At 61.9% G+C, this 86,893-nt stretch carries 88 protein-coding genes, 3 pseudogenes and 1 riboswitch; of the genes and pseudogenes, 47 read left to right on the top strand and 44 right to left on the bottom strand.

Going from position 1 to position 86,893, the window contains the following annotated elements; translation table 11 throughout:
* From VFB05_RS26115 to VFB05_RS26080, 8 genes and pseudogenes are all read left to right on the top strand, one after another.
* Positions 1-339: pseudogene (locus VFB05_RS26115) on the top strand (HdeD family acid-resistance protein); the annotation flags it as partial.
* Between the two features lie 60 nt (positions 340-399).
* Positions 400-1,011 (top strand): hypothetical protein, encoded by a 612-nt coding sequence (locus tag VFB05_RS26110; protein WP_325017785.1) that lies wholly within the window; start codon positions 400-402, stop codon positions 1,009-1,011.
* 119 nt (positions 1,012-1,130) lie between these two features.
* Positions 1,131-1,952 (top strand): universal stress protein, encoded by an 822-nt coding sequence (locus tag VFB05_RS26105; RefSeq protein WP_325017783.1) that lies wholly within the window; start codon positions 1,131-1,133, stop codon positions 1,950-1,952.
* Between the two features lie 20 nt (positions 1,953-1,972).
* A complete protein-coding gene (locus tag VFB05_RS26100) occupies positions 1,973-3,097 on the top strand; it encodes an OpgC domain-containing protein (protein WP_325017781.1) in 1,125 nt (374 codons plus the stop codon).
* 203 nt (positions 3,098-3,300) lie between these two features.
* On the top strand, positions 3,301-4,437 hold the full coding sequence (locus tag VFB05_RS26095) for an efflux RND transporter periplasmic adaptor subunit (RefSeq protein ID WP_325017779.1): 1,137 nt from the start codon (positions 3,301-3,303) through the stop codon (positions 4,435-4,437).
* Positions 4,437-7,532: a CusA/CzcA family heavy metal efflux RND transporter gene (locus tag VFB05_RS26090; RefSeq protein ID WP_325017777.1), complete on the top strand. Its 3,096-nt coding sequence runs from the start codon at positions 4,437-4,439 to the stop codon at positions 7,530-7,532. The genes VFB05_RS26095 and VFB05_RS26090 overlap by 1 nt, the downstream gene beginning before the upstream one ends.
* A complete protein-coding gene (locus VFB05_RS26085) occupies positions 7,529-7,852 on the top strand; it encodes a DUF3240 family protein (protein WP_325017775.1) in 324 nt (107 codons plus the stop codon). The genes VFB05_RS26090 and VFB05_RS26085 overlap by 4 nt, the downstream gene beginning before the upstream one ends.
* A 330-nt stretch (positions 7,853-8,182) precedes the next feature.
* Positions 8,183-8,548 carry a hypothetical protein gene (locus VFB05_RS26080; RefSeq protein WP_325017773.1) on the top strand — a complete coding sequence of 122 codons (366 nt, stop codon included), beginning with the start codon at positions 8,183-8,185 and terminating at the stop codon, positions 8,546-8,548.
* Positions 8,549-9,501: 953 nt separating this feature from the next.
* Here VFB05_RS26080 and VFB05_RS26075 read toward each other — a convergent pair.
* The gene (locus VFB05_RS26075) at positions 9,502-10,017 is read right to left on the bottom strand and encodes an inorganic diphosphatase (RefSeq protein WP_325017771.1); all 516 of its coding nucleotides are present in this window, start codon (positions 10,015-10,017) and stop codon (positions 9,502-9,504) included.
* 38 nt (positions 10,018-10,055) lie between these two features.
* Positions 10,056-10,205: a hypothetical protein gene (locus VFB05_RS26070; protein ID WP_325017769.1), complete on the bottom strand. Its 150-nt coding sequence runs from the start codon at positions 10,203-10,205 to the stop codon at positions 10,056-10,058.
* Positions 10,206-10,559: 354 nt separating this feature from the next.
* On the opposite strand from VFB05_RS26070, the gene VFB05_RS26065 reads away from it, so the two are divergent.
* Positions 10,560-11,285, top strand: coding sequence for a DUF72 domain-containing protein (locus tag VFB05_RS26065; RefSeq protein WP_325017791.1), 726 nt, complete (start codon positions 10,560-10,562; stop codon positions 11,283-11,285).
* Positions 11,286-11,533: 248 nt separating this feature from the next.
* Positions 11,534-12,415 carry a hypothetical protein gene (locus VFB05_RS26060; RefSeq protein ID WP_325017767.1) on the top strand — a complete coding sequence of 294 codons (882 nt, stop codon included), beginning with the start codon at positions 11,534-11,536 and terminating at the stop codon, positions 12,413-12,415.
* Here the strand turns inward: VFB05_RS26060 and VFB05_RS26055 are convergent.
* From VFB05_RS26055 to VFB05_RS26030, 6 genes are all read right to left on the bottom strand, one after another.
* On the bottom strand, positions 12,408-13,259 hold the full coding sequence (locus VFB05_RS26055; protein ID WP_325017765.1) for an SDR family oxidoreductase: 852 nt from the start codon (positions 13,257-13,259) through the stop codon (positions 12,408-12,410). The two genes, VFB05_RS26060 and VFB05_RS26055, sit on opposite strands and share 8 nt — an antisense overlap.
* A 148-nt stretch (positions 13,260-13,407) precedes the next feature.
* Positions 13,408-13,893 (bottom strand): lipocalin-like domain-containing protein, encoded by a 486-nt coding sequence (locus VFB05_RS26050; RefSeq protein WP_325017762.1) that lies wholly within the window; start codon positions 13,891-13,893, stop codon positions 13,408-13,410.
* A gap of 239 nt (positions 13,894-14,132) precedes the next feature.
* The gene (locus VFB05_RS26045; RefSeq protein WP_325017760.1) at positions 14,133-15,668 is read right to left on the bottom strand and encodes an MFS transporter; all 1,536 of its coding nucleotides are present in this window, start codon (positions 15,666-15,668) and stop codon (positions 14,133-14,135) included.
* A gap of 691 nt (positions 15,669-16,359) precedes the next feature.
* On the bottom strand, positions 16,360-16,656 hold the full coding sequence (locus VFB05_RS26040) for a hypothetical protein (protein ID WP_325017758.1): 297 nt from the start codon (positions 16,654-16,656) through the stop codon (positions 16,360-16,362).
* Between the two features lie 88 nt (positions 16,657-16,744).
* Positions 16,745-17,311: an inner membrane-spanning protein YciB gene (locus VFB05_RS26035; RefSeq protein WP_325017756.1), complete on the bottom strand. Its 567-nt coding sequence runs from the start codon at positions 17,309-17,311 to the stop codon at positions 16,745-16,747.
* 15 nt (positions 17,312-17,326) lie between these two features.
* Positions 17,327-18,727 carry a carotenoid oxygenase family protein gene (locus tag VFB05_RS26030; protein WP_325017754.1) on the bottom strand — a complete coding sequence of 467 codons (1,401 nt, stop codon included), beginning with the start codon at positions 18,725-18,727 and terminating at the stop codon, positions 17,327-17,329.
* A gap of 108 nt (positions 18,728-18,835) precedes the next feature.
* On the opposite strand from VFB05_RS26030, the gene VFB05_RS26025 reads away from it, so the two are divergent.
* The gene (locus VFB05_RS26025) at positions 18,836-19,573 is read left to right on the top strand and encodes a TetR/AcrR family transcriptional regulator (protein WP_325017752.1); all 738 of its coding nucleotides are present in this window, start codon (positions 18,836-18,838) and stop codon (positions 19,571-19,573) included.
* A 122-nt stretch (positions 19,574-19,695) separates the two neighbouring features.
* Positions 19,696-20,227, top strand: a pseudogene (locus VFB05_RS32260) (SET domain-containing protein); the annotation flags it as partial.
* Between the two features lie 324 nt (positions 20,228-20,551).
* Here the strand turns inward: VFB05_RS32260 and VFB05_RS26015 are convergent.
* Entirely contained in the window at positions 20,552-20,980 is a 429-nt protein-coding gene (locus VFB05_RS26015; RefSeq protein WP_325017748.1) for an Rrf2 family transcriptional regulator, read from the bottom strand.
* Between the two features lie 107 nt (positions 20,981-21,087).
* Here VFB05_RS26015 and VFB05_RS26010 point away from each other — a divergent pair, with 107 nt between their 5' ends.
* Together VFB05_RS26010 and VFB05_RS26005 are read left to right on the top strand one after the other, a co-directional pair.
* Complete coding sequence (locus VFB05_RS26010; RefSeq protein ID WP_325017746.1) at positions 21,088-21,549, top strand: group III truncated hemoglobin; 462 nt, start codon at positions 21,088-21,090, stop codon at positions 21,547-21,549.
* Entirely contained in the window at positions 21,546-21,680 is a 135-nt protein-coding gene (locus VFB05_RS26005; RefSeq protein ID WP_325017745.1) for a hypothetical protein, read from the top strand. The genes VFB05_RS26010 and VFB05_RS26005 overlap by 4 nt, the downstream gene beginning before the upstream one ends.
* Positions 21,681-21,718: 38 nt before the next feature.
* On the opposite strand, the gene VFB05_RS26000 is transcribed toward VFB05_RS26005, so the two are convergent.
* Complete coding sequence (locus VFB05_RS26000) at positions 21,719-22,117, bottom strand: hypothetical protein (RefSeq protein ID WP_325017743.1); 399 nt, start codon at positions 22,115-22,117, stop codon at positions 21,719-21,721.
* A gap of 145 nt (positions 22,118-22,262) precedes the next feature.
* Between VFB05_RS26000 and VFB05_RS25995 the strand changes: the two genes are divergently transcribed.
* From VFB05_RS25995 to VFB05_RS25985, 3 genes are all read left to right on the top strand, one after another.
* A complete protein-coding gene (locus tag VFB05_RS25995) occupies positions 22,263-23,084 on the top strand; it encodes a helix-turn-helix transcriptional regulator (RefSeq protein WP_325017741.1) in 822 nt (273 codons plus the stop codon).
* A gap of 63 nt (positions 23,085-23,147) precedes the next feature.
* Complete coding sequence (locus VFB05_RS25990; protein WP_325017739.1) at positions 23,148-23,813, top strand: DsbA family oxidoreductase; 666 nt, start codon at positions 23,148-23,150, stop codon at positions 23,811-23,813.
* A gap of 88 nt (positions 23,814-23,901) precedes the next feature.
* Positions 23,902-24,348, top strand: a complete 447-nt coding sequence (locus VFB05_RS25985) for a flagellar basal body rod protein FlgC (protein ID WP_325017737.1) — start codon at positions 23,902-23,904, stop codon at positions 24,346-24,348.
* A gap of 90 nt (positions 24,349-24,438) precedes the next feature.
* Here the strand turns inward: VFB05_RS25985 and VFB05_RS25980 are convergent, their stop codons facing one another.
* Positions 24,439-25,698: a GNAT family N-acetyltransferase gene (locus tag VFB05_RS25980; RefSeq protein WP_325017735.1), complete on the bottom strand. Its 1,260-nt coding sequence runs from the start codon at positions 25,696-25,698 to the stop codon at positions 24,439-24,441.
* Positions 25,699-26,102: 404 nt separating this feature from the next.
* On the opposite strand from VFB05_RS25980, the gene VFB05_RS25975 reads away from it, so the two are divergent.
* Entirely contained in the window at positions 26,103-26,675 is a 573-nt protein-coding gene (locus VFB05_RS25975; protein ID WP_325017733.1) for a TetR/AcrR family transcriptional regulator, read from the top strand.
* Positions 26,676-26,699: 24 nt separating this feature from the next.
* Here VFB05_RS25975 and VFB05_RS25970 read toward each other — a convergent pair whose 3' ends face one another.
* Positions 26,700-27,110 (bottom strand): hypothetical protein, encoded by a 411-nt coding sequence (locus VFB05_RS25970; protein WP_325017730.1) that lies wholly within the window; start codon positions 27,108-27,110, stop codon positions 26,700-26,702.
* Between the two features lie 63 nt (positions 27,111-27,173).
* Positions 27,174-27,638, bottom strand: coding sequence for a PaaI family thioesterase (locus tag VFB05_RS25965; RefSeq protein WP_325017728.1), 465 nt, complete (start codon positions 27,636-27,638; stop codon positions 27,174-27,176).
* A 397-nt stretch (positions 27,639-28,035) separates the two neighbouring features.
* Here VFB05_RS25965 and VFB05_RS25960 point away from each other — a divergent pair, with 397 nt between their 5' ends.
* Positions 28,036-28,326 (top strand): hypothetical protein, encoded by a 291-nt coding sequence (locus VFB05_RS25960; RefSeq protein WP_325017726.1) that lies wholly within the window; start codon positions 28,036-28,038, stop codon positions 28,324-28,326.
* A gap of 189 nt (positions 28,327-28,515) precedes the next feature.
* On the opposite strand, the gene VFB05_RS25955 is transcribed toward VFB05_RS25960, so the two are convergent.
* From VFB05_RS25955 to VFB05_RS25920, 8 genes are all read right to left on the bottom strand, one after another.
* On the bottom strand, positions 28,516-28,806 hold the full coding sequence (locus tag VFB05_RS25955) for a DUF6894 family protein (protein WP_325017724.1): 291 nt from the start codon (positions 28,804-28,806) through the stop codon (positions 28,516-28,518).
* A 137-nt stretch (positions 28,807-28,943) separates the two neighbouring features.
* On the bottom strand, positions 28,944-29,138 hold the full coding sequence (locus tag VFB05_RS25950; RefSeq protein ID WP_325017722.1) for a hypothetical protein: 195 nt from the start codon (positions 29,136-29,138) through the stop codon (positions 28,944-28,946).
* 1,904 nt (positions 29,139-31,042) lie between these two features.
* Positions 31,043-31,219, bottom strand: coding sequence for a hypothetical protein (locus VFB05_RS25945; protein ID WP_325017720.1), 177 nt, complete (start codon positions 31,217-31,219; stop codon positions 31,043-31,045).
* Between the two features lie 1,723 nt (positions 31,220-32,942).
* A complete protein-coding gene (locus VFB05_RS25940) occupies positions 32,943-33,122 on the bottom strand; it encodes a hypothetical protein (RefSeq protein ID WP_325017718.1) in 180 nt (59 codons plus the stop codon).
* Positions 33,123-33,235: 113 nt separating this feature from the next.
* Positions 33,236-33,529, bottom strand: a complete 294-nt coding sequence (locus VFB05_RS25935; RefSeq protein WP_325017716.1) for a PilZ domain-containing protein — start codon at positions 33,527-33,529, stop codon at positions 33,236-33,238.
* 5 nt (positions 33,530-33,534) lie between these two features.
* On the bottom strand, positions 33,535-33,735 hold the full coding sequence (locus VFB05_RS25930; RefSeq protein ID WP_325017714.1) for a hypothetical protein: 201 nt from the start codon (positions 33,733-33,735) through the stop codon (positions 33,535-33,537).
* A 158-nt stretch (positions 33,736-33,893) separates the two neighbouring features.
* Positions 33,894-34,022 (bottom strand): hypothetical protein, encoded by a 129-nt coding sequence (locus tag VFB05_RS25925; protein ID WP_325017711.1) that lies wholly within the window; start codon positions 34,020-34,022, stop codon positions 33,894-33,896.
* A gap of 313 nt (positions 34,023-34,335) precedes the next feature.
* Entirely contained in the window at positions 34,336-34,521 is a 186-nt protein-coding gene (locus VFB05_RS25920) for a hypothetical protein (RefSeq protein ID WP_325017709.1), read from the bottom strand.
* Positions 34,522-35,286: 765 nt separating this feature from the next.
* On the opposite strand from VFB05_RS25920, the gene recA reads away from it, so the two are divergent.
* Entirely contained in the window at positions 35,287-36,375 is a 1,089-nt protein-coding gene (gene recA / locus VFB05_RS25915) for a recombinase RecA (RefSeq protein WP_325017707.1), read from the top strand.
* 310 nt (positions 36,376-36,685) lie between these two features.
* Here recA and gcvP read toward each other — a convergent pair whose 3' ends face one another.
* From gcvP to gcvT, 3 genes are all read right to left on the bottom strand, one after another.
* Positions 36,686-39,550: an aminomethyl-transferring glycine dehydrogenase gene (gcvP, locus tag VFB05_RS25910; protein ID WP_325017705.1), complete on the bottom strand. Its 2,865-nt coding sequence runs from the start codon at positions 39,548-39,550 to the stop codon at positions 36,686-36,688.
* Positions 39,551-39,662: 112 nt separating this feature from the next.
* Positions 39,663-40,028, bottom strand: a complete 366-nt coding sequence (gene gcvH / locus VFB05_RS25905; RefSeq protein ID WP_325017703.1) for a glycine cleavage system protein GcvH — start codon at positions 40,026-40,028, stop codon at positions 39,663-39,665.
* A gap of 8 nt (positions 40,029-40,036) precedes the next feature.
* Entirely contained in the window at positions 40,037-41,194 is a 1,158-nt protein-coding gene (gcvT, locus tag VFB05_RS25900; protein WP_325017701.1) for a glycine cleavage system aminomethyltransferase GcvT, read from the bottom strand.
* A gap of 142 nt (positions 41,195-41,336) precedes the next feature.
* Positions 41,337-41,427, bottom strand: a riboswitch (glycine riboswitch).
* A 234-nt stretch (positions 41,428-41,661) separates the two neighbouring features.
* On the opposite strand from gcvT, the gene alaS reads away from it, so the two are divergent.
* Both alaS and VFB05_RS25890 read left to right on the top strand, forming a co-directional pair.
* Positions 41,662-44,340, top strand: coding sequence for an alanine--tRNA ligase (gene alaS, locus VFB05_RS25895; protein ID WP_325017699.1), 2,679 nt, complete (start codon positions 41,662-41,664; stop codon positions 44,338-44,340).
* A 7-nt stretch (positions 44,341-44,347) separates the two neighbouring features.
* Positions 44,348-44,830, top strand: coding sequence for a GNAT family N-acetyltransferase (locus VFB05_RS25890; protein ID WP_325017697.1), 483 nt, complete (start codon positions 44,348-44,350; stop codon positions 44,828-44,830).
* Positions 44,831-44,844: 14 nt separating this feature from the next.
* Here VFB05_RS25890 and VFB05_RS25885 read toward each other — a convergent pair whose 3' ends face one another.
* The 5 genes from VFB05_RS25885 to VFB05_RS25865 all read right to left on the bottom strand — a co-directional run bounded on the left by VFB05_RS25885 (position 44,845) and on the right by VFB05_RS25865 (position 50,112).
* Positions 44,845-45,240 carry a hypothetical protein gene (locus VFB05_RS25885; RefSeq protein ID WP_325017695.1) on the bottom strand — a complete coding sequence of 132 codons (396 nt, stop codon included), beginning with the start codon at positions 45,238-45,240 and terminating at the stop codon, positions 44,845-44,847.
* Between the two features lie 270 nt (positions 45,241-45,510).
* Entirely contained in the window at positions 45,511-45,972 is a 462-nt protein-coding gene (locus tag VFB05_RS25880; RefSeq protein WP_325017789.1) for a DUF3455 domain-containing protein, read from the bottom strand.
* A gap of 169 nt (positions 45,973-46,141) precedes the next feature.
* Positions 46,142-47,353 carry an NADP-dependent isocitrate dehydrogenase gene (locus VFB05_RS25875; RefSeq protein ID WP_325017693.1) on the bottom strand — a complete coding sequence of 404 codons (1,212 nt, stop codon included), beginning with the start codon at positions 47,351-47,353 and terminating at the stop codon, positions 46,142-46,144.
* 349 nt (positions 47,354-47,702) lie between these two features.
* Positions 47,703-49,430 carry an alpha/beta hydrolase family protein gene (locus tag VFB05_RS25870; RefSeq protein ID WP_325017691.1) on the bottom strand — a complete coding sequence of 576 codons (1,728 nt, stop codon included), beginning with the start codon at positions 49,428-49,430 and terminating at the stop codon, positions 47,703-47,705.
* Positions 49,431-49,899: 469 nt separating this feature from the next.
* Positions 49,900-50,112: a hypothetical protein gene (locus VFB05_RS25865; RefSeq protein ID WP_325017793.1), complete on the bottom strand. Its 213-nt coding sequence runs from the start codon at positions 50,110-50,112 to the stop codon at positions 49,900-49,902.
* A 924-nt stretch (positions 50,113-51,036) separates the two neighbouring features.
* Here VFB05_RS25865 and VFB05_RS25860 point away from each other — a divergent pair.
* The 6 genes from VFB05_RS25860 to cynS all read left to right on the top strand — a co-directional run bounded on the left by VFB05_RS25860 (position 51,037) and on the right by cynS (position 55,981).
* Positions 51,037-51,765, top strand: coding sequence for a hypothetical protein (locus VFB05_RS25860; RefSeq protein WP_325017689.1), 729 nt, complete (start codon positions 51,037-51,039; stop codon positions 51,763-51,765).
* Entirely contained in the window at positions 51,762-52,130 is a 369-nt protein-coding gene (locus VFB05_RS25855) for a hypothetical protein (RefSeq protein WP_325017687.1), read from the top strand. The genes VFB05_RS25860 and VFB05_RS25855 overlap by 4 nt, the downstream gene beginning before the upstream one ends.
* A 668-nt stretch (positions 52,131-52,798) precedes the next feature.
* Positions 52,799-53,035: a hypothetical protein gene (locus VFB05_RS25850; RefSeq protein WP_325017685.1), complete on the top strand. Its 237-nt coding sequence runs from the start codon at positions 52,799-52,801 to the stop codon at positions 53,033-53,035.
* Positions 53,035-54,228, top strand: coding sequence for a TrmJ/YjtD family RNA methyltransferase (locus VFB05_RS25845; RefSeq protein ID WP_325017683.1), 1,194 nt, complete (start codon positions 53,035-53,037; stop codon positions 54,226-54,228). Before VFB05_RS25850 ends, VFB05_RS25845 begins: the two co-directional genes overlap by 1 nt.
* 109 nt (positions 54,229-54,337) lie before the next feature.
* A complete protein-coding gene (locus tag VFB05_RS25840; protein ID WP_325017682.1) occupies positions 54,338-55,390 on the top strand; it encodes an alpha/beta hydrolase fold domain-containing protein in 1,053 nt (350 codons plus the stop codon).
* Positions 55,391-55,498: 108 nt separating this feature from the next.
* The gene (gene cynS / locus VFB05_RS25835; protein ID WP_325017680.1) at positions 55,499-55,981 is read left to right on the top strand and encodes a cyanase; all 483 of its coding nucleotides are present in this window, start codon (positions 55,499-55,501) and stop codon (positions 55,979-55,981) included.
* A 7-nt stretch (positions 55,982-55,988) separates the two neighbouring features.
* On the opposite strand, the gene VFB05_RS25830 is transcribed toward cynS, so the two are convergent.
* On the bottom strand, positions 55,989-56,813 hold the full coding sequence (locus tag VFB05_RS25830; RefSeq protein ID WP_325017678.1) for an isocitrate lyase/phosphoenolpyruvate mutase family protein: 825 nt from the start codon (positions 56,811-56,813) through the stop codon (positions 55,989-55,991).
* Positions 56,814-56,919: 106 nt separating this feature from the next.
* Here VFB05_RS25830 and VFB05_RS25825 point away from each other — a divergent pair, with 106 nt between their 5' ends.
* Positions 56,920-57,906 (top strand): LysR family transcriptional regulator, encoded by a 987-nt coding sequence (locus VFB05_RS25825; protein WP_325017676.1) that lies wholly within the window; start codon positions 56,920-56,922, stop codon positions 57,904-57,906.
* Positions 57,907-57,913: 7 nt separating this feature from the next.
* Here VFB05_RS25825 and VFB05_RS25820 read toward each other — a convergent pair whose 3' ends face one another.
* Complete coding sequence (locus VFB05_RS25820) at positions 57,914-58,237, bottom strand: DUF1476 domain-containing protein (RefSeq protein WP_325017674.1); 324 nt, start codon at positions 58,235-58,237, stop codon at positions 57,914-57,916.
* Positions 58,238-58,542: 305 nt separating this feature from the next.
* Here VFB05_RS25820 and purC point away from each other — a divergent pair, with 305 nt between their 5' ends.
* The 4 genes from purC (at position 58,543) to VFB05_RS25800 (ending at position 61,270) form a co-directional block, all read left to right on the top strand.
* Positions 58,543-59,310, top strand: a complete 768-nt coding sequence (purC, locus tag VFB05_RS25815; RefSeq protein ID WP_156898738.1) for a phosphoribosylaminoimidazolesuccinocarboxamide synthase — start codon at positions 58,543-58,545, stop codon at positions 59,308-59,310.
* A 10-nt stretch (positions 59,311-59,320) separates the two neighbouring features.
* Positions 59,321-59,563, top strand: coding sequence for a phosphoribosylformylglycinamidine synthase subunit PurS (gene purS / locus VFB05_RS25810; protein WP_325017670.1), 243 nt, complete (start codon positions 59,321-59,323; stop codon positions 59,561-59,563).
* A gap of 6 nt (positions 59,564-59,569) precedes the next feature.
* Positions 59,570-60,271, top strand: a complete 702-nt coding sequence (purQ, locus tag VFB05_RS25805) for a phosphoribosylformylglycinamidine synthase subunit PurQ (protein ID WP_325017668.1) — start codon at positions 59,570-59,572, stop codon at positions 60,269-60,271.
* Between the two features lie 261 nt (positions 60,272-60,532).
* Entirely contained in the window at positions 60,533-61,270 is a 738-nt protein-coding gene (locus VFB05_RS25800; RefSeq protein WP_325017666.1) for a CDC27 family protein, read from the top strand.
* A 4-nt stretch (positions 61,271-61,274) separates the two neighbouring features.
* Here the strand turns inward: VFB05_RS25800 and VFB05_RS32255 are convergent, their stop codons facing one another.
* Together VFB05_RS32255 and VFB05_RS25795 are read right to left on the bottom strand one after the other, a co-directional pair.
* Entirely contained in the window at positions 61,275-61,583 is a 309-nt protein-coding gene (locus tag VFB05_RS32255) for a LysR substrate-binding domain-containing protein (RefSeq protein ID WP_414643322.1), read from the bottom strand.
* Positions 61,584-61,612: 29 nt separating this feature from the next.
* Positions 61,613-62,170: pseudogene (locus VFB05_RS25795) on the bottom strand (LysR family transcriptional regulator); the annotation flags it as partial.
* Between the two features lie 121 nt (positions 62,171-62,291).
* On the opposite strand from VFB05_RS25795, the gene VFB05_RS25790 reads away from it, so the two are divergent.
* The 3 genes from VFB05_RS25790 (at position 62,292) to purL (ending at position 66,947) form a co-directional block, all read left to right on the top strand.
* Entirely contained in the window at positions 62,292-63,026 is a 735-nt protein-coding gene (locus VFB05_RS25790; protein ID WP_325017662.1) for an SDR family oxidoreductase, read from the top strand.
* 351 nt (positions 63,027-63,377) lie between these two features.
* On the top strand, positions 63,378-64,514 hold the full coding sequence (locus VFB05_RS25785) for a DUF1236 domain-containing protein (protein ID WP_325017661.1): 1,137 nt from the start codon (positions 63,378-63,380) through the stop codon (positions 64,512-64,514).
* A gap of 219 nt (positions 64,515-64,733) precedes the next feature.
* The gene (purL, locus tag VFB05_RS25780; RefSeq protein WP_325017660.1) at positions 64,734-66,947 is read left to right on the top strand and encodes a phosphoribosylformylglycinamidine synthase subunit PurL; all 2,214 of its coding nucleotides are present in this window, start codon (positions 64,734-64,736) and stop codon (positions 66,945-66,947) included.
* 11 nt (positions 66,948-66,958) lie between these two features.
* On the opposite strand, the gene VFB05_RS25775 is transcribed toward purL, so the two are convergent.
* Entirely contained in the window at positions 66,959-68,161 is a 1,203-nt protein-coding gene (locus tag VFB05_RS25775; RefSeq protein ID WP_325017658.1) for an acyltransferase, read from the bottom strand.
* Positions 68,162-68,413: 252 nt separating this feature from the next.
* Between VFB05_RS25775 and VFB05_RS25770 the strand changes: the two genes are divergently transcribed.
* Complete coding sequence (locus tag VFB05_RS25770; protein WP_325017656.1) at positions 68,414-68,587, top strand: DUF1328 domain-containing protein; 174 nt, start codon at positions 68,414-68,416, stop codon at positions 68,585-68,587.
* Positions 68,588-68,746: 159 nt separating this feature from the next.
* Here VFB05_RS25770 and VFB05_RS25765 read toward each other — a convergent pair whose 3' ends face one another.
* Positions 68,747-69,106 (bottom strand): DUF427 domain-containing protein, encoded by a 360-nt coding sequence (locus VFB05_RS25765; RefSeq protein WP_325017654.1) that lies wholly within the window; start codon positions 69,104-69,106, stop codon positions 68,747-68,749.
* A gap of 164 nt (positions 69,107-69,270) precedes the next feature.
* Here VFB05_RS25765 and VFB05_RS25760 point away from each other — a divergent pair, with 164 nt between their 5' ends.
* Together VFB05_RS25760 and VFB05_RS25755 are read left to right on the top strand one after the other, a co-directional pair.
* On the top strand, positions 69,271-69,504 hold the full coding sequence (locus VFB05_RS25760) for a BolA family transcriptional regulator (protein WP_325017651.1): 234 nt from the start codon (positions 69,271-69,273) through the stop codon (positions 69,502-69,504).
* Between the two features lie 78 nt (positions 69,505-69,582).
* On the top strand, positions 69,583-70,797 hold the full coding sequence (locus VFB05_RS25755) for a low temperature requirement protein A (protein ID WP_325017787.1): 1,215 nt from the start codon (positions 69,583-69,585) through the stop codon (positions 70,795-70,797).
* Here the strand turns inward: VFB05_RS25755 and egtD are convergent.
* Entirely contained in the window at positions 70,773-71,744 is a 972-nt protein-coding gene (gene egtD / locus VFB05_RS25750) for an L-histidine N(alpha)-methyltransferase (protein WP_325017649.1), read from the bottom strand. The genes VFB05_RS25755 and egtD overlap by 25 nt on opposite strands.
* A 50-nt stretch (positions 71,745-71,794) precedes the next feature.
* Positions 71,795-73,042: an ergothioneine biosynthesis protein EgtB gene (gene egtB, locus VFB05_RS25745; RefSeq protein ID WP_325017647.1), complete on the bottom strand. Its 1,248-nt coding sequence runs from the start codon at positions 73,040-73,042 to the stop codon at positions 71,795-71,797.
* Between the two features lie 323 nt (positions 73,043-73,365).
* Here egtB and grxD point away from each other — a divergent pair, with 323 nt between their 5' ends.
* From grxD to VFB05_RS25725, 4 genes are read left to right on the top strand one after another with little or no spacing between them, the layout of a single operon-like run.
* A complete protein-coding gene (grxD, locus tag VFB05_RS25740) occupies positions 73,366-73,698 on the top strand; it encodes a Grx4 family monothiol glutaredoxin (RefSeq protein ID WP_325017645.1) in 333 nt (110 codons plus the stop codon).
* Positions 73,698-74,243: an O-acetyl-ADP-ribose deacetylase gene (locus VFB05_RS25735; protein ID WP_325017643.1), complete on the top strand. Its 546-nt coding sequence runs from the start codon at positions 73,698-73,700 to the stop codon at positions 74,241-74,243. The genes grxD and VFB05_RS25735 overlap by 1 nt, the downstream gene beginning before the upstream one ends.
* Before the next feature lie 42 nt (positions 74,244-74,285).
* Entirely contained in the window at positions 74,286-75,575 is a 1,290-nt protein-coding gene (locus tag VFB05_RS25730; RefSeq protein WP_325017641.1) for a serine hydrolase domain-containing protein, read from the top strand.
* Complete coding sequence (locus tag VFB05_RS25725; protein ID WP_325017639.1) at positions 75,575-76,456, top strand: carotenoid biosynthesis protein; 882 nt, start codon at positions 75,575-75,577, stop codon at positions 76,454-76,456. The genes VFB05_RS25730 and VFB05_RS25725 overlap by 1 nt, the downstream gene beginning before the upstream one ends.
* Here the strand turns inward: VFB05_RS25725 and VFB05_RS25720 are convergent.
* From VFB05_RS25720 to murI, 4 genes are all read right to left on the bottom strand, one after another.
* Positions 76,453-77,520, bottom strand: a complete 1,068-nt coding sequence (locus VFB05_RS25720) for a threonine aldolase family protein (protein WP_325017637.1) — start codon at positions 77,518-77,520, stop codon at positions 76,453-76,455. The genes VFB05_RS25725 and VFB05_RS25720 overlap by 4 nt on opposite strands.
* A 179-nt stretch (positions 77,521-77,699) precedes the next feature.
* Positions 77,700-78,317, bottom strand: coding sequence for a 30S ribosomal protein S4 (gene rpsD / locus VFB05_RS25715; protein WP_325017635.1), 618 nt, complete (start codon positions 78,315-78,317; stop codon positions 77,700-77,702).
* Between the two features lie 204 nt (positions 78,318-78,521).
* Complete coding sequence (locus VFB05_RS25710) at positions 78,522-79,262, bottom strand: acyltransferase (RefSeq protein ID WP_325017633.1); 741 nt, start codon at positions 79,260-79,262, stop codon at positions 78,522-78,524.
* 106 nt (positions 79,263-79,368) lie between these two features.
* A complete protein-coding gene (gene murI / locus VFB05_RS25705) occupies positions 79,369-80,166 on the bottom strand; it encodes a glutamate racemase (protein WP_325017631.1) in 798 nt (265 codons plus the stop codon).
* 163 nt (positions 80,167-80,329) lie between these two features.
* Between murI and VFB05_RS25700 the strand changes: the two genes are divergently transcribed.
* On the top strand, positions 80,330-80,884 hold the full coding sequence (locus VFB05_RS25700; RefSeq protein ID WP_325017628.1) for a cytochrome b: 555 nt from the start codon (positions 80,330-80,332) through the stop codon (positions 80,882-80,884).
* Positions 80,885-80,905: 21 nt separating this feature from the next.
* On the opposite strand, the gene purB is transcribed toward VFB05_RS25700, so the two are convergent.
* Positions 80,906-82,213 (bottom strand): adenylosuccinate lyase, encoded by a 1,308-nt coding sequence (purB, locus tag VFB05_RS25695; RefSeq protein ID WP_325017627.1) that lies wholly within the window; start codon positions 82,211-82,213, stop codon positions 80,906-80,908.
* A gap of 425 nt (positions 82,214-82,638) precedes the next feature.
* On the opposite strand from purB, the gene VFB05_RS25690 reads away from it, so the two are divergent.
* On the top strand, positions 82,639-83,232 hold the full coding sequence (locus tag VFB05_RS25690; RefSeq protein ID WP_325017625.1) for a TetR family transcriptional regulator: 594 nt from the start codon (positions 82,639-82,641) through the stop codon (positions 83,230-83,232).
* 7 nt (positions 83,233-83,239) lie between these two features.
* Here the strand turns inward: VFB05_RS25690 and VFB05_RS25685 are convergent, their stop codons facing one another.
* The gene (locus VFB05_RS25685; RefSeq protein WP_325017623.1) at positions 83,240-83,893 is read right to left on the bottom strand and encodes a response regulator transcription factor; all 654 of its coding nucleotides are present in this window, start codon (positions 83,891-83,893) and stop codon (positions 83,240-83,242) included.
* Between the two features lie 3 nt (positions 83,894-83,896).
* Complete coding sequence (locus tag VFB05_RS25680; protein ID WP_325017621.1) at positions 83,897-85,264, bottom strand: histidine kinase; 1,368 nt, start codon at positions 85,262-85,264, stop codon at positions 83,897-83,899.
* 181 nt (positions 85,265-85,445) lie between these two features.
* Here VFB05_RS25680 and VFB05_RS25675 point away from each other — a divergent pair, with 181 nt between their 5' ends.
* Together VFB05_RS25675 and VFB05_RS25670 are read left to right on the top strand one after the other, a co-directional pair.
* Complete coding sequence (locus VFB05_RS25675) at positions 85,446-86,207, top strand: MotA/TolQ/ExbB proton channel family protein (protein ID WP_325017619.1); 762 nt, start codon at positions 85,446-85,448, stop codon at positions 86,205-86,207.
* Positions 86,197-86,868, top strand: coding sequence for a hypothetical protein (locus VFB05_RS25670; protein WP_325017616.1), 672 nt, complete (start codon positions 86,197-86,199; stop codon positions 86,866-86,868). The genes VFB05_RS25675 and VFB05_RS25670 overlap by 11 nt, the downstream gene beginning before the upstream one ends.
* Positions 86,869-86,893: the final 25 nt, after the last annotated feature.

Genomic DNA, 86,893 nt, shown 5'->3' with positions numbered 1-86,893 from the left:
GGGTTTGCGTTGTTGGTCAAACCATGGAGCGGCGCCATTTCGCTCACCGTAGTCCTGATTATTTGCCTTGCTCTTGTTGGCGTCGCCAAGCTCACTTATCCGCTGCAGCGTTTCGGATACCTGTCCGGCTATCGTGGTTGGGTTCGGGCCAGCAGCGTGGTCGACCTTGTGCTTGCTGCTCTGATGTTCATCGACCTTCCGGAAACCGCGCTATGGGCTCCGGGGCTGCTGCTGGGTGCAAACATGATCCTGGGCGGTATTGCCCTGCTCGTGATCGCGCTGCTGGAAAGGCGAAAGCTCGGCGCAGAGCACGCAGATCGGCGACCAATGGGGCCTTGATCCCGACGGGCCAAGCCGCCACCAGGAAGAAAATTTACCCCTTACGGTCGGATGAATCCGATGATCCCGAAAACAGCAGAGAATGTGATCGAAATTCGCGTTGATGGGATCGCTCAGCTCTTCCATACGTTGGATCCGTTTCCATTTCGCGAGAAGGACCTCGACCGGGAAGCCGAAGAATATATCGTGGGATGGGCAAGAGAACTGGCGAGAGACCGGTCATTCAGGATCATCGTTCACTTTCCGAGCGACGAATCGCAGACAGACCTTGCGCGGGACCTGCCCGAAGCTCTCGGCAAATATTTCGCCGGCCGTGCGGCCGTCATTCAAGGTGACCTCAACGAGCTGTTCCGGATCGGCCGCCGATCTCTGGCAATAGGCGTCGCGATCCTCATCGCCTGCCTGCTTGCGGTAAAATTCTTTTCCGGGGTCCTTGCGGATGCCCCGTCCAGGACGTTTGTCCAAGAAAGCTTCCTGATTTTGGGGTGGGTTGCCAATTGGCGCCCGCTCGAGATCTTCCTTTACGATTGGTGGCCAATCGCGCGTCGACGCGATCTCTACCGCAGGCTGTCGGCTGCGGAGATCGAAAAGAAGCCGTACGCCCGGCAGGTTTCACGCAAGGGGCCGAACGCCTTCGAACAGCGAACCGCCATTCAACACAGTGGCGTCTAGCGCCAATTATCGAGAGCCTTGGGCTGCGCCGCAGCTTTGTTCTCATCGATGCGCTTGATCTGGGTCAATCGATGGGCGCTACGCACGTGCGAAAAATATCCAGCCAGAGGAGCATAGATATGACGGTCGCGTCAGTCATGGTTTTTGTCGATCCAGCGCAACAGGCCGAAGAGCAGGTGCGTGTGGCGCGCTCCGTCGCCACGAAGTTCCAGGCTTCCCTAATCGGCGTCTCCGCATTTGCAGTTGAGCCCGACTTCGTCGGCGAAGGTGTGGTGATTCAGGAAACGACGCCTGAAGACCTCAAGCGGATGAAAGCCGAGCTTGCCGAGAAAGAACGGTGGTTTCGCGATGTTGTTGGCCTCCCGAAGGAGAGAGTGGAGTGGCGTTGGGACGTCGAATACCCGGTTGCATTCCTCGCGAATGAAGCCAGGGCGGCCGATCTGGTTGTGATAAGGAACATGTACCGGAAAGTAGACCCCTATCACCTGGTCGATCCCGCCGCCGCGGTATTGCGGATCGGTCGGCCGACCGTTCTGGTGCCGGAGCGTGTGCATGAATTGCGGGCTGATCGGATCGTGGTTGGCTGGAAAGATACGAGAGAAGCGCGCCTCGCGATTCATGACGCCCTGCCATTCCTGAAGCAGGCGTCCCAGGTATCGATTATTGAGATCTGCACCTCGAACGAACAGGATCGCGCGCGACGGGGCGTCCGGGACGTTGCCAGGCATCTGCAGCGGCACGGCGCAAAGGCCGAGACGGATGTGCGTGTTCACACGGCCGAATCCGATGCGCATCAACTCGTTCGTCTGGCGAAAGATGCCGGTGCGGATCTGATCGTGACGGGAGCCTACGGCCATAGCCGACTTGGCGAATGGGTCTTCGGTGGCATGACCCGCGGGCTTATGGATGAGGCGCCGTTTTGCCTCATGATGTCACACTAAGCGGGCCAACCAGAGCTCGGGTGTCGAAGTTTATTTGGCTTCCGGGGATACGCGACCTGCGGCTCGATCTGTTCCGGGGTCTTTCACTATTGTGGATTTTTCTCGACCACATCCCCGAACTTTACATCAATAACTTCACTCCGAGGAATTTCGGCTTCAGCGACGCCGCGGAGATTCTTGTCTTCTTGTCAGGACTGGCATCGGGCAGGGTCTACGGCGGTGTTGCCAGCCACTCGGGATTGGGAGTCGCGCTAGCGCGTGTCCTGCGTCGCGCCGTCGAAATTTACCTCGCGCAGATTGTGACCGTCGCGCTTCTTCTGGGTGAAGTCGCTCTCTTTGCCATTCGGCAACCTTCGTTGCTGGATCACGCCAACCTTGCCGTCTTCTTCGCGAGCCCGTTTGAGACCGTATCGCAAGCACTGATGTTGAGATACTCGCCGGTCAATCTCGATCCGTTGCTGCTGATGGTTATCCTCCATTTCGCCCTGGTGGTGATCTTGCCCGCGATGATGCTCTGGCCAGCGCCGACTCTGATCGCATCACTCCTGCTTTATTCTGCGTCCCACTGGCTTGACTGGTCGGTATCGGCTTATCCGTCGGGCGTTATCTTCTTCAATCCGCTGAACTGGCAGCTGCTCTATGTGATGGGCATCTGGTGGGGAATGAGGCCGGCCAACAGCCCACCTCGCATCCTCAATTCGCAGGTCCTGGCCGGCGCGGCCGTGGTCTATTTGCTGTTGAGCTTTTTCATCACGTTGAGTTGGCGCTTCCACGCGCTCGAGGCCTACGTGCCGACGGTGATCGCGAACTGGATCTATCCGATCGAGAAGGGCGACTTGGACCTTCTGCGGCTGTTCCACTTTCTGTCGCTTGCACTTTTGTGCTGGCGGCTTCTTCCCGGCGATCTTCCGGTATTGAGCACACGGTTGCTGCGTCCGCTGCTCCAGTGCGGCGAATATTCGCTCGCGATCTATTGCATCAGTGTGCTGCTCTCGTTTGCCGCGCATGCGATTCTGAGCATGGGCTGGGACAATGTGGCTTTGCAGGTGCTGGTCATTGCCGGGGGCATCGCCACCCTGGTTGCGGCCGCAAGCCTGCTTGCAAGCGTCGATCGGACGGCTCGTGTTCACCCGCGCACCCTATGACCCGAGTCGCCGGTCGGGCCGCGTGCCAAGTACACAGCTCAGCACACCAGGCCCGGCAATGACCTGACATAGATCAACAGGCTCCCGGCTGCCACGAGCGAATATGGATGCGTCCGTTGCAACGTTGCGGAAGGTAAGTGCGACATCGGGTCCGGGCGGGACGACGGAAACCATTTGGATCGGTTGGCGTTCTGGAAAGTTCAATGACACATTCATACCCGGTGGGCCTTCGTTCGACCTCATGGCGACGGCAAGTTCGAACGATTGCCGCACTGCTGCTCATCGGCCTGCCGTCCATCGCGGTGGCCGAGGATGCGGTCAAACTCACCCCGGAACAGGCAACGAATCTCGGGGTTCGCGTTGTGCATCCGGTCGCGAGCCCGACCGACAAGACGCTGCCTTATCCGGCGCAGATCGTCGTCCCGACGCCGCAATTATGGGTCGTCAGCAGTCCCGTGGCCGGCATGGTGACCGGCCTTTCGGTCGCGCGAGGAGATCGGATCAGCGCTGGCCAGTCTCTCCTTGTCATGGAGAGCTCGAACTTCGTTTCGCAGCAACGCGACTACCTGCAGGCCGTCCAGCAGGAAGCCTTGGCGACGCGGGAGTTCAACCGCAACAGCCGGCTCATCGAGTCGAACGCCGTCGCGCAGCGGGTGCTTGAGGCGAGCCAGACCGAAGCCCGCCAGGCCAGCATCGTGGTTGCGGAGCGCAAACAGATGCTCCGGCTCAGCGGGCTTTCGGATGAAGCTATCTCGAAGCTGACGAACGAGGCAGCAATCAACGCGACGCTCTCGGTCGCCGCGCCGCGCGCAGCGACCGTCGTCGACATCGCGGTTTCTCCCGGCCAGCGCGTGGAACAAACGGCGCCATTGGTCAAGCTCGCGCAGCTCTCTCCGCTGTGGGTCGAAATCGCGGTGCCTGCATCGAATATCCGTGCCATCCGGCCCGGTGCCAAGGTGGAAGTCGAGGGCTATGCAACTCCGGGTCAGGTGTTGCTGGTGTCGGAAACCGCCGATGCCGCAACCCAAACCATTCTTGTTCGGGCCGAAGTGAACAACAACGGAGAACTGCGGCCTGGGCAAACGGCACAGGCGCGCATCGGCTTTGCTTCCTCAACTGAAAGTGCGTGGGAGCTGCCCTACAGCGCGCTGTTCCGTCGTGGCGAGCAGGCATCAGTGTTCGTGGCGACCGCGGACGGTTTCCGTCTTGTGCCGGTCACGCTGCTTGAGGAAGACCAGGACCATGTCGTGGTCTCGGGCCCGATCACGGACAAGGATGAAGTCGCGAGCGGCGGCATCTCTGCGCTCCGGGGAATCCTGCTCAAGCTAGGAGCGGGTTAATGCTCGAGCGGCTTGTCGCATTTGCGCTGTCGCAGCGCCTGTTCGTCCTGCTCGGCGTGCTCTTGCTAATCGGCGCCGGGGTGGTGATGCTGCCAAGCCTGCCGATCGACGCCTTTCCGGACGTCTCACCCGTCCAGGTCAAGGTCATCATGAAAGCGCCGGGTCTCACGCCCGAAGAGGTCGAGCAGCGGATCACAGTCCCCATCGAGCTCGAATTGCTTGGACTTCCTAACAAGAAGATCCTTCGCTCGACGACCAAATATGCGCTCGCGGACATCACGGTCGATTTCGAGGATGGCACGGACATCTACTGGGCGCGCAACCAGGTGACCGAGCGCCTGACCAACGTCGCGCGCGATCTTCCCGAAGGCGTGAGCGGCGGGCTGGCGCCGATCACGAGTCCGCTCGGCGAAATGTTCATGTTCACGATCGACAGTCCTGATCTGTCGCTCGCGGAGCGGCGCAGTCTGCTGGATTGGGTGATCCGCCCGGCGCTGCGAACCGTTCCGGGGGTCGCCGACGTCAACGCGTTAGGCGGCTACGTTCGCGCGTTCGAGATCGTGCCGCTCAGCGAAGCGCTGTCGGCCCGCGGCATCTCCTACGACCTGTTTCGGCGCGCTCTTGATGCCAACAGCCGCAACGATGGCGCAGGCCGCGTCAATCAGGGCGAGGACAGTGCGCTGGTGCGGATTGAAGGCAGCGTCCAGACCATCGAGGACATCAGGCAGATCGTCGTGGACGTCAGGGATGGCATACCGATCCGGGTGAGGGATGTTGCCAGGGTGCAGCTCGGATCGCTGACGCGCTATGGCGCCGTCACGACAGATGGCCGCGGTGAGACCGTCGAAGGTCTTGTGCTTGGTTTGCGCGGCGCCAATGCCCGCCAGCTCGTCAGCGATGTCCGCGCCCGCCTTGACGAGCTCAAGCCGTGGCTGCCGAAGAGCGTCGCCATCAACGTGTTTTACGACCGCAGCCGGCTGGTGGATCGCGCGGTCGGAACTGTGATCCGCGCGCTCGGTGAGGCAACCGTGCTGGTCGTTGTGCTGCTGCTGTTGTTCCTCGGCAATTGGCGCGCCTCGCTGGTGATCGCCTTGAGCCTGCCGCTTGCGATCGTGATCGCGCTGATCGTGATGCGGATGGTCGGCATGTCGGCAAATCTGATGAGTTTGGGCGGCCTTGCAATTGCGATCGGCATGCTGATCGACGCGCTGGTGGTCGTGGTCGAGAATGTCGTTGGGAATCTCAGCAAGCAACCATCCGGCAAGGCGGCGCCGCTCGTCCACATCATCTTCCGATCGGTCTGCGAGGTTCTTCAGCCGGTCGCCTCTGGCGTGCTGATCATCATGATCGTGTTCGTGCCGCTGCTGACGCTGGAAGGGCTCGAGGGAAAATTGTTCATCCCTGTCGCGCTCGCAATCATCTTCGCATTGGCCGGCTCGCTACTGCTGGCGCTCACGGTCATTCCGGTCGCGACCTCGTTTCTGCTCAGGACCGCCTCACACCACGAGCCATGGCTGATCCGCACCGCGTCGCGCCTGTACGTTCCGGCACTCAATTGGGCGCTGAAGAACGAGCGCAAGGTGATTATCGTGGCGGTCGCGGCCCTGGTTGTCGCGGGCTACGCCTACACTCGGCTCGGCAAGACGTTCATGCCGACCATGGATGAAGGCGACACCATCGTCAGCGTCGAGGCGCTGCCATCGATCAATCTCGACGAGATGCTTGCGATCAATGCGCGGCTTCAGTCCGCCATTCTCGCCAAGGTTCCCGATATCAAGAGCATCGTGGCGAGGACCGGATCCGACGAGCTCGGACTGGACCCGATGGGACCCAACCAGACCGACACGTTCCTGGTCCTGAAGCCCGCAGCGGAGCGCAAGACCGCCGATCAATCCGCCTTGATCGAGGAGTTGCGGCGCGTGCTGGCCGGCTTTCCCGGCCTTTCGCTGAGCTTCACGCAGCCGATCGACATGCGCGTGCAGGAGATGATCTCCGGCGTGCGCGGCGATGTCGCGGTGAAGATCTTCGGCACCGACATCAACAAGCTCAACGAAATTGCGGGCAAGCTGTCGGGCGTTCTGTCCACCATCGATGGCGCCGAGGATGTCTACAGCACGCTCAACGAGGGCGTGCAATATTACACCGTTGCGGTGAACCGCATGGAGGCCGGGCGTCTTGGCCTGAGCGTCGATGCGATTTCCAACTCGCTGCGCACCCAGATCGAGGGCCGCACCATCGGCACGGTGCTGGAGGAGGGACGCCACACGCCGATCCTGGTCCGCGGCAGCGAAACGACGCGGGAAGCGCCGACCCTGCTTGCGAGCCTGCCGTTGACGCTCCCCAACGGTCAGCACGTCGCACTCTCGCAGGTCGCCCGCATTCACCGGGTCGACGGTCCCGTCCAGGTCAACCGCGAGAACGGATACCGGATGAGCGTCGTGCGCGCCAATGTGCGTGGCCGCGATATGGTTGGCTTCGTCGAGGAAGCGCGGCAGAAGGTTGCGGCGGGGTTGCCGCTGCCAGAAGGTTACCGGCTGACCTGGGGCGGGCAGTTCGAAAATCAGCAACGCGCGGCAGCGCGTCTGTCGATCGTGGTGCCGGTGGCGATCGGTCTCATCTTTGTGCTGCTGTTCACGACCTTCGGCTCCATCCGCCAGGCGCTGCTGGTTCTGGTCAACATCCCCTTCGCCGCGATCGGCGGTGTGTTCGCGCTGGTGCTTGCCGGCGAGTATCTCTCCGTTCCGGCGTCCGTCGGCTTCATCGCGCTGCTCGGCATCGCCGTGCTCAACGGCGTCGTGCTGGTCTCCTACTTCAACCAGCTCCGCGCCCACGGCTTTGCGGAGGACAAGATCGTCGCCGAGGGGGCGAGGCGAAGGCTTCGGCCGGTCCTGATGACGGCGAGCATCACCGCGCTCGGTCTCATCCCCTTGCTGTTTGCTTCCGGCCCGGGATCGGAGATCCAGCGCCCGCTCGCGGTCGTCGTGATCGGCGGCCTCGTCTCGTCGACTGCGCTGACGCTGATCCTGCTGCCGATCCTCTATCGCCGGTTTGGCGGCGGCGCCAAGGAGGCGAAAGCCACCAGGGAGGCCAAATGAGCGCCCAACTCGTCTGCCTCACTTTGGTTGCGGCGCGATCGCTGCGCCAGGAGTTGTTCGACTATCTCAGCGAACAGCGCGACATCACCTCCGGCTTTACGGCCTCCGACATCGCCGGCCACGGCCCCGACGTGCGGCTGCAGACATCGGCCGAACAGGTCAAGGGGCATGCCGACGAGCTGATGATCCGGATCGTTCTTCAGGCGCAGGATGCCGCGCAATTGCTCGAACGGCTGAAGGCAACGTTCGCCGGCACAAGAATGGTCTACTGGATCATGCCGGTCTCGGAATTCGGCGTGATAGATGCCGCCAACAAATGAAAGGGCGCGGCGGGTTCGGCCGCTTATCTCATCCAAACTTGGCGGAGGCTAACGATTCGGCGAGCGACGTCACTGCAAGCAAGCAGTGCCGTTGCTGGGCTCATTTTATTTCTGATTTTCAGAAATTGTTGCTTGACGCCGCGGTAGACGCAGCGATAGAAGCCCGCCTCATCTCCGAGGGGCGTTTCGCGATCGTCACGAACGTTTGGCGCGGGATGCGATGGACGCCTTGGGCAGCGAACCACTCGCGCAGCGCATGCCGCTGTTCAGCTCGCTGCCGGGCTAGATCGAACGTGTAACGCAAAGAGCCCGCCAAAGGATGGCGGGCTCTTGATCTTTCGAGCGGCGTTATCGCCGATCGATATCGCCCCTCTCGTGCATGCGGCTGCCGGGCGAAAACTCGGAGGCGCCCCGGTCGCGATCGCCGCGGTTACGGTCGAAATCGCGGTCACCGCGGGATTGGCCGGTCGTCCTATGATCGTCCCTGTCGCGGTCGAAGCTTTGGCGCCCACCGCGATCGCGATCGAAGTCGCGATCGCCGCGCGACTGGCCGACAGTGCCGTGTTCGTTCATCTCGTGCCCCGGACTAAAGCCCGACGCACCTCGTCCACGATCATCGGCATCGCCACCATTCCGCATTTCATGACCAGGACTGAATTGCGAGGCACCAGAGGAACCCCTGGCCGCACCTACTGAACCTCCAGCCCCAACTGAACCACCGGCGGCCGCGCCCGCACCCATCTTGCCCTGTGCGTGAGCGAACGAAACCGTGCCCAAGAGCAGCACGGCTGCAACGGCAATCTTCCTTTTCATTGATCGTCTCCATCTTGGTTAGCGCGGAGACAACGAGACGCCGGTTCGCCCGTTCCGATCCATGTACGGAACTCGCCCGTCTCCGTTCCCAAAATCATCCGGTTCGGGCTCAAAAGAAGGCATGCTGATGTGGCGCACGATGCAACGAGCCGGCCCGAAGGCCTGCTTTGCTCCCCCACGCGGTTGATCGCCTCGCTCCCGAATAGCGGTCAGCTTGTCAGATTGGATTCTGATTTTCAGAAATTGCGCTTGACGCTGCGGTAGACGCAGCAATAGAAGCTGCTCATCCCGCCTCATCTCCGAGGGGCGTTGCGCATCGTCACGAACGTGGAGCGCGGGATGCGATGGACGCCTTGGGCAGCGACAGACGAGCGCGCTCGCGGCGGACGGTGAAGTCGTGTGGTCCTGATGCCTCGACGCTAGCATCAACACGGCGGCAACGCTTTATGTGTTGCGCCGGGGATGGTGACACAAAGCCCGATCACCAGGGAGAGCACGAAGGAAACCGTTAAAACCACTCGCGCAGGGAATGCCGGATCCGTTCGGCGTACCTGTGGTGACTAACTCGTGTGCTTTTTTACTTGCACGCGAGGCTGCGGGTGGGTCGTTCACCCGGCATTCCCTGCGCCCTCTGATTTTGTGGGGGCTGGTACACGGCGCAAAGCCTCGCGCGGAAGCGGCGGGATCGCGTTGTTGTGCTTTGGGGAAGGCGATGTTTGACATTTGAATAAGGTTGCCCGCGTGCACTAATCTTTGCCCTTTCCCACAAGGGGAGAGGGGAGGAAGGCGCAAACGGAGCTTTCGCCGCGGGACCCTCAGCTCCCGCGCAAGAGTAGCTATTTCGACAGGCGTTCAATCGTCCTGACGGCATATTCCGGCCCGTGCCAGTCCAGAAATTTCAATTCCTTCTGTTGCAAGGCGTCCGTCGCACGGAAAAACTGCTCGAGCTCTTCGTGGGCGCGAGAGGGCAGGTGGCGGATATCTTTCAGATCCGTTTCCAGCGGCGAGCGATCCGGCACCGCAAATATTCGATCGTTTCGCTTTTTCTTGCCCTTGCTCTTCTGTTCGACCTGGAGAATTCCCACAGGGCGGCAGCGCATCACGACGCCAGGATAAGTCTTGGCGTCATGAATGACGAGGACATCGAGCGGATCGCCGTCCTCGGCCTTCGTCGATGGGATAAAACCCCAGTCATAGGGATAGGCGAGGCCGGCCATCAAAGGCTTCGCCAACTTGAAGACCCGCTGCTTCGGATCGAAGTCGAGCTTGCAGATGCTGCCCCGCGGAGTCTCGATGACTGCGAAAACGTGGTCCTTGTCGGCCCAGGTTGGAAGCTTCAGCAGGTTCGTCATCTCGTCCACTTTGCGCTACGTCGATCGTTATCCGCCATCTATGCCGGCGGCCTCAGGCCTGACGAGTTGACCCATTCGTCGATATGCGCCGCCGTGTCGGCGCGGTTCGCCCTTTTCAAGAGATCTTCCTTTTCGGGGCCGGGGGGAAGCCTGGATGCGTCGGCGCGCACCGCCTCGGCAAATTCCATCAGCCGTTCTTTCAGGGGAGTCGTTTGCTTAAAACGCCGTCTCCGTTTTTTCATCGCTACTCCTTTACACAAAGCGATTGCACTCGCTCCAAGCCTAAAGCCACGCCTTCGCTCCGCGACAACTTAGGTTAAAGCGAGCGAAAATAGCCGAACGGAATATCGAAAGTCTGAGTATCAAAAGGGACATTGCGCTGGCGCGGCAGCACCTCGGTTCGTACTCATTTTTGGCAAGCCGCTTATCTTGAGTAACGTCGCACCTTTAAAGAGCTGCTGCTGCCCGGTTCGTCGATATGTCGACAACCGCGGGAACCATGCGAGGCTTCCTCATTTGAATCGCTTTCGATGGCAGGCACCGTGGCACAGGTTCTCATCGGCACGTCAGGATGGCATTACGACTCGTGGCGGGGTCCGTTTTTTCCGGCCGGCCTCAAGCTGAAGAACCAGCTGCAATACTATGCCAGCCAATTCCAGACCACGGAGCTCAACGGCGTGTTCTACCGCACGCCAAGCCTGCGGGCCGTCAAGGTCTGGCGGACGCAGACCGGAGACGATTTTGTCTTCGCCTGGAAAGCATCGAAGTTCATCACGCATTGGAAACGGCTGTCGGACAATTCCGTGAACAGTCTCGCGCTGATCGAGGAGCGGCTGGCCATTCTGGACGAAAAGGCCGGACCGGTCCTGTTTCAGTTGCCGCCGAATTTTGAAGCTGACGCAGATCGGCTTGCGTTATTTTTCAAGCTGCTTTCAAAACGGCGCCGCTATAGCTTCGAATTCAGGCACCCGAGCTGGTATCAACCATCCATCATGAGGATTCTATCCCGGCAAAATGCCGCGCTCTGCCTGTCCGATCACCACGAAGCGCCCGCTCCCTGGAGGCGCACGGCCGATTTTGTCTACATTCGCGGTCATGGCCCGCAAGGGCGATACAAGGGCCATTATAGCCGTCAGACGTTATCGAAGTGGGCGGCGCGGATCAGATCCTGGACAAAGCAGGGCTGCGACGTGTTTGTCTATTTTGACAACGACCAGAAGAGTGCCGCTCCGGCAGACGCTTTGAGATTGAAACAGCTCGTGAGCTGAGCGCAAAAATCGACTTTCGTCGCGAGAGCGCAATGCAGCGTGTGCAGCGCAGAATGTACGCCGAATGACCGTCACGCAGATTCCGTGAGCGCCTATTGGAACATTCGAGCACGGACCTGTTTATCAGCCTGCTTGTTAGCACGTATGCATGGAGGCTATCCCATGGACGGCATCGTTTATTTGGTTGGTTTGATCGTGATCATCATGGCCATTCTCTCGGCCTTCGGCCTTCGCTAGGACATGCTGCGATGAGCGCCGAAACGCTGGAAACTGGAACGCGGCCCCGCGCTTCCGCCGTTGACGATCGATGGACTCTGGAATGGACGCCGATTGTCGCGGGCGCTTTTATCGCGGCCGCCGTCTCTTCGATCATGGTTGCATTTGGAACAGCAATCGGGCTTGGCCTCAGTTCGGCCGCTCCGACCTGGCGAGATGCTTCGTTCGCGCTTTGGCTGTTGTCAGGCATCTACCTGATACTGCAATCCCTCATCAGCTTCGGCTGCGGCGGCTACATCGCCGGGCGCTGCTGCACGCCCTATGAAGCGCGCGACACAAGCGAAGTCGAAAGACGTGACGGTCTGCACGGCGTTGCATCCTGGGCGCTTGCAGTCATCATCGGCGTTGCCTTGACGGCCATCATCGCCATGGGTGCGAGCCGGTCGACAAACCTGAGGCAACCCACCAGCACGACCGAGCCGTCGGTGCTCAGCTACGAAATCGATCATTTGTTCCGTGTCGCGCACAGGCCGCCTGAACTCAATATCGGACCGCTGCGTTCGGAAGCTGCTCGCGTATTGATGACCTCATCGAGCCATAGTGGAGTGGCGGCTGACGACCGGACGTATCTGGTTCAGCTCGTGACTGCGACCACCGGCCTTGCCGGGGGTGACGCGGAGCGCCGCGTCGACAGCGTTATCGCCGCATCCAAGACCGCCATCTCGCATGCCCGTTCCGCGATGGTCATCATGGCATTTTCGATAGCCGCCGGGTTGCTCCTTGGCGCTGCCGCCGCCTGGGCTGCAGCTGGCGCCGGCGGCCGGCATCGCGACGGCGTGCCGCTGTCGGACTGGATGCTGCACGCCAACCGCTTCTTCGGTCGTCGGAGGTTCTCGGCGCTGCGGGCTAAATGAACGGCTTTCCGCCTGTCACCGCGACCGTCGTTCCCGACGTGTAGCTCGAGAGCGGATCCGCGAGCATGACATAGGCGGTCGCAAGCTCGGCCGGTTGCCCAGGGCGCTTCATCGGAACCTGCTTGCCAAAGGTTTGCACGGCTCCTTCCGGCATGGTCGAAGGGATCAGCGGCGTCCAGATCGGCCCAGGTGCAACCGCGTTCACGCGAATTTCCTTTGAGGCAAGCATCTGTGCGAGGCCGCCGGTGAAATTCTGGATCGCGCCTTTGGTCGTCGCGTAGGCCAGCAGGATCGGATTGGGCATGTCGGAGTTGACGGAGGCCGTGTTGATGATGGCGCTGCCGGGGTTCATGTGCGGCACCGCGGCTTTGGTCAGATAAAACATCGCGTGGATGTTCGTCTCAAACGTCATTTCCCATTCCTCGTCGCTGATCTCGCCAATCTCCTTGAATGTCGCTTGGTGCGCGGCGTTGTTGACGAGGATATCGATTCCGCCGAGGACCTCGACCGCGTGCTCGATGACGTAGCGGCAATGACCGGGGTTTTTCAGGTCGCCCGCCAGCAGAACTGCCTTCCGGCCTTCCTTCTCGATCAGGCCTTTGACTTCCTTCGCATCGTCGTGCTCGTTCAGATAGGCGATCAGGACGTCGGCGCCTTCGCGGGCGAAGGCGATCGCGACCGCCCGGCCAATGCCGCTGTCACCGCCGGTGATCACTGCCTTCTTGCCGTCGAGACGGCCTGACCCCTTGTAAGTGGTCTCTCCGTGATCCGGGCGTGGGTCCATTGCCGAAGTCGAGCCTGGCGTTCGCTGAGCCTGATCAGGAAAAGGTGGTTTCGGATGCATGCTGTGCTCCACGTGAGGTGCGTAAGAGCAAAATCGGCAGGCCCGTTCGATGTTCCTGCTTCAGCGCATTTCCGTGGACTTGACCCGTGACGGTCCGTTCACCGCATCGTGCTCGCGGGGACAAGTTCGCGAAGTCGTTTTCCCGGCATCAGCGCGACCGCTCCCATTCCAGGATGGCCCGGACTTTGCCCAGCTCTGGAAAGTTGGCCGATATGGTCGGTGCGCTCTCGATAAACAGCCTGTCGCCCTCAACGCGAAAAAAGCGCACCTGATCCGTTCCCTTCCAGGCTTCGGTCCACGCCACGTCGATCTTCGTCGTGAGTTGATTGCCCTCGACGCGATAAAGGCCGGTATACGCTGTCAGGCTTAGAAAATTCGAAAGCCGGTCCTCGTCCGTGTGCGGCGGCTTGCGCCCTTCACCCGTGATGACCGTCGTAAACCGCTCGGGCGTGATGACGAGGTAGCCCGCCGGCTTTTCACCGTAGACATTGCGGCGCTCCTTTGACTCGATGCTTTCGAAGACAAAGGATTTCAGCTTCCACACCCCGACCAGCTCGGCCGGCTCGGCGTGCGCCGCGAGTGGCGGGAATCCCGCCAGGAGAAGACATGCGAAGGTGAACCAAAAGCGTCGCATCGAGAATTCCCTCCCGAAAAGATGCCGCGTCTTGGTGAGGTCCATCGACCCAGGCGGCTTCGATAGCGTCTCACTTTGACGTCGTGATTTCGAGCGCGCAATCCGCAGCTAATGCCCGCGGGTGCGATTTCGCAGGCGGCCCGAGGCAAAACGCATCCTTTCCCAGTTCGGGCAAATCGCGACACTCGCCGGATCGATGCGGGGTTCGCCGAATTGAGACAGTAACGCGGTCAGTCCTGCTACGTCCCCGTCCGTGATTGCAGGCTCGCCAGCTCGCGCGCGACTTCGGCGTCATGCGCCGCCTCGTCGGCCCGCGCGAGTGCCGGGCTCCACCGTCCGCGCATCACGAAAATGGTGGCGATAAACACCAGAACGCAAACCACGCACACCATGTACCAGATGCGCCATTCGCCCGGCGCGGCTTCGGCGGCCGCTTTGATCGCGCCCATTTGCGCCAGCAGTTCTGGTGGCGGCGTGACGTTATCGGCCTGCGCCTTCTTGAAGGCCGCGATGTAGTAGGGTGCAGCCACGAGCGTGTCCATGGACCTCACCACCAGCGGCAATGCGATGAAGCACGCGGTCACCACCAGCCGTATCAACCAGCCCCATACCGCGAGCCCGGTCGCGGTCAGCGCGGGATTGCGCGCCTCCACCGTCTCGGTGAAGCTCGCCATCCAGGCCACATAGGCAAAACCTCCGAAGATCGACTGCGCACACAGGATGACCGCCAGCGTGGTGAAGCCTGGATGCTGCCCAGCCTGGACGAGATAGAGATAGATCGTGACCGCGCTGCCGATGCCGCCGATCAACATGAACGGTTTGCGCACCCGGAAGTGGTCGGAAAGCAGGCCACCGACAATCAAGGCCGCCGCATTGGCTCCCCAGCTCCAGTTTCCCAAGGCATTCGCCTGCTCCACCGAAAACTGGAACATGGTCGCCAGGTAGATCACACCGAAGGCCACTGCCGTGTAGTAAAAGAACAATAGTAGCGACACGCCGAGGGCCGATGCGATCACGTCCAGGTGCAGCATCTGCCGCCACGGGTTGCGCAAGGAGGCCTCGATATCGAGCCCCTTCGCCTTCAGCTCGATGAGCACCCGGTCGCGCTCGCTCACCATCAGCTGGTCGCGAAGCGCCGGCGCGAGCTCGCGCAGGAACAGGAATGCCAGCACGAACAACACGAGGCAGATTGCGCCGCAAATGTAGAACTGGCTCTGCCAGGTCTGGTAGGCCGGCAGCGTCATCGTGACGATCGCGCTGACCGTCAGGCTGCCCAGCACCGGACCCAACGTCCAGAACCCCATCGCAGTCGCGCGTCCCACCTGCGGCGAGAAATCGCGGATCAGCGCAGGCGTTGCGACGAGCGCGATGCCTTCCACGAAGGAAACGACGAAGAAGGACAGCGCGAAGCCAAGCGGACTCGTGACGTTCGGGGTCCAGAACGCGGTGATCAGTGCCACCGCCAGCAGCCCGTAGACCACCAGGTTGGCGCGGCCAAATCGGTCGGCCAACCCCGCGATGAGCGACGCGAAGGCCCCGAGGAGGCCTCCCCCTGCAAGTATGTACACAAAGACAGAAAACGGCATGTGCAGCTGCGGCAGCATCAGGGTTGCTACGCCGCCGCCGACGTACAGCGCATAGTACAGGGCGATCGTGATTGCGACCACAAGCAGCAGCTGCCGCAGCCGCTGTGCACGTTCTGGATACTGCGCAAGCTGGCGATTCCAAATCGCCAATCCGCGCTGTGCCTGCGGCAATAGCGTCGTTGAAGACATTTTCAATCCTCCCCCGAATGATTGGAATTGCCGATTGTGCGCCCTGGTTGCCGGTGGCTAGGCCACCGCCATTCCGACAGGCGAAATGAATTCGCGTCGCGTTGTTGACCTCGCTCTAACCTCTGTTGAAGCGGATGGATTACAGCAGGAAAACGATAGGAGCGGAATAGGTCTCGATAGCTGGTTTGCACAGCACAATAACGAGCCGAACCATTTGGCTTTTGGGTCAATCGCTGTCGCACAGAGCAAGAAGCGGCTACTTGCGTGTTTTTCACCTGCACGCAAGGCTGCGGGTGGGTCGTTCACCCGGCATTCCCTGCGCCCTCTGATGTGAGAGGGTCTCGTTTCAAAACTCGGGCAAATTCACGCCGGAGAATGCGAAATTGCGCGTCATTACCTGCGACAAACGCGAAGCGTTTGCGCAAGGGAGCGCTGGCGACGAAGTAATCCAGCGTTTAGCCAAGTCTGGATCGCTTCGCTTGCGCTCGCGATGACGAAAAGAGGGAACGCGCTGTTTGAAATTCGAATATCGGGCGTTCCCCGGAGGCTGCGCAGCACCGTAAGCGCGTTCATGCGCGTCTTCGACGCGCTACGGTGGTGCGCTGCTGATCCGGGGCCTCATTTTGAGCGTGGGTCCCGCATCTGCGATGCGCCACTACGTGGCGCACCGGGCGCGGGACACGAGAACGTTTTACGCCCTTGTCCCCGTAAAGGGAAAACTGCCCATCGGGCCGATGCCCATTTCGCCGGAGATGCTGTCGCCGGAAACTTTTCCGGTGAATTCGAGTGTCAGCGGCATCGGATTGGTGATCGAAACCTTCCAGGACAGATCATCGCCATTGGCCTTGCCGTCGAAGATCTCGGTGGAATTGCCTTCGGCCGCCTGCGTGCCCGTGAGCGTGCCGCCCGACGTCTTCAGGCTCAGCGTTGCCTGGCGGTCGCCCATCGGCGTCGTCATGGTGATGTTCCAGTTTCCGTCCGCGGCCATGCGCTTCTCCCGCTCTCTTTCCAAAACCGTTGCGGCTCGCTGTATAGCGCATCTCTCAAGCGATGCCCAACGCCGCGACAGCGAATTTTCAGGTGCTGGCGGCGGTGGCGGCGCGAGCGCGCAGGCGGCTGACGAACAGGAGACGGAAGGCGACGTATTGGATGGCGAAGGCGACAATCTTCGCGCCGGCGGCCACAAAGGAGACGTAGATCGCCCAGAGCTTGATGTCGCCGGTCAGCGCGACTGCGATGGTGCCAATGCCGAGCGCGAACATCAGCAAGGCCCAGGAAAAGCCGGCGATCGTGACATATTCCGGGATGGTCTCGGCGACGTCCTGCGGCACGTAACGCAGCATCCAGCCGCGCTTGAGCATGATGGCCCCGATCGCAAAATGCGCGATCGAGGGTTTGGCCAGGACGAAGCGCGGGTCGTTGGTGAGAAGCGTGGCGGTGCCCAGCACGATGACGAGGCCGAGGCTCGCCCAGGTCATGAAGCCGAGCTCGCTGCCCCTGATGCGGGCGCGGATCACCTGGAGGATTGCGCCGGCGATGCCGATCCCGGTCGCGAGCGCGATATTGCCGGTTGCGAAATAGATCGCCGCAAACAGGATAGTCGACAGGAAGTCGCTACCGAGCCTGACAAATACGTCCTTCATGGCGAACTCCATCCGTCAAGCCGCACCGACCCAGTTGCCGTGAAAACCATCGGGCACGCGATGGCCGAGATGCACCAGCGCGACGGGACCGGTGGCTACGTCGGTCGCGTTGAAGACAGCAAGCTCGCTGACGTTCTCGGCCGCGCGCCACACGGTCGCGAGCAGCCAGCCGTCGCCTTCCGCGGCGTCCTTGGCTCTCTCGACGAACACGGGCTCGGAGATGCTGTCGCCGAGGGGGAGGAGATATTTCGCGAGCCGCTCGCCCTTGCCGTTGACATGCGCGATGCCGGAAAAGCCCTCGAACATCGGAAGTTGCGGATTGGCGCAGGCGTACCAGCCGTGCTGGCTGGCAAAGCCGGCGCGACGATCGTCGATGCGCGGAAACTCTCCGGTGAGGTCGTCGAGATAGGTCTGCTGGAAGCGGTCGGTGTTGCCGGCGAGGTCGAAGGTCCAGCGAGCGAGCCGCGCACGCGCCTTGTTCGGATCGGTGCGCGAGCCGTCGGGATGCGGGAACAGCGGCGCCTCCTCGAACTGCATCACGTCGGCGACGATGCGATCGCCTTCCTCCCAGGCGTTCATGACGTGGAAGACGTAGCAGCTCTCGCCGCGGAACCAGACGATGTCCTCGGGCGAGCCGCTCCGCTTCATCACGCCGACATAGGCGCCCTTGTCGGGCTCCCAGGCATAGGGCGGCCGCCCTTGCATCGCGCGCATCATGCTGCCGGTGATGGGAAGGATGGGAAACAGCAGGTGATTTTCGGTGACGATGAAGTCATGCACCATGCTGGCATAGGGCGCCTCAAACCGGTCGAAGCGCTTCACGTTGCCCTTGGCGTCGATCGATCCGACGGAGAGGCCAGGGGTGAGGGGACCGCCGGCGTTATAACCAAAGAAGAACAATTCGCCGGTGGCGGGGTCGACCTTGGGATGCGCCGTGAAGGGTCCACTGATCGCGCCGTCAAAATTGCAATAGCCGCGGGTCGCGAGCGTGCCCGGCTCGATCTCGGTCGGCAGATGCGCTTCCTCCAGCGCCAAGAGCTTGCCGCCGTGGAAGATGATGTTGGTGTTGGCGACGCCGCCGTCGGTGAGCCCAGCCGGCGCATCGGCAACCTTGCGTCCGAAGCCCGCGAACAGTGCGCGGCCGGCCTCGTGTTCGGCTTGCCATTTCGGCGTGCGCACCCAGCGATTTCGATAGCTGGCGCGGCCGTTCTCGAGATGAAACGCGTGCAGCATGCCGTCGCCGACAAACCAGTGCGCGTCGGGCGCGTCGAATTGCGGGTTCGGGCCGTTGCGATAGAGGGTGCCGTGCAGCTCGCTCGGCAATTCGCCGGTGATTTTCAGATACGACGCGTCGGATTCGAACGGGATCGGACCGCGATTGTTACGGGGCTTCTTGGTGACGGCGTCCTGCTGCATCATCGGCTCCCAGTAAATCTTTACGTTGTAAAGATGCCATTAAACCTGATCCTGCGGCCGGTCAAGCGAAATCTTTACAGTGTCAACATCAGGGCATAGAGTTGCGGCATGAAAACCAGGAGAGATTCGAGGGCCGGATCCAAGCTTGAGCCGTCGCGAAAGCCGGTCCGGCGCGCCGCGGCTGCGCGTCCTGCGCGCGCAAAAGGCGCTGCGAAGGCAAAGGCCTCAGTGGAGACCACGCCCTATCATCACGGCGCGCTTCACGACGCGCTGCTGCAGGCGGCGGAGCGGTTGCTCGAGCGCGATGGGCTCGGCGGGCTGACGCTGCGGGCGGTGGCGCGGGAGGCGGGCGTCTCGCACGCCGCGCCCACCCATCACTTCGGCGATCTCACGGGTCTTGTCAGCGAACTCGCGGCAATCGGTTTTCGGCAATTCAACCAAGCCGCAACGGCTGCCGATGCCAGTGCCAATACGGCTTTGGAAAAGGCCATGGCGCGCGCCAAGGCCTATGTCGCTTTTGCGCAAGGTCACCCCGGCATGTTCAGCCTGATGTTCCGCACCGAGCGCCTCGACATGAAGCGGCCTGCGCTGCATGAGGCGGCGAGCGCTGCCTTCGAAGGGCTGGCCGGCTCGGTCGGCGCCCAGCGGCAGGAGGCGATTGCGGCCAGGGCGCTATCGCTCGATCAGGCGGCTGCGATCGTGCGTGCGTGGTCGCTGGTGCATGGTTTTTCGATGCTGTTGCTCGACGGCAGGCTCAGCGAGATCCTCGATTGGCTGCCCAAAGGCACCGACGCCGCAACCTTGCTCGATGCGATGCTGAAGACATCGGTGACCCGGCCGTCATAATGTGCGCAAGCTGGGGAAGGTTGATGTCAAGTCCGCGAAGGGCCTGACATTTGCATGGAATCGTCCTAGAACACGCTACCCTCGCGATCCCCGCTTCAGCAGCGTTGCAGTTGTCTCACCCCATGCCTGATATTTCGTCGAAGAAACCCTATCGCATCGGCCGTTCCGCTACCGGACTTGGCCTCTTCGCCACCAAACGGATCAGGAAGGGCACCAAAATCATCCGCTATTTTGGGCCGCTGCTGGATTCGAAGAAGAAAAAAGACGATGCGATCGAGAACAAATATCTGTTCGAGCTGACCAATCGCTGGACCATCGACGGTTCGGTCCGCGAGAACATCGCCCGCTACATCAACCACGCCTGCAAGCCGAATGCAGAAAGCGACGTTCGCCCGCGCAAGCGCAAGGTTTTCATTCGCGCCATCAAGAACATCGAGCCGGGCGACGAGATCAATTACGACTACGGCACCGACTACTTCAAAGCCTATTTGAAGCCGATCGGCTGCAAATGCGCCGCTTGCGAGAAGAAGCGCAAGAAGAAGCGGGCGGAGGCGCGGGCCGAACGGTTGCGGCTGAAAGTCAAAGCCGAGCGGAAGGCCAAAAAAGAAGCTGAGAAAGCGGCGGCCGAGCGCGCCAAGGCGAAAAAGGCGAAGGAAAAGAGCAAGGCCAAAGCCGAGCTCAAGCCCGACCGCAAGCGCAAGCTCGATAGCCGGTCGAAAGCCCCGAACGTCCGCGTCAAGGCCGGCGCCGCACGAACCAAGCGCAAGGTCGCCGAGGGGGTTCGCCGTAACGGCCCAGTCTCTGCGCGTCGCAGCCGCCCGAAGTCAGCAACTCCTGCACCCGCGATGCCTCAGGCGGTAAGCGCGGTTGGCCTTGCCGAACTGTCCACGGCTGAGACATCAGCCGCTTTCACCGGTGCCAACCTCGCATTGCCGGTCGTGACGACAGACGAGGCTCAGCAGGCCTCGGGGTAAGCCGTCACGCCGCCGAGCTTGATCTGGGCCGCGTCGGGTAGGCGCATTCGGCGAGCGTCGTCGCATCGAGTTCGCGCATAAAGGCCTCGCGCGCGGCGGCGAGCCGCGCTTTCAGACGGCAGCGCGGCGTCAGCACGCAATCGCCGCCGTCTTCCCTGAAGCATTCGACGAGGGCGCTCGTCCCTTCAAGGGCGCGGACGACTTCGCCGAGCGTGATCGACTGCGGCGGCCGCGCCAGGCAAAAACCGCCGCGGACGCCACGCTGGGTCGTGATGAAGCCGGAACCGGCGAGATCGCACACCACCTTGGCGAGGTGATAGCGGGAAATGCCGAATTCGGCCGCGATCTCGCCGGTGGCGAAGATTCGCTCCGGTTCGCCGGCCAGCCGCATCAGCGCGCGCAGCGCGAAATCCGTGAACGATGTCAAACGCATGGCAGCCTCTCAAAAACTGATCTCTGAAAGCGGGGACGGGCCCTTGGCAAACCATCTTTAGCCCGATAAATATGTATTTGAAATACATATTTAGGCACGGAGTGGCCATGACGGCAGCGGAACGGCGCGAACAGGTCGTCGCCGACATTACGGCGCGGACGGGGATCACCGAGAAGATGATCGAGCACCTGGTGCGCCGCTTTTACGAGCGGGTGCGTGCCGACGAGATGCTGGCGCCGATATTCGATGCGCGGATCAAGGACTGGGAGCCGCATTTGCAGCAGATGTGCGCGTTCTGGTCGTCGGTCGCGCTGATGTCCGGCCGCTACCATGGGACGCCGATGCCAAAGCACATGCCGCTGCCGATCGATGCAGCGCATTTCGACCGCTGGCTCGCATTGTTCGCGGCGACTGCGGCGGACATCTGTCCTCCCGAGGCGGCCGCGCATTTCGTCGAGCGCGCGCAGCGGATCGCGGCGAGCCTCGAACTCGGCGTGGCCGGTGCGAACGGTGTGATGCTCGGTCTCGGTGAAAGGTTTCGGCGCAAACAGGCGGAGGTTACACCATGAATGTCCAGAGCAGGCACGTGACCGCGGAAAGTGCAGCCAATCCTTATTCCGGCAGTAGTCTGGTGCCGATGTTGGTCGCCGGCCTGGCATTGACCCTCGTCGGAATGATCGCAGCAGTGTTGCTGAGCTAAGCAATCACTGCCGCAACCATCGGCAAGACCCTGCGGTCTTATGCCGCGACGATTCCGTCGCTCTTGCGCAAGCCGATATATTGCAGTTCGGCGAGCGTGCCGGTCGCAATCGCCTGCGCAGCAATGACGGCTGCGCCGAGCAGGTTCGGCGTGATCTGGCCGCTGAACAGCAGCGCAATGCTCGCGAGCGTCCAGAGCGCATTGCCCACGACAACGATCCCGGCCAGGATTCTCTGGAAGGATTGCCGTGTGGCGAGCCAGCCGACATACGCGGTGTAGGCGATCAGGAAGACGCCGGTTTCGCGCACCAGCGCCTCGGGCAGGCTGAAGAGCGGCGCGAGCGCACCGGCGCCAAGGCTGAAAATCGCAGCGCCCGTGCCGCTGAAGACGGTGTCGGCCTGGAGCGCGCGGCGCAGGAAGAGGGACGGGGTGATCATCGTGGTCTCCTTGTTTCGGAGATGGATCGGCACGCCGGGACAACGTGTCATCTCCTTGCGACCGCAACGATGATCGGCGGGGGGCCGCAATTCCATTACGTAGAAGGTAATGGAAGGCGCGAGCCGACGTGTTATTTTCGCATCCATGAATGCACAGACAGCGACAAGTTATGCCGAGCAGTCCGCGCCTCGCCACGTCGGCGAACACTTGCGGCAATGGCGTCAGCGTCGGCGCTTGAGCCAGCTCGATCTGGCGGGAGATGCCGAGATTTCAACGCGGCACTTGAGCTTTGTGGAAACGGGCCGTGCAACGCCCTCACGCGAGATGGTGCTTAAACTCGCCGAGCGGCTCGACGTGCCTTTGCGGGAGCGCAACATGTTATTGGTCGCAGCCGGGTTTGCGCCCGCCTTTCCGCAACGCTCGATCGATGATCCGGCGTTGAAGTCGGCTCGATCGGCGATCGATCTGGTGTTGCGCGCGCATGAGCCGAACCCCGCGCTCGCCTATGACCGGCACTGGAATCTGGTCTCGGCCAACCGCATGGTGATGCCGCTCCTTGCTGGCGTTCCCGAAAAGCTTCTAACGCCGCCGGTCAATATCATGAGATTGGCTTTTCACCCCGAGGCGCTGGCGGGGCGCACGGTCAATGTCGCGGAATGGTGCGGGCATCTGCTGGAGCGATTGCACCGTCAGTGCGAACTGACCGCCGATGCGGGCCTGATCAAGCTCCATGACGAGCTGAAGCGCTATCCGATCCCGGCGCGATCGGCGCCGCTTCCGCCGGACAATGTCGCGATTCCTTTCAAACTGCGGGTGGGCGGCGATGTCCTGAGCTTCATGTCGGCGACGATGATTTTCGGCACGCCGGTCGATGTCACGTTGTCGGAACTGGCGCTGGAGACGTTCTTTCCTGCCGATGAGTTCACTGCGGAGCGCATGCGGAAACTGGCGGCTGATCTGCCATAAGCGCCTTGTTCGAAGCTTGGCCGCGGCCTATCTGTGGGGCTACCTTGAGCCAGGGAGTTTCCCATGAGCACCCCAAAGCCGCTTCGACTGGACATCGTCTCCGACGTCGTCTGTCCCTGGTGCTATATCGGCAAGCGTCGCATCGAGAATGCACTCAAGCTCGTCACGGATGTCCCCGTCGAGGTGCATTGGCGGCCGTTCTTCCTTAATCCGTGGGTGCCGCGCGAGGGCATCAGCCGCGAGGACTATCTCACCACAAAGTTCGGCTCGGTCGAGGCCTACAAGGGCATCGCCGGCCGCGTCGTCGCAGCCGCCGGCGAGGAGGGCCTGAGCTATCGCCCGGACCTCGTGAAGCGGCAGCCGAACACGATCGATTGCCATCGCCTGATTCACTGGGCGGATGCAAAGGGCAAGGCGGCCGAGATGAAGCAGCGGCTGATGGAGCTCTATTTCCGCGACGGCGGCGATCTCACCGATATCGATGTGCTGGTGCAGGCCGCGTCCGATTGCGGGCTCGATGCCGAGGAAACACGCCGGCGTCTTGCGACCGACGAAGACGTCGCGCTGATTTCGGCGCAGGCCGAGGAGGCCGCCGCCAAGGGTATTTCCGGCGTGCCAACTTACGTTTTCGCCCAGAAGTATGCGGTCTCCGGTGCCCAGCCGCCCGAGCAGCTCGCCCGCGCCATCCGCCAGGTGTCGGCGGAAATCAACGCGCAGGCGGCGGAATAGCATAAGTTAGCGCAGCGAAAATACGATGCGTCGTATTTTACGAATGGCGTGAACAGACGGGTATCACTTGTCGGCTAGACGAGAGTGCATGAGCACACTCTCGATTGCGACCTCAGGACTTTCCGCAGCGAGCCTGCGTCTCGACGTGACCGCGAGCAATCTCGCCAATGCGCTCACGACGGGTCCATTGCCTGCATCCGATGGATCGAACGCGTCAGGCAATGCGGGCAGTTCGAACAGCAGTTCGAATTTTTCGGCTTATGTGCCGCTGCAGGTCAATCAGGTCGATCAGTCGAGTGGTTCGGCGCCCGGCGGTACGGCCGCAGTCGTCTCGACGGTCTCGCCAAGCTTTGTGCCGCAATTCGACCCAACCTCTCCCTTCGCCAATCAGGATGGGCTCATCGCCGCGCCGAATGTCGATCTTGCCAGCCAGTTCATTCAGCTGCTCACGGCGAAATACGACTTCGCGGCGAATGCGAAGGTCATCCAGGCCTACGACAATACGCAAAAATCGTTGCTTGATATCACGGCATAGGCGAGCGGAAGCGAAGCCGTTCTTCGGGCGGCATAGGCGAGCGGAAGCGAAGCCGTTCTTCGGACGACTTGGCCCGGCAACGACAGGTTCCTAGCGATTTCGAAGGCGATGAACCGCGCGCCGCGCCAGTTCGCGCAAGGCCCGCCGTAGCTTCATCGCCGCATGGATCGTCGCCACGACTGGATCGTTGCGATAAAGCGGGATGATGACGTCGCCGATCCTTAAGCGCCCGCGCCAGATCGGATTGATCATCGGATGATGAGCGCTGGCGGTCGAGTCGGCCGTGACCAGCACGGCATCGGCGCAAAGATGCCGCGTCAGGTCGAGCGTGAGTTGTACGCCGGGCGAGAACTTCGCAAAGCGTTCGTCGATGCCGAGCTTGAAATAGAACGCGCGGTCCTGATGGCGAAGCACGATCGCGGCCGCAATCGGCGCATCGCCGGCATGCAGGGTCACGATCTCGCATTGGCCGGTTTCGGCAAGGCCCCGCGTGGCCTGCCGGATGAAGCTTGAATCGCCGTCGTTCTGCGCGAGCGCGGTGCCGCGCTCGCCCTTCCAGCCGCTGGCTTCGAGCTTGAGGAAAATGTCGATCGCGTCGATCACCTCTTCGACGCTGCGGGCGACCGCAAAGCGCACCGCGCCGTGCAGTTCGGCGAGCCGGTTGCGCTGACGCCGCAGCTCCTTCAGTTTTTTGGCGCTGAGCGCGTCGTGCAGCACATCGTCTGCGGAACGCCGGGCGTCGAGGCAGGCACGAAGGTGCGAATGCAGGACGATCGGTAGCAAAGCGTCCTGCCGCAGCACGTGCGCGAAAGATTTCATCACCGCGCCGCTCAGCGAGACGTCGCGCAGGATCAGCGCGTGGGCACCGGCGGCGCGGGCTTCATCCATCAGGCGCCGGATCGCCTGTTCGGGGAAGTTGCGATCGATCAGCGGCGTGCAGAGCGTGCCGTAGGGACTGGCGCTCGCCAAAGCGGGCAGCGGGATCTTGCAGGCGCGCCACAGCGAGACCACGGGCAACAAGCCGACCAGCCGCGGCGCTTCGTTTGGCTCGGCTTGAGAAGGCGCGAGCTCATTGGGTGCCGCCTCGCGCCACGCGCCGAGCGCGGAGGCACCGGTGCGGCCGCGGGCCGAGGCATTCACCGCCAGCGTCCAGGCCGGCATATAGTAACCGTTCGGTTCAATCGCGCGCTCGGCGAGCGCGTGCCATTCCGCGACCGGAACGGCGGCGAGCGGGCCAAAGCCGGCGCGCTCCGTATCGAGCGCTGAAGCGGCAGTGGCGCGCGCGCACTGATCCGCGCCATCGATGGCCGATGGGCGGGAAACGCCGGCGATGTCAGCCACTTCAGCCACGTTCCGTTTCCCCGTTAGACGTTTCTGGCCTGAAGGCGCGACGCTAGCCGAAAGTTCGGAAGATGCTCTTGGCGGGGAAATGCAATTTGATCTTTATCGTTAATCCGGCATTGACGACGCGGCGCGCGCCTGCCGCTTTGCCCCGTTTATCGTCCCGGCCGCCCCCCATTTGACCGGGTCCCGGGTTGCCGGTGCCGCGCCGGATCACGCTCTCCGGCCCCCGCGCCGATTACATTTTCGTGATCCGGGAATGTTCGCTCTTCCGGCTTGGTTCTTTGGACGGGACTTCATGTGCGTCATCATATGACGGGCTACATCTCAGCGTGATGCGCACATCAATCGGTCGGACGGCGCTCAGGACCACCATGTTCTGGGTGACGATTCATCATGGTTATGGGGATGAAATGGCAACTCAAACGCATCGCGAGCAAGTACGGCACAAGATCATTCAGAGTGCGCTGCAACTCTTCAACAAGCACGGCTTCACCGCGGCTTCCATCGACGACATCATGGCCGGCGCGGGGATGACGCGCGGCGGCTTCTACAGTTACTTCCAGAGCAAGAGCGAACTTTATGCAGAGGCGATCAGCTGCTTCGTCACCGGCAAGCAGGACGGTATCGCAAGCTCCGCCACGGCCTCGGACCGCGCGGTCATCTTGCTCCGCGATTACCTTTCACGCAGCCATTTCGAAGACCTCGAGGGAAGCTGTCCGTTGATCGGCCTTCCCAACGACGTCTCGCGCAACGATCAGTCGGTGAGGGAAGCGCAGGAAGCCGCGCTCAAGATGATGGTCCGGACGTTCGAGCAGGGCATGACGCCGAACGGTCATGCCTCGAGGCAGGTCGCGCTCGCCCTGACCTCGCTCTGTCTCGGCGGCATGGTGCTTGCGCGCGCGATCGAGGACCAATCCCTCGCCGCCGAGTTGCGCGAGGCGACGATGGCGGTCGGGATGCGGCTCGGCCACTGGACGTCATAGCTTGCGAACTTCGCAATCGAAGCTCTAGATCGGCTGATAGGCTTGGGTATCGCAACCATCTTCGGGAAGGGCGCGGCGGCGGTCGATGATGACGCCGCCGTTGATCGAGATCCGATAGGTTTCTTCGCCAAGCGATTTGCCGTTGGCCGAGGTCAACTCGGCCTTCACGCAAGCCGTCCAGCCGAGCCCGCGAAGTTCGTGACGCGCTTCCGAGACCTGCACCCTCTGCGGATTGGATTGGGCCGTGAAAACCGAATCCAGCTTCTCGCGCACCATCTTTCGCGCATCGGGCGCTGTCTCGAGCGGCGGCGGATCGGACGGCTTGGCGCGCATGAAGTCGGGCATCGGCAGCGGCGAGCGGCTGTCGGCGAGTCCACAGGCTGCAAGCGAAAGGGCGCAGGTGAGAAGCGCGAATGGTGATGCGAGGCGTCCCATCTGTCTTCTTTAACCCAGAATAAGGGACTCCGGTTTGTGTTTCATGTCAGCTCGCGCTCGCTCTCACAACATCGCGAACGCGCTCGAGACCATCGCCACGGGTTTGTTATCGGCGCTGCTCGATAACGTGATGCGGCCAAAGCTCATGGTTCGTCCGAGCCGGACGACGCGCGCATCGGCGATCACGTCGGACTGCGCAACGGGACGCATGAAATGGCTGGTCTGATCGACCGTTGTCATCGGCCGATAGCCGCGATTGGCGGCAAGCACGGCGATCACCATCGCGGTGTCGGCAAGCGCCATCAGCGCCTGGCCACAGACGATGCCGCCATGCCGGCACAGCCGATCCGAGAATGCCATGTGCAGGATTGCGCCGGGCTGCCAGTCGGCCGCTGCATTGGCGGGCGGATCGCATTCGATGCCGACAACCGACAGGCCGAGGTCTTGCACCCAGGGAGCAAAGACTTCGGCAAGGACGCGTCTTGCTTCCTCGATATCAAACGGCGCCGCAGCCGGTTCATAGGCCATCGCAGAATGCTCCTGGCGCGTTCATCTCGCCCGCCATGATCTGGTGCCGCATTTCCGTTTGAAGCGCCAGCCCCAACGGGACTTGTACAGGGGCCTGGCGGGCGTCGATGCTTGAAAACGCGAAGCCTTGGGCCATATGATGGACCGGGGCGTGGGGGAGTAGTTTTTCCAAATGTTTCGCCGACTGTCTTTGTTGCTGTGCTTGATCGCGCTTGGTCTTGCCCTTGACGGCTGCACGAAGTGCGGCCCGATCTGGAATGACTGGCTGCCATCGCCAAAATCCTGCAAATCCGACAATCTTTGATGGCTGGCCGCGACGGGTAGCATCGTCTCAACCGCTTGGCTCGGCCCGCCGTGCGATGCTATTATGGTGGCCAGAAATTATGGGGAGTTGTTCATGAGAGTTTTGCGCCTTGCGGCCGCGATCATGCTGCTGGCATCGCCGGCCGTCGCTCAGGTTCCGAAACTGAATCTGTTGCAGGACAAGCCTTCGAAGACGCAGGACGAACTGGACGCCGAGAAAGTCCAGGACAAGGCCTACAAGGATTCGCTGAAAAAAATTCCGGATCAGAAGGCGCCCTCCGATCCCTGGGGAAGCGTGCGATCGGATACGCCGGCGCCCGCGAAATCGGCATCCACGCCCAAGAAAAAGAGCGGGACCACCGCGAGCAGCGGATCCACCAACTAGAGCTCCGATTCCGACGCACTGGATTGAATTGCCGCAAGGACACTGAGGCCCGCTTCGAGCTCTGATGCGGCGGCGGGGCGTTCAGTTGTGAGAGCGTTTTCGAGCGAAGTGGAAGCCGGTTCGCGTAAAGAAAACGCGTCAAACAAGAATCTAGAGCCCAGTTTTGATTCAATCAAAACCGGATAGGCTCTAGGAGTGTTCGGCGCGCGGCCGACGCGACTGGCCGGTTGTCGGTTTCGATCCGCCGTTGTTCAAGGAATCCGCCACCAGGCAGATCCGGAAAACCGGCTGCTTGCGCTCGTCGAGCAGCTCCATTTCCCACTGCGTATCGCGGCCGAGCTTGCGGCAGATTCCGCCGACCATGTCGGCGCAGGAACTGGTCAGCTCCTGCCACGCCGCATTGTGGTCGGCGAGCTCGATGCCATGCTCCGACGCGCCCGAATAACGGCCGTTTCGAATCCGAAAGAAATAGAGCGGCATTAATACTTACCTACAGATAACCGCCCGCGGGGGCCGGGGGCCCCTCTCGGTAATGGCGTCATTTGACGCCCAATATGCCGGTGGATCAATTCCGGGAGGCTACGGGTGCGTGCGTCGCAACAACGTCTTATTCGGTCTTATTCGCTTTCGGTGATGCGAATCAGGCCGTCGCCGGTGACGAGAATACCCTTTGGAGTTTCAACGACATAGCCGAGGCTGACCAGCTTTGACAGGTGCTGCGGGGCCACGGTCGGATTGTCGGAAGCGATCGCGATTTCGATCAGCGCGGCAAATTCCTCAGGCGTGAGAAGCTTGGGAGCGTGGACAGTCATGTACTACTCGCGATCGATACAGGCGTCCCGTCCCCAAAAGCCCTTGCGACTCCCGGGGGCGGGATCGGCAATCACCATACCATTTATTTCCAAAAATTGCTGATTTTCGTCCCGGCAAATCGAACAGGTGCGGGGGCTGCGCCGCCATGGCAAGGTGGCATTGCAGGTGTCCCCTTGGTTCTGACATTCGCAGAAGTGCTCGCGGCGGAAGCATCGAATGTCAGAACCGGGACACTGGCCGAAAAAGTGCCTCAATCGCTGCATCTATGGCGGTGCGCACGCCGATGGCGCTGGCAGCGTAGGGTGGGGCCGTCGACCCAGTTCCAAACAAGCCGACGACCCCCGCCGCGCAATTAAAATTGTGGCCCTCACGGGTCAGCTCTACGCGACAGTTCAGCTAACGCCCGATCACGACTGCACGCGCTACTCAAAAAATGCCTGGCGGCGGACGGGATAAATACGGTCCCGCCTGTCGCGTCGCCGGGCGGCTCACGCCATGGTTTTCTCGAAACGCAGGCCAGAAAAGCGCAGCGCCGCCCAAGCGGAATATGATCGCTTGGCGGCGCAGGCTTGGTCACCGAGGCCCCTGAAATCCCCTCGGTCGAATGTGGGTCTAAGCAAGTCCCGCGAAGGTTCACCGTGCATTTTTGGGAGGAGGCTGCTTGCCCCCAAAAAATATCTTCGGGATCGGAGATCTAGTCCGATGGCGGAATGGTGATGACCTTCTGGCAGTGAACGCACTTGTAAAGCCGCCGTCGCGGTCTGCCGCCGATCCGGGGCAGGGACGCCACAAGCGTGAGCTTACGCCCGCAAGTGTCGCAGGTTGCCTCGCTCGGTTCGTTGTCGTCTTGCGATTCCATCGCGGCTCAATAACCGAGATGAAGCGTGCGCGCTTTCCGGACAAACACGGGTGTTGCGCTCTGCGCAAGGCCTTTGGCCTGACACGCGCATCTGTGAACCAGGACACAGACTCGTTTGCCGCCGCCGCGTAGGAATGTCCGGATGGTCCCGGGCATGTGTCCCTCAAGCAAACCGGCCAGCCATCAGCGGCTCCGTCGTCTCAACCCGGCGGGGCCGTTTTGCGTTTGACGATGAAAGAGGCCGCCGGACGAAGACAATGTTGTCCACTGTGTTGTCCACTGTGATTCACTGGCGATCGCCAATTAAGGCGCGCGCGATTCATCTATGAGAATGCGGGAACTCAGCGCCCTTGCGATGATGTCGCCGATCCCACGGATGTACGCCCCGCCGGGATCGACCCCCACGGCCTCGGCGCCCTTCCGCTGGGGCCGCTCTCGCACCCTTGATCCCCTTGGGTCCCAAGCTTCTGGGGATGAAGGGTCGGCCCCGCCGCGTTCTCAGCGTGGCGGGGCCGTTTCGTTCGCAGCGAGCCGCCGCGCGACAAGGATCGGGAGACGATGATGAAGAGGCAGGTCGAGGTCTCTTAGTCTATCTGAACATCAGCACGCCAAAGCACATGATGAAGGCGACGGTGCTGAGCACAATCGCGAACAGCGCGCGCTCTGCCTTCTTGGCAAAGTCATGTTCTGTCACGACCGGCCCTCCCCAGAGCAAAGGCCGATAGCAGTCTCGACCCGGCGGCTTGAGAACATGACATGCGTCATGTTGTTCCTAAGTTGGCTCAACTCGAGCTAAAGAAACGAGCGAACATCAGGCACGCGCCGATCATCGAGAAGTCCGAACCCGCGGCACAGTTGATGCGGACTTCACAACCGCCACGCTAGTGCGGCGAATTTGAAGTTCCCATCAGTGCCGCTGCAGGTTGGTTATAGGAACTTCAAATTCGAAGCCGCACTAGAAACGATAGGTCGCTAGAGCTCCTTTGATTCCGAAGTTCGCATCAGAGGTCGCGGCAATAGCTTGCGAACTTCGGAATCGGAGCTCTAGTCATCCCAGATCAGTTCGCCGCATTCGCATTTGAACAGGCGGACTGTTCGGCCTTTGCAGGTGTCGAGAATGATGACGAACCGCAGCGGCTCGAGCGCGCAAGCGGGGCAAGAGAAGCGGTCACTGTCGCAGGCGCTCTTGCTCGGGCGCTTCTCCGCATCGACGCGGGTCATCCCGCTCATCCCCAACGCAATACACCCCAAGCGCCCGTGGCCTTATAGGCACGGCTTCGCCTGAAAAGAACTCACCTAGGTTAAATGCGTCAGTTCCATTTGTGGCGTGCGGCCGCTTTATTCTTTTGAGACGGGAACGGTCACGATCGTTCCGCAGTGATCGCACCTGTAGATGATGAGAGGCGGACGTTCCCCGGTTTTCGGCAGGGTCGCGTAATGCGCGGTGCGGCCTCCGCACTCCGTGCAAATCGGCGCTACTCGACTGTCGTCTTTCTTTGCCATAGCCCAGCCCCCGAGGCCGCGACGGCTGATGAACCCTTCTGCCGCACGTCATCCAAGCGGCATGCCGTAATTTCCTAAATGAATCGGGAAAAAGTGGCAAATCGGCAATCCGCCGGAGGCGGCTGAGCCGGACGAAACGGCTCGTTTTGCGGTGAGCTCATATGAAAGAGACCGCGTAGCAAGGCGGTCTTTCAGCGCACGATCGTGAAGGATCTCCGTCGCCGGCGCCGTGAAATCATTTCTCTCACGCCGTAGCCAGCCGCGAAGCCCGCGCCGAAGATGACCAGGAAGACGAGCAGGACCGTGAACATGACCAGACCGGGGCCGCCATTGTGCCGTGTGCACACTGAAGCACCAGCCTTGTTAGCCTCGTTCCCTGAGCGAATTAAGACAATGCTCATCACAAACCGCTCAGGCAGAGACGGCCCGGGTTGCGATAGGGCAACACCGTGTTCCTACGGAATCCCCGAAATCCGGGGTTGGAGATAGTCTTGGCGCTGCCGGAGGAGGGATTTCATCACGGACAAATTATTTGCCGGTAGGGGGTCGCGCGAATGCGGCCCTTTTTGATTCTGCATGCTGTCCCAATTCGGACACTCAATCACCCTGCTTAGGACACTGCCGGATTCACCTGTGAGAGTGCGGGAACTTCCACTACGAGATCAATTGCTGGCGATCCCAGAACAACCCAGCCCCGTGGGATCAGGCGACCTGGCGGCCTCAGCTCTTTTGGGGGGATGCGGCCGTTAGGTTGTCTGGGAAAGTCACTCGCGCTTGTGAAAGGCGGCTGTGATGGCAGAGCGCCTTACTCGTCGTTGCCAAACCACGAGAGCGGCTGGTCCGAACGCTTGACTCGTCGCATTTGCTCGCGCGCTTTGCGGGCATGCTCGCGCGCTTCCTGGATGAGCCTTCTCGCCATTTCTTGCGCGTCTTCGGCTTGCTGGAAAAGCGGGTCTTGTTCCATGCACCCTAGAACGCCGAACAACGAACTTTGTTCTCAGGCGGCTGGTGTCCCGATTCCGAAGTTCGTAGTGGCTTGGGTTCAGAAGTCCGCATGACGAACGCGCAGTATCAATGATGCGGACGTCCGAACTGCCACACTAGTCTTCGGGGGGGGGGAGCTCTTGGGGAAACGGCTCTTGTGTCTTGCGGCCGGCAAACGAGTCCGGCTTTGGCGCTCTCAATAATTCGAGCGAACGAGCCATGGCCTCGCGGGTGTCCGCGATCTGCTGATCGATCTGTTGGTTGACAGTCAGGCGAGAATACGACGAAGCGCCGGGCATGGCACGCTCCCTGTTCGAATAGGGCGGGAGCGCAAATGGCGATCTCATCACCGATAAAAGCCACGAACGGTGATGGAGTCTAACGTGGCTTCGCGCGAGCGGTTCCCGAAAGGAAATGAGAACGCCGCGAACGGAAGCGACCGCGGATTGGCGCGGTCTCACTCCGGTTTTGGATGCCAGACTTTAGGGGATTCGATCTTCAGAACTTCGCGTGAATGTTCGAGCTGCTCCAGCGAGCGGGCGATCAATATCCGCGTTATCTCCGTCCCGACCTCAGCCTGCGCGCAGGCATGGGCGACGTAGTCGGCAAAGACTTTCAGCTCGTATGGGACCAGCATGGGGGTGATGCCTCCGCTGTCCTGTCTGCGACTAACCTAAGTTAAAAATCGAATTGCGGCACGATTGAGAACAAACCGCCCAAATTGAGGGAGGCCGCCTACCCGAGGGGGCCTCAGGCAGAAGGCTTCAGCTTCTTTTGCTTGCCGCGCTGGTGCAGGAAGTTGACGCCCATCTGGTCGCCGTTCACCCATGCAAGCTCGCAGCGTCGGTAGGCAAGCCCCGGCGACGAGAGCATAAGGAAGAACTCTTTCAGGTTCAGGCCTTGAACCGATTCCTCGATGATAAGAGTGGCTCCGGTATCGGAGATTTCCTTGAGGGTACAGGGTCGCCCCCAGGTGCCGTCGATTGCCATGATCTGGACAGCGACTGGCTTTTCGAAGGTGACGCGACGTTCGTCCTCTGCCATCGCGCTCAATGCGCTGTCTGCCGGTAAGGTCCTAATTCGACGTCGGGCGATTGCGGGCTGATGTCGGAAACGGCCAGGTTGTCGGCTATTTCTTTCAGGTCGGCGGCTCTCTGAACAAGCGACGCCGCCAGGTCAGGATCAGCGGCGCTCCGCGCCAGCTTCAATAGCAATTCAGCCTGCCTCAGCAGGCCATCCTTTGTTGCCACGTCGAAAGGCTCCCCAGCCAACGCATCACAGCTAGCTGATGACGCCGAAGTCGGTATTTCGTTCCGCGCTAACGGGCCAAAATCGAATTGGGACGCTGTATCCACAAACCAGGACACGGGGGCAGATACGGAGGCCGCCAACTGAGGCGGCCTTACTCTTAGCTGCAGCCGTAATCGCACGCAGTGGTAAAGCCGAGAGCGTTGAGCATGCGGTGGCCCGGCGTGGTGTAGCCGACAAACCAGGCCACCACGACCGCTACGACAACGCCGACGATAATATTTCGCACGTTGGAAACCCCTCCGGTTGATACCAGTATGTCTCGGCGACCGAGCATCTGGTTTGCCCGTCCAGAATCGAAATGAGGACACTTGCGAAGAGGCTGTCGTGTCACCCGCAAAGGCAGATTAGCACACTCCAACATATGTTAGAGACAGGCCCGGCTGGCCAAATCAAGATCGCTATTTGCCGGAGGAGGGATTTCAGCACGGTCCAATTATTTTAAACCGGCGGGGGACAACCGTTAGGTTGTCCCCTTTGATTTGGGGCAACGCCGGGCGCTGTGTGCTGCGAATGACAAATGAAAGAGGTGGCCTCTGGGGCTACTCCAGCTCGTATGGAAGCGGGATCAGGTCGTAATGCTTCCGACCCAGGAACGTGTCGGCAAGCTTCTCTTTCAGAATATTGGTTGTGAGCGCGGCCACCTTGTCGGCTTCGGCCTCTGCCTTCAAGTCCTCGAACCGCTGATTACTGATCCGGCAAATGCCGGGCCGAGGTAAATCACTCATGACGCAACACCCTCTGGAAGGTTGCAGCTTAGATGGAGCTCATATCGGCGACTGTTCAAACTTGGACACTGCCGACTCAAAACGAGGCGGCATGCGTCACCTAACGTGATGCAGCCTTCGCTGCCTATTGTCCCAAAGGACAATGACAGGTTGCATGTGCGGTTGTGGGTAAGTCTGCGATCCCAAAAGGGGACGACTTCGAAAATCCAAAGGGATCATTAACTTAGAATGGGGATCGAAAGGGGCCAGTACCCAACCTCACGGTACCGGCATGACATCGCCAACTGAGGCGGCCTTACTTCGGGGGCCGTAATCCCGATGAGTTGGCCCATTCGTCGATATGGGCAGCGGTGTCGGCGACACGCGCACGCTTGAGCAGAGCGTCTTGTTCCGGACCGGGTCTGAGGCGGGAAGCTTTCTCGCGGGCTGCTTTGGCGAATGAGGCGAGACGATCCTGGAGGGAAGTAGTCTGTTGGAAACGCCGACGCTGTTTCATGGCTCAATCTCGTGCTACGGGTCCTAGACCGCAGGGTTTGCACTGATCGAATCTCAATATGCCGAACTGGCGCCGTCGGTTCCTGAGCGAATAGAAAAATCGAATCAGGCCACTGTTAACTTCAAACTAGGCCACCGAGGTCGGAAGTAGGCCAGAACCCAAATACGAAAAAGAACATATTGCGAACATGGAACAAACAGTGTACAGTTGCTCCTACACCGATTCAAACATTTGTCCCGCTCGCGAATCCCGCCATAAGGAGCACCGAAATGTCCGTTACCGCCCTGCGTATCGTCGAAGGATCCTCCATGGATAAGAGTAAGGCCCTGTCCGCAGCGCTGTCCCAGATCGAGCGTCAGTTCGGCAAGGGTTCGGTGATGAAGCTGGGCAAGAACGACCGCTCGATGGACGTCGAGACGGTGTCGTCGGGCTCGCTCGGGCTCGACATTGCGCTTGGCGTCGGCGGCCTGCCGAGGGGGCGGATTGTCGAGATTTACGGGCCGGAATCCTCGGGCAAGACCACGCTGGCGCTGCACACGGTGGCGGAAGGACAGAAGAAGGGCGGCATCTGCGCCTTCATCGATGCCGAACACGCGCTCGACCCGGTCTATGCGCGCAAACTCGGGGTCAACATCGACGAGCTCCTGATCTCGCAGCCTGACACCGGCGAGCAGGCGCTGGAAATCGCCGACACGCTGGTGCGCTCCGGCGCGGTCGACGTGCTCGTGATCGACTCGGTTGCCGCGCTGGTGCCGAAGGCCGAACTCGAGGGCGAAATGGGCGATGCGCTGCCAGGCCTGCAGGCGCGCCTGATGAGCCAGGCGCTGCGCAAGCTCACCGCCTCGATCAACAAGTCCAATACCATGGTGATCTTCATCAACCAGATCCGCATGAAGATCGGCGTGATGTACGGCTCGCCGGAAACCACCACCGGCGGCAACGCGTTGAAATTCTACGCCTCCGTCCGTCTCGACATCCGCCGCATCGGCGCGATCAAAGAGCGTGACGAAGTGGTCGGCAACACGACCCGCGTCAAGGTCGTGAAGAACAAGCTGGCGCCGCCCTTCAAGCAGGTCGAATTCGACATCATGTACGGCGAGGGCGTTTCCAAGATGGGCGAGATCCTCGACCTCGGCGTCAAGGCCGGCATCGTCGAAAAATCCGGAGCCTGGTTCTCCTATGACAGCCAGCGCCTCGGCCAGGGCCGCGAAAACTCCAAGGCCTTCCTGAAGGCCAATCCCGACATCACCAGCAAGATCGAAGCCGCGATCCGCCAGAACTCCGGTCTGATTTCCGAGCAGATCCTGGCCGGCACGCCCGAGCGCGATGCCGACGGCGAGGAGCCGGCGGAGGAGTAGAATTTCCGCGGGGAATAAGCCTCGCCGATTTTTTAGGATTTTACCGCAAGGCGGGCGCAGAGAACGTTGAGTTGCCGACGTTCTCAGGCGTCCGTTTTGTTTCCTAGGCGCAAACGTAGTCCCATAAAGAATTCGTCATGCCCGGGCTTGACCCGGGCATCCACGTCTTACTTTTCGCTTGTGGTCGCTAAAGACGTGGATGGCCGGGATAAACCCGGCCATGACGGAGAGACTATTCCCAGATTGCTGCGCCGCGTCCGGGACACGGGTTTCGCATCCCGGGGCACCGGTCACGCAACGACGGTATCCTTCACTCCGCGGCTTGCGCGTAATCGGCAACCGGTGGGCAGGAGCAGACCAGATTGCGGTCGCCATAGACATTGTCGACCCGCCCGACCGGACACCAGTACTTGTCCGTGCGTGAGGTGCCAGCCGGGAAGCAGCCCTCAGCGCGGCCATAGGCGCGTTGCCACCCATCATCGGCAATGTCGTGCACCGTATGCGGGGCGTGCCGCAGCGGCGAGGCCTCGATCTTGAAGCGGCCGCTCTCGATCTCGGCGATCTCGCGGCGGATCGCAATCATGGCGTCGCAGAAGCGATCGATCTCGGCCTTGGATTCGGATTCCGTCGGCTCGATCATCAAGGTGCCCGGCACCGGAAAACTCATGGTCGGCGCATGGAAGCCATAGTCGATCAGCCGCTTTGCAATGTCGTCGACGGTGACGCCGGTCGAATTCTTCAACAGTCTGGGATCGATGATGCATTCATGCGCCACGCGGCCCCTGGCGTTGCGGTACAGCACCGGGAAATGGCTCTCCAATCTCGCGGCAATGTAATTCGCGTTGAGAACGGCCACTTCGGTCGCGCGCGTGAGACCTTCGCCGCCCATCATCAGGATATAGATGTAGGAGATGGTCAGGATCGAGGCTGAGCCGTGCGGCGCGGCCGAGACCGGGCCGACTTTGCTGTCGCCATTCATGGGATGACCCGGAAGGAAGGGTTTTAGGTGCGCCCGCACGCCGATCGGGCCCATGCCAGGGCCGCCGCCGCCGTGCGGAATGCAGAAGGTCTTGTGCAGGTTGAGATGGCTGACATCGGCGCCGTATTCGCCGGGGCGGGCGAGACCGACCTGCGCATTCAGGTTGGCGCCGTCGAGATAGACCTGTCCGCCGTGGGCATGCACGACCTCGCAGATCTCGCGAATGTGTTCCTCGAACACGCCATGTGTCGAGGGATAGGTGATCATGACAGCGGCGAGGTCCTTGCTGTGCTGTTCGGCCTTGGCGCGCAAATCGGTAACGTCGACATCGCCGCGCGCATCGCACGCCACCACAACGACCCGCATGCCAACCATCTGGGCGGACGCCGGATTGGTGCCGTGCGCAGACGAAGGGATCAGGCAGACGTTGCGGTGAGCTTCGCCCCTTGAGGCGTGATAGCCGCGGATCGCGAGCAGCCCGGCATATTCGCCCTGCGCACCGGAATTCGGTTGCAGAGAGATTGCGTCATAGCCGGTGATGTCGGCGAGCCACTTCTCGAGCCGGGCAAACAGGGCGTGATAGCCCTCCGCCTGATCGCGCGGCGCGAACGGATGCACCGAGCCGAACTCGGCCCAGGTCAGCGGCATCATCTCGGTGGTCGCGTTCAGCTTCATGGTGCAGGAGCCGAGCGGAATCATCGCGCGGTCGAGCGCGAGATCGCGATCGCTGAGTTTGCGCATGTAGCGGAGCAGCTCGGTCTCCGAGCGATGGGCGTGAAACACCGGATGGGTCAGGAAGGCGCTTTCGCGCTTCAGGGAAGCCGGCAGTGCGTCATCGGTGGTCTTGTCGATTTCGGCATAGTTGAGCCTGCCGCCGAAGGCGCGCCACACCGCCTCGACCGTCGCTTCAGTCGTCGTTTCGTCGAGCGCAATGCCGAGCAGCCCGTCACCGATCCGCAGGTTGATCTTTTCGGCGATCGCATGCGTGACGATGTTGTGCTGCCTGTCGCCGACCGCGACCGACAGCGTATCGAAGAAGGTCTCGGATAGCGGCGTGAAACCGAGCTTTCGCAAGCCGTTCGCGAGCACGGCAGCGCGGCGATGCACTGTGCGCGCAATGTGGGTCAGCCCTTCGGGGCCGTGATAGACCGCATACATGCTGGCGATAATGGCAAGCAGCACCTGCGCGGTGCAGATGTTGGAGGTCGCCTTTTCGCGGCGAATGTGCTGCTCGCGGGTTTGCAGCGCGAGCCGATACGCTGGCTGCCCGCGGGAATCGACCGACAAGCCCACGAGACGCCCGGGCAGTGAGCGTTTCAGCGCATCGCGCACCGCCATATAGGCAGCATGCGGGCCGCCATATCCCATCGGCACGCCAAAGCGCTGCGCCGAGCCGATTGCGATGTCAGCGCCGAGTTCGCCCGGTGACGCCAGCAGCGTCAGCGCCAGCAGATCCGCGGCGACGACGGCGAGCGCGCCCTTGGCGTGAAGCGCCGCGATCGCAGGACGCAGGTCACATACCCGCCCCGATGTATCCGGATATTGCAGCAAACCGCCGAAGACCTCAGCGCCATTGAGCTGGGTCAAGGGATCGCCGACGATGAGAGTTATGCCCAAAGGCTCGGCGCGGGTGCGCAGCACGGCGAGCGTCTGCGGATGCACGTCGGCGTCGACAAAGAACGATTTGCTCTTGGCTGAGGAGGCGCGCTCGGCGAGCGCCATCGCCTCCGCCGCCGCGGTTGCCTCATCGAGCAGCGAGGCATTGGCGACATCGAGGGAGGTGAGGTCGCAGATCATGGTCTGGAAGTTGAACAGGGCTTCCAGCCGGCCCTGGCTGATTTCGGGCTGGTAGGGCGTATAGGCCGTGTACCAGGCCGGGTTCTCCAGGATGTTGCGCCGAATCACCGTGGGCAGGATCGTCCCGGAATAGCCTTGCCCGATCAGCGAGGTGAAAACCTGATTTTTCACGGCGAGACCGCGCATATGGGCGAGCGCTTCCGTCTCGCTCAACGCCTTGCCGAGATCGAGCGGCGCCCGCTGCCGAATCGAGGCGGGCAGCGTCTCGGACATCAGCGCCGAGAGGCTGGAGCTGCCCACGGTCTTGAGCATTGCGGCCACGTCGTGCGGGGCAGGGCCGATATGGCGGCGCACGAAGTCAGTGGCGGGCTCGGTCAGCGGTTTGATTGGCGCGGTCATCGGAGGCCTCGTTGCTTTTTCCTCGTCATGCCCGGCCTCGTGCCGGGCATCCACGACTTGCTTTGCTACTCAAAAGACGTGGATGGCCGGGACAAGCCCGGCCATGACACGCCTACGCGATATGTTTCTGATAGGCGGCCTCGTCCATCAGGCCTTCGAGTTCGTTCTTGTCTGCAATCTTCAGCTTGAAGAACCAGGCCTTGCCGGCCGCGTCGGAATTGACCAGCGCCGGCTCGCCTGCGAGCTCATTGTTGATTTCCAGCACCTCGCCCGTGATCGGCGCGTAGACGTCGGAGGCGGCCTTGACCGACTCGACGACGGCGGCGGCTTCCGCTTTCTTCAAGCTTCGGCCGACCTTCGGCAATTCGACGAACACGACGTCGCCGAGCTGCGATTGCGCGTAATCCGTCACGCCGATGGTGGCGACGTCGTCCTCGATGCGGAGCCATTCGTGGTCGGTGGTGTAAAGCGTCGTCATGAAGATCCTCAGCGCTTGTAGGTGTTGGGAACGAAGGGCATGGGCGAAACGCGCAAGGGCAGGCGCTGGCCGCGCACCTCGGCGAATACGATCTTGTCAGTCGCGGCGTGCGACGAAGGCAGATATCCCATCGCGACCGGCGCATTCAGGCTCGGACCGAAGCCGCCTGAAGTGACGCTGCCGATGGCTTGCTGTGACGTTGCATCTGCAAACAGCGGCGCGCCTTCGCGCACCGGCGCGCGGCCTTCAGGTTTGAGACCAACGCGGCGACGCGACGCTCCACCTTCGAATTGGCTGAGGATCACATCTGCGCCCGGGAAGCCGCCGGGCCGTGCGCCGCCCTTGCGGCGGCTTTTTTGGATGGACCATTCCAGCGCACCCTCGACCGGCGTCGTGACCGTGTCGAGGTCGTGGCCGTAAAGGCAGAGACCGGCTTCGAGCCGCAGGCTGTCGCGCGCGCCAAGCCCGATCGGCAGCACGTTGTCATCGGCCAGCAACGCCGTGGCGAACTCTTCGGCACGTTCCGCCGGCACCGAAATCTCAAAACCGTCCTCGCCGGTATAGCCGGAGCGGGAGACGTAGCAGTCGAGGCCGGCCAGCCGCCGCGGCCCGGCATCCATGAATTTCATCGCTGGGATTTCGCTGTCGAATTTCGCGAGCACTGACTCGGCCTTCGGTCCCTGCAGGGCGATCAGCGCGCGGTCGCGCAGCGGTTCGACGGTGCAGACATCCGAGAGATGCTCCGCAAGGTGCGCCTCGTCCGCTTCCTTGCAGGCGGCGTTGACGACCAGAAACAGGTGATCGCCGAAATTCGCCACCATGAGGTCGTCGAGAATGCCACCTCGCTCATTGGTGAAGAGCGCATAACGCTGCCGCCGAGCCGGCAGCGCGAGAATGTCCTGCGGCACCAGCCATTCGAGCGCCCGCGCGGCGTCCTCGACCCGGCCTGACTTCGGCCGCAACGCGATCTGGCCCATGTGGGAAACATCGAACAGGCCGGCGCTTGCGCGGGTGTGAAGGTGTTCCCTGAGGACGCCCGGCCCGAATTGGACCGGCATGTCATAGCCGGCGAACGGAACCATCTTGCCGCCGCGCGACAGATGCAGCGCGTGCAACGGCGTTTGCTTGAGGGGAGGCGGGGAGGCGGAAACTTCACTGGCCAGCATCGTCAGAGCCCTCGCGGATGCGCCCGAGGGCCGATTCCCTCGAACGATTCCGAAAAAGCCCCATCTGTCGCTGTGCCTGAGAGTATTATCCCGTCGGCGGGCACGTCCGGGTCAGACCCGAGTGCCTCTTTCCAGATGTGTCTGCGTCACGAGGGTCCTTTTGCCTGAGAGTTTCCGGGGCGGTTGCTCCTTCGGCGCCGGCCTTTTGGGCCGATCTCTCCCGACGTGACGTGGCGAATAGATATGCGAAAAAGCGAGCCGCGCCAAGCCCGACCGGATGAGGAGTGAACCTCTATCAACGTTAAATCGGAGGCAGCGACGGCCGCAAATGTCGGCAGTCCCGGCAACCCTCTGACGGAGTTCCAAGTTTTCTGGACAGCGCTGGCCCCCTTGTCTAAAAGCGTCTTTCGCAGCGCGCCATCAGCCTCATGGCCATGCGCCTTTCCAGCACTTTGATTGGACCTTTAATGAGCGGCGTTAACGAAATCAGGTCGACTTTCCTCAAGTTTTTTGCCGACAACGGGCACGAAATCGTGTCGTCGTCGCCGCTCGTGCCGCGCAACGACCCGACCCTGATGTTCACCAATGCCGGCATGGTGCAGTTCAAGAACGTCTTCACCGGCGTCGAGAAGCGTGCCTATCAGCGCGCCATCACCTCGCAAAAATGCGTGCGCGCCGGCGGCAAGCACAACGACCTCGACAATGTCGGCTATACCGCGCGCCATCTGACATTCTTCGAGATGCTCGGCAACTTCTCGTTCGGCGATTACTTCAAGGAGCGCGCAATCGAGCTTGCCTGGACGCTGATCACCAAGGAGTTCGGGCTGAAGAAGGACAAGCTGCTGGTCACCGTCTATCACACCGACGACGACGCGGCGGTGCTGTGGAAGAAGATCGCGGGCTTCACCGAGGATCGCATCATCCGGATTCCGACTTCGGACAATTTCTGGGCGATGGGCGACACCGGACCTTGCGGGCCGTGCTCGGAAATCTTCATCGACCGTGGCGAGCACATCTGGGGCGGGCCGCCCGGCAGTCCGGAAGAGGACGGCGATCGCTTCCTGGAATTCTGGAATCTCGTCTTCATGCAATACGAGCAGGTGACGAAGGACGAGCGCGTCGACCTGCCGCGCCCGTCGATCGACACCGGCATGGGGCTCGAGCGCATGGCTTCGATCCTGCAAGGCGTCGAGAGCGTGTTCGAAACGGATATGTTCCGTCATCTCATCGAGGCGACGGCATCCGCGCTCGGGCACGGTCCGGGAAAAGATAACATTGCCTCCTACCGGGTGATCGCCGATCACCTGCGCGCCTCGTCGTTCCTGATTTCGGATGGGGTGCTACCGTCCAACGAAGGCCGCGGCTATGTGCTGCGGCGGATCATGCGGCGTGCGATGCGGCATGCGCAGCTTTTGGGCGCGCGCGAGCCGTTGATGCATCGCCTCGTCTGGGCGCTGGTGCGTGAAATGGGCCAGGCCTATCCGGAGCTGGTGCGCGCCGAGACCCTGATCGAGGAGACATTGCGGCTGGAAGAGACGCGTTTTCGCAAGACGCTCGACCGGGGACTTGCGATTCTCGACGAGAAGAGCGCAGGCCTGAAGAAAGGCGACATGTTCGACGGCGACACCGCCTTCACGCTCTACGACACCTACGGCTTCCCGCTTGATCTCACGCAGGACGCGCTGAAGTCGCGCGGCATCAGCGTCGATCAGGCGTCCTTTGAAGATGCGATGGAGCGCCAGCGCCAAAAGGCGCGCGCCTCATGGGTGGGGTCGGGCGATACCGCGAGCGAAGCGATCTGGTTTCCGCTGCGCGAGAAACTCGGCGCCACCGAATTCCTCGGCTACGAGACCGAAACCGCCGAAGGCGTGGTTGGCGCGCTGGTCAAGGACGGCGCGGCCGTCGATCAGCTCAAGAGCGGCGAGAGCGGCGCGATCGTTCTCAACCAGACGCCGTTCTATGCGGAGTCCGGCGGCCAGGTCGGCGACACCGGCGTGATGCTGGGGGAGGGTGTGCGTTTCCGCGTCACCGACACGCAGAAGAAAGCCGGCGATCTCTTTGTCCATCTCGGTAACGTGGAGCAGGGCACGCTGAAGGTGGGCGCGGCGTTGCAGCTCGACGTCGATCATAGCAGGCGCTCGTCGATCCGCGCCCATCACTCGGCAACGCACATCCTGCACGAGGCGCTGCGCCAGGTGCTGGGCGATCACATCGCCCAGCGCGGTTCGATGGTGGCGCCGGATCGTCTGCGCTTCGACTTCGTGCATCCAAAGCCGATCACGCATGAAGAACTCGCCCGCGTCGAGGATATCGCCAACAACGTGGTGCTGGAGAACGACGAGGTCACGACGCGCCTGATGGCGGTGGACGATGCGCGCGAGGCCGGCGCGCGAGCGCTGTTCGGCGAGAAATACGGCGACGAGGTCCGCGTGGTCTCGATGGGCAAGAGCGCGCGCGAGCACGGGCAGAACGCGCTCGGCTGGTCGGTCGAATTGTGCGGCGGCACGCATGTCAAACGCACCGGCGATATCGGGTTGATCTCGGTGACCTCGGAAAGCGCGGTGGCTTCAGGCGTTCGCCGCATCGAGGCGCTGACCGGCAATTACGCGCGCAAGCACGCCAACGACACGATGCAGCTTGCGAAAACCGCGGCCGCCGAGCTGCGAACCTCGCTCGAAGACGTGCCGGCGCGCATCACCGCGCTGATGGACGAGCGCAAGAAGCTCGAACGTGAATTGTCGGACGCGCGCAAGAAGCTCGCGATGGGCGGCGGCGCGTCCGCCTCGAACGGATCGGGCGCAGCGGGCGTGCGCGAGGTCGGCAACGTCAAGCTGATGGCGCGCGCGGTCGAAGGCATCGAGATGAAGGATCTCAAGAGCCTTGCCGACGACGGCAAGAAGCAGCTCGGCTCCGGCGTGGTCGCGATCGTCGGCGTCACCGGGGATGGCAAGGCCGGCGTGGTCGTCGGCGTCACCGCCGATCTCACCGCGCGTTACAACGCGGTCGATCTGGTGCGCGTGGCGTCTGAAGCGCTCGGCGGCAAGGGCGGCGGCGGCCGGCCCGACATGGCGCAGGCCGGCGGCCCCGATGGCGGCAAGGCGATCGCCGCGCTCGCTGCGATCGAAAAGGCGATGGCGGGGGCGTAACTCTGTCATGCTGACCATCAGGCGCGCTCAAGCGGATGATGCTCAGAAGATCGGCGCTGTGTTCGATGCGGCCGTGCGCAAGGGATGGACGTATTTCGGCGAGCTTGCGGAGCGGCCGATGTTCCTGCCGGAAGAGTGGGACAGGGAAGTGGCGGAACACGCAGCCCCGAACGCCATGCTGGTTGCGATCAACAGCGCCGGCGAACTCACAGGCTTTACCGCCGTTCACCCGCGCGACGGCGAAATGTACCTGCTGTTCGTGCATCCCGACCACGGCGGTCGCGGCATCGGCCGTGCACTGCTTGACGCCGCGCATGACGTGCTGCGAGCAGAGGGGTGCCGCGAGGTTTTCCTCCACACTGACGAGCGGAATGGACGGGCGATCGCCTTCTACGAGGCGGCAGGATATCGACGCGACGGCACGGTGAAGCAGACGGAGTTTCGCGGCGTCCATTTGCGGGAGCCGAGATTGGTCAAGACGCTCCGCTGATGTCGCTTAAAGGTTCACCAAAGGTGCTGAACGCCGAACAGGATGATTGCCGCGATAGCAACGGGCAGCCCGGCAACGCTGATGGCGATGCGATCAATACCTCTCGCTTCCAGCGATAGTGTGAGCGCGCGGACGCCGACACCTGAAACAAAGCCTGTTGTCAGCAAGCCGGCGATCAGCAACCCGAAGGCATCGCCTGACCCTGCATGAAATCCCGGCTCGGACCGGACGATCCAATCCTGAATCCAGAGCGCGGATAACAAAGCGCCAACGGCGATTGTTATGCCTGTCAGCCAGCGCCAGGTCGGCGTGAGGACGGGAAGCACATAAGGGATCAGACTAAACGTCAGGCAGAAGCCGATGAAGGTACCGTTCACGACCGTCTCCTTGATGAGGCTGGCTGCTCTCATACAGGGCGTCGCGAAAACGCGGTCAGGATGTTCTCCCGTATTTCCGTGCAGAGAATGTGCAGCGGGCGTTGAGTGCCGCCTCCGTTCCCCGGATGCAGCGCAGCGCCATAGGCGCGTCCACGCGCGTGTTCGACATGCTATGCGGTGCGCTGCTGATCCGGGGTCCATGTGCAAGGTGCTAGGTCCCGGATCTGCGTAGCGGCACTGCATGCCGCAACGCGTCCGGGACACGAGATCTCAGACGCTGCACCGCGTCCGGGACACGAGACCTCAGCCCTTCTTCAAAAACACGTATTCCGCAGAATACGGCGCCGATTTGAAGGTCCCGGCCTTGTCGCAGGCACCATCGAGCTTGCCGCCTTTGGTGTTGATCCGCTGCACGGTGGTGACGCCGGTCAGCACGCCGTTGCCGTGCGAAGCCGTCACCTGCAGCTTCAGCCAGGGAATATCGTCCGCGGTCGCGCCCGGTGCGTTGCCGGCCGCTTTCGCGGTCACGACGCTGCCGTCGATGTGCTCCCAGTTCGGTCCGGCATAATGCCGGCCGATCGTCTTGCCGTCGGCGGCAAAGAGGCTCGCGATCGGTTCGCGGAACACCCAGGCGAGCTTGCCATCAGTGCCCGCCTTGCATTCGTAGACCTGCGCGCCCTCGGCGTGCACGGTGAGCACCACGGTCTCGCCCGGCGCCGCGATGGCGGCGGGAAGCGCGGTTTGCGCGTTTGCGGTCATCGGCATACCCAGAAAGAGTGAAAGGGCGAGGGCGGCGCGCGCAGAAAGTGACATGTCATACTCCAATCGTGCTCTATCCGGTCGTCATTGCGAAGATTGAAACGACGAAGCAATCCAATGTTTTTCAACATTCGATCTGGATTGCTTCGCTATCGTTCGCCATGACGTGAAGGCGTTACGCCATCGCCTTGGTGAGGTTGTCCGCGACCTTGTCGAGGAAGCCGGTTGTCGAGAGCCAGCGCTGATCGGCGCCGACGAGCAGCGCAAGGTCCTTGGTCATGAAGCCGGCTTCGACCGTATCGACGCAGACCTTCTCGAGCGTGGCGGCGAACTTGGCGAGCTCGGCGTTGTTGTCGAGCTTGGCGCGGTGGGACAGGCCGCGCGTCCAGGCGAAGATCGAGGCGATCGAGTTGGTCGAGGTCTCCTTGCCCTTCTGGTGCTCGCGGTAGTGGCGCGTCACCGTGCCGTGCGCGGCTTCGGCTTCAACGGTCTTGCCGTCGGGGGTGAGCAGCACTGACGTCATCAGGCCGAGCGAGCCGTAGCCCTGCGCCACGGTGTCGGACTGCACGTCGCCGTCGTAGTTCTTGCACGCCCAGACATAGCCGCCCGACCACTTCAGCGCCGCAGCGACCATGTCGTCGATCAGGCGGTGTTCGTAGGTGAGCTTCTTGGCTTCGAATTCCTTCTTGAATTCGCGGTCGTAGACATCCTGGAAGATGTCCTTGAAGCGACCGTCATACACTTTGAGGATCGTGTTCTTGGTCGAGAGATAGACCGGATAATTACGCATCAGGCCGTAGTTGAGGGAGGCGCGGGCGAAGTCGATGATCGATTCATCGAGATTGTACATTTCCATCGCGACGCCCGGGCCCGGCGCCTTGAACACTTCCTTCTCGATCACCGTGCCGTCCTCGCCGACGAATTTCAGCGACAGCGTGCCCTTGCCCGGAAACTTGATGTCGGTGGCGCGGTACTGATCGCCGTAAGCATGGCGGCCGATGATGATCGGCTTGGTCCAGCCCGGCACCAGACGCGGCACGTTCTTGCAGATGATCGGCTCGCGGAAGATCACGCCGCCGAGGATGTTGCGGATGGTGCCGTTGGGCGACTTCCACATTTCCTTCAGGCCGAATTCCTTCACCCGCGCCTCGTCCGGGGTGATGGTGGCGCACTTGACGCCGACGCCGACCTTCTTGATGGCGTTCGCAGCATCGACCGTGACCTGGTCGTTGGTCTTGTCGCGGTATTCCATCCCGAGGTCGAAATACATCAGGTCGATGTCGAGGAACGGGTGGATCAGCTTGTCCTTGATGTACTGCCAGATGATCCGGGTCATCTCGTCGCCATCGAGTTCGACGACGGGGTTGGTCACCTTGATTTTTGCCATGGGGAAACGGGCCCTTATTGGAATCGCGCGGGAAATCGCTTTTGATTTGCCCCCGCGCTATAGCACCGCCGGGGCGGGTGCGAAAGCCGAGCGGTTATGCAGTTTCGGCCCATCTTTTTGGCTGGTGAAGTGCTCTTTGTTGTGCCGGGGACTTTCTTCTCCCTCCCCCTGAAGGGGGGAGGGTTGGGGTGGGGGTCAATTTCAACGATGCCGCGAGGATGATATGTAGCGCAGGAAGGTGATCCCTCCCGGCTCGCTCAAGAGCGCAAGGGCGCTTCTTTGCTCGCCGACCTCCCCCTTTTAGGGGGAGGTGAAGAAAAGCGGAGCAAGCGGCGATCAGATTTTCTCTTCAGATCACCGCCTGGGTTGCTGTGCCCGCCACGATATACCAGGTGACGAACAACCCGCAGATCAGGGCGCCCGGCAGGCTCGAGCCGGTCCGCCGCCAGGTGAAGGTCGCAATGATGGCGACGATCGCAAGCAGCGGCACGAACTGGATCGCGACGATCGTCGACAGCGGCACGAAACCGGGATCGGGGATCGGGTTGAACAGGCCTCCCGACAGCCACAGCGTCAGGTACTGCGCGCCGACCAGCACGATGAAGCCCAGCGTCATGGCCAGAATATTGGTCAGATAAAGCGCGCCGCGCGAGGCGCCGGCGGTTGAGAAGTTACGGTGCAGGACGTGCAGCGCGATCACGAAAAACGCCGTGATCGGGATGAGATAGATCAGGAAGATCATAAATTGCTTCGCGCTCATCAGTTTGAGCGCAACAATCCAGAAACGGAAGTCGATCGTGAAGATCAGGTCGGACAGAAAGAGCGCGGCGTAGCCGACCGCGACCGTGACCAGCGCGATCAGGATCGAGGGGCCGACGATCCCGGCCCGGCGGGCGCGTTTCGGCGCAAATGGCATCAAGGCCAGCGCAATCAGACCGTTGATGACCGCCCACACCAGGATCTGGTTGGTGATGCCCTGCGGCAGGAAGCGGGACGGCCCGACGAAGGTGCCGCCGAGCGCGAAGGCTGGATAGTAGGTCAGCGCCGGGATAAAGGCTGACAGCAGAAGAGCGCCGATCCAGCGGCCGCCTTTGATCGGCCTGTCCTTCGGCGCGGACCCGTCGGCGATCGCGCCCTGCCGCAGATGTGAGAAGAGAGGAGCTTCGAGAAGGCCGTCAAAGGTGCCGAGCAGGAGCACGACGAATCCGATCAGCGCAATCAGCGTGCCGAATTCCTTGCGGTACCAGATCTGGTCGTCGGAGGGACGCGGCGTTCCGCCCTTCAATGTGCGCGCAAACCAGTCGAGGCTGTAGCCGATGGCCTCTTTCGAAATGTGCTCGGCCGGATGCGTGATCGCGGGCGTGTACAGCACGCGCGCGGTGCCTTGCTTGACATCGCCGTACTCTTTCCCAGGTTCGACCGCGCCTTGCGCGCCGAACAACGCCTGCAGTTTCGGGCTTTGGGCGACATCGCGAGCGTGCTCGACGCCCCACATCAGGACCGGGAATTCCTCGTACTGCGCAAAGATCAAAGCGGTGTTGCGCGGCCAGGACGTGGTGCCTTCGGCAGCGAACGGTTTGCCGGTGGAGGAGCCCTCGAGCACCATCGATTTGTAATCGTTGGGGCTGGCGGCGGCGGCAGCGAGCACCGTCCAGCCGCCCATCGAATGGCCTTCGAGGCCGATGTTGTCCTTGTCGACGAATGGCAGGCTGCGCAGATAAGCAAGACCGTCGGGCCCGCCAAAGCCGTTGGCGAAAGCCGGTGGGTCGCTATAGCCGTGCCCGGTCTGGTCGAGCGCCAGCACGACGTAACCGCGGCGGGCGAATTCGATCGCAAAGCCGTCCTGGGTTTCGCGCGAATTGATGTAGCCGTGGACCGCGAGAATTCCGGGGGCGGGGAGCTGAGCGGTTGCGTTCGGCGGCACATAGAGCAGGGCGCTCATGGTGTTGCCCTTGGCGCCGGGAAACCTGATGTCGCGGACTTCGATCCCACCCGCGGTCTGGGTCAGGCGCGCGAGCACGCCGCCAGCCAAAATCAAAACCAGCCCGATAATCGCAAGAGTCCATCTGCGATGCATGGCCGCCCCTCCCTGGTTGTCCCGTGTTGTGTTGTCCCGTGCCGCCCCGATCGTTTGGTGTCGGGTGCGTTTTTGTTTCGAAGGAGAGCCTATCCGAAAGCAAAAGGCGCGCAAGCGAAGGCTGTGGCATTCCACATGGGGTTCAGACAACAGGTCGTACGGTCGTCTCCAGAAATTTCGCTAAGCGGAATGTGCTGCGTCGCCGTCATTGCGAGCGATCGCGAAGCAATCCAGTCGATCGGCAGAAAGACTCTGGATTGCTTCGTCGCTATTCGCTCCTCGCAATGACGGTGTTAAGCCCATCGCAGATGGTCATTCCGGGGCGCGTCGAATGACGCGAGCCCGGAATCCATCGTGTCGCACGAATGGTGGAAGAATGGATTCTCAGGTGCGCAATTGCGCACCATAGCTCGATGCTGACGCATCGCCCCGGAATGACAGCTCTCTGCTCTTGAAAGGTTTGCGTTCCTTACGACCGAAACAGCGCAAAGTAGATCACGTACAGCCAGCCCAGAATGCCGTCGATGATCGCCCAGAGTATCGAGTGGTTGTTGGTGTACGAGATCGCGATGGCAAGCGCGCTGCCAAAGCCGACGCCATATTTCGCGCCCTCGACCCGAACTCCGTAAAAGCGATTGCCGTTCATGTTGCTGCCCTTTCGCTGGCTAGGCCGCGTGCCCATAAATTTTGGTCATGTCCGCTTCCCAGCCAAATATAGAACGCCGTCACGTAAATGGGGCTTCTTTAAATGAGGCCATCGCCAATTTCAAAACAGGCTAATGACGACACGCCCAAAATGTCGTCCGTTCACCGGATGCCGCGCTAGCGGTGCGCTTGCTGATCCGGGGTCCACATTGGACCTTTGTGTTGGGGTCCGGATCTGCGGCGCATCAAAGGTGCCCACTCCATAGAAAAGTCTCGGTTTGACGCTCAAGCAGGAAGGATGATCGGACTTCGTTACCTGGTTGCCATGGTCCTGCTGATAAGCGTCAGCTCAACCGCCCACAGCGAACCGCCGCCGGTCTATGTCCCGCCATCACCGCCGACGGAAAAGGCCATCAGCGCAGGCGTTGCCGCAATAGGAAAAGACGCCAAGCTGGTCGGTCCCCTCGAAATCTCTGCGGTTCGGCCCAACGATCGTGGACCCGGTCGTTTTTTCGTTTGTGTCAGAGAAGTGAATCCGCCTCCCGACACGCCTCGCCGCTACTACTCGACGTTCTTCGACAACGACGAGTACAAAGGCTCGCGATTGTCCGTCATGACAGAGCAGTGTGAATTGCAGACATACAGTCCGGCCCCCGTCGCCGCTCCTGCCGCTCCGTCGCCAACGGCACCCGAAAAACTACCGAAGCGGAAATCCCACCGATCGAGATAGCAGGACAAGCTCAGACCGCTTCGCTCCGCGTCGTCGAGTACAGTCGCGGCTGTTAACCACGAAACAAAGCTGCGGATGAAAATAGCGAAAATTTAAGATAAATTGAAACCATTCGGAGAGTTCACCGACGCGGCCAGCGTCCCGTGAGCAAGCGAGAACAGCTTTTTCTCCTTCGCGTTTCCGTCGGCGGACGGTTGGAATTTCATCCCACCAGCGCGGCGGAGATTCATCATGAAGCGGCTATTGTCGGCTGCCATCATTGCGATGGCGGCGAGCGAGCCTGCGTGGGCTCAATCATCGACGGCGTCGGGGACGGGCGTCGGCACTGCCAGATCGACATCATCGTCGCAGGCCGTCTCGGGGCAGGGCGGCACAGGCGTCGGTGTCGCGGCAATCACTACCAACAGCACCGTGCCGGCCGATCAGACGGTCAAGAACGTGCCGAGCGTTTTCGCGCCAGGCCTGGCTGCGGCTGGGCTCGAAACGTGCCTCGGGTCTGTTTCCGGCGGCGGCGCGTTTCTCGGAACCGGATTGAGCTTCGGCACCACGATCCCTGACACCGGGTGTGCGGCGCGGCTCGATGCGCGGACGCTGTGGAGCATGGGCCTGAAGAAGGCAGCCGTGGCACGGCTCTGTCTCAACACCGAGATCTACCGCGCGATGCCGGAAGTTTGTCGCATCTACCTGCCGCAATCCGCGCCGGTATTGAGCGGCCACGCGCAGGCGAGCGAGGAGCAGCCGCGCACCATCGGCGACATCTGGCTGGTGCAAGGGAAAGGCAAGAACCGTCTTTGCAACAACTACGATGTGACCCAGCAGCGCTGCCGCGTCTGGGCTCACACCGTTCACCATGCGGCACCGAAGAAGAAATCGGTACCGAATGGTGAAGTCACTCGCGCGGCAGCATCACCCGCACCGGCAGCCGCCGTGGCGGAAACCGTAAAGGAGGAGTCACAATGAAGAAGCTATTGATGAGTGTTACGTTCGTCGCCGTGGTCGGAAACATTGTGCCGGCCGATGCCGGCTCCACGCTCGCCATCGGCGGCGGTGCCAACCTTGGTAATGTGACCACGATCACCGGCGCTGGAGCGTTGGGCAACGCAACGGCGGCCTCGGTGGCCAATGGTATCAATACCTCGGTGGGGAGCGGTGTTGCAGTTGCGACGCCTGCGGGAAGCCTCAGTGCGGGCATTGGGACCTCGATCGGCCAGTCGGTCGGTCAGTCCGGTGCATTGGCCGGTCCGGGTGGCGTGGCCTTGAGCGGCGCCTCCTCGTCAAATCACGGTCTCGGTGTCGGCGGCGGCTTCACCAACGTGCTGCCCTGACCTAGACGGCAGTGGCATGGTGGCAAGTCTTCGCCACCATGCTGCTGATCCGGGGAACGACACTGCGCCAGCACCGTCATTGCGAGCGAAGCGAAGCAATCCAGCGCTTTCATCGCAGCCTGGATCGCTTCGTCGCTCGCGCTCCTCGCGATGACGAGCTTGGGAATTTCACTTGAACAGGATTTTGCGCGATCAAAGTGATTTGCCCGTCGCGTTAATCTGCCGCAGGGCTTTCGCTTGTGACGTCGGGCAAATCACTGGCACTTCTTCGCCCCGTCCCGTGCCCTTTGATAGAGGGACGTTGCGCATCGTCACGAACGTTGGGTGCGGGATGCGGTGGACGCGGAAGCGTCGCGAGACGAGCGACGCTGATGCCCGGCCGAAGCCATTTGGCGGAGACGGGCGGGTCCGCGGACGGCCAAGCCGTGTGGTCCTGATATCTCGACGCTGATATTCGGTGCAACGCGCAAGCGTTGTCACCCATGGTGACAAGAAAGCCCGATCACCAGGGAGAGCGCGGAATAGACCGTAAAACCATCGCGCAGGGAATGCCGGACTGTTGGCGTACCTGTGGTGGACTTATCTGCGTGCTTTCATTCTTTGCACGCGGAGCTGCGGGTGCGAAAAACACCCGGCATTCCCTGCGCCCTCTCATTATCGGAGGGACGATGATTTGGCAGAACTCGGGTAAATCAGGCCGCGAGAACATGGGACCGTGCGTCATTGCCTGCGACAAACGCAAAGCGTTTGCGCAAGGGAGCAACGCGACGAAGCAATCCAGTACCTTGAAGCGGCAGCGCTGGATTGCTTCGCTTTCGCTCGCAATGGCGGGTTCGGGCCGGGGCATGACGAACGCCAAAAAAGGCCGTATACGCCCATTGGATCATTCAACAGCAAAGCACTGATGTCAGGCACCGACAAAACCAAGCCAAGCCTCGATCTCACGGGCCCCGTCGTCATCCTCGTCGAACCGCAGCTTGGCGAGAACATCGGCATGGCGGCGCGCGCGATGGGCAATTTTGCGCTCTCGCGGCTTCGCATCGTCAATCCGCGCGACGGCTGGCCCAACGTCGCCGCGCAACGCGCCGCTGCCGGTGCCGACCAGATCATCAATGGCGCCGAACTGTTCGACACGGTCGAAGCCGCGGTTGCCGACTGCTCGCTGCTGTTTGCCACCACCGCCCGCGCCCACGATCAGGCGAAGCCCGTGGTCGGTCCGGAAGCGGCAGCCGCCGAGATGGCTGGCCAGATCAAGGCGGGCGGCACGGTCGGCATTCTCTTCGGCAGGGAGCGCTGGGGTCTGACCAATGAAGAGGTCGGGCTTTCCAACCGCATCATCACCTTTCCGGTCAATCCGGGCTTTGCTTCGCTCAACCTCGCGCAGGCGGTGCTTCTGGTCGGCTATGAATGGTTCAAGCTGTCGACCGCGGGTGAATTGCCGTTCGCGATGCCGGAACGCTCGGAGCCGGCGTCACAACACCAGATGCAGGCCTTCTTCGACAATCTCGTGCGCGAACTCGACAAGGTGGAATTCCTGCGCCCCGCCGAGAAGCGCGACACCATGCTGGTCAACCTGCGCAACATCTTCAGTCGGATGGAGCCGACCAAGCAGGACATGCACACGCTGCACGGCGTGGTGATGGCGATCGCGGAAGGGCGAAAGGGGCCTGCCAAGGGCGGCGTGCTCGATGGCGCGCAGGCGACGCGCTTGCGCGCGCTGCTTGCCGAAGAGGGCGGGGCGACGTCCGACCGCAGCAGCACCGTGCGCGGGCTGGCGCGGCTATTGCGGCGCAATCCAACCGATGCCGAGCGCATCCTGTGGCAGGCGCTGACACGCGACCGCCGCTTTGCCGGGCAGTTCAAGCGGCAGACGCCAGTCGGCCGCCAGATCCCGGATTTCGTCTCCTTCGTGCATAGGATTGCGATCGAACTGACCAACGCGGGTGAATCCGACGCCATCATCAGGGATCGGGCCGAGCGCCGCACCTGGCTGGAGGCGCGCGACTATCGCGTGCTCGACATGGCGGTCGTGGACGTCGAGCGCGATCTCGCGACCGAGCTCGACCGGCTCCAGGCGCTGCTCGCGGCGGATGTTTGAAATGCCGTTTTGCCGGCGGCGAATGAATTTCTGTCAGTTGTGCGGATTAAGCCGGGCGGACTAGGGTTTTTCCAACGAGACCAACAATAACATCGGGGAGAAACTGAATATGCGTCACGCCACATTCGCCTGTCTTGCTGCCTTTCCGCTATTTGCTGTCGGGCCTGCGATGGCGCAAACGCCACCTCCCGGCACGCTCGAAGTGCCGGCCAAGACCTTGTCCGCGCCAGGCGATGTCAGTCCGCAGCTGCAAAAGATTATCGGCGCGCCGCTACGAACGAATTGGGACAAGCGGCCCAAGACCGGCGAGGAGTGGAAGCCGGTGGCGGATGCCGGCGCGGCTGCGCTGATCAAGAACGTGCCGGGCATGATGGAGCGGCTCAAGGTCAAGGTCGAGAAAACGACCATCGACGGCGTGCGCGCTTTCATCGTCACGCCCGAGACGATCGCGCCGGAAAATGCGAACCGCCAGATCCTGCACATGCGGGGCGGCTGCTACGTCCTCAACCCCGGCGAAGCGGCCCTGCCTGAAGCGCTCCTGATGGCTGGCTTCGGGCACGTCAGGGTGATCTCGGTCGACTATCGCATGCCGCCGGAGGCGTATTTTCCGGCCGCGCTCGACGACGGCATCACCGTCTACAAGGCCTTGATGAAGACGACGCCCGCGAAGAACATGGCGTTCATCGGCACCTCGGCCGGCGGCGCGCTGGTGCTTGAAATGGGGCTGAAGGCGAAACAGCTGGGGCTGCCGATGCCGGGCGCGATCGCCTCCGGCACGCCGATGTCCGACGTGACCAAGGTCGGCGATACTTTCCAGACCAATGCGATGGTCGACAATGTGCTCGTCTCACCCGACGGCTTCTGCGACGCCGGCGCTATCGTCTATGCCAACGGTCACGACATGAAGGACCCGCTGATTTCGCCTGTTTATGGCGACATGAATGGTTTTCCGCCGACCATCCTCACCAGCGGCACGCGCGACCTTCTCCTGAGCAACACCGTTCGCGTTCACCGCAAGCTTCGTCAGGCCGGCATTGATGCCGCGCTTCAGGTTTATGAGGGGATGGCGCACGCGCATTACCTCCGTGACGACACCGCACCCGAAACGAAGGAAGTGTTCGAGGAAATCGCGCTGTTCTTCGACAAGCATCTTGGGAAATAGGTTGGCTTTGCGGAACTCGCAGGCGCGTCTTTTTCTTTGGCTTCGGGAACGGAGCAGGGCAGAATGGGTGCTGCCGGGTCATCACGAAATTTGAAGAAGGATGGACCCATGAAACGATCGGATCTCACCGAAAAGCTGCTCGATATCAAGCGCGAGAAAGGTTGGAGCTGGAAATACATCTGCGAAAAGATCGGCGGCTATTCGGAAGTGCTGATCGTTGGCGCCTGTCTCGGCCAGATGAAGCTGACCAAGCCGCAAGCCGCCAATGCCGGCGAACTGTTCGGGCTTTCCAAGTCCGAGACTGCCATGCTCAACGAAGTGCCGATGCGCGGCACGCCGATGCCGCCGACCGATCCCCTGATCTATCGCTTCTATGAGCTCGTAATGGTCAACGGCCCGGCCTGGAAGGCGCTGATCGAGGAAGAGTTCGGCGACGGCATCATGTCGGCGATCGATTTCGACATGGTGATGGAGCGCCTGCCCAATCCGAAGGGCGACCGGGTCAAGCTCACGATGTCGGGCAAATTCCTGCCGTACAAGTATTATGGCGCGAGCGGCAATGTGCCGGAATACGGCTTCAAGGAGGGATAGCGCGCACCTAGCCGGAGGCTGCCGCAAACGCTCCGCGCAATTCCTTGATGGTCGCCATCTCGCGCACAAAGGTGAAGGAGCCGGTCTCCTTCATCTCGCGCGCGCATTTGAGAAAGGCCGCGATCGCCACGCGTGAGAGCGCGCCGCCGACGCTGATGCGCTTGACGCCGGCGGCGGAGAGTTGCTCGACCGTCAATGTCGGGTCAGCGAATCTCATCACCAGGTTGAACGGCTTGTTCAGCGCTGACACGACCGTCTTGATGGTGGCAAGATCGTAAAGCCCGGGCGCGTAGAGCACGTCGGCGCCGGCGGCCTCGAACGCCTGAAGGCGTTTGATGGTGTCCTCGACGTCGTTGCGGCCGTGCAGAAAATTCTCGGCCCGCGCCGTCAGCGTGAAAGGGAAGGGCAGACTGCGTGCGGCTTCGACGGCGGCCTGCACGCGCTCGACGGCAAGCGTGAAATCGTAGAGGGATCGCTCCGGACCGGCCGTGTTGTCCTCGATCGAGCCGCCGACCGCGCCGGTTTCTGCCGCGAGCCTGATCGCCTCGGCCGCGAGTTTCGGGGAATCCGCGCCGCAATTTTCCAGATCGATGCTGACGGGCAACTCCGTCGCTGCAACGATGTCGCGGGCGTTTTGCAGGATCATCTCAAGGCTGACGCTGGTTCGGCCAAGCATGTTGGCAAGACCGAGGCTCGTGGTGGCAAGCGCCTCAAAACCCATCGCGGCAAGCAGTTTCGCCGTGCCGGCGTCGTACGGGTTCGGGATGATGAAGGCACCCGGCCGCTCGTGCAGCGCGCGGAACAGTTTGGCTTTCTCGAGTTGGCTGCGCATGTCTTTATCCTCGCAAGTCAGGGACAGCGACGGATAGGACGCTTCGCACCATCAGGCAAATTTGTTATTCTTAAGCCCAGCATCAGTTTTTTGCATGGAGAAGCAAGTGGACAGCGAGGCGCTCAATACCTTCCTGACCGTTTACCGAAGCGGAGGCGTGTCCAACGCGGCCAAAGTGCTGCATCGTTCGCAGCCTGCGATCTCGCGCCGCATCGCGCTTCTGGAGCAGGACCTCGGCGTTCCCTTGTTCGAGCGCGTCAGTGGTCGCACCGTGCTCAGTGACGCCGGGCGTGTGATGGTGCCCTATGCCGAGCGCGCAGTGGCGGCGACCCAGGACGCGGAGAATGCGGTTCGCTCGCTGACCCGTTCCAATTCGGGTCCCGTGGCGCTGGCGGTGGTGGGAACGCTGGCGGGAGGCGGCCTTGCCGCCATCATGAGGCGCTTCGCCCGCGAACATCCTGATGTCACGCTCACCTTGCGCACCGCGCGCAGCGCCGAGGTCAGCGACTTGATCCTGCGCGGCGAAGCGACGGTCGGCTTGCGCTACGATTTCGACCGGTCGAGCGACCTCGACTATGAGCGGCTGTTTGCCGAGCGGCTTGTCGTGGTGTGCGCGCCCGATCATCCGCGGGCGGGGCGTCGCGTCGCGAAACTGGCCGAACTGCGTCACGAGCGCTGGATTGCTTTTCCGGAGGTGCCGGGACGCCGTGAAATCTCGGCCTCGCATATATTCGCCCTGTTCCAGACCCACGGGCTCGGCGAGGTCGACTGGACGCCGGTCGACAGCCTGACTGCCCAGAAACGCCTGATCGAATCCGGTTTCGGGATTGCGCTGCTCGCGCCAAGCACCGTTGCCGATGAACTGAAAGCACGCACCATCGCAACAATTGCCGTCGGCGACCTCGCGGCCAGTCACCACATCGTTGCCGTGACGCGTCGCGGTGGTTTCCTGAGCGCGGCATCGCGTCGCCTGCTCGATATGATCCGCGCGCATTATTCCGCGGACAAAATTGCGTGGACAAGCGGTTTGGCGCGCCTCAAGGGCAATAAAAGGCGGGCCGGCGCCCGCCGCGGTTCCGGAACGAAACGGTGAAAAGCCGCTATCCGCCTGTCTTCAGCTGAGCCAAAGCCTCGGCGAAAAACTCGCGCCACCGGATGCGGATGTTGTCCGGGGTGAAGTTAAGACCCTTGGCTGCAAAATCGCCGGTTATTTTCCGGATGACGGCTGTCTCGCCGCCTTCAGCAAAAACAGCAGCAAGCTGCTCTTTCGCATAGGCCACGGCCGCGTCCCCCGTCAGGCCAAGCTGCTCGGCGGCCCACAGTGCAAACAGTCTGTTGCCCCGTGCCTCGGCCTTGAATTTCAGGTCCGCTTCGAGGGCGAATTTCTTCTCGAAAGCTTCTTCGCGCTTGTCGAAGGTGGTCATGGCAAAAGTTCCTCCAGCGGACGGCCGTTTGGCCTCGTTGCGGCGGGCTGGCCGCATCCCTAAATAATACTGTGAATTCAGAAGGTCACGTGCCGCAAAGCGGCGGCTTTGAGGCCGTAAAACTCGTCCCCCCGGAGGCCGGATCGATTGTACTGGATAGGCCAATCGGATAGGTTCGATTCCAGGCTAGGTTCTCGTTCTGTTTCTTATTCCCTGGCCTTCACGGCAGCTCCGTCGTGGGTCGTCCCTCTTGGCATCCGGAGCACACCAAATTCATGGATTTCAACAACACACGGTACATCCCAATGAGCCGTCGACGCCGCATCTATGAAGGCAAGGCCAAGGTTCTCTACGAGGGTCCGGAGCCGGGTACCCTGATCCAGCACTTCAAGGACGACGCGACCGCGTTCAACAAGCAGAAGCACCAGGTGATCGAGGGCAAGGGCGTCCTCAATAACCGGATTTCGGAGTACCTGTTTCAGCACCTCAACGATATCGGGGTGCCGACCCACTTCATCCGCCGTCTCAACATGCGCGAGCAACTCATTCGCGAGGTGGAGATCGTGCCGCTCGAGGTCGTGGTGCGGAACGTCGCGGCTGGATCTCTGTCGCAGCGCCTCGGCATCGAGGAAGGCACACAGCTGCCGCGCTCGATCATCGAGTTCTATTACAAGAACGACCAGCTCAACGACCCCATGGTCTCGGAGGAGCACATCACGGCGTTCGGCTGGGCGACGCCGCAGGAGATCGACGACATCATGGCGCTTGCCATTCGCGTCAACGATTTCCTCACCGGGCTCTTCCTCGGCATCGGCATTCGTCTGGTCGACTTCAAGATGGAGTGTGGCCGCCTGTTCGAGAACGAGATGATGCGGATCATCGTTGCCGACGAGATCTCGCCGGATTCGTGCCGGCTGTGGGACATCAAGTCGAACGAGAAGCTCGACAAGGATCGCTTCCGCAGGGATCTCGGTGGCCTGCTCGAGGCCTACACCGAAGTTGCAAAACGGCTCGGCATCCTGATGGAGAACGAGCGGCCGGCGGGCTCGGGCCCGGTGCTGGTGAAGGGGTGAGGTTGTTCTCGTGAAAGCACGTGTCACCGTCACTCTCAAGAACGGCATTCTCGATCCGCAAGGCAAGGCCATCGAAGGCGCGCTGAAATCGCTCGGCGTCGATGGCGTCGCCAGCGTGCGCCAGGGCAAGGTGTTCGACATCGAGCTTGCCAGTGGCGATAGGGCGAAAGCGGAAGCGGCGTTGAAAGAGGCCGCCGACAAGCTGCTCGCCAATACCGTGATCGAGAATTACCGGGTCGAAGTTCTGGGCTGACATCGAATGAAATCCGCCGTTCTCGTCTTTCCCGGAATCAATCGCGAGCGCGACATGGCGCGCGCGCTGAAGCTCGCCTCCGGCAACGAGACCGCGATGGTCTGGCACGCCGAGACCTCGCTGCCGAAAGGCACTGATCTTGTCGTCGTGCCCGGCGGCTTCTCCTATGGCGACTACCTGCGCTGTGGTGCGATCGCGGCGCGCGCGCCTGTCATGGACGCGGTACGCGATTTTGCGGCCAAGGGCGGGCTCGTGCTCGGCGTCTGCAACGGCTTTCAGATCCTCTGCGAGGCGGGGCTGCTGCCGGGCGTGCTCATGCGCAACGCGAGGCTGAAGTTCATCTGCAAGGACGTGCATCTGCGCGTCGAGCGGTCGGACACGCCGTTCACGCGCGGCTACAATGCCGGCCAGGTCATTCGCGTGCCGGTCGCCCATGGCGAGGGCAATTATGAGGCCGATGAAGAGACGTTGAAGCGGCTCGAAGGCGAAGGGCGGGTGCTCTACCGCTATTGCTCGGCCGATGGCGCGGTCGACGAGCCCGCCAACATCAACGGTGCCGCGCATTCGATCGCCGGCATCGTCAACGAGCGCGGCAATGTGCTCGGCATGATGCCGCATCCCGAAAACCATGTTGAAGACATCATGGGTTGCACCGACGGCCGCGGCCTGTTTGCCGGTCTCGTCGCGCACCACGATCGGGCGGCGTAGCAAGCATTCCGCGCGCTACATTAAACCCACGTCAAAGCAAAGCAGTGGCACCGCATCGTGCGCGAGGATGAAGCGTTTCCGAGGCTCGTCCGCTTTTTTGATCAATCGCACTGGTTTGTCACGAAATCCGCATAGAACGGGTGAACCCTGTGACCGTCTGATCACACTAACCCAGCGTCCGAGCAACCTGGGATTGTCCGGCTGCGCCGGTCACGTTATGCATGGGGCCGCTCACCGATCCGTTGACCGGAATTTAGTCATATGCCGTTTGCGCTCATCGCTGTGCTGCTTGATATCGCGTGCATTATTCACGCTGCGAAGGTCGGGCGTCTCAGGCCCTGGGCTTTCATCATTCTCGCCGTGCCGTTCGTCGGCTCATTGGCTTATATCTTCGTTGAATTGGTCCCCGAAATGGCGGGCAGCCCGGAGGTGCGACGGGCGCGCAAGCGCGTGGCCAGCAAGCTCGACCCGGACAAGCTGTACCGAGAATTGTCGGACCAACTCGCCGTCAGCGACACGGTCGCCAATCGCGCGGCCCTCGCCGCCGAATGTGTGGAAGTGGCGCGCTACGACGAGGCCGTGCTCCACTACGACCATATTCTGAAGCAGCCGATGGGGGACGAACCCAAATACGCGCTGGGCAAGGCGCAGGCCCAGTTCGCGGCCAAGCGTTTTGACGATGCGCTGGCAACCCTTGATGACCTGCAAAAGCATTGGCCCGATTTCAACTCGCCCGAGGGGCATCTGCTTTATGCGCGCACGCTCGCCGAACTCGGGCATGTCGACGAGGCGCTCGCCGAATTTCACGCTGTGTCGGCCTATTTTCCGGGCGCGGAGGCGACTGTTCGCTACGGATTGCTGCTCAAGACGGTCGGACGCACGGCTGAAGCGCGTGTCGTCCTCAATGAACTCTTGATCAAGCTGAGGCGCGCGCCCAGATATCTGCGTAACGCGCAAGCCGAATGGCTTACGATCGCCGAGAAGCAGCTGTCGGCTTGAACACTCACGATGCCCGCGGTGAATGGAAGCCCGGCAAGGTCGTGATCCGTTTTGTCATGAATTCAAGGAATACGCGCGTTCTCAACGGCTGATATCGCCGCGACGGATACACCAGGTAAACAGGTTGTGGCGTTTGTCTCCACTTGGGCAGCAAACGAATCAGCTCCCCTTTGTCGATCAGATCCTGAACGAGCCACGCCGGCGCGCTGCCCACGCCAATCCCCTCCAGAAAGCACTGACGCAAGGCGAGCGAGCTGTTGACGCGGTATCGGCCTGACGTCGCACCGTGACCTTTTCCGCGCCCGTGGCGAATTCGAGAACCGATCCGGCTCCCGGTCGTGCGAACCTGATGTATTGATGCGCGGTCAGGTCTTCGGGGCGGCGGATTCGAGGCGCGCGCTTGATGTAGTCGGGCGAGGCCACCAGGACACGCCGCGATGAGGCCACGTGGCGCGCGATCACGTTGGGCGGAAGGCGGCTCCCGAGTCGTATGGCCACGTCCACGCCTTCCTCGACGAGATCGATCGAGCGATCGTTGAGAATTAGTTCCAGCTCAATTCGCGGATGGCCCGCCAGAAACTCGAGGACCAGCGTATTGAGGCGCAATTCGCCAAGCCCGAGCGGTGCGTTGACGAACAGCGCGCCAGCAAGTTGCCGTGCCTGCCCCCTCACATCTGCAACGGCGTCGACATACTCTTCGACGAGTTGTTTGCAGCGCTGATAGAATCTCCGGCCTTCTTCGGTTGGTGTCAGGCTTGTCGTGGTTCGTTCGACAAGCCGAACGCCGAGGCTCTTCTCCAGCGCCGCGATGACCTTGCTCACGGTGGGCTGCGTGACTTGTTCTGCGCGCGCCACCGCGGAAAAGCTGCCCAGTTCGATCGTTCGTGTGAACAGCCGCATAGATTGAAGCGTGTCCAAGTCATTCCCCTTTGGAATAGGCTATATTCGTATTCCCCTTGTTACGGGCAGAAATGGAATACCCTATTGCTCGGTGATTGTCGCCCTGTCACCGAGGACCCGCATGACCTTCGCTGTCTCTACGCCGTTAAACGACGCCCACATTGTTATTTTCGGAGGAAGCTCAGGTATTGGCCTCGCAACAGCCAAAGCCGCGAAGGCGGCAGGGGCGACGGTTACCCTCGTAGGCAGAACGGCTGCAAAGCTGGAGGCCGCCGCCGACGAAATCGGCGGGGCTGACATCGCAGTTGCGGAAATTGCCCATCGCAAGGATGTCGAAGCCGTCTTTGCCGGCATCAAATCGGTCGATCACCTTGTGATCACGGCCGGTGGTCTGGCGGGGGGACGTTTGGCGGAGACCGATCCGGATGAACTTATGAGCGCGTTCCGGGAGCGGATCGCGGGACCGCTCTACGCGATCAAGTCCGCACTTGCCATGATGCCGCAGTCCGGCTCGATCGTGCTGACCGGCGGACAATTCTCGGATCGTCCGCCCGGTAATGGCGTTTCCGTCGTCTCGGCGGCTGTCCGGGGGATCGAGGCGCTCGCGCGCTCACTCGCACTCGAGCTCAAACCAATTCGGGTGAACGTCATCTCGCCGGGCTTTGTGGACACGCCGCTGTTCGACGTTCTTGGCAGCGATGTTCGGACGGAGATCTTGACGGGAGTGGCCCAGTCGCTTCCCGGCGGCCGCATTGGCCGACCGGTAGAGGTTGCCGAAGCGATCATTTTTCTACTCGCCAACCGCTACATGAATGCTGAGGTCCTGCATATCGATGGTGGAGGGCGCTTTGTTTGAGCGTTGGCGGACATGCGCCGAACTGATGGGGAAGGAACAGGCAGACACGCCGATGGACGCGACTTATCCGCGGGCGTCGCAGCACATCCTATGGAACAATTCTACCTCGCACCTAATCCACCTCTCACCCAAGGAGAACCAACGCGCCGCAATCAGATTGTCATGGGATAGGGGTGAGAACGGAGGAGTTCATCCATGACAATGAAATGGCTTTGTACAACGGCAATTCTTCTTACCATCGGTGGCGGAGCAGCATTCGCGCAATCGCCTGCGGATTCGCAGAAGAGCGGGGAACAGCATCAGAGCGCTTCACCCAGGGAACCGGGCCGTTCCGCTGCGGGCGAAGAGCATATGGGCGGGGCGTCGAAGGGATCGAAGGGCGCGGAGGCCGGTTCAGCCGAGCGCGAAGGCGCGCGGGAATCCCGCGGTGCGCGCGGTAACGAAACGAACTCGCGCGCACAAGCGCAGCAACCCTCCGAGCGGCAGCCTAACCGTCAGAGCGAGAAAATGGGCCGCGGTGAGCGCCAGCCGGCTGCCGTGACCGGACAGAACGAAGAGCGCGGACGGCCGGCGCGCGGCACGGAACAGAGTGCACAGGGGCGGCAGACGACGTCAGGCCGCGATCAGCATCCGGCGACGAAGCAAAGCGAGCAGCAGCAAAAAGAACAGAGCCCGCGCGCTGCGCAATCGCGCCAAAACCCCGCCAACGAGCGAAATGGCCAGACCGCGCAGCAGGATCGCAATCGGGCCACGGAGCGCGATCGCAACCAGGCCACTCAGCCTGATCGCAACCAGGCCGCACAACCGCAGAAAAGCGGTAACCCGCAAGCCAACGAGACCACGCGGCCGGGCGAAAGCGAGCGGCAGCGTCAGACCGTCGGCCAGACTCCGGACCGGTCGGGAAGAGCGGGACAAACCTCCGCAACGTCCCCTAATCAGGGACAGCGAGCTTCCACCAATCAGGATCAGCGCAAGCAGGTGGTTGATCGATTGCGCAATGATCGCGATTTCGCGCGGGAAAATCAGCACATCGACATGCGTGTGAATGTCGGTGAACGGCTCCCGGACAATGTGAGGCCGCGCCCGTTGCCGCCCGACATCGTTCAGATCGTCCCGCAATACCGCGATTACGATTACACCGTGATCGACGATCGGGTGGCGGTGGTCGATCCTCGTACGCGAGACATCGTCGATGTTATTGATGAGGGTGGCGGAGGCTATGCCGACCGAGGATATAGCCAGGGATATAGCGCGAGCGGCTCACACATCACGCTCTCCTCCGATGAGCGCCAGCAGCTTCTGAAACGGGCTGCACCGGTAACCGTCGGATCGAATGGCGGCAATTCCGCCTGTATCACAATGCAGCAGGTTCCCGAGGATCTGGCGCAGCAGCACCCTGAATTGGCGTCTGACCGCTATATCGCGGTTGGCGACCAGATCGTGATCGTCGACCCGAAGCAGCAGAAGGTTGTGCAGGTCATCGACTGAACCGGATGGGCCGAATTCCCTCCCATTCGCCTCCGTGCGCATGGGAGGGAATTCACTTGCCGACAAGATATTGGCCAGTCGCGATTTTCCATAATTCCTCACCTGCGCGCTCCACCGAACGGCAGAATGCCAATTGAAGCGCGAGCAAAGCTCTGGACAGCGCAAAAATGCGTCGTAAAAGGCCTTTTCCCCGGCCTCCGATGTTCCTAATAACGCCTTATGCCATCAACGAACGAACCCCAGATCACCCCTGAACTCGTCGCGAGCCATGGTCTCAAGCCGGACGAGTACGAGCGCATCCTGAAGCTGATCGGCCGCATTCCGACATTCACGGAGCTCGGCATCTTTTCGGCGATGTGGAACGAGCACTGCTCGTACAAATCCTCGCGCATCCATCTGCGGGGACTGCCGACCAAGGCGCCCTGGGTCATCCAGGGCCCGGGCGAGAATGCCGGGGTCATCGATATCGGCGACGGCCAGGCGGTGGTGTTCAAGATGGAGAGCCACAACCATCCGAGCTACATCGAGCCTTATCAGGGCGCGACCACCGGCGTCGGCGGCATTCTGCGCGACGTCTTCACCATGGGCGCGCGCCCCATCGCCTGCCTCAATGCCTTGAGCTTCGGCGCGCCGGAGCATCCCAAGACACGCCACCTTGTCTCCGGCGTCGTCGCCGGCGTGGGCGGCTATGGCAACTCGTTCGGTGTTCCGACCGTCGGCGGGCAGGTGCGTTTCCACACCCGCTACGACGGCAATATTCTCGTCAACGCGATGGCGGTCGGCCTCGCCGATGCCGACAAGATTTTCTACGCGGCGGCCTCCGGCGTGAACATGCCGATCGTCTATCTCGGCTCCAAGACCGGGCGCGACGGCATTCACGGCGCCTCGATGGCGTCGGCCGAATTCGATGATGACTCCGCCGAGAAGCGTCCGACTGTGCAGGTCGGCGATCCCTTTGCCGAAAAATTGCTGCTCGAAGCCTGTCTCGAAATCATGGCGGCTGACTGCGTGATTGCGATCCAGGACATGGGCGCGGCGGGGCTCACGTGCTCTGCAGTCGAAATGGGCGCCAAGGGCGACCTCGGCGTCGACCTCGATCTCGATGCGGTGCCGACGCGCGAAACCGGCATGAGCGCCTACGAGATGATGCTCTCGGAAAGCCAGGAGCGCATGCTCATGGTGCTCAAGCCCGAGAAGGAAAAGGAAGCTGAGGCGATCTTCCGCAAATGGGGGCTCGACTTTGCCGTGGTCGGCTACACCACGCCGAGCAAGCGTTTTCGCGTCAAGCACGGCGGCGACGTCATGGCCGACCTTCCGATCAAGGAGCTCGGCGATGAAGCGCCGGTTTACGACCGGCCGCATGTGCCGTCGCCGGCCAGGGCCATGATCGCCGCGCGCGAGGTCACGCCGCCGATGGGAGTCTCGCAAGCGCTGCAAAAGCTGATCGCGACGCCCGAGCTTTGCTCGAAGCGCTGGGTGTGGGAGCAGTACGACCACGTTATTTTGGGCAATACCGTACAGCGGCCGGGCGGCGATGCCGCGGTCGTCCGCGTCGAGGACGGACCAAAAGGGCTCGCGCTCACCGTCGACGTCACGCCACGTTATTGCGAGGCGGATCCGTTTGAAGGCGGCAAGCAGGCGGTTGCCGAAGCCTGGCGGAACATCACGGCTGTTGGTGGCCGGCCGCTGGCGATCACCGACAACCTCAATTTCGGCAATCCTGAGCGGGCGGAGATCATGGGCCAGTTCGTCGGCTGCCTGAAAGGCATTTCGGAAGCCTGCCGCGCGCTGGACTTCCCGGTCGTGTCCGGAAACGTCTCGCTCTACAACGAGACCAACGGCCGCGGCATTTTGCCGACGCCCTCGATCGGCGGCGTCGGCGTGCTCGACGATTTCACCAAATCCGCGACGCTCGCATTCAAGGCTGCCGGCGAGGCGATCCTTTTGATCGGCGAGACCCAAGGCTGGCTCGGCCAATCCGTCTACCTGCGCGACATTTGCGGCCGCGAAGAGGGCGCGCCGCCGCCGGTCGACGTCGCCGCCGAAAAGCGTAACGGCGACGTTGTGCGCGGCATGATCCGCGCCGGCACCGCAACTGCGGCCCACGATATTTCCGACGGTGGGCTTTTGATCGCGCTCGCCGAGATGGCGATGGCAAGCGGCATTGGCGCACAACTCCTGGCCGCGCCAGCCGCGATCGTGCCGCACGCGTTCTGGTTCGGCGAAGACCAGGCGCGCTATGTCGTGACCGTCCCGGCCGAGCAGGCGGGCCTTGTGCTCGCCAAAATGAAGGGCGCCGGCGTGCCTTGCGCGCGAATTGGCACCACCGGCGGCGATACAATCGCCATTGTCGGTGAAGATGCCGTGTCGGTGGCTTCGCTCAGGGAAGGCTTCGAAGGCTGGCTTCCGGCCTACATGGCCGGCCAAGCCTGATTTGATTCAGGCTATAGCACGTGTTTTGCGCCGGGAATCCTGCGCGCGGCGAGTGTCGCCAACCAGCTGATCGCAAGCGTCAGCACAAACACGATCAGCGCTTTCAGGATCGCGGTCACTTGCGGTATCGGCGCCAGCGCGATGCCGTAAAGCGCATATTGCAGCCACAGCAGCGGCACATAGTGAATCAGGAAGATTCCAAATGAACTTTCGCGCAAGGGATCAAGGATGCTCCGGCCGCTATTGCCGAATCTCAAGAACAGCGCGAGCAGGTTGATGGTTTGCGAGGCGCTAAAGGCAGCGAAAAAGAAGGCGTGGAGGTTGTCCCACCCCTGCGGCGGATTGTTGGGGTCGGGCAGGAATTCGCGCTTGTAGAAAATGAGCCCGATGAGCCCGGCATAGGTCACGGTGGTGGCCGCAAGCCATAGCGGCCATCGTCTCGCCAGCTCGCCATCAGGAGATAAAAGGCTGCGGTCGCCGTGGACCGCGCCGATGCCGGCGCCCACGAAGAAATAAAGCAGGTAGAGCAGAACCCGGTCATCCTGGACCGCAAGCGGTCCCAGCGTAAACCAGCGCGCGATTCCGAAATGATGATCCATCGGCACGTAGACGATGACCGACGCGGCGAGAAACATCCAGAAAGCGTAAGTCGGATGTTCGACTTTCGCTGTCGACACGCGTCCGATGGCTTCGATAGCGCTTGGCGCGACCCGATAGATGACCGCTGCCAGCATGTCGAAGGCGAGCAGCACGCCCAGGAACCAGATCGGGCCGCTTTCCCAGGGACCGACCGTTATCGTTTTCCACCAATAGGCGATGAAGCCTGAGCCTGCGCCTGAGTTGCGAAGCTCGACCGCGTAATAGGCCAGCGGCATCAGGAAGACGCTGCCGATTGCGAACGGCAGACCGAGCCGCAACCAGCGCCCGCGCAGGAAGCTGCCGATTCCCCTGTGCTGCAGGCTGGGCCAGACGAACAGTCCTGACAGCAGAAACATCGCCGCCATGAAGAAGCTGTCGTTGAAGGTCACGACCGCATCAAAAAGCAGAAGCGACTGCCGGTCGGTGTGGCCGTAATAGGTGTAGGGGATAACCGAGTGGTGGATCAGCACCAGCAGGACGATGAAGGTGCGGGCGCGATCCAGGGCTGCATTGCGCGCGCCCGCGGCCGGTTTGGCTCTTGTGTCCACTGCTGTCGAACTGATGGCGACCGTCATTCGCGCCCCCCGGGCGTTTGGATTGCGCCATGTTGGAGGGCGTCAGGCGATTCAACAAGGGCCGTCCGCTGCAGGGCCCATGGGGGCTGGCGCATGGGATGGGGTGAAGGCTGGGGGAGACGGTGCTGAGGGACGATCGAAGGCCGAACTCACCGAAACGCAGTGCGAAACGGAACTATCGTGAAAGCACCGAAGTTAGATCAGCAAGACCGTCCGCTCGGCGGATGGCGTTGAGGGCAATCGGAGCTCGAGATGACACTTCTGAAGTGGGCGCTGATCTTCTTCGTGATATCGGTGATCGCAGGCATCCTTGGTTTCACCGGCATATCGGCGGCCTCGGCGGATATCGCGCGCTTTTTGTTCTACGTCTTCGTCGTGATCTTCCTGATCCTGCTGATCCTGGGTCTCACGATCTTTCGGGTATAGCCACATATCTCGTCGTCCCCGCGAACGCAGGGACCCAGACCGCGGAATTTTTCCGTTTCGCGGTCGGGTAGCCTGTCTCATCACGCTGGCCGGTGGGTATGGGTCCCTGCGTTCGCAGGGACGACAGCTCGAGTGGCAAGAACACGGGTCCAGGGAAGCCTACGCCACTTCCTCGATCTTGACCTTGTCCGGATAGAAGGCGAGGTGGCCCGAGATCTCTTCCATGGCCGGAAATGGCGCCTCGTAGGTCCAGATCGCATCCGCGATGGTCTTGCCGTCGGCAACAATGCTGAAATAATTCGCGTCCCCTTTGTAAGGGCAGTGCGTCACCCGCTCGCTGCGCTTGAGCAAACCCATATTGGCGTCCTTGCGCGGCACATAGTTCACCGCGGGATAGCTTGCTTCCTTCAGCGATAAGGCCTCGCTGGACTCGGCGATCACAACGCCGCCCGCTGACACGCGGACGCGGCGCGGGTTCGTGGTGATGGTGATCGGGTGGTCGGGACCGGGTAACTTCATGTTGACAACCTTTCGGCCCGCATAAACGGCCGGGCCTTCCTGTGATCGTGGCGCGAATATAGTGCGTGAGGGCGTGACCCAGAAGGCCATTCGCGCTAAATTGAGGAGCCGAAAGTGGCTGACCGGGGGCCGCCGAGCGGCGATGCGAGAGGGAGAAATCTGGAATGCCGATGGATGCCCGCGATATCGAATCGATGATCAAGGCTGCGATTCCCGATGCCGATGTGACGATCCGGGATCTTGCCGGTGACGGCGATCATTACGCGGCCACCGTGATTTCGGAATCCTTTCGCGGCAAGTCGCGCGTCCAGCAGCACCAGATCGTCTATCAATCGCTGAAAGGCCAGATGGGCGGTGTGCTCCATGCGCTCGCCTTGCAGACGGGCGTGCCGGACTAGTTCACGCCGGCGAGCCCGGCCAATCGGCCGGGGATGGCACTGTCCATGAACGGCCTGAGAGGGGCAAAGCAGGGCTTCATGCCGTGGGATAACGAGCGCGGCCCGTTGTTTCGTGCCATCGTGCCAAACCAGCACAGCCGGGTCACTTACGCCGAACTGCTGTTCGATCTGGTCTTTGTGTTCGCGGTCACGCAGGTATCGCACACCCTGCTTGCGCATTTCACACCGCTCGGTGCGGCGCAGACGACCTTGCTGATGCTCAGCGTCTGGTGGGTCTGGGTCTACACATCCTGGGTCACCAATTGGCTCAATCCTGAACTCACGCCGGTCCGCATCCTCCTGTTCCTGCTGATGCTGGGCGGCCTTGTGCTCTCCACGTCGATTCCGCTGGCCTTCGATTCGCGAGGGCTATGGTTTGCGATCGCCTATGCTGCGATGCAGGTCGGCCGTACCATTTTCTGGCTCCTATCGACCCCGCGTCAGCGCACAGCCGCGCGCATGAACGCGATCCGCATTCTGGTCTGGCTGTCGACATCCGCGATCTTCTGGATCGCGGGCGGCATCATGCAAGGTCAGGAAAGGCTGGTGCTGTGGGTCGTGGCGCTGGCGATCGAATATGTCTCGCCTGTGGTGCGGTTCTGGATTCCGAAATACGGCGCGTCCACGGTGGCGGACTGGTACGTCGAAGGCGGCCACCTGGCGGAGCGTTGCGCCGGTTTCATCATCATCGCGCTCGGAGAATCCATCGTCGTCACCGGCGCGACGTTTGCCGATTTGAAATGGACCTTTGAGGTCGTCGCGGCATTCCTGTCGGCCTTCCTGGCCGCGCTCGCAATGTGGTGGCTTTATTTCCACAAGGGCGCGGAAGCCGGCTCCGAGCTGATCTCGAACTCAAGCGAGCCGGGGCGGCTGGCGCGGCTTGCCTATACCTACCTGCATCTGCCGATCGTCGCTGGCATCATTCTGTCGGCGGTCGCTGACGACGTCGTGTTGCAGCATCCCGCCGGTCATTCCGATGTGAGAGTGGTGGTGAGCGCGGTCGGCGGGCCCATGCTGTTCCTGGTCGGGACCATCCTGTTCAAGCACGTCATTCGCGGCTGGCTTCAGCTTTCGCATGGCGCAGGCATCGTCGCGCTGGGCGTGCTGGGCTGGTTCGGCAAGGAACTGTCGCCGCTGATGCTGTCGATCGCGACAACGCTGCTGATGGTGATCGTCGCGATCTGGGAATCGCTATCGTTGCGATCAAAAGCCGGCGACGCGCCCGAAACTCAGTCGGACGCCTCCAGCGCGTGAACCGAAAACATCGTCTTCGCGTCGGTCCACGTTTCAAGCAGCCGCCAGCCCGAGACCCGGGCAAGCAAGGCAAAGCGCTCGACCGAGTACTTGTAGCTGTTCTCGGTATGGATGCTTTCGCCGGGCCGAAATGAGAATTTCTGGCCGAGCACCTGCGCGGTGAAAGCCTTCTTGCTGATCAGATGCATCTCGATGCGATGGCGGTCGCGGTTGTAGATCGCGCGATGGATGAACGCGCCGACGTCGAAATCGCCGCCGAGTTCGCGGTTGATGCGATGAAGCACATTGAGATTGAAGCGCGCAGTGACGCCGGCCGTGTCGTTATAGGCATCGTAGAGCGTGCGCTCATCCTTCTCGAGGTCGACGCCGATCACCATGCGTCCGTCCTTGCCGAGAATCGTGCGGGCAGTCCGGAGGAACTTGCAGGCCTCGCCGGGTTCGAAATTGCCGAGCGTCGAGCCGGGAAAAAATCCAACCTTGGGCATCGCGCTGACGGCGTCGGGCAATTCGAACGGCGCGGTGAAATCTGCCGTGACGGGGTAAACGCGCAAGTCCGGATAGTCCGCGCGCAAGGCTTCGGCCTGCGCGTTCAAAAAATCGCCCGAGATGTCGACGGGAACGTAAGCCCCCAGGCTGCACTCGCGAAGCAGCAGCCGCACCTTGGTGGTTGCGCCGGCGCCGAACTCGACCAGCGCCGCGCCTTCGGGAATGATCGCCGAGATCGCGCCGGCCCTGTCGCGCAGGATCGAAAGCTCGGTGCGGGTCGGGTAATATTCCGGCAACACAGTGATCTGTTCGAACAGTTCGGAGCCGGTGGCGTCGTAGAAATATTTCGGCGACAGCCGCTTCGGCGCGCGCGACAGATCGTCGATCACGTCGCGGGCGAAGAGGGACGTTGGCTCGTCGAGATGATGCGTTTCAGCCAATGCGGTGGCGTGGACGTTCATGACAATCTCCCGGACGCGCTTTTTCCTGCGCGCTTGAATTCAAGAAATTTCTAGTCGGCGTAGTCGGCGAGCCTCAGGCCCGTGAATTGCCAGCGGTGGTGGGGATAGAAGAAGTTGCGATAGGTGACGCGGCTGTGACCATCCGGCGTCGCCAGCGATGAGCCGCGCAGCACCAGCTGGTTGACCATGAACTTGCCGTTGTATTCGCCGAGCGCGCCTTCGATCGCGCGATAGCCGGGGTACGGCGAATAGGCGCTGCGGGTCCATTGCCAGACAATGCCGAAGGCATCGTTGAGCAAGCCGGCGCGCGCGGCGACCTCCCATTCCATTTCGGTCGGCAGGTGCTTGCCGCGCCAGCGAGCAAAAGCATCAGCCTCGTAGTAGCTGACATGACAAACCGGCGCCGCGGGATCGACTGGCTTCACGCCGGCAAGGGTCATGATGTGCCACTTACCGTCGATCTCGCGCCAATGGCCGGGGGCCTGCCATTGCTCTGATGTCGCGGCGGCAAAGCCGTCCATCAGCCAGAGCGTCGGCGTCGTGTAGCCGCCGTCGGCCATGAAGGCGATCCACTCGGCATTGGTGACGAGGTTGCGCGACAGCTGTACCGGACCGACCAGCGCCCGATGCGCGGGCTTTTCGTTGTCGAAATGAAAGCTGTCGCCGGCATGGCCGATTGAGTGGATGCCCTCGTTGAGGTCGACCCAATCGTCACCGGAGCCGCTCGCGGCGGGGAAATGCCAGGACGGATCATAGGCCGGGTAAATCGGATTTTGCGCAAAGGCATGCAGGATGTCGGTGAACATCAACTCCTGGTGTTGCTGCTCGTGATTGAGGCCGACCTCCATTAGAGGGGCGATCTCCGCCAGCTTTTTGTCATCCGCTTCATGAAGAAATCTCACGACCGCTGCATCGACATGACTGCGGTAGACGGTGATTTCCTCGGCGGAAGGCCGGGTCAGATCTCCGCGCCGGCCACGGGCGTGGCGCGGCCCAGCGCTGACGTAATAGGAATTGAACAGGAAGGCGTAGTCGGGATGGTAGGGCGTATATCCCGGACTATGCTCGCCGAGCAGAAACTGCTCGAAGAACCACGTGGTGTGGGCGCGGTGCCATTTGGCCGGGCTGGCGTCCGGCATGGACTGGATCAGCTGGTCCTCGGCGCTTAACGGCGCGGCGCGACGTTCTGTCTCGCTTCGCACTGCGAGAAAGGCCTCGGTGAGGTGATCAGCGAGGCCGGATTCTTCAGAAAATAACGACGGGCGAGAGGCGGCAATGGCGGATGCGGGCTGCGTCACTGGGGTCTCCGGGTCGCAATAGGAGAACGTTGGCCTCGAAGGGTCGTTCCTCGAGAACAGCCCGTCCTAGATAGGAGTTCCTATCTGGGAAAAAAGCCTCCGATCCGACGAAATACGGACCAATCGCCGCGGCTGTTACTTGGGGCCATTGGCCTTAAAGGGGAACGGGCAGCGTCCCGGCATGGCAGGTGCGACCGCCAAATTACTTTGGATGCACAATCGTTTGGGGTACATATATGGGAATCGCGGAGGGCCGGCTGGCGTATGGCCGCGAAGCCCGATTCCAGAGTGGGTTTATCACCCACCCCCAAGAGGAAGAGAATATGAGCATCGAGCAATTCATCGACAACGAAGTGAAGTCGAACGACGTCGTGCTTTTCATGAAGGGCACGCCGCAGTTTCCGCAATGCGGATTCTCCGGGCAGGTCGTCCAGATCCTCGACCACATCGGGGTCGGCTACAAAGGCCTCAATGTGCTGGAGTCCGCTGATCTTCGTAACGGCATCAAGACCTACTCGAACTGGCCGACCATTCCCCAGCTCTATGTGAAAGGCGAGTTCGTCGGCGGCTGCGACATCATCCGCGAGATGTTCCAGGCTGGCGAATTGCAGCAGCTCTTCACCGACAAGGGCGTGGCGGTCTCGACCGTCGCCTGATGGCCCGCCAGCTCGGCGGCGTGCGGCTCGAAGTTGCCGTCGCCGACATCACGACATTGCGTGTCGATGCCATCGTCAACGCCGCCAACACGTCTTTGCTTGGCGGCGGCGGGGTTGACGGCGCCATCCACCGCGGCGCCGGGCCTCAATTGCTGGAAGAATGTCGTACGCTCGGTGGCTGTGAAACAGGCGATGCGAAAATCACCAGAGGTTATCGGCTGCCGGCGAAGCATGTGATTCATGCGGTCGGGCCGGTCTGGTACGGCGGCGATCGCGGCGAGGGCGAAATGCTCGCGACTTGCTACACCCGCGCCATCGCGCTCTGCCGCGACAACAAACTGACCTCGATCGCCTTTCCGGCGATCTCCACAGGTGTCTATCGATTTCCCGCCGACCGAGCGGCCGGCATTGCGGTTTCAGCGACCGTCGAGGCCTTGAAGACGGCGCCAACAGTCAGCCGCGTGATCTTCTGCTGCTTCTCGCAAGCAAGCGCGGACTTGCACGAGCATGTTCTGGAGCGCTTCGTTACGTCTTGTGCTGACTGAGCTAGCCGCTACACTTCGCGTGCTTTGGCGGGCGGGTCATTCATGACATTTCGAAGCGCAGGCGCTGCTTGGCATTTTCAGCTCGCGGCGCTGGTACTCTTGCTGGCTGCGATCGCCAGCAATGCAGCTTCAGCGGAATCTCCGGTTGCGGTTTCCCGCGCCTTCTCGCGCGACGGCCTCGCGCACGTCCGCGACTACCTGAAGAACGAGGTTGCCGCTGGCACGATTCCCGGCGCGGTGCTTTTGATCCAGCAGCACGGCAAACCGGTTCTGTTCGAATCTTTTGGCGCCAAGGACGTCGAAGACCATCGTCCGATGACGGATGACACGATCTTCCGCCTCTACTCGATGTCGAAGCCGGTCACGTCGGTCGCCGCCATGATGCTGGTCGACGACGGCAAGATGTCGCTCGACGATCCCTTGTCGAAATTCATTCCGGCCTTCGCCGAGGTGAAAGTTGCCGTCGAAAAACGCGACGAGAACGGCAAGGAGGCTCTGGCCACCGAGCCGCTGGCGCGCCCGATCAGAATCCTGGACCTGTTGCGCCAGACTTCCGGCATCACTTACGGCTTTTACGGCGACAGTCCTGTTCGCAAGCTCTACGACAACAGCGGACTTTTTGACGGCGATTTCGACAATGCACAGCTTGCGATGCGGCTGGCAAATCTGCCGCTCGCCGAGCAGCCGGGCACGCTGTGGGACTACGGCCACTCGACCGATGTGCTCGGCCGCGTCATCGAGGTCGTTTCCGGAAAGTCGCTGTACGAATTCGAGAAGGAGCGATTGCTGGGTCCGCTCGGCATGGGTGACACCGCGTTCACCGTTGTCGATTCCAAACGATCGCGCGTCGCCGAGTCGCTGCCCGGTGATCTCACCCTGAGCACGATCAAAGGCCTCGGTGACGCGGCCAAGCCTCGGCGCTGGGAATCCGGTGGGGGCGGGATGGTCGGGACGGCGGCCGATTACGCCCGCTTCGCGCAGATGCTGCTCAATGACGGCACGCTCGATGGCAGGCGATATCTGAAGGCCGAGACGGTCAAGCTGATGACGTCGGACCTCGTGCCGCCGGAATCCGGGATTGCCCGCGATTACTATTACTTCCCTAGCGGCGATAGCGGTTTTGGTTTGGGCTTTGCGGTCCGGGTGGTTGCGAGCCCACCGCTGCCGACAGGCGAATATCGCTGGGACGGCGCCGGCGGCACGTTCTTCTTCGTCGATCCCAAGGACGACATGTTTGCGGTCCTCATGATGGCGTCGCCGTCACAGCGCGGGCGCATTCAAGTGGAATTGAAAACGCTGATCTATCAGGCGTTGGAAAAACAAGGCCCGTAATGACCGCACAGGAAGCGTTGAAGGCAACGTATCGTCCGCTATTTCCGTTAGCCGGATCTGCCCTCGGAATTCTCCTTGCGGCCTATCTGGCGCTCGTGATCGGGTTTGCCTGGAATCCGACGCCGCTGGCGCAGGCGCTCGCCGCGATCGGCATTGTGGTGGCCTGCGTTCACGCCGCGCTGTTCTATGGCTGGAGGGACGCGCTTGCACTTTTCGCGATCTGCATCGTCATTACCTTCGCGATGGAGAACGCCGGCTCGCTGACAGGTTTTCCGTTCGGCCGCTATCATTTCGAGGTGGGTGCGAACTTGCCGCATGTCGGCGTCATTCCCGTCATCGTTGGACCGCTCTGGTTCGGCATGGGATATTTTTCGTGGGTATTGGCCGGCACCTTGCTCGGGGCGCCGGCGCGCCCAAAAAGCAAATTCGAATTGCTGGCCTGGCCCGTCGTGGCGGCATTCGTCATGACGCAGTGGGACGTGGTGATGGACCCGCCGGCCTCGACGATTGCTAAGGCCTGGATCTGGCACGATGGTGGAGCGCATTTCGGCGTGCCGCTCTCGAACTATGCCGGCTGGCTGTTGACCTCGTGGCTGTTCTTTCAGGCGTTTGCCATTTACCTCAGCCGCCGTCCCGATCTGTCTGAACCGCCGGCCGCGCGCACTAAGGCGCTGCGGCTCACCGCGATTGCGCTTTATTTGAGTTCAGGCCTGACCCATCTGACGCCGTGGCTGATTGGCCAGAGCGGGGAGGTGATCGACGCTGCCGGTCACCTTTGGCGCGTCGCCGATCTCAGGGCAACCGCGGCTCTTACCATGCTGGCGACGATGTTGGTTTCGTCCATGCTGGCCGTGTTGCGGCTGGCAACGGACAGAACTTAAGCCTTGCGCGCGATCTCGCGCACAAGCCCCACCATCTCCTCGATGTGGGCCGCCGTGACATCCAGATGCGTACAGGCGCGGATGCGGCCGTCCATCACGGCGATCTGCACGCCGCGCTTGTTGAGTGCGGCGACCATATCGGCAGCGCTGATGCCGGCACCATCCGGCTTGAAGAACACCAGGTTGGTTTCGGGGTCCTGCACCTCAATGCCCTGAATCTGCGAAAGTCCGCGCGCCAGCGCCCGTGCGTTGGCGTGATCTTCCGCCAGGCGGTCGACATGATGGTCGAGCGCGTAGGTGCAGGCGGCTGCGCAGATGCCGCTCTGGCGCATCGAGCCGCCGAGCCGCTGTTTCCAGCGCCAGACCTGGTCGATGAAATCGCGCGTACCGGCGAGGACCGCGCCGATCGGCGCGCCGAGACCTTTCGAAAAATCGATCCAGGCCGAATCCCAGCCTGCGGTCATATCCTTCGCGCTGATGCCGGTGGCAACGGTTGCATTCAGAAGCCGTGCACCGTCCATATGGGTGGCAAGGCCGTTCGCTTTGGCAATCTTTACGACCTCGTCGAGATCGGCTTTCTTCCAGATCGTGCCGCCGCCGATATTGGCGGTTTGCTCGGCGCTGACCAGCGTCTGCGGCGGTTGGTAGCGCGTGCGCGGGTGAAGCGCGGCACGGAACGTCTCGGGCGTGAACTTGCCGTCGGCGCCTTGCAGCGGCGTGATCTGGAAGCCGCCCAGCGCGGCGTGCGCGCCGCCCTCACGCGCGATGATGTGGGCGGAGACCTGCGCCAGGATTTCGTCGCCCGGCCGGCAATGCACCAGCGTCGCCGTCACGTTGCACATGGTGCCCGAGGGCAAGAACACCGCGGCCTCTTTCCCCATCAGTTCGGCGACGCGATCGCAGAGCAGGTTGGTGGACGGATCGTCGCCGACCTGCTCGTCACCGACTTCGGCGCGCGCCATCGCTTCGCGCATTCCGGCCGTCGGGCGGGTTTGCGTGTCCGACAACAGGTTGATGCGGACCGGAGGAGCCTTGGGATCGCGGCGGGCAGGGGTGTAGGCCATTGGGTGAGAGCTCTCTTTCAGACTGGTCATTCCGGGATGGTCCAAAGGACCAGACCCGGAATCTCGAGATTCCGGGTTCGCGTCTTCGCCGCGCCCCGGAATGACTTTCAGCGACTTTACCCAAACAAAAAGGCCCCGGCAAAACCGGGGCCTTCGTTGCGTTCAACGCTGGTATGAAATCAGCGCGAATAGAATTCGACGATCAGATGCGGCTCCATCTGCACCGCGAACGGCACGTCCGTCAGCGCGGGGACGCGGACGAACTTCGCGGTCATCTTGCCGTGATCGACTTCCAGATAGTCCGGCACGTCGCGCTCGGGAAGCTGGCTCGCTTCAAGCACATGCGCCAGTTGCTTGGAAGATTCCTTCACCTCGACGAGGTCGCCGACCTTCAGCTTGTAGCTCGAGACGTTGACCTTGCGGCCGTTCACCTTGACGTGGCCGTGGTTGATGAACTGGCGGGCGGCAAACATGGTGGAGACGAACTTGGCGCGGAAGACGACGCTGTCGAGACGGCGCTCCAGAAGGCCGATCAGGTTCTCACCGGTGTCGCCCTTCATGCGGCCGGCCTCGACATAGATGCCGTGGAACTGACGCTCGCTGATATTGGCGTAATAACCCTTCAGCTTCTGCTTGGCGCGGAGCTGCACGCCGAAGTCGGACAACTTGCCCTTGCGGCGCTGGCCGTGCTGGCCGGGGCCATATTCACGGCGATTCACGGGGCTCTTCGGGCGGCCCCAGATGTTCTGGCCCATACGGCGATCGATCTTGTATTTCGCCTCACTGCGCTTTGTCATCGCGTCCTCTTGAAGTAACGGTTGGATTTGAGGAGACGCGCCCTCCTGTGCAGCCGGGATTCCCCGGGATGCCGACAGGTCCGGCCTCAAAGCTTGAGAGGATGGACCACGGGTCGCGAAACGCTTCGCGGGCCGAAATCGGCCCGCGAGCAGGGCGGTTTCTAGCAGAAACGGCCCACCTGTCAACGCAAATGGGCCCCGCTTTCAAGCGGTTGGTGCCAGGATTTCGGCCGAAATCTCGCTGTTCAGGACCTGTTCCAGCCGCCTCAGCACGCGGGCGATGACCGCCGCGTCGGTAACCCGGTGATCCCAGCGCAGGATCACATTGATCTTGTCCGGCCCGGCCACGCCATAGCTCAGCAGGAACGGGCCCGTGCTGAGCGCCTGAAGCTCGCCGGGGCCGAAGGCGGAGACTGAAGTGACCCCAAAACTTCCGAAATTGTTGGCGCGCATCCGGCCGAAATTGAGTCCGATGAACCAGCTCAGGCGTCGCAGCGGCAGCGGCAGGCGGCTCGCCATCAGGATCTTGCGGAAGGCCGGGATTTCCTGGAGCGGTGCATTCTTGGCGCGCTTGATCGCGATATCGATGTCCGCGAGCGATTGCTCTTCGGGCGCAGGCACCTTCTCAGGCAGGATGCATTCCTCGCCGTCTTCGCGGCGTGCCACCGCGACCATGGCGATGCTGCGCGGCAGCTCGAAGAAGTGCGGCCAGGGTAATTTGACGTAAAGCGTGCGCAGCACCGGCTCGTCTTTGGCGACGATGGCAAAGGCCTTGACGAACATCGCCGCCCAGCCCGGCGGAGATGTGGCCTTGGCGCGCGCGGCCACGAGCGGTCCGATATCGAACGGGCGGGACAGCGAAATAAACGGCACGCGCATCGACGCATGCATGAGGTCGAAAACGAAGATGCGCAGCAGTGAGATTTTTCGCGTCGTCCCGCGCATCGATCCGTTCGGTTTCCCTACTCGAGGAGATTTCAGGGCCGGACTTTATCGATCGTCAGATGAACCGTCGATAAATATCTGAAAAATATATGGAAATATCGAGTAGCTAGGCCGGGACCCGGCCGCCGAAGAAGGGCATCAGTGCAGAATTCAGCCGGTGCGACCGTCCCGAGGTGAAGATCATTTTTGCTCCGGTCTCTTCCGGTCCACCGCGGGCCTCGCCAAGCAGGCTTGTCACCCGCCGCGCAATCGCAGGCGCGGGGTCGATCCAGTCGACCGGCCAGGGCGCCAGCTCATTCAGCCGATCCAGCAACAGCGGATAATGCGTGCATGCGAGCACGATGGTGTCCGTGCGTTTTGATGCATCGGCGCCGGCGCCAACGAAACACGGCATCAGTTCGGCCAGGATTTCCTCGTCGCTCACGACGCCGCCGCTCAGCGCAGTTTCAGCGAGCGCTGCGAGCTCCGCGGAGCCGACCAGCGTCACCTCGCAGCCTTGCGCGAAGTCGCGGATCAGAGCCTGGGTGTATTCGCGTTTCACTGTGGCTTTGGTGCCGAGCACGGAGACCCGCTTGGTTCTTGAACTTGCGCAGGCCGGCTTGATCGCAGGCACGGTCCCGACAAAGGGCGCCGTGTAGGCGGCGCGCAAATGGGCCATTACCGAGACGGACATCGTGTTGCAGGCGATCACGACGAGGTCGGGGTGGTGTGCCGCGATCAATTCGCCGATCAACGGGACCACGCGGTCGATGATTTCGTCTTCGCTGTGATGGCCATAGGGAAAAAAAGCGTCATCTGCGACGTATAGATAGTGCGCGTCGGGACGCGCCAGCACGACCTCCCGCAGCACCGTGAGGCCGCCAAGGCCGGAATCGAACACGAGTATCGTCGGAGGTTTGCCCACGAGGTCATCGTACCTGATCCGGGGTTACCTTTCAGTTGTTTTTGGCAAACTTTGGAAATGGTCCGCCTTGCATCAATTCTAAGAAAACGCCGCCAAATCGGGTCCAACGAACCAGCGCTTTTGATGTAGTGAGCTTTTCGAATTCAAACCCACGGGATCACGAATGGTGCGGAATACGACGAAGAGCTGGGGCAGCGTGGCACGGGCGTTTCACTGGATTATCGGCCTCACGATCATCGGCATGCTGGCGTTTGGCTGGTGGATGAACCACTTTCCCGCGCGGCCGGATCGCTTCTTCTATCGTTCGATCCACGCCGATATCGGCTACGTGCTGCTGGCGGCGATGGTGCTTCGCCTCATCTGGCGCGCGATCAATCCGACGCCGGCTTTGCCGACCGATATCCCGCGCTGGCAGCGAATCGCCGCTCGCATCAGCCATGGCGCGCTCTATCTCGCCACCTTTATCGTAATCTTTTTGGGCTGGGCGCATTCGGGTGCGCGGCCGCAGGGCGACTATGGCAGCTTCTTCGGCCTGTTCCACGTGCCGCAGTTCACCTCGCCCGACAAGGCAACGGCCGATGCGTTTGAGGACCGGCACATCTTCTTTGCCTATACGCTGCTGGCGCTGATCGGCATTCACCTCCTGGCGACGGCCTGGCATCACTTCATCAAACGCGACCGCGTGGCGGCGCGGATGGTGGGCGGCGAAGCGGGCTGAGCTCGCTCAGCCTTCACTCATTCAGGTTTGGCCAAACACGCGCTTGAAGATGGTGTCGACGTGCTTGAGGTGATAGCCGAGGTCGAATTGCTCCTCGATCTCGGCATCCGACAGATATTTTTTGACGTCGGCGTCCTTCTTCAGAAGTGTCTGGAAATCGCCTTCGCCGCGCCACACCGGCATCGCGTTGCGCTGCACGAGTCTGTAGGCGTCCTCGCGGCTCGCACCCTTTTGCGTCAGCGCAATCAGAAGCCTTTGTGAGTGAACAAGTCCACCGAGCCGATCCAGATTCTTCTGCATGTTCTCGGGATAAATCAGCAGCTTCTCGACCAGACCGGCAAGGCGGTTGAGCGCGAAGTCGAGTGTGACCGTGGCATCGGGGGCGATCATGCGTTCGGCGGACGAGTGCGAGATGTCGCGCTCATGCCAGAGCACGACATTCTCCAGCGCCGGCGTCACATAGGCGCGCACCATGCGCGACAGGCCTGTGAGATTTTCCGACAGCACCGGGTTGCGCTTGTGCGGCATCGCCGACGAGCCCTTTTGCCCTTCCGAGAAAAACTCCTCGGCTTCCAGCACTTCGGTGCGCTGCAGGTGACGGATTTCGGTCGCAAGACGCTCGACCGATGAGGCGATCACGCCCAGCGTCGCAAAATACATCGCATGGCGATCGCGCGGGATCACCTGCGTCGAGACGGGCTCTGGCCTCAGTCCCATCGCTTTGGCAACGTGCTCTTCGACGCGCGGATCGATCTGGGCGAAGGTGCCGACCGCGCCCGAGATCGCGCAGGTCGCAACTTCATGGCGCGCGGCGAGCAGCCGCTCGCGGGCGCGCGAGAATTCGGCATAGGCGTAAGCGAGTTTCAGGCCGAACGTGACGGGCTCGGCATGGATGCCGTGCGAGCGGCCGATGGTCGGGGTCAACTTGTGCTCGAAGGCGCGCTTCTTCAGCGCTGCCAGCACCTTGTCGATGTCGGCGACCAGAAGGTCAGCGGCGCGGGTGAGCTGCACGTTGAGGCAGGTGTCGAGCACGTCCGACGACGTCATGCCCTGATGGACGAAGCGTGCCTCGGGGCCAACGATTTCCGCCAGATGGGTGAGGAAGGCGATGACGTCGTGCTTGGTTTCGCGCTCGATCTCGTCGATCCGCGCCACGTCGAAGGTCGCATTTTTCGCCTTGGCCCAGATGGTCTTGGCGGCTTCCTTCGGAATGACCCCCAATTCCGCCAGTGCGTCAGCGGCATGCGCCTCGATCTCGAACCAGATCTTGAAGCGGGTCTGGGCCTCCCAGATCGCGGCCATCTCGGGGCGGGTATAACGGGGGATCATTGGCGACTCTGAGCTTTTTGAGGGGGTTATGGGCGATTTAGCAGAGCAGGCGAGGGGTGGAAACACCGTCCGGAGGGCACCCTCAAACGCCCTGTGGACGCCTCCAGGGACTACTCGCCTAAGCCCTGAATCACAAAATATTGACTGACAGATATTGAAATCTGTCAGCGAGATGGTCTATATAGTCCGTGACGCCTACTTCAGGGTCCCCCGGCGAGGCCGCTACGGGCGGTAAGCCGGGGCCAGTTACAAGGACTAACGCCATGACATTCGAAATTTTACACCTCACCGCCCAAATCCAGCGCTGGCTCAATCGACGGATTGCCCAGCATCTGGCCGAACAGGCCGAGCGCCTCGCCCGCTGAGGCGGAGCGCTCGCCGTGTCCCTATATAGTTTAGGCCGACGCCATCAGGAGATGCCTGAGATGAATGAGAACGTGGTCTTGACGCCGGAACGCATTCTGGAAGTCACCGAAGACGTTCTGCGTCGCTATGGTCTGGCCAAAGCAACCGTCGTCGACGTTGCGCGCGCGCTCGATGTGAGCCACGGCAGCGTTTATCGCCATTTCCCCAGCAAGGCTTCGCTGCGCGAGGCCGTCGCCAAGCGCTGGCTTGAGCGCGTCTCGACGCCGCTCGCCAATATTGCCGGAAGTTCGGAAGCAGCGCCCGCCAAGCTCGACCGCTGGCTGCGCGAACTCTTCACCGCCAAACAGAAACGCTATCTCGAAGACCCCGAGATGTTTGCGACCTACCTGACGCTTGCGCGGGAAGCCTGCAAAACGGTCAACGGGCACAAGGCCTGCCTGACCGATCAGCTCGAGCTGATCCTGGCTGACGGCGTCAAGCAGGGCGCGTTCGAGATTGCCGACACCAAGGCCACCGCAAAGGCCATGTTCGACGCCGTCACGCGTTTCCATCATCCGGCCCATTCCGATGAATGGAGCGATCCGCAACTGCCGGCGCGGATCGATACGTTGATCGCGCTGCTGCTGCGGGGCATCGAAGCCCGCAAGTGCTGATCTCTTCCTAGGACCCTGTCAGCCCGCACTCGGCGGCGAGGCGCACGAGCTGGGCGTCGGTCTTGAGGCCGGTCTTGGCCTTGATCATGTAGTGGTAGTTCTGAACCGTCTTCAGGCTGAGATTGAGGTTTTGCGCGACCTCTTCGTTGGTGGCGCCGGCTGCGATTTGCCGAAGGATCTCGATCTCGCGTTCGGCAAGCTGATCGAGCGCGGAACCTGATGGCGCAAGACTCTCCAGCGCCAGCACCTGCGCGACGTCGTCGCTCATCGCCCGCTCGCCGCGAGCGACGGAGCGGATCGCCCGGATCAGTGCTGCCGGCTCGCTGCTCTTGGTGACATAGCCGCCGGCGCCGGCGTTAAAGGCAGCCTTCACCAGCGGCGCGTCGCTATGCATGCTGAAGACGAGGATGCGCGCGTGTCCATCGCGGGCGCGGATGTTCCTGATCGCCTCCAGTCCGCTCGCGCCGGGCATCGAGATGTCCATCACGACGATATGCGGGGAGTGAGCCTTGAAGGCGCTGTAAGCGCCCGCCGCGTCGTCGGCTTCGGCGACGACCTGGAAGTCGCTCTGATTTTCCAACACACGACGGTAGCCCTGGCGCACGATCGGATGGTCGTCGACCAGCAGAATGGAAATGCCCTCGAGCGATGCGGACGTCATCGGTCAGGCGGCCAGCGGAATGGTCGCATCGACGCTGAGGCCCCGCGTCGCGCGCGCGATCGACAGCGAGCCGCCGAGCGCGGCGAGGCGCTCGCGGATGCCGGTGAGGCCGAAGCCTGAAGCTCTCGCAATGCTGATGGCGTCGCCCCCGCCATCGTCCTCGACCCGGATCAGCAGCGCATTCTCAGGGTAGCTGCGCCGCTCGATCCGGAGCAGGATTTCGCGCGCCGTGGTGTGGCGGAGCGCATTGGTCAGGCATTCCTGCGCGACGCGATAGGCGGTCGCCGCCACCGTGCCGCCGATATCGGCAAGGTCGCCCTTGAGGTCGAGCTGGATCGAGGGGCGCGTCTCGTGCTGCGAGCGCCAGTTGTCGACCAGGTTGATGAGACTCGCTTCCAGCCCGAGCTCCTCGGCGAGCGGATTGCGCAACCGGTTGAGGGTGCCACGCAGGCACGCCATGATCGTCAGCGCGGCTTTCGAGATCATCCGCGCGTCTTGCGCGACCGCACCGTCCTTAGCATCTGCGCCGGTCGCCTCGATCGCGTTGGCGAAGGCGAGAATGGCGGTGAGGTTCTGGCCGAATTCGTCATGCAGTTCGCGCGCCAGCGTGCGCCGCTCGTCGTCGCGGATCTCGATCAGACGCCGCGTCAAGGTCGCGCGCTCCTCCATGGCCTGCGCCAGCCGGTCGCCGAGGTCGCCGACGGCCTGGCCGATCATCGCGAGTTCCATGGAGCGGAAGCGGGGCAGGAACGTGCGGTATCGGCCGTCGGCCATCCGCTTCAGCGCGGCCACGATCGACTGTGCCGGCGCCAGCGTATGTGCAATGGCGAGCGAGGCCAGGATCGCAATCGCTGCCGCCATCAACAGGGCAACGCCGATATTGTCGAGGATGTGTTGCCAGGCGAGCCGGATCGCGGCATCGGGATCGGGCGTCGCCGAGACGGTGCCGAACGTGGTCGCGCGGGCGCTGATCGGTTTTGCCACCGCCGCGTGGCTGCCGAGCAGGGTCTGAACGGCGGAGGCGAACCAGGCCGGCGGTGTGGTTCCCAATCCCTTGTCCTGGCCGCACAACGGCTTCTCGAACGCGCCGGCCGGCTCGAAGCGGACGCAGACCCCGGGCGAGATCAGCTTCATGGTCTCGATGGTGCGCCATTCCGGAACCGGGAGCAGATGCTCGCGCATTCTGCTGCCGTGCAACAGGAGTTCGTGCCAGTACAGCCCTTGGAGAGCTTGAGAGACGCGCTCGGCGGACGCCTCGGTGGCGCGATCGACGCTGCGATAGGCCTCGATGGTGGCCCAAACGGTGGCGGCTGCCAGGCACAGCATCACGACGACGAGCAGGCGGGCGACGAGTTGCAGGACCAGGCGCATGCGACCTCCCACGAATTGGGGATGACAAGCTAACAACTTCGCCAGTCCCTGCCAATTGCAAGCAGGACGCTTTGTACAAATCGGGAAATTTTCCCAATCGTTTCAGGGCATCCGTCTTTGGACCGCAGCTTGCGGCTTTGCTTTAACAAATCCCGAAAGTGGCCGATCGGGAGCGAAGCGGATGAGTTCCGAACAAAGCGCGGCAGTCGCAGCAACGGACGAGCGTGCGCCGGAACGCGGCGCACTGCTGCTCTGGATGATATTTACCGGTCTTTCGGTATTTGTCGCGGTGCTGTTATGGCGCTACGGGCTCCTGCATTTGATGGTGACCTCGGACCGCACCTATATTTCGAGCGTCATCGCCGCCCTTTACATCGTCACCTGCGTTCACTGCTTTCTGCGCACCCGCGCGATCGCGCGCGAAGGCGCGGCGGGGGAACGCTGCCGCGCGATCCTCGCGGCGGCTGACGGCGGGGCGGCGCTGGAATCGGATGCGATCTCGCTGCCGAAGGGTCTGATCACAGACCATATCAAGAGCCTGATCGAAAAGGCCAAGGCACAGGCGAGGGGCCGTATCGATCAGACGCTTTTGTTGCGATCGCTCGCCGACCGCCTGCGCGGCTCCAACGGCTTTGGGTCCTTCGCCTCGGACACGCTGATGAAGCTCGGGCTGCTCGGCACCATCATCGGCTTCATCATCATGCTGGCGCCGATCGCAACGCTCGATGCCGCCGACAAGGTCGCGATGAAATCGTCGATGGGATTGATGAGCGACGGCATGGCGGTCGCGATGTACACGACGCTGGCGGGCCTGGTCGGCTCGATCCTGGTGAGGATCCAGTACTACATGCTGGATTCCGCGACCCAACGGGTGTTTTCCGACGCGGTGACGCTGACCGAGACGCATGTGACGCCGGTGCTGGAACGCCGCAATGATGGATGATTTCGGCCTCTATCCGCGTGAGGAAGCTTTCGATCCGCTTGGCGTCATGCTGTTCAAGGCGCTGCAGGTGGTCGCCTTCCTGTTTTTCCTGGCGCTGCTTGCCGCCTCGCCGGAGTCGAAAAACGGCAAGATCGATTCCAAGGCCGAGTTCATCATCACCATGGACTGGCCGGACAATCATCCCGACGATCTCGACCTGTTCGTGCAGGATCCTGCTGGCAATATCGCCTGGTACCGGCATCGCGAAGCCGGCTTCCTGACGCTCGACCGCGATGACCGCGGCGGCGCCAACGACTTCATCACAGTCAATGGCCGGAAGATTCCGTCGCCCATTCGCGAGGAGATCGTGACGGTGCGCGGCATCCTCGCCGGCGAATACACCGTCAACGTGTCGCACTTCCAGGCCAAGACCGGCCAGCCGGTCCCGGTGAACGTGAAGGTGCAGAAGCTCAATCCGACTGCGCAGGTGATCTTCGACGACAAGCTGTTTGTCGATCATACCGGCGCGGAAAAGACTGCGGTGCGTTTCACGCTGGACGCCGAAGGCAAGGTGATCGACGTTGGGCAGCGGCAGAAATCGCTGCTGGAGACGTTCCGCCGAAACTGGGCGAACGGCGCGGACCTCGATCCCAAGACCGGTGTGAGGATGAGAACGCCGTGAGCGGCCTGCAATACGACATTCTGGT

The organism is Bradyrhizobium sp., assembly GCF_035652035.1.
Classification (GTDB): domain Bacteria; phylum Pseudomonadota; class Alphaproteobacteria; order Rhizobiales; family Xanthobacteraceae; genus Bradyrhizobium.
The sequence above is the reverse complement of the archived record's forward strand: the minus strand, read 5'-3'. Positions and strand labels throughout refer to the sequence as shown.

Bases quoted from the DNA above. Each gene is read 5' to 3' on its own strand.
- VFB05_RS26110 (WP_325017785.1), top strand. From the start codon at position 400: ATGATCCCGAAAACAGCAGAGAATGTGATCGAAATTCGCGTTGATGGG.
- VFB05_RS26105 (WP_325017783.1), top strand. From the start codon at position 1,131: ATGACGGTCGCGTCAGTCATGGTTTTTGTCGATCCAGCGCAACAGGCC.
- VFB05_RS26095 (WP_325017779.1), top strand. From the start codon at position 3,301: ATGACACATTCATACCCGGTGGGCCTTCGTTCGACCTCATGGCGACGG.
- VFB05_RS26090 (WP_325017777.1), top strand. From the start codon at position 4,437: ATGCTCGAGCGGCTTGTCGCATTTGCGCTGTCGCAGCGCCTGTTCGTC.
- VFB05_RS26085 (WP_325017775.1), top strand. From the start codon at position 7,529: ATGAGCGCCCAACTCGTCTGCCTCACTTTGGTTGCGGCGCGATCGCTG.
- VFB05_RS26075 (WP_325017771.1), bottom strand. From the start codon at position 10,017: ATGACGAACCTGCTGAAGCTTCCAACCTGGGCCGACAAGGACCACGTT.
- VFB05_RS26070 (WP_325017769.1), bottom strand. From the start codon at position 10,205: ATGGAATTTGCCGAGGCGGTGCGCGCCGACGCATCCAGGCTTCCCCCC.
- VFB05_RS26060 (WP_325017767.1), top strand. From the start codon at position 11,534: ATGAGCGCCGAAACGCTGGAAACTGGAACGCGGCCCCGCGCTTCCGCC.
- VFB05_RS26055 (WP_325017765.1), bottom strand. From the start codon at position 13,259: ATGCATCCGAAACCACCTTTTCCTGATCAGGCTCAGCGAACGCCAGGC.
- VFB05_RS26050 (WP_325017762.1), bottom strand. From the start codon at position 13,893: ATGCGACGCTTTTGGTTCACCTTCGCATGTCTTCTCCTGGCGGGATTC.
- VFB05_RS26045 (WP_325017760.1), bottom strand. From the start codon at position 15,668: ATGTCTTCAACGACGCTATTGCCGCAGGCACAGCGCGGATTGGCGATT.
- VFB05_RS26040 (WP_325017758.1), bottom strand. From the start codon at position 16,656: ATGGCCGCGGACGGAAACTGGAACATCACCATGACGACGCCGATGGGC.
- VFB05_RS26035 (WP_325017756.1), bottom strand. From the start codon at position 17,311: ATGAAGGACGTATTTGTCAGGCTCGGTAGCGACTTCCTGTCGACTATC.
- VFB05_RS26030 (WP_325017754.1), bottom strand. From the start codon at position 18,727: ATGCAGCAGGACGCCGTCACCAAGAAGCCCCGTAACAATCGCGGTCCG.
- VFB05_RS26025 (WP_325017752.1), top strand. From the start codon at position 18,836: ATGAAAACCAGGAGAGATTCGAGGGCCGGATCCAAGCTTGAGCCGTCG.
- VFB05_RS26015 (WP_325017748.1), bottom strand. From the start codon at position 20,980: ATGCGTTTGACATCGTTCACGGATTTCGCGCTGCGCGCGCTGATGCGG.
- VFB05_RS26010 (WP_325017746.1), top strand. From the start codon at position 21,088: ATGACGGCAGCGGAACGGCGCGAACAGGTCGTCGCCGACATTACGGCG.
- VFB05_RS26005 (WP_325017745.1), top strand. From the start codon at position 21,546: ATGAATGTCCAGAGCAGGCACGTGACCGCGGAAAGTGCAGCCAATCCT.
- VFB05_RS26000 (WP_325017743.1), bottom strand. From the start codon at position 22,117: ATGATCACCCCGTCCCTCTTCCTGCGCCGCGCGCTCCAGGCCGACACC.
- VFB05_RS25995 (WP_325017741.1), top strand. From the start codon at position 22,263: ATGAATGCACAGACAGCGACAAGTTATGCCGAGCAGTCCGCGCCTCGC.
- VFB05_RS25990 (WP_325017739.1), top strand. From the start codon at position 23,148: ATGAGCACCCCAAAGCCGCTTCGACTGGACATCGTCTCCGACGTCGTC.
- VFB05_RS25985 (WP_325017737.1), top strand. From the start codon at position 23,902: ATGAGCACACTCTCGATTGCGACCTCAGGACTTTCCGCAGCGAGCCTG.
- VFB05_RS25975 (WP_325017733.1), top strand. From the start codon at position 26,103: ATGGCAACTCAAACGCATCGCGAGCAAGTACGGCACAAGATCATTCAG.
- VFB05_RS25970 (WP_325017730.1), bottom strand. From the start codon at position 27,110: ATGGGACGCCTCGCATCACCATTCGCGCTTCTCACCTGCGCCCTTTCG.
- VFB05_RS25965 (WP_325017728.1), bottom strand. From the start codon at position 27,638: ATGGCCTATGAACCGGCTGCGGCGCCGTTTGATATCGAGGAAGCAAGA.
- VFB05_RS25960 (WP_325017726.1), top strand. From the start codon at position 28,036: ATGAGAGTTTTGCGCCTTGCGGCCGCGATCATGCTGCTGGCATCGCCG.
- VFB05_RS25955 (WP_325017724.1), bottom strand. From the start codon at position 28,806: ATGCCGCTCTATTTCTTTCGGATTCGAAACGGCCGTTATTCGGGCGCG.
- VFB05_RS25950 (WP_325017722.1), bottom strand. From the start codon at position 29,138: ATGACTGTCCACGCTCCCAAGCTTCTCACGCCTGAGGAATTTGCCGCG.
- VFB05_RS25945 (WP_325017720.1), bottom strand. From the start codon at position 31,219: ATGACCCGCGTCGATGCGGAGAAGCGCCCGAGCAAGAGCGCCTGCGAC.
- VFB05_RS25940 (WP_325017718.1), bottom strand. From the start codon at position 33,122: ATGCTGGTCCCATACGAGCTGAAAGTCTTTGCCGACTACGTCGCCCAT.
- VFB05_RS25935 (WP_325017716.1), bottom strand. From the start codon at position 33,529: ATGGCAGAGGACGAACGTCGCGTCACCTTCGAAAAGCCAGTCGCTGTC.
- VFB05_RS25920 (WP_325017709.1), bottom strand. From the start codon at position 34,521: ATGAGTGATTTACCTCGGCCCGGCATTTGCCGGATCAGTAATCAGCGG.
- recA (WP_325017707.1), top strand. From the start codon at position 35,287: ATGTCCGTTACCGCCCTGCGTATCGTCGAAGGATCCTCCATGGATAAG.
- gcvP (WP_325017705.1), bottom strand. From the start codon at position 39,550: ATGACCGCGCCAATCAAACCGCTGACCGAGCCCGCCACTGACTTCGTG.
- gcvH (WP_325017703.1), bottom strand. From the start codon at position 40,028: ATGACGACGCTTTACACCACCGACCACGAATGGCTCCGCATCGAGGAC.
- gcvT (WP_325017701.1), bottom strand. From the start codon at position 41,194: ATGCTGGCCAGTGAAGTTTCCGCCTCCCCGCCTCCCCTCAAGCAAACG.
- alaS (WP_325017699.1), top strand. From the start codon at position 41,662: ATGAGCGGCGTTAACGAAATCAGGTCGACTTTCCTCAAGTTTTTTGCC.
- VFB05_RS25890 (WP_325017697.1), top strand. From the start codon at position 44,348: ATGCTGACCATCAGGCGCGCTCAAGCGGATGATGCTCAGAAGATCGGC.
- VFB05_RS25885 (WP_325017695.1), bottom strand. From the start codon at position 45,240: ATGAGAGCAGCCAGCCTCATCAAGGAGACGGTCGTGAACGGTACCTTC.
- VFB05_RS25880 (WP_325017789.1), bottom strand. From the start codon at position 45,972: ATGCCGATGACCGCAAACGCGCAAACCGCGCTTCCCGCCGCCATCGCG.
- VFB05_RS25875 (WP_325017693.1), bottom strand. From the start codon at position 47,353: ATGGCAAAAATCAAGGTGACCAACCCCGTCGTCGAACTCGATGGCGAC.
- VFB05_RS25870 (WP_325017691.1), bottom strand. From the start codon at position 49,430: ATGCATCGCAGATGGACTCTTGCGATTATCGGGCTGGTTTTGATTTTG.
- VFB05_RS25865 (WP_325017793.1), bottom strand. From the start codon at position 50,112: ATGGGCACGCGGCCTAGCCAGCGAAAGGGCAGCAACATGAACGGCAAT.
- VFB05_RS25860 (WP_325017689.1), top strand. From the start codon at position 51,037: ATGAAGCGGCTATTGTCGGCTGCCATCATTGCGATGGCGGCGAGCGAG.
- VFB05_RS25855 (WP_325017687.1), top strand. From the start codon at position 51,762: ATGAAGAAGCTATTGATGAGTGTTACGTTCGTCGCCGTGGTCGGAAAC.
- VFB05_RS25850 (WP_325017685.1), top strand. From the start codon at position 52,799: ATGATTTGGCAGAACTCGGGTAAATCAGGCCGCGAGAACATGGGACCG.
- VFB05_RS25845 (WP_325017683.1), top strand. From the start codon at position 53,035: ATGTCAGGCACCGACAAAACCAAGCCAAGCCTCGATCTCACGGGCCCC.
- VFB05_RS25840 (WP_325017682.1), top strand. From the start codon at position 54,338: ATGCGTCACGCCACATTCGCCTGTCTTGCTGCCTTTCCGCTATTTGCT.
- cynS (WP_325017680.1), top strand. From the start codon at position 55,499: ATGAAACGATCGGATCTCACCGAAAAGCTGCTCGATATCAAGCGCGAG.
- VFB05_RS25830 (WP_325017678.1), bottom strand. From the start codon at position 56,813: ATGCGCAGCCAACTCGAGAAAGCCAAACTGTTCCGCGCGCTGCACGAG.
- VFB05_RS25820 (WP_325017674.1), bottom strand. From the start codon at position 58,237: ATGACCACCTTCGACAAGCGCGAAGAAGCTTTCGAGAAGAAATTCGCC.
- purC (WP_156898738.1), top strand. From the start codon at position 58,543: ATGAGCCGTCGACGCCGCATCTATGAAGGCAAGGCCAAGGTTCTCTAC.
- purQ (WP_325017668.1), top strand. From the start codon at position 59,570: ATGAAATCCGCCGTTCTCGTCTTTCCCGGAATCAATCGCGAGCGCGAC.
- VFB05_RS25800 (WP_325017666.1), top strand. From the start codon at position 60,533: ATGCCGTTTGCGCTCATCGCTGTGCTGCTTGATATCGCGTGCATTATT.
- VFB05_RS25790 (WP_325017662.1), top strand. From the start codon at position 62,292: ATGACCTTCGCTGTCTCTACGCCGTTAAACGACGCCCACATTGTTATT.
- VFB05_RS25785 (WP_325017661.1), top strand. From the start codon at position 63,378: ATGGGCGGGGCGTCGAAGGGATCGAAGGGCGCGGAGGCCGGTTCAGCC.
- purL (WP_325017660.1), top strand. From the start codon at position 64,734: ATGCCATCAACGAACGAACCCCAGATCACCCCTGAACTCGTCGCGAGC.
- VFB05_RS25775 (WP_325017658.1), bottom strand. From the start codon at position 68,161: ATGACGGTCGCCATCAGTTCGACAGCAGTGGACACAAGAGCCAAACCG.
- VFB05_RS25770 (WP_325017656.1), top strand. From the start codon at position 68,414: ATGACACTTCTGAAGTGGGCGCTGATCTTCTTCGTGATATCGGTGATC.
- VFB05_RS25765 (WP_325017654.1), bottom strand. From the start codon at position 69,106: ATGAAGTTACCCGGTCCCGACCACCCGATCACCATCACCACGAACCCG.
- VFB05_RS25760 (WP_325017651.1), top strand. From the start codon at position 69,271: ATGCCGATGGATGCCCGCGATATCGAATCGATGATCAAGGCTGCGATT.
- VFB05_RS25755 (WP_325017787.1), top strand. From the start codon at position 69,583: ATGCCGTGGGATAACGAGCGCGGCCCGTTGTTTCGTGCCATCGTGCCA.
- egtD (WP_325017649.1), bottom strand. From the start codon at position 71,744: ATGAACGTCCACGCCACCGCATTGGCTGAAACGCATCATCTCGACGAG.
- grxD (WP_325017645.1), top strand. From the start codon at position 73,366: ATGAGCATCGAGCAATTCATCGACAACGAAGTGAAGTCGAACGACGTC.
- VFB05_RS25735 (WP_325017643.1), top strand. From the start codon at position 73,698: ATGGCCCGCCAGCTCGGCGGCGTGCGGCTCGAAGTTGCCGTCGCCGAC.
- VFB05_RS25730 (WP_325017641.1), top strand. From the start codon at position 74,286: ATGACATTTCGAAGCGCAGGCGCTGCTTGGCATTTTCAGCTCGCGGCG.
- VFB05_RS25725 (WP_325017639.1), top strand. From the start codon at position 75,575: ATGACCGCACAGGAAGCGTTGAAGGCAACGTATCGTCCGCTATTTCCG.
- VFB05_RS25720 (WP_325017637.1), bottom strand. From the start codon at position 77,520: ATGGCCTACACCCCTGCCCGCCGCGATCCCAAGGCTCCTCCGGTCCGC.
- rpsD (WP_325017635.1), bottom strand. From the start codon at position 78,317: ATGACAAAGCGCAGTGAGGCGAAATACAAGATCGATCGCCGTATGGGC.
- VFB05_RS25710 (WP_325017633.1), bottom strand. From the start codon at position 79,262: ATGCGCGGGACGACGCGAAAAATCTCACTGCTGCGCATCTTCGTTTTC.
- VFB05_RS25700 (WP_325017628.1), top strand. From the start codon at position 80,330: ATGGTGCGGAATACGACGAAGAGCTGGGGCAGCGTGGCACGGGCGTTT.
- purB (WP_325017627.1), bottom strand. From the start codon at position 82,213: ATGATCCCCCGTTATACCCGCCCCGAGATGGCCGCGATCTGGGAGGCC.
- VFB05_RS25690 (WP_325017625.1), top strand. From the start codon at position 82,639: ATGAATGAGAACGTGGTCTTGACGCCGGAACGCATTCTGGAAGTCACC.
- VFB05_RS25685 (WP_325017623.1), bottom strand. From the start codon at position 83,893: ATGACGTCCGCATCGCTCGAGGGCATTTCCATTCTGCTGGTCGACGAC.
- VFB05_RS25680 (WP_325017621.1), bottom strand. From the start codon at position 85,264: ATGCGCCTGGTCCTGCAACTCGTCGCCCGCCTGCTCGTCGTCGTGATG.
- VFB05_RS25675 (WP_325017619.1), top strand. From the start codon at position 85,446: ATGAGTTCCGAACAAAGCGCGGCAGTCGCAGCAACGGACGAGCGTGCG.
- VFB05_RS25670 (WP_325017616.1), top strand. From the start codon at position 86,197: ATGATGGATGATTTCGGCCTCTATCCGCGTGAGGAAGCTTTCGATCCG.